The following is a 112,528-nucleotide window of genomic DNA, read 5'->3' as shown; positions in this document are numbered from 1 at the left end:
CGCAGCCGGGCAGGACCAGGGCCAGCTCCTCGCCGCCATAGCGCGCGGCCAGATCGCCCTGTCGCCGCGCGCTCTGCTTGAGCACCTGCGCCACCCGGGTGAGACAGACATCGCCGGCCTGGTGGCCATAGGTGTCGTTGAAATTCTTGAAGTGGTCCAGATCGGCCAGCAGCAGCCCCAGCGGCGTGCCCTCGCGGCGCGCGCGGGCCCATGCATCGGCCAGCGTCTCGTCCAAGGCGCGGCGGTTGGCCAGGCCGGTCAGTGCGTCGGTGCGCACCAGCGTCTCGAGCTGCTCCTGCGCCGCCTGGCGCGCCAGCAGCTGGCGGCGCAGCCATTCGCCCAGGCCGGCCAGCAGCACCACGGTGAACAGCGTCAGCAGCGCGTGGGTGCGCACCGAGCCGCGCCAGGCGGCCAGAGCCTCGTCCTCGGACAGCGCCGCCACGGCGATCAGCGGGAAGCCCTCGACGTGCTGGAAGCCGCTGATCCGCCGGGTATGGTCCAACGGCGACACGTAGACCAGCGAACCGGCCGGCGCGCCGCGCAGCCGCGCGAACAGGTCGCTGTGCGAGAAGTCCTGGCCGACGGCATTGAGTTCGGGCGAGCGCGCGCAGACCATCCCCGCATCGTCGAGCAGGGTGATGGCACCATGCCGGCCGACGTCGAAGCCGCGGTAGTGTTCGGCGAAATACGCCGAGCGGATGCTCGCCAGCACCACACCGGCGAACTGCCCGCGCGCATCGTTGTAGCGGCGGCTGACGGTAAGGATCCACTGGTTGTCCGAGCGGCTGCGCACCGGCGGGCCCACCCATGGCAAGCTGTCGTCCACCGCCTGGTGATGCTTGAAATAGGCCCGGTCGGAGTTGTTCATGTTGGGCGGCAGGTGGTCCAGCGACGAGGCGATCCAGCGGCCCTGCGCGTCGTAGACGAACAGGCCATGGATGCGGCCCGAACGGCTGGCCTCTTCGCGCAGATAATCGTCCAGCCGGGCCAGGTCGCGCGGCGTGGCCCCCTCGATGCGCAGGTTCTCGACGATGCCGGACAGCACGGCGTCGGCCACCAGCATCGAATCCCCTGCGTGCTGGCTGACCGAACGCGCCAGGTTGCCCGCGTCCGAATAGATCTGTTCGGTCGCCTCGCGCCGGGTCTCCAGCCCATGCCAGTACTCGGCCCCGGCGAACAACAGGCAGACGGCCAGCACGAATCCGCGCAGCAACTCGGGCAGCCATCGCCGGCGGGGCGGGTCGGACATGTTCATTCCGGTGGCCCCCCTCCCGGGCGCGCGCGGTGGTGTGATCGCGACTCACGCCGGCCTGCCGCCAACGTCTTCTGCGACGAATCTTGCCCCAGACCTCGCCGGGAGTGGATGAAGGATGCCCGGCCGGCTAGCGCGCCAGCTGCTGGCGCAGCATGCCCAGCAGGGCCTGCCGGTTGTATGGCTTGGGCAGGAACCGGGCGTTGGTCGGGAAGTCGCGGAACGAGCCCTCGGCATGGCCGGAGGTCAGCACCACCGGGATCTGCGCATCCAGATCGGCCACGCGCCGGGCCAGCTGGATGCCGTCCATGCCGCCGGGCATGTTGATGTCGCTGAAGACCAGATCGAAGGCGGCGCCGCTCTCCAGCAGCTGCAGCGCCTGGTTGCCGCCGTTGGCCTGCGTGACCTGATAGCCCTCGGCTTCGAGGATCAGGGCCGCGATCTCGCGCGCACCCGCGTCATCCTCGACGATGAGGATCATTGGGATAGGAGCCATGTGACGCGGAAAACCTGAAGACCCGAGTAGGCCGAATAATCGTCACAGCGCTGTGAAAGGGGGGTGACCTCGGCTAGGCTGGGGTGGTGCCCGCCGCAGCAGTTACGGCGGGGAGCGTTGCGGAGTTCCCATGCCAGCCTTTTCGCGAGACCACTACCGTCAGATCGTCGAGCTGTCCGGTGACAGCATTTTCGAACTCGATGGCGGCGGCCGCGTGGTCTCGGTCAACCAGCGTGGGCTGGAGCTGCTGGAGGCCTACGGCCGTCACGACGTGGTCGGCCGGCACTGGCACGACCTGTGGACGCCGGCGATGCGGGCGATCGCCCGCGAGGCCGTGCGCCTGGCCTGCGTGGGCCAGCGCAACGAGTTCCAGGGCGCCATCCAGACCCTGCGCGACCAGGAGCGGATCTGGTCGGTGATCGTCAGCCCGCTGGCCCTGGACCGCGGCCAGCCGGTGCTGCTGCTGGCCATGTGCCGCGACGTCACCGATCGCCTGCGCTCCGAACACGCGCTGCGCCTGATCAACGAGAGCCTGACCTCGCAGCTGCAGGGCGCCGAGCTGCGCGAGCTGGTGACCGCGCGCCACGCCGACTTCCTGGAATCCTCGCTCACCCAGACCCAGGAGCAGGCCGAGGCCGAGCGCCATGCGGCCGAGGCGCTGCGCGGGCAGGTGGACATCGCCGAGGCCGCGCGCAGCCTGGCCGAGCGCGCGCGCGATTCGGCCGAGCTGGCCTCGCTGCAGGCGCAGAAGGGCGAGGCGGTCGGCCAACTGGTGGCCGGCATCGCCCACGACTTCAACAACATGCTGCAGACCGCGGTGGCGGCCATCAGCGTGGTCACCGACACGCCCGAGCAGCTCACCCCGCTGCAGCGCAAGCTGCTGGGGCGCGGGCAGGAGGCGCTGCACCATGCCTCGATGCTGGCGCGCCGGCTGCTGGCGTTCTCGCGCAGGCATCCGCCGCGCTTCGAGGCGCTGGACCTGCGCGAGGTGGCCACGTCCATGGCCGAGCTGATGCGCCAGTCGCTGGGCCCGGACATGGTGCTGGTGGTCGAACCCGCGCCGCAGGCGCTGATCACCCAGGGCGATCCGCACGCCATCGGCCAGGCGGTGATGAACCTGTGCATCAACGCCCGCGATGCCTGCCAGAACCGCGGCCAGATCACCGTGTCGTTCTCGCACCAGTCCATCGCCAGCGATGGCGCCACGCCCTCGCGCGCCAGTGGCCAATACGTGGTGCTGTCGGTGGCCGACACCGGCACGGGCATGGACCAGGCAACGCTGTCGCGGCTGTTCGAGCCCTACTTCACCACCAAGCCCGAGGGGCAGGGCACCGGCCTGGGCCTGGCGCAGGTCTATGCGCTGATGCGCCACAGCGGCGGTTTCATCGATGTGGACACCGCGCTGGGCCGCGGCACGGTGATGAGCCTGTGGTTTCCGCAGGCCGAGAGCGCCAGCGCGCACGCGCCGGTCGCGATCCACGCGGCCTGAGCGGGTCCGTAAAGCACGACGGCCGCTTGCGCGGCCGTCGTTGCTTGCCGGATGCGGGACGCCTTACTGCGCCTTGGGCACGCCGATCGCCTTGACGTCGTCGTCGCTCAGGCGGGTATTGGCATCGGCGCTGAGCAGGGCGTTGACGTCCTGCAGGTCGGCCGCGTCCAGCGTGCCGGCGGCGGCCTCCAGCAGCAGGCGGTTCTGCAGGAAGTTGTACTTGGCCAGCGAGTACTGCTCCTGCGCGGCGACCAGGTTGTTCTGGTTGGTCAGCACGTCCAGCACGGTGCGGGTGCCCACTTCCAGGCCGACCTGCGAGGCGTCGTAGGCGCTGCGCGCGGAGACCACGGCCGAACGACGGGCCTCGATCTCGCTGATGCCGGCCTCCAGCACCTGGTAGGCGTTGCGCGTGTTGCGCACCACCGCGCGGCGCTGCTGTTCGAAGGCATCCTGGGCCGAATCGCGCTGGGCGACGGCCTGGCGCACCTGCGATTGCGTGGCGCCGCCGGAGAAGATCGGCACGTTCAGGGTCAGGCCGATCGAGCGCGAGTCGTACTCGCCACGGCGCGAACCGTCCGTGCCGGTGTCCGCGTCGCCGCCCCAGTTGGCGCTGCGGCCGTAGCTGCCACTCAGGCTCAGGGTCGGCAGATGGCCGGCGCGCGCGGCGCTGATGCCGGAGTCGGCCGACTGCACCTGCAGCTGTAGCGACTTCAGCTGCGGATTCTGCGCCAGCGCGGTGTCGACCCAGCCATCGGCGCTGTACTGCGAGGGCAGCTGCGGCTTGAAGTCGTCCGGCAGGCCGCGCAGGTTGGTCACCGGCTGGCCGGTGATCTCGGTCAGGGCCTCGTAGGCGTCCTTGAGCGCGTTGCGCTGGGTGATGACCGTGGCGCGCGCGCTGTCGTAGGAGGCGCGGGCTTCGTGCACGTCGGTGATCGGGGCCAGGCCCACGTCCAGACGCTTCTGCGCGTAGTCGAACTGCTTCTGGAACGCGGCCTGCGCGGCCTCGGCCGAGGCCAGCGTCTCGATCGCGATCAGCACATTGAAGTAGGCCGCCGAGGTGCGCGTGATCAGCGAGTCGTTGGCCGAATCCAGGTCGAAATCCGCCGCCTGGCTCAGCGCGCGCTGCGAGTTGACCCGGGCGTAGTCGCCGAAGTTGATCAGGCTCTGGTTCACCGTCACGGCGTAGTCGCGCGAGCGCGGGCTGTCGATCCACTCGCCGCCATGGGTGACCTTGGAACTGGAGCGCCCGAGCGAGGCGGTGCCGTTGACCTGCGGCAGCAGCGTGGCGCGGGCCTGGACCACCCCTTCCTTCTGCGACAGGCGCGCGGCTTCGGCCTGGGCCAGGGTCGGGTCGCCGTTGCGGGCCATTTCATAGGTCTGCATCAGGTCGGTGGCCGAGGCGGCCGAGGGCAGCGCCAGCGCGACGGCGAGAACGAGGGGGAGACGGCTCATCGTGGGAGTTCCTTGAAAGTTTGTGCCAAGCGCTTAGAAGACGAACGCAGGGACCGGCGCGGCGCCGACCAGATAACCCAGCGCATCGGTCTCGAACAACGATTCGATGCGCGCGCCGCTGGTGTCGTTGTGCACCAGCACCGCTTCCATGGCCGGCGAGCGGCCGCGCACCACGAACAGGCGTCCGCCCGGACGCACCAGTTCCATGAAGCCCAGCGGCAGGGTGTCCACCGCGGCGGTGATGCAGACCGCGTCGAACTTGCGGTCGGTGGTCCAGGCCAGCGCGTCGGCGGTTTCGATGCGCACGTTGCTGCCCAGCCCCGCGGCCTGCAGGTTGGCCTGGGCGAAGGCGGCCAGCTCGGGGTGCAGCTCCAGGCTGACCACTTCGCGGCCCAGCGCGGCCAGGCAGGCGGTGAGGAAGCCGCTGCCGGTGCCGATTTCCAGCACATCCTCGCCGGGCTGCACGTCCAGCGCCTGCAGGACGCGGCCTTCGACCACCGGCTTCATCATGCGCTGGCCGTGGCCCAGCGGCAGTTCCAGATCGGCATAGGCCACCGCGCGGTGCGCCGGCGGCACGAAGGCCTCGCGCGGCAGGGTGGCCAGCGTGTCCAGGACGCGGGGTTCCAGCACGTCCCAGGGACGGATCTGCTGTTCCACCATGTTTTCGCGGGCTTGGGCGTAGTTGATCGTCATGGGCGTGCTCGGGGGGCGTGTCGGTGTACCGGGGCGGGCATTCTAGCGGCGCGCGGCACGGCAGGCGTGCTGAGCATCGCCGCCGCACCCGGGGTGGACGCAGTGCCGGAAGTCACCGGACCGGAAGTCATGGCCGGGCCGTGGCGGCTCGGGTTCAGCGGCGGGCATAGGCGCGCAGGAACATGTCCACCGTGTTATCCAGGTGACGGTCGATCTCGCCCGCTTCCAGCCGACCCAGCAGGCCGCACATCATGCGGCCGTAGATCTCGCCCTTGAGCAGGGTGAAGAACTGGCGGGCGGCCACGTCGATGTCCTCGATGTCCAGGTGCCCTTGCGCGACCTGTTCGCGCAGCAGCCCGGCGAAGATGTCGTGGGTGCGCTTGGGGCCGGACTCCCAGAAGATCTGGCGCAGGTGCTCGTCGGCCTGGGTGCTGGCCAGCAGCATGCGGTGGGTGTTGATCGCCTGCTCGCTGGTGACCATGGCGAAGAAGCCCTCGGCGATTTGCCGCAGCTGCGCGCGCACACCGACATCGCCCTGCACCTTGAAGGTGGCATCGGGTAGCAGCTCTTCGCACAGGTTGCGGATCGCCTCGGAGAACAGCGACTCCTTGTCGCCGAAATGGCTGTAGACGGTCAGCTTGGACACGCCGGCCTCGGCCGCGATGCGGTCCATGCTGACGCCGGCGAAGCCCTCGCGCGCGAACAGCGCCTTGGCCGCCTCGAGGATCGCCGCGCGCTTGGCCAGGTCCTTGGGACGGCCCGGGCCTGACGGCGTCGTGCTGCGGGAGGAGTCGGAAGACACGGGGAGCGGAGCCTGCGGGACCATCGCGCAATACTAGACTAGACGGTTCGATATTTACAGTCCGGGCGCGCCGTCGCGGCCGCGCCCGTCATCGTTGCGTCAGCTTGCCCGACTGTCCCGGGGCCGGTGGGACCGGCCCCCGGACGGGGATCAGGCGCGCAGGCCGGCCGGCTGGCGTTCGAGCTGGGCCAGCACGGCCTCGGTCGCCTGCGCGGTGCTCAGCGCCTGGCCGGGGCCGGCCAGGTCGGCGGTGAAGGCGCGCGCGTCCAGGGCGGCGTCCACGGCCTGCTCGATGCGCTGGGCCTCGGCTTCCAGCCCGAGCGAATGGCGCAGCAGCAGTGCGGCCGAGAGGATGGTGGCGTAGGGGTTGGCGATGCCCTTGCCGGCGATGTCCGGGGCCGAGCCATGGATCGGCTCGTACAGGCCGACCCGGCTCTGGCCGAGCGAGGCAGACGGCAGCAGGCCCAGCGAGCCGGCCAGCATCGAGGCCTCGTCGGTGAGGATGTCGCCGAACATGTTCTCGGTGACGATCACGTCGTACTCGCGCGGCTTGGACAGCAGGTGCATGGCCATCGAATCGACCAGCTGGTGCTCCAGGGCGATGTCCGGGAATTCCTCGCGGCCGACCCGCGCGGCCACCTCGCGCCACAGGCGCGAGGTCTCCAGCACGTTGGCCTTGTCCACCGAGGTGACCTTGCCGCGGCGCGCGCGGGCCAGGCCGAAGGCGCTGCGCAGCACCCGCTCGACCTCGGCCACCGAATAGCTGCACAGATCGCTGGCCGCTTCGGCGGTGCGGGTCTTGTCGCCGAAATAGATGCCGCCGGTCAGCTCGCGCACCACCACGATATCCACGCCAGCCAGCAGGTGCGGCTTGATCGGCGAGGCGTCCAGCGCGGCAGGATGCGGCCGCACCGGGCGCAGGTTGGCGAACAGGCCCAGCGCCTTGCGGATCGCCAGCAGGCCCTGTTCGGGCCGGATCTTGGCGTTGGGGTCGGACCACTTGGGCCCGCCGACCGCGCCCAGCAGCACCGCGTCGGCCTGCTGGCAGGCGAAGGTGGTGGCCTCGGGCAGCGGCACCCCGTGGCGGTCGATGGCGATGCCGCCGATGTCGTGCTCGGCGAAGCGGAAATCGTGGCCGTGCTGTTGGGCCACGGCCTTGAGGACGGCGACGGCCGCGGCGGCCACTTCCGGGCCGATGCCGTCGCCGGGCAGGACGACGATGTCAGCTTGCATGGGCGGCCTCGTAGCGGGCGATGTCGGGGACGCGGGCAAGCAGATAGCCCAGCTGGTCGACGCCTTCGAGCAGGCAGGTTTGCGAGAAGCCGTCCAGCGGGAACGCATAGACGCGCCCGTCGGGCGTGCGCAGCTCGCGCGCGGCCACATCGATGGTCAGCTCGTCGTCGGGACGCTCCATCAGCGTCTGCACGTCGGCCTCGGCCAGCACCACCGGCAGCAGGCCGTTCTTGAGACTGTTGCCGCGGAAGATGTCGGCGATCTCGCTGGACACCACGGCCTGCAGGCCTAAGTCGGTCAGCGCCCAGGGCGCGTGCTCGCGCGAGGAGCCGCAGCCGAAGTTGCGCCCGGCCAGCAGGATCGAACGCCCGGCGTTGTGCGGCTGGTTGAAGGCGAAGTCCGGATTGGGCGTGCCGTCGGCCTTCCAGCGCCAGTCGTTGAAGGCGTTGCGGCCCAGGCCGGCGCGCTCGGTGGTGGACAAGAAGCGCGCCGGAATGATCTGGTCGGTGTCGATGTTGGTCGAACGCAGCACGACGGCCTTGGAGGTGATTTGAACAGTCCGGCCATGGATGGCCGGGCTCTTCGTCAGGGATGACGGTACTCCTGCCATCACGCGGCCTCCTCGCTGCCGCCCAGCGCGAAATCGGCCGGCACGTCGGTGACCTCGGCGGCGGGCAGCGCCTCGGGCGCGGGCGCGTCCTGGCGCGGGCGCAGCGGCGTGTCGCGCACGCTGCGGGCCAGCGCGCTGGCCACCGTGGCGGTAAAGGCCACGTGCGCGGCCTGGTTGGATTCGGGACTGGGCATCAGGCCACTTCCTTGGATTCGGTTGCTGCGAACAGATCACGCACATCGCTGACGCGGCCGTTGACCGCGGCCCAGGCCGCGCTCAGCGGCGAGGCGAGCAGGGTACGCGAGCCGGGGCCCTGGCGGCCCTCGAAATTGCGGTTGGAGGTGGACACGGCCAGCTCGCCCGGCGCCACCAGATCGCCGTTCATGGCGATGCACATCGAGCAGCCCGGCTCGCGCCACTGCGCGCCGGCGGCGCGCACGATGGCGTCGATGCCCTCGGCCTCGGCCTGGCGCTTGACGATCTCCGAGCCAGGCACCACCAGCATGCGCACGCCCTCGGCGACCTTGCGCCCGGCCAGCACGCGGGCGACCTCGCGCATGTCGCGCAGGCGGCCGTTGGTGCACGAGCCGACGAACACCACGTCGACCTTGGCGCCTTCCACGCGCTCGCCCGCATGGAAGCCCATGTAGTCCAGGCCCTTCTGCGCGGCCGCGTCGTTGGCGGCGGGGATGGCCGCATCGACCGCGATCGCCGTGCCCGGGTGCGTGCCCCAGGTCAGGGTCGGGCGTATGTCGGCCGCGTCGATCACCACTTCGGCATCGAAACGCGCGCCCGCATCGCTGCGCAGCGTCTTCCAGTAGGCGACCGCGGCGTCGAAGTCGGCGCCCTTGGGCCCGCGCGGGGTCGCCGCGACATAGTCGAAGGTGATCTGGTCGGGCGCGACCATGCCGGCGCGCGCGCCGGCCTCGATGGACATGTTGCACAGGGTCATGCGCTGCTCCATGTCCATCGCCTCGATGGTCGAGCCGCGGAACTCCAGCACATGGCCGGTGCCGCCGTTGACCCCGATCACGCCGATGATGTGCAGGACCACGTCCTTGGCGCCCACGCCCGGGGCCAGCGGCCCGTCGACGGTGATCGACATGGTCCGCGGCTTGCGCTGCAGCAGGCATTGGGTGGCCAGCACATGGCCGACCTCGCTGGTGCCGATGCCGAAGGCCAGCGCGCCGAACGCGCCGTGCGTGGAGGTGTGGCTGTCGCCGCAGACGATGGTCATGCCGGGCTGGGTGAAGCCCTGCTCGGGGGCGATGACGTGGACGATGCCGCGGTTGGCCGAGCCCATGTCGAACAGCTCGATGCCGTACTGCGCGCAGTTGGCTTCCAGCGTCTGCACCTGCTTCTCGGCCGCGGCGGTGTAGTAGGGCAGCCGACCATCGGCGCCGGCCGGCAGGGTCGGCGTGGAATGGTCCATCGTGGCCTTGGTCCGGTCCGGGCGACGCGGCGCCAGGCCGCGCGCGCGCAGTTCGGTGAAGGCCTGCGGCGAGGTGACCTCGTGGATCAGGTGCAGGTCGATGTACAGCACCGCCGGGGCGGTGTCGCTTTCGGGGACCACGACATGCGCGTCCCACAGCTTGTCGAACAACGTACGGGGGGCGGAACTCATTGCGGATGGCCTTGCGTTGAATGCGGGGTCGGGGAGCGGCGCGCGCTGAAGCGCAGGCGCACGTAATCGGCATGCCACTGGCCGGCGGCATCGCACAGCGCCGGGCGCAGCAGCGCCTCGGTGTCGGCCAGCACACGGCTGCGGGTGTCGGCGTTAAGGCCGCTCAGGAAGGGATCGGCGAAGGTCTGCAGCCAGCCGGCGATGCCGGTGGGCAGCGGCGTCGGGCGCGGGATCAGCGCGATCTGCGCGACTTCGAAGTCATGCTGCGCCAGCCGCGCGGCGTATTCCTCGGCCGTGGGGAAGAACCAGGCGAAGGCCGGCGCGCCGGCGCCGTTGGCCCGCAGCGCCGCGCGCAGCGCGGTGGTGATCGCCGCCACGTTGCCATGGCCGCCGAACTCGGCGACGAAGCGCCCGCCGGGCTTGAGCGCGCGCCGCACGCCGGCCAGCACCGCGTCGGGCTGGCGCATCCAGTGCAGCGCGGCGTTGCTGAAGACCGCATCGAAGTCGCCCTCGAAGGTCAGGGCGTGCCCGTCCATCACGCGCGCATCGATACCGCGTTCGACCGCAGCGGCGACCAGCTCGGGCGAGGCATCCACACCCACCACGTTCGCACCGGCCTGGACCAGCTGCGCGGTCAGCACGCCGTCGCCGCAGCCCAGGTCGAGGATGCGCTCGCCGGGCCGGGCATCGAGCAGCGCCGACACCGAGGCGCCCAGCGCCGGGACGAAGCCTGCGTTGCGCGCGTAGCGGGCCGCATCCCAGGCCTGGCCTGCCGCGGAGGCGGGGGGGTGCGTCGCCGGGTTCATGCCGCGGCGGCTTCGCTCGGCGCCGGGGCGTGCTGGCGCTGGCGCAGCAGGCGGTTGGCCACGTCCAGCCAGGCCAGCGCGCTGGCCTCGATGATGTCCTTGGACGTGCCGGTGCCCTCATATTCCAGGCCGTCGGCGCGGACCGACAGGCTGGCCTCGCCGCGCGCGTCGGCGCCAATGCCCACGCTGTGCACCTGGTAGCTGTCCAGCTCCAACTTGACGCCGGTGGCGGCCGAGAGCGCGCCGAACAGCGCGTCGACCGGGCCATTGCCCTGTGCTGTCTCGGCCACGCGGTTGCCTTCCGGATCGGACAGTTCGACCAGCGCGTTGGCGCGGCCGCCGACATCGGAGATGGTCATCGAGGCCAGGCGATAGCCATCGCTGACCGCCGCGTCCTGCATCAGCATCTGCAGGTCGGCATCGCCGACCACGCGCTGACGCTCGCACAGGCCCTTGAACTGCTCGAATACCAGCTTCAGCTCGTCCTCTTCCAGCAGATAGCCCAGCGCGCGCAGGCGCGCATCGACCGCGGCGCGGCCGCTGTGTCGGCCCAGCACCATCTGCGTGTCCGGCCAGCCCACGTCCTGCGGCCGCATGATCTCGTAGGTGCCGCGGTGGCGCAGCATGCCGTGCTGGTGGATGCCCGACTCGTGGGCGAAGGCATTGGTGCCGACCACCGCCTTGTTGCGCTGGACCGGCATGCCGATCAGACGCTGCAGCAGCTGCGAGGTCGGCACGATGCGCGGGGTCTGGATGCCGGTGTCCAAGCCGTAGAATGCGTTGCGGACCTTCAGCGCCATGGCGATCTCCTCGATCGCGCAGTTGCCCGCGCGCTCGCCGATGCCGTTGATGCTGCCCTCGATCTGGCGCGCGCCGGCCTCGGCGGCGGCCAGCGAGTTGGCCACGGCCAGGCCCAGGTCGTTGTGGCAGTGCGCGCTGAAGATCACCTTGTCGGCGCCGCCGATGTCGGCCACGCCGGCGATCACGCGGCGGAACATGTCGCCGATCTCCTCCGGGGTGGTGAAGCCGACGGTATCGGGCAGGTTGATGGTCCGCGCGCCGGCGGCGATGGCGGTACGCGCGATCTCGATCAGGTAGTCGATCTCGGTACGGGTGGCGTCCTCGGCGGAGAACTCCACGTCATCGACATAGCCGCGCGCCAGGGTCACGTGCCGGTGCACCGACTCGAGCACCTGCTCCTTGCTCATGCGCAGCTTGTGCTCGCGGTGCAGCGGGCTGGTGGACAAAAAGACGTGCAGGCGCGGGTTGGCGGCCGCTTCCAGCGCGCGGGCGGAGATCTCGATGTCGCCGGCCAGGCAGCGCGACAGCACCGCCAGGGTCGGCGTGCGCACCTCGCGGCCGATCAGGGCCATGGCCTGGCGGTCGGATTCGGAGCTGGCCGGGAAGCCGGTCTCGATGATGTCCACGCCCAGCTCGGCCAGGGCGCGGGCCATGACCACCTTCTGCTGCGGGGACATGCTGCAGCCCGGGGACTGCTCGCCATCGCGCAGGGTGGTGTCGAAAATTCGGACAGTGTCGGTGGATACGGCGGTGTTCATACGAAGGGATCCTCTACGGCGACGGCCGTGCGGATGGCCGTGGGACGGCGCGGGGTCTGGAAGGCGATGCGGCGGGCGGCGCGGCGAGCGGGGCGCGGTGCCAACGGGACGGAAAGGGCGAGGGCGAGGATCATGCCGCCACCCCGGTCACGGCCGCGGCCAGCGTGTCGATGCAGATGGCGACCGACTCGCAGTCGTACACCTTCTCCAACTGATGGCGCAGGGTCTCCATCGGACGGGTGCCCTCGATGTGCATGCCCAGCTCCCAGCGGCCATCGGCGCGCGGCACGGCATGCACCGCGCGCGGGGCGAAGCCGCGGCGCTCGACCATGCCGATCACGCGCACCAGGGCGCCTTCGGCCGGGCTCACGATCAGATCAAGCCGGTATTGCATGGGACTTGGGCTCCGGTGCGGCTTTGGCGGGGTTGGATTCCAGCATCGAGCTGTTGGCGTGGTTGGGCGGCACCAGCGGCCAGACGTTGGCCTTGATGTCGATGCTCACGTGCAGCAGCGCCGGGCCGGGCGTGGCCAGCAGCTCGGCCAGGGCGTCGTCGACCTGCTCGCGCGCGGCGATGTGCCGGGCCGGGATGCCGAACACGCGGGCCAGCGCGGCGAAGTCCGGATTGTCGGACAGGTCGATCTCGCTGTAGCGCTCGGCGAAGAACAGCTCCTGCCACTGGCGCACCATGCCCAGCGCGGAGTTGTCCAGCAGCACGATCTTCACCGGCAGCTTGCAGCGCGCGATGGTTACCAGCTCCTGCACGTTCATCATGAAACCGCCGTCGCCGTTGACCAGGACGACGGTCCGCTCCGGGCAGGCGAACTGCGCACCCATCGCCGCCGGCAGGCCGAAGCCCATCGTGCCCAGCGCGCCGCTGGTCAGATGGTGGCGCGGGTGGTTGAACTTGCAGTGCTGCGCCACCCACATCTGGTGCTGGCCGACATCGCTGGTGATGATCGCGTCGGCCGGGGCGACCTCGCTCAGCCGCTTCAGCAGCGCCGGGGCGTAGATGTCCGTGCCCGGGGCGTCGTAGCGGAAGCCGAAGCGCTCGCGGTTGGCGGCGCACTTGGCCTTCCACGCGTAGCAGGCGCTGCGCGCACCGCTCAGCGCGCGCAGGCCGCTGGCCAGATCGCCGGGAATGGCGATGTCGGCCGTGCGCAGCTTCGAGATCTCGTAGGCGTCGGCGTCCAGGTGGATGACGCGGGCGAACGGGGCGAACTCGGCCAGCTTGCCGGTGGCGCGGTCATCGAAGCGCGCGCCGACCACGATCAGCAGATCGCTTTCCTGCACGGCCATGTTGGCCGCGCGGGTGCCGTGCATGCCCAGCATGCCCAGGTAGTTGCCGTGGTTGGCCGGCAATGCGCCCAGGCCGCGCAGGGTCAGCACGGTCGGGATGCCGCTGGCCTCGACGAACTGGCGGAACGCCTCGACCGCATTGCCCAGCGCGATGCCGCCGCCGCCGTAGACCACCGGCTTCTCGGCGCAGGCGATGGCCGCCAGCGCCTCGGCGATGGCCGCTTCGGCCGGTGCCGGGGCCGGCGCGACCGCCGCCGGCACGTGATCGGGCAGGTGCGAGGCGTCGTTGATCTGCACATCCTTGGGCAGGTCGATCAGGACCGGACCAGGGCGGCCCTCACGGGCGATGCGGAAGGCCTCGGCGAACACCCGCGGCAGATCCTCTACCCGACGCACCAGGAAGCTGTGCTTGACGATCGGCATGGTCATGCCGAACACGTCCAGCTCCTGGAAGGCGTCGGTGCCGATCAGCGGCGTGGCGACCTGGCCGGTCAGGCACACCATCGGCACCGAATCGAGCATCGCGTCGGCGATGCCGGTGATCAGGTTCGACGCGCCCGGGCCGGAGGTGGCCACGCACACGCCGACCTTGCCGGAGGCGCGCGCATAGCCGTTGGCGGCCAGCGCCGCGCCCTGCTCGTGGCGCACCAGGATGTGCTTGAGCGCCGAGTCCACCAGCGCGTCGTAGAACGGCATGATGGTCCCGCCGGGATAGCCGAAGATCGTGTCCACGCCCTCGGTTTCCAGGGCGTGGGCGATCCAGCGGGCGCCATTGCGTGGGGCAGTGGCGGTCGGTGCGTTCATGCGGCGGCGGCCTGTGGTTGCGCTGCGGGCTTGGGGGCGTTGTCGGCCAGCCACACCATCTTGGCGCGCAGCTGCTTGCCGACCACTTCGATCGGGTGCTCCAGATCGGCCTGCTTGAACTTCTTGTAGTTCGGCAGGCCCGCTTCGTACTCGGCCACCCAGTTCTTGGTGAAAGTGCCGTCCTGGATGTCGGTCAGGACCTCCTTCATGCGCGCCTTGGTCGAGGCATCGATCACGCGCGGGCCGCTGACGTAGTCGCCGTACTGCGCGGTCTCGGAAATGAACTCCAGCATGCGGGTAATGCCGCCTTCGTAGAACAGGTCCACGATCAGCTTCAGCTCGTGCAGCACTTCGTAGTAGGCGATCTCGGGCTGGTAGCCGGCTTCCACCAGCGTCTCGAAGCCGGCCTGCACCAGCGAGGACGCGCCGCCGCACAGCACGGCCTGCTCGCCGAACAGATCGGTCTCGGTCTCTTCCTTGAAGGTGGTCTTGATGATGTTGGCGCGCGCGCCGCCCAGGCCGGCGGCGTAGGCCAGCGCGTACTGCTCGGCCTTGCCCGACTTATCCTGGTAGACCGCGTAGATGCACGGTACGCCGCGGCCGATCTCGTATTCGCGGCGCACCAGCGCGCCCGGACCCTTGGGCGCGACCAGGACCACGTCCAGGTCCTCGCGCGGGGCGATCATGCCGAAGTGCACGTTCAGGCCGTGGGCGAACAGCAGCACCGCACCCTGCTTCATGTTCGGCGCCAGCACCTCGTTGTAAAGCTGCTTCTGCACCATGTCCGGGGTCAGCACGGCGACCAGGTCGGCGTCCTTGACCGCCTCGGCGGGCGACTTGACCAGGAAGCCGTCGGCCTTGGCCTTGGCTTCGGTCGGGCCGCCCGGGCGCAGGCCGACCTTCACATCGAAGCCCGACTCGCGCAGGTTCATCGCATGGGCGCGGCCCTGGCTGCCGTAGCCGACGATGGCGATGGTGGGCTGGGGGAGGTTGGAGGTCGAAGCGGTCATGGGCGGCGTTCCTGTCTGGCTGAAAGTTGGGGTTGAAACTTTTGGAGGGGCTGAAAGCACGAAACCCCGCACTTCGCAGTGCGGGGTTTCGTCAGGGTTTCGTGTGCTTGCTGCTTACACGACCGTCCGTCCCGCACCGTGAGGCGAGTGAATAAGTACGAGCACGAGGAGCGAGGCCGCGGCGTGCGCGGTCTGCTGGGCGGTCGTGATCGGACGGAAGGCGTTCATCAGGCCGGCAGAAAACCATGCCCGGCGCGGGGCTGTCAAGCGCGAATTTCGTTGCGCCAGAAACCGTGCCGCAGCCCCGGCGTGCCTCACCGCTCCCGCTCGCGCTCCAGCCACTGCGCGATGGCCCGGCGGTCGCGCTGCAGGCGGCGCTGCTGGTCCTGGTACTCCTGGTCCAGCGCACGGTACAGCGCGACGATCACCAGCACCATCAGCAGGGCGAAGGGCAGGGCGGCCACGGTGATCATCGCCTGCAGCGCCTCCAGGCCGCCGACCAGCAGCAGCGTCGCGGCGATCAGGGCGATGGCCGAGCCCCAGACGATCTTGCGCGACAGCGGCGGGTCCTGCGCCTTGTCGTAGGACATGCTGGCCAGCACCAGTACGGCCGAGTCGGCCGAGGTGACGAAGAAGATCGACAGCAGCAGCAGCGCCAGGCCGGACAGCAGCCAGGACAGCGGCAGGCTGTCGAACATCGCGAACAGGACCGTCTCGTAGCCCTGCGCCAGCGCCGCGGCCAGATCGACATGGCCGAACAGCTGCGCCCACAGCGCCGCGCCGCCGAAGGTGGAGAACCACAGGAAGCCCAGCAGGCTCGGCGCCAGCACCACGCCGAACACGAACTCGCGGATGCGCCGGCCGTAGGACACCCGCGCGATGAACGCGCCCACGAACGGCGCCCAGGCGATCCACCAGGCCCAGTAGAAGATCGTCCAGGTCGCCACCCAGGTCGAACGTGAGAACGGCGACATGCGCAGGCTCATGTTGACCAGGCTGTTGAGATAGCTGCCCAGGGTGGTGGTGAAGGTGTCGAAGATGAAGCTGGTCGGCCCCAGCACCAGCACGAAGGCCAGCAGCAGCGCGGCCAGGCCGACGTTGAAGTTGGACAGCCATTTGATGCCGCGCTCCACGCCGGTGACGCTGGAGGCCATGTACAGCACGAAGGACACCGCGATGACGGTCAGCTGCACCGGCGCGGAGGCGTGGATGCCGAACACCCGCTCCAGGCCTGCGGCGATCTGGATGGTGCCGAAGCCCAGCGTGGTGGCCACGCCGATGGTGGTGGCCACCACCGCGGCGATATTGACCGCGTGGCCGATCCAGCCCTCATGCCGGCGGCCGAGCACCGGTTCGAGCAGGTCGCTGATCAGCCCACGTCCGCCGCGGTTGAACTGGAACCACGCCATCGCCAGGCCGATCAGCGCGTACACCGACCACGGATGCAGCCCCCAGTGGAAGAAGGCGTAGCGCATCGCCGCGCGCGCGGCGTCCATGCTGCGCGGCTGCAGCCCCTCGGGCGGGGTGATGAAATGCGACAGCGGCTCGGCCGCGCCCCAGAACACCAGGCCGATGCCCATGCCCGCGGCGAACAGCATCGACAGCCAGCTGGCGTTGGAGAACTGCGGCTGCGCATCCTCGCCGCCGATGCGCAGGTCGGCGAACCGGCCCACGCACAGGAACAGCAGGAACACCAGCGCGGCGAACACCACCAGCAGATACAGCGAGCCGGCCGCGCCGATGGTCTGCTTCAGCGCCGCCTGCATCACCGCGTTGAACGCATCGGGCGCGACGCCGGCGGCGAGCACCAGCGCGATGACGATGAACAGCGAAATCCTGTAGACCACGGCCAGCTCCGTTCATGCGGCGCGCCCAGCGGTCGCCGCGAAAAGCGGTGCACGTTACAGCCGCGGCGGTGATCGGCACGTAGCGATGCACTGCACGGCGCATCACGGGCGCCACATCGGCCCGATTGGCGCGTCTCACGCCCAGCACAGGCCTCAGCGCAGGCAACCCTCATTCCCGCGAAAGCGGGAATCCATGGACGTCGCGCCCTCGCATGGGCGCCACCCACCTCGCGCCCTCTAAACCACGGCGGAAGCCTTCTCCCAGCGTCGCTTAGTGCGCCCCATCCCCGATATGCGCATCCAGGAAGGCCTGCAGCTGATTGAAGAAGGCGATCGAATTGGCCTCGTTGTAGAAGCCATGGCCCTCGTTGGGCACCGCCATCCACTGCGGCGGATGGCCGGCGGCGGTGAGCGCGGCGCGCATCGCCTTGGCCTGGGCGAAGGGCGCGCGCTCGTCGTCCTCGCCATGCGCCAGCAGCACCGGCACGCTGATCCTGCCGGCCAGGGTGACCGGCGAGTTGGCGGCCAGCTCGGCCGCATCGCGCCCGATCACCCGCTGCAGGTAGTGACGGCCCGAATCGGTGCGCTTGATGTCGCCCTTGCTGTACATCATGTCCAGGTCGTAGATGCCGGCCAGGCCGACCGCGCACTGGAACATCCCGGGCGCGCGCGCCACCGTCATCATCGCCGAGTAGCCGCCGAAGCTGCCGCCGTAGACGCATACGCGCTTGGGATCGGCCATGCCCTGGGCGATGGCCCAGCGCACGCCGTCGAGCAGATCGTCCTGGATGCGCGTGCCCCACTTCAGATAACCGGCCTCCATGAAAGCCGCGCCGCGCCCGCCGCTGCCGCGATAGTTGACCTGCAGCACCAGGTAGCCGCGGCTGGCCAGGAACTGCGCGTCGGTATCGAACTCCCAGTCGTCGCGGATGCCGTGCGGGCCGCCGTGCGGCAGCAGCACCATCGGCAGCGCCTTGGGATCGCGCACGCCCGCGGGCACGGTGACGATCGCCTCCAGGGGCAGGCCGTCGCTGGCGGTGAAGCGCTGCACGCGCCGCTCGCCCATCCGCGCCGGGTCGATGCCCTCGCGCGGGGTCAGCAGGCGGCGCAGCTTGTTGTCGCTGCGGTTGAGCAGATACCACGCGCCCGGGTCGCGGTCGCTGTCGATGAACAGCAGCACGACCTGGCCGTCCTGGCTCTGGTTGACGAACTCCACATGCTTGCCCGGCAGCGCCGTGGTCAGCGCCTGATGCAGCTGCGCGTCGGGCGAGTCGGCGTCGAAATAGGTGAAGCGGCTCGGCCCGCGCCCGGCCTGCGCGGCGAACGGCACCGACGGCGCATGGGTCCACTGCAGATCGCTGACGCTGGCGAAGCTGTCGCGCGCCAGGACCTGCACGCTGCCGCCCTGGGCGTCGCTGCGCACCAGTTCGGCCGGCCCGCCCTTGCGGCTGCGCAAGGCATAGAGCTGACGATCGTCGGGACTGAAGGCGAACGGCTGCCACAGCTCGGCCTCGCTGGTGGGCATGGGCAGCCAGGCGCCGTCGTCGCCGGCGCGATACAGCAGCGGCTTGTCGTCATCGTCGGTGCCGATGGCGAAGCGCGGCTTGCCGGTGTGGTCGAGCACGAAGTCCAGGTCCGGCACGCCGATGTCGGCGATCAGGCGGAAGGTGACCTTCTCGCTGTCCACGTCGTAGAGCATCGAGCGCCGCGCTTCGAGCGAGAGCTGACGCAGGTAGAAATGGCCGTTGGGGATCTCCGGCACGCCCTCGATGTAGCCGAAGCCGCGGTCCAGCGTCGACCTGGCCGCGCGCTGCTCGTAGCCGTAGATGTACTTCTGCCCGCTGCCGTCGAAGTTGCTGGCGATGACCTCGCCGTTGGGCCGCGGCTTCTCCAGGGTGCCGACCTTGCGGCCCTTGGCGATCACCAGCCGCGTGTTGCTGACCCATTGCACCTGGGTGGCCAGCTCATAGCGCGGGAACTTCAGCAGCGCCGTCTGCACCATGTCCGACAGCCGGTACACCGCCAGCGCCGACATGCCATGGTCCAGATCGACCGAGGCCGCCAGATACTTGCCGTCCGGCGAGAGCATCGGGCCGGACAGCTTGCTCGCCTGCGCGAACGCCTCCACCGGCACCGGCGCCTCCGCCCCGGCCTGCGCACATGCACAGGCCACCACCGCGGCCACCATGGCCCGCTTCCATGCCTTCATCGTCGCCCCTTGTCGTGTTGTCGCCCATGCCGGGCGTCTATCCCCGCCAAAACGATAGCGCAAACCCGCAGGCGCGTGAATGCGGCGACGCCCGCTCAGGCAGGGTGTTGTCGCCGGCGTACCAGGCCGGGGAACTCGACTTCGCCAACCAGCCTCGACCCGGCCGGGCGCGGCTTCTCGGCCAGGTTCGCCATCCATGGCGGACTCGCCGCCGCGGGCCACCCCTGCTCCCTCTCCGCGCGCCCGGCCGGGTCGAGGCGCTGCGAGCGGATGGGTTGGGACTTGTTTTGACTCACGACCCGAAGCCTCATCGCGTGAGGTGTGAGGCAGCGGGCCGGCGGGTGGGGGCCGCGCCCAGCGAGGCAGGACGCTGAGCGCCCGAATCAGGGCGGGATGCCCTGATTGAGGGGAAAGCGGCCCCCGCCCGCCGGACCGATACCCCTCCGAAGCCGCAAGGCGTCCCACTCGGGCACTTGAACAAAGCACAAAACAAAAGACCCCGCCGGTCGCCCGGCGGGGTCTGTCTTGCAACTTCTAGACGGGCTCAGACCGACGCCCGATCAAACCACTTAGAAGTCGTACTGCACCTGGAAGCGCACATAGCGCGGAGTGGTGTAGTACTTGCCCAGCTTGTAGCTGTTGTAGGTCTCGCCGTACTGGGTGTCTTCCTTGGTCTCGTACACCTGCAGCGGCTTGACCGAGTTGAACAGATTCAGCACCGACATCTGCAGGCTCAGGCCATTGGCCCACTGCGGCTTGTAGACCACGTTCGGGTTGACGGCCCAGGTCCACGGCGTGCGGCCGGCGGTGCCCTGCTTGGCGATCTCGCCGTTGCAGTAGTGGAACACGCCGCCGTAGCCGTACTCGGTGCCGAAGGTGCCGGTACCGCCACCCAGGCAGCTGATCGGCGCGCCCGACTGGACCTGCAGATCAACACCCATCGACCACTCGTCGGTGAAGTTGTACGCACCGTACGCCTTCAGCGTGTGGCGATGGTCGTTGAACAGATAGCCATCGGCGCCGTACATGATCTCGGCGAAGTCGAAGTCCGAGGTCGTGCCGGTGTCGGACTGGCCATTGGTGCTCTTGACCAGACCCTCGTAGTTGCCGCTGAGCTTGGACCAGGTGTAGTTGATGCTGGCGTACCACTTGTCGGTGGCCTTCTCCGCGCTCAGGGTCAACGCCTTGTAGTAACGCTTGGCCTTGGGACCCAGGGCGCTGCCATCGACGTGGATGTTGTCGGCCTTGCCGTCGCCATCGACATCCAGCGTGATGTTCAGGTCTTCGCCCGGGTTGTACAGGTAGCAGCCCGGCAGACCGTCCGGAATCGTCCACTGGTCAGCCCAGTGACCGGCCACGTCGTAGCCCTGCGCCTGGGCGGCGTTGTAGATCGCCCGCACATCGCAGGTGTCGTCGATGGCCTGGTTGATGCGACGGTAGGTGGCCTTGGCCCCCAGCGTCCAGCCGTCGACGAAGCTGTTGTCCGAGTGCAGCAGCTGCTGGTAACCCAGGATGGCCTCGTCCTGCGTGTAGGGCTTCAGGCCCTTGCTGGCCACGGCCTTCGGATCCGGCGCAACACCGTTCTCGCCGTTGATGACGTAGTCGGCCGAGCCGCCGCGGAAGGGCGCGGTGTTCAGCGGCGCGCCGCTGACCGGATCGATGCCGTCATAGGTGTAGTAGTTGACGGTGTAGAACGAGGCGCTGGCGGCGCGCAGGGCGACGTTGGCCGCGATCGGCAGCGAGTAGCGGCCCAGCGAACCGAACAGCTTGCTGTCGCCGTTGCCGGCCACATCCCACGAGAAGCCCAGGCGCGGCTGCCAGATGTCGTCCTGCTTGACGAAGGTGGTGCCCGAGCTGTTCTTGTTGTCGAACGAGTCGTTGCGGATACCGCCGTACAGCATGAAGTTGTCGGTGATCTGCCAGTTGTCCTGCAGGTACCAGGACTTCTGGTCGATCTTGACGCCGCCGCCGGTGCGGAAGTTGATCAGGCGCGCATAGCCGTCGTACAGGCGCCAGTAGCCGCCCGAGGAATAGGCCGTGCCCGAGGTCGACTTCCACTGCTCATCGCTGTAGCCGAAGGCCACCTTGTGGTCGCCCAGCTGCCACTCGAAGTCGGCCTTGTAGCTGTCGCGCGAGTTCTTGCCGCCTTCCATGCCCACGCTCTGGGCCACGGCGCAGCCGATCTTCGTGCCGGTCTGGTCGATCACGTACGGGCAGTCGCCGATGGGGCCGAAGACGTTGCCGTCGTACGAGCTGTGCTTGCCGTCAGGGCTGATGGTGAACTGCGAATCCTTGTTGCGCATCTGACCGTACTGCAGCGCCATGGTCAGGTTGTCGGTCAGGTAGCTGGTCCACTTGAAGATGTCGGTCTGGCCGCCGCTCTTGCCGACCAGCTGGCCGTTGTAGTCGGTCTTGGCCGGATGATCGTCGGCGCCGTAGGCGGCGTTGTAGTAGTCGTAGGTGTAGCGGCTGCCGTTGTCGAAGCCGGTGTACTCGAGGTGGTTGGCGTCGTTGAGGTACCAGTCCAGCTTGACCAGCCAGTACGGCGTCTTGGACTCATAGTCCTGCGCGGTGGTGGAGCGCGAGGCCGTGGAGGGCGACAGGGTCGGATTGCCGTCGGCGTCCAGCTCGGTCTGCACGTCCGAGCGCGCACCGTAGGAGGTGGTGTTGCTCTTGTCGAACTCGGCCAGCGCGAACACGAACAGCTTGTCCTTGATCAGCGGACCGCCGATCCAGCCGGTGTAGGTGTTGGAGGCGTTGTAGTTGTTGTGATAGCTGCGGAAGATCTGGTCGTCGCTGTTGCGATAGACGTTGGGCACGCTGGCGCGCAGGCTGTCCGGCACGCTGGTCCAGCTCAGGCCGCCGTGCCATTCGTTGGTGCCGCGCTTGACGTTGACGCTGGTCACGCCGCCGGTGGAGAAGCCGTACTGCGCGCCGTAGCCGCCGGTCTGCACGTCCAGCTGGTCGATCGCCTGGAAGGGGACTTCCGAGAAGGACAGGCTGTCGTAGAGGTTGGTGATGTTGAAGCCGTTGACGTAGTAGCTGTTCTCGGCCGCCGAGGCGCCGCCGAAGGAGGCGTTGCCGAAGTAGCCCGAGCTCTTGACCGTGCCCGGGGTCAGCAGCGAGACGCTGGTGATGTCACGCGGCACCGGCAGCGCGTTGAGCTGCTCGGCGGTGAAGGTGGTGCGCGACTCGACGCTGGACAGGTCGATGCCGTTGACGTTCTTCATGCCGCGCACGACGACCGTGTCCAGGCTCTTGGCCGCGCCGCCGCCGCTCGCATCGGCGAACTCGGCGTTGACCGTCTGGCCGGCCACGACGGTGACGGTCTGGCTGGAGGCGGTGCCGTCGGCGCCGGTCAGGGTGACCGTATAGGTGCCGGTGGGCAGGGCGGGAATGCGGAAGCGGCCGTTGGCATCAACCGGCACCTGACGCGACACGCCGGAGGCGGAACTGGTGATCTGCACGGTCTGGCCGGCGACGGCCGGCGCGGTACCGGCAATGTTGCCGGCGGTGCTCTGCGCGTAGGCAGCGCCCTGCGCCAGCGCGGCGCCGAGCACGAGGGCCAGGGCGGTGCGGCGCAAGCCGTGGTGACGATTTCTGTGGCTCATGTGAATGTGGCTTCCCAATAAATGCATCAAGGCAAAAGCGCCCCTCCGGACCGGCCCGCGGGATGCGGAGACGGGGGTAGGGCGCGGGCAATGCGCGCGGCCGCGTAACGGACGTCCAACGGCGCGCGAACGGGAACTTAACGAGCTAGTTCGTCCCAAGCGTGGCGACGTGTGTCGCAATTCACGTAATTTGTCACGGATCGTCAGAAATTAATGGCATCAAAACTAAAAGTTGGCTAATCAGTGACGTGTTTGTTATTTTTTAGACCGGTTAAGGGGGATTTCATCTTTTTGACGGCCCCGACAGGGAGGTGATTACGATGCGATCCCGCACTGCAAGATCGCCCCATGCGCCTGGACCTCCATCTCCTGCGTCGACACCCCTCGGCCATGCTGCTGGTCGTCCAGCTGGCCGGAGTGCTGCTCTACCCGGCCATGAACGACACCCGCACCGGCCAGGCGCTGCTGGGGGCGTTCGGCATCCTGGTGCTGGCCTTGGCGCTGTGGGTGGTCAATCGCAGCCCGGCGGTCAACTGGATCGCCTGGCTGCTGGCGCTGCCCTCGGTGGCCTGCTCGCTGCTCGGGGTGACCCGGCAGCTGCCGGGGCTGGTGACCTTCGCCCAGGCCATGGAATGCCTGCTGTACTTCTATACGGCCGCCAGCCTGATCGGCTACATGCTGGACGACCACCGCGTCACCAGCGACGAGCTGTTCGCCGCCGGCGCCACCTTCACCCTGCTGGCGTGGGCGTTCGCCTTCGCCTTCTCGGTGTGCCAGCAGTGGTACCCGGGCAGCTTCAGCGCCAACGGCGTGACCAGCGGCGCGCGCAGCTGGATGGAGCTGCTGTATCTGAGCTTCAGCGTGCTCTCGGCGGTGGGCCTGAGCGACATCGTGCCGGTGCTGCCGCAGGCGCGTGCGCTGGTGATGCTCGAGCAGTTCGCCGGGGTGATGTACATCGCGCTGGTGGTCTCGCGCCTGATCGCGCTGACCACCTTACGCGTGCGCGCGCAGCGCGACGACCGGCCCGAGGGTTGACCCACGCGCTACGATGCGCGGCTTTGGCCAGGCCTCGTCCGCGCACCGCATGAAACTGCAGGTTCCCTTCATCCAGCTCCCGGTCCTGTTCGATCCCGGGCCGCTGCTGCACGAGGCGACGGCCGTGGCGGACAGGCACTGGCAGCGCTGCGCCGACGGCGGCGAGCGGCTGCGGCTGGTCAGCAGCGGCGGCGATGCGGCCAGCGGGGCGCTGTCCGGCCCGATGCGTGCCACGCCGTTCCTGCGGCAGATGCCGCTGCTGCAGCAGGCGCTGGCCGGGCTGGGCGCGACCTGGGGCCAGGTGTTCCTGCAGCGCATCGCGGTCGGGCGGCAGTACGCGGCCGAGGTGGCGGTGGACTACTACCACCGCGAGCGCCTGCGCCTCCACCTGCCGCTGGCGAGTCCGCCGGACGTGCTGCTCGAATGCGGCGACGAGGTCGCGCACCTGGCGCCGGGCACGGCCTGGGTGTTCGATACCTGGCGTCCGCATCGCTTCGCCGGCCCGGCGCAGGGGCCGTGCCTGCATCTGGTGGCCGACACCGTTGGCGGCGAGCGCTTCTGGGAGCTGCTGACCCGCGGCCGCACGCCGGGCCGCGCCAAGCGCGAGCCCTGGCAGCCGCTGCAGCTGACCCTGGCGTCCGACCAGCGCGCGGCGCTGGCGCTGGAGGCGCATGGCGCGCCGCAGGTGATGACGCCCTGGGAGCTGCGCGAGCATCTGATGTTCCTGTTGAACGAGGCCGTGCCGCATCCGCGTCTGGCCGGCCTGCAGGTCTTGCTGCTGCGCCTGTCGCGGCACTGGCACGCGCTGTGGGCGCGGCATGGGGCCGAGGCGGCCGGCAGGCCGGCGTATCGGGCACTGCTGGCTTCCACCGCGCAGGCTTGCCAGCAGCTGGGCGTAGAACAACTGGTGCTGCGCAACGGCATCGGCCTGTGGCCGGCGCTGCAGGCGCAGGTGCTGGACGTGGCCGTGGCCGAAGAGGACGGGCTGCGCCGGGGAGGCGCGCGGAAATCCGAGGCGCCGCCGACCGGGGCGCCCACGGTCGCCACGCCGAAGCCGCGCTCGCCGCCAACCCGCCTGCGGCAGCCGTTGTTCGTAGTGGCGGCGCCGTGTTCGGGCGCGGGTCTGGTGGCGCGCACGCTGGCGCAGGCGCCGGGCCTGTACGCCGCTGGCGAGGAGGCCCGGCGGGCGATCGACGGCATCCAGCGTCTGGCGGCGCCGCAGCGGGCCGACTTCAGTCATCGCCTGCTGGCAGGCGATGCGGTCGAGGACACGGTGCGCCGGGTGCGCGAGCGTCTGGCGCGCGGCTTGCGCGGTCACGATGGCAGGCCGGTGCCGGCCGCCGGCGGCACGGTGCGCCTGCTGCGTGCGGACGCGCGCGATGCGCTGCGGGTGCCGTTCCTGGCGCAGGCGTTCCCCGATGCGCGCTTCGTGTTCGTCCATCGCGAGCCGCATGACGCGCTGGGCAGTCTGTTGCGCGCCTGGGAGGAGGGCCGCATGCAGGACGCGGGTGTGCTGCCGGGCTGGGAGGGGCCGGCGTGGACGCTGGCGCGGCCGCCGGGCTGGCAGGCGCTGTCAGGTCTGCCGCTGGAGACTGTGGTCGCCGGTCAGTGGTCGGGGATCATGCGGGTGCTGCTCGACGATCTGGCGCAGCTGCCGCCCGAGCGTTGGCTGGGGCTGGACCTGGACCGGCTGCTGGCCGATCCGGACGGGGAGATGCAGCGCGTGGCGGGCTTCGCCGGGTTGGAATGGAGCCTCGAACTGGGCCAGACCCTGCCGCGCGCGCAGCCGCCGGCCAGCCCTTCCTCGGCGGAGCGCTGGCGTCCGCATGCCGTGCGCCTGCAGCCTGTCCTGGGCGACGTTCCGCAGCGCGCGCTGGAAGCTTCCTTCCACGGCTGAGCCGTTCTTCCGTTCTAGGTTGCGGCGGGTGCGCGTGTTGCCGCTTTGGGTGAGTAAACGCTCTGCTTCGGAGGGGCAGCGGTCCGGCGGGCGGTGGCCGCTTGTCCCTCAATCAGGGCATCCTGCCCTGATTCGGGCGCTCGGCTTCCTGCCTCGCTAGGCGCGGCCCCCGCCCGCCGGCCCGCTGCCGCGCGCGTCAGGTCGCGGGGGCTTCGGTTTGCGCGGTCGTTCGAGACCCTCGCTCATACGTACAGCGCGATCAGTGACGGGAGGGCATCGACTTGAGGCCCCCTCCCTTGCGCGCAGCGCAGGGGAGGGATGGGGAGGGGGCGGGGCTTTCCCGGTCAAGCCACCGAAGCAAGAGCAAAAGCGCCCTCCCCTCAGTCGCTAGTTTTCGACTTCGAGCTCCCCTTCGTCTGCGGCGAAAGGCAGGGGTCGAGGCGGGTTGGCGAAGTCCACTCGGCGGCCTTGCGCTAGGGCGAGGGCACACAAAAAAGGCGCCCTAGCGGGCGCCTTTCGTGACGACGGCTGGCCTGGATCAGGCCTTGTCGTGGCCTGCGTCGCGCGCGATGGCATCCAGCAGGATCTTCTTGGCCTCGTCGGCGCCGCCCCACCCGTCGATCTTGACCCACTTGCCCTTCTCCAGGTCCTTGTAGTGCTCGAAGAAGTGGCCGATGCGCTCCAGCCAGTGGCCGCTGACCTGGGCGATGTCGTTGATGTGCGAGTAGCCGCTGAAGACCTTCTCCACCGGCACGGCCAGCAGCTTCTCGTCGCTGCCGGCCTCGTCGCTCATGCGCAGCACGCCGACCGGGCGGCAGCGGATGACCGAGCCGGGCACCAGCGGCAGGGGCAGCACCACCAGCACGTCGGCCGGGTCGCCGTCGCCGCACAGGGTGTGCGGCACGTAGCCGTAGTTGCAGGGGTAGCGCATCGGGGTGGACAGGATGCGGTCGACGAAGATCGCGCCGGATTCCTTGTCCACTTCGTACTTCACCGGCTCGGAATCCTTGGGGATCTCGATGATGACGTTGATCTCGTCCGGCGGATTCTTGCCGGTGGGGACGCTGCCCAGGCCCATGCGTTGCTCCAATGCTTTGAGGTGATCGAAAGTGGGCCGCATTCTAGCGCAGCGGTGCTGCAACGCAGCGCCAACGCCCGGCCAGGGGCTGCCAAGGCGTCGGCGCCATCGGGGCGCGGGCTCAGCCCAGCAGCGGAATGATGAGCAGCGCGACGATGTTGATGATCTTGATCAGCGGGTTGATCGCCGGGCCCGCGGTGTCCTTGTAGGGGTCGCCGACGGTGTCGCCGGTGACCGCGGCCTTGTGCGCCTCGCTGCCCTTGCCGCCGAAGTGCCCGTCCTCGATGTACTTCTTGGCGTTGTCCCAGGCGCCGCCGCCGGTGGTCATCGAGATGGCCACGAACAGGCCGGTGACGATGGTGCCGATCAGCAGGCCGCCCAGCGCCTGCGCGCCCAGCACCAAGCCGACGATGATCGGCACCACCACCGGCAGCAGCGAGGGCACGATCATCTCGCGGATGGCCGCGCGGGTGAGCAGGTCGACCGCGGCGTGGTACTGCGGCTTGCCGCTGCCGTCCATGATCCCGGGGATCTCGCGGAACTGGCGCCGCACTTCCTCCACCACGCTGCCGGCGGCGCGGCCCACCGCTTCCATGGCCATGGCGCCGAACAGGTAGGGAATCAGGCCGCCGATCAGCAGGCCGATGATCACGCGGTGATCGGACAGGTCGAAGCTGTAGGCCGATCCGGGATGCGCGGCGGCCAGGTTATGGGTGTAGTCGGCGAACAGCACCAGCGCGGCCAGCGCCGCCGAGCCGATCGCATAGCCCTTGGTCACCGCCTTGGTGGTGTTGCCGACCGCGTCGAGCGGGTCGGTGACCGCACGGACCTCGGCCGGCAGCTCGGCCATCTCGGCGATGCCGCCGGCGTTGTCGGTGATCGGGCCGTAGGCGTCGAGGGCGACGATCATGCCGGCCATCGACAGCATCGCCGTGGCGGCGATGGCGATGCCGTACAGGCCGCCGAGCGCGTGTGCGCCCCAGATCGCCAGGCACACGGCGACCACGGGCAGGGCGGTGGATTTCATCGACACGCCCAGGCCGGCGATGATGTTGGTGCCATGGCCGGTGGTGGAGGCCTGCGCGACGTGCTGCACCGGCTTGTACTGGGTGCCGGTGTAGTACTCGGTGATCCACACGATCACGCCGGTCAGGACCAGACCGATCAGGGCGCAGCCGTACAGCGGCAGGGCGCCGATGGCCGAGTCGCGCATCAGGGCGGTGGTGATGGGGTAGAAGGCGATCGCGGCCAGCACTGCCGAGACGATCACGCCCTTGTACAGCGCGCCCATGATCGAGCCGCCAGCCTTCACCCGCACGAACAGCGCGCCGATGATCGAGGCGATGATCGACACCCCGCCCAGCACCAGCGGGTAGAGGATCGCGTTCGCGCCGGCCTGCGCGGCCATCAGCCCGCCCAGCAGCATGGTCGCGATCACCGTGACCGCGTAGGTCTCGAACAGGTCGGCGGCCATGCCGGCGCAGTCGCCCACGTTGTCGCCGACGTTGTCGGCGATCACCGCCGGATTGCGCGGATCGTCCTCGGGGATGCCGGCCTCGACCTTGCCCACCAGGTCGGCGCCCACGTCCGCGCCCTTGGTGAAGATGCCGCCGCCTAAGCGCGCGAAGATCGAGATCAGCGACGAGCCGAAGGCCAGCCCGACCAGCGCATGCAGCGCCTGCTCGGTCGGCACGTGCAGCACATGGGTCAGCAGCGCCCAGTAGCCGGCCACGCCCAGCAGGCCCAGCCCCACCACCAGCATCCCGGTGATCGCCCCGCCGCGGAAGGCCACGTCCATCGCCGGCCCCATGCCGTGGCGCGCGGCCTCGGCGGTGCGCACGTTGGCCCGCACCGAGACATTCATGCCGATGTAGCCGGCCGCGCCCGACAGCACCGCGCCCAGGGCGAAGCCGATCGCGGTCGGCCAGCTGAGGAAGACGCCGACCAGCACGAACAGGACCGCCCCGGCGATGGCGATGGTCAGGTACTGGCGGTTGAGATAGGCGCGCGCGCCCTCCTGCACGGCCGCAGCGATCTGCTGCATGCGCGCGTTGCCGGCCGGGCGCGAGAGCACCCAGCGCGACGAGACAATTCCGTACAGGATGGCGATTGCCGCGCATGCCAGCGCCAGCGCAAGACCGTAGTGTTCCAACATGACCCCTCCCAAGGCAGATGGACGGTTCGCCGCGCGCATCGACACGCCCGGCGCCGAGGACGGGCGTCGATCGACCGGTGCCCGTTGTGGGGCAGTGTAGGCCTGCGCGCGCTCGGCGCGATGATGCAGTGCCGCGCGATGCGTGATGGCGCGCTCAGGCGTCGGCGCGCCGCTGGGCAGTGGAGTGCGGTCGGGCCGGTGCCGGCGGCGTGGCGCCGGCACCGGCGGTCGATGCCAGGCCCAGGGCCAGCATGCGCCCGGTCACCCCGTCCCAGTCCAGCACGCCGCTGTTGTCGATGCCGGCGCGGTCGTAGGCCAGGGCGCGGCGCAGCGCCGCCACGATGCTGCCCTCCACGCCGGGCGTGTAGGCCGAGGTGTGCACGCCGCGCGCGGCGAAGTCCGGCGCCACGATCGGCACCCGGCAATAGGTGTACTGCAGCATCTTCATGCTCGACTGGCTCAGGTAGTCGGCATTGAGCGCCGGCCGGTACGGCGCCAGTCCCGCATCGGCATGCTGCAGGTAGGGCACGATCGCATCGAAGGGCTGCTCGCCGTGCTCGACCACGTTGGGCGGCGGCGCCTGCAGCCGCGCGCCCTTGCCGAACAGGTGGAAGCGCACCTGCGGCTCGGCGCGCGCCATGCAGTCCACGGCGTGGTCGTCGAACAGCATGTCGCCCACGCTGACCACGTTGCGCGTGCCGGCCGGGTAGGGCGAGGGCCGCGGGGTGTCGAACAGCGCCTTGTCGATGCCGTGCGGGATGTAGTGCACGTGGGGCACGTGCGGGTAGTCGGCCACCATCACCTCGGCCGGCACGCGCACCAGGCTGAAGTGCGGCAGCGCCTCGCGCTCGGCATCCAGGATCAGCGGGTGGTACTTGAGCGTGGCGATGCGGTCGCACACGCTGTAGATGAAGCGCGCCTGCGGGAAGCGCCGTGCCAGGGCCGGCACCAGGCACAGGCCGGCGCCGTTCTCCACGACGAACACATCGGCATCGGCGATGCCCTGCAACAGCGTGCGCGTGAGCATCGCCGGATACAGCGAGAACAGCGGCCGGGTGATCGCGTCCAGCGCCGGGCGCCCCAGCGACAGTGGATGCAGCGCCGGCCGCCACAGGTACTTGCGCACGCCGGGCCCGACCTGGCGCCAGGCGTTGAACGGCCCCTGGAACCGGCGTGCCTGCGGCTTGAGCCGGGTCAGCGGGCTCAGGCCCACGGTCACGAAATCCACCGCGTGCCCCTGCCGCGCCAGCGACTCGGTCCAGAAGTGAAAGTCCACCTTGCGCGCCGAAGTGGCCTCGTGGACGGTCAGCATCACAATCTTCAAAACGCGAATACCCTCAAACACGCACGGCGGGAACGTTGCGCGTCCTCCATCTCGCCGGGATGACATGGCGTGATGGAGTCCCCGCGCCTAGTTGAACGCGAGCCCGCCATGACACAGGTCACGCGCTTGCGCGCTCGGTTCAGCGCGGTGTGGATACGGTGAACGGGCGAAGCGATCCGGTGTTCAGCCAGCGCGTGCCAGCCTGCCGGCCGCTTCCCTTCCCTTAGAAAGGACCTGCCCATGTCCGCATCCGCTTCCCGCCTGGTCCTGGCCGGCCTGCTGTGCCTGCCGCTGACGGCGCTGGCCCAGCAGTCGCCCGAAATCCAGCGCCCGGTCGGCACCCCCCAGGCCAACGGCGTGCTGCATACGCTGCGCCAGATCCCCGAGGCCTGCACCCGCATCGAAGGCCGCTTCACCGGCGAGGCCGCCCAGCCCTATGCGATGAACCTGGTGCGCACCAGCAGCGTCTGCCAGGCGCGCGCGATGTTCATGGACTACGACAAGGTCCAGCCCAGCGAGGCCAAGGGCTGGAAGCTCAACGACATCATCAAGGTGCCCTCGGCCAGCTGCGCCGGCCAGCAGGCGGTGGTGCAGGTGTGGCGCAAGCCGGCCGGGCAGGCACTCAAGCTCGACGGCCAGGAACGCGCCCGCCTGTACCTGCAGGACGCCAAGGCCCAGGCCCAGGCCGGCAAGCTGGCCGCGCTGCCGGCCTACGCGGCCAAGCTCGAAGTCGAGGGCAAGCCCTGCCGGTGAGCACGGTGCTCAGGCCTCCGCCCGGGAATGCGCGGCCTCAGCCTTCCCAGGCGGGCAGTTTCTGCTTCACCGCCACGTTCTTGAGTTCCACGTACTTGGGCAGGCCGTCGCGGCCGTAGGGCAGCGGTGCCTCGCCCTGGATCAGCGGCGAGAGGTAGCGGCGCGCGCGCTCGGTGATGCCGAAGCCGTCCTTGCGGATGAAGCCGGCCGGCATGGTCTTCTCGTGGTTGGCGACCTTGGACAGCGGCGCCGGGGCGATCTTCCAGCGGTAGGGCGCGTCGGCGCCGCGCACGATCACCGGCATGACCGCGTTGTGCCCGGCCAGGGCGTACTGCACGGCCGCCTTGCCCACGGCCTGGGCCTGATCCCAGTCGGTCTTGGAGGCGATGTGGCGGGCCGAGCGCTGCAGATAGTCCGGCAGCGCCCAGTGCACCTTGTAGCCCAGCGCGGCCTTGACCTTGCCGGCCAGATACGAAGCCACGCCGCCCAGCTGGGCATGGCCGAAGGCATCGGTGCCGCCGCCGGCGTCGGCGACGAAACGGCCGTCGGCGCTGCGGATGCCTTCGCTGGCCACGACCACGCAATAGCCGACGCGCTTGACCACCTTGTCCACCTGGGCCAGGAAGGCGGCCTCGTCGTAGGCGCGCTCGGGGAACAGGATCAGATGCGGCGCCTGGTCCGGGCCGGTGCCGGCCAGGCCCGCGGCCGCGGCCAGCCAGCCGGCGTGGCGGCCCATGGCCTCGTAGACGAAGACCTTGGTCGAGGTCTCGGCCATCGCCGCCACGTCCAGCGCGCATTCGCGCACCGACACGGCGGTGTACTTGGCCGCCGAGCCGAAGCCGGGGCAGGTGTCGGTGACCGCCAGGTCGTTGTCGATGGTCTTGGGCACGCCCACGCAGGTCAGCGGATAGCCGAAGGCCTGGGCCAGCTGGGAGACCTTCCACGCGGTATCGGCCGAGTCGTTGCCGCCGTTGTAGAGGAACCAGCGCACGCCATGGGCCTTGAGCACCTCCAGCAGACGCTCGTATCGGGCGCGGTCGGCCTCCAGCGACTTGAGCTTGACCCGGCACGAGCCGAACGCGCCGCCCGGCGTATGCGCCAGCGCGGCGATCGCCGCGGCCGATTCCTTCGAGGTGTCGATCAGCTCCTCGCGCAGGGCGCCGAGGATGCCGTTGCGCGCCGCCAGGACCTTGACCTTGTGCCGCCTGGCCTCGCCGATGACGCCGGCGGCGGTGGCATTGATGACGGCGGTCACGCCGCCGGACTGCGCGTACAACAGGGTGGAAGCCGCCATCGTCTTTCCTGGGGTCTGGACCGGATGGGGTAAGCTTCCCATATCGATGCGCCGGTCGCGTCGGCGCCGCCGCCGTGCTGGCTGCCCGCTCCGGCCTCACAGGTTTCCTCATTGAATGCTGGAGTGACACGATGCGACTGGTTCTTCTGGGACCGCCCGGTTCGGGCAAGGGCACGCAGGCCACGCGCCTGAAGGACCACTTCAAGGTCCCGCACATCTCCACCGGCGACCTGCTGCGTGCCGAGGTGGCGGCCGGCACCGAGCTCGGCAAGCAGGCCAAGGCGGTGATGGATGCCGGCAACCTGGTCTCTGACGAGATCCTGCTGGGCATGCTCGAATCGCGCCTGTCCCAGCCCGACGTCGCCAACGGTTTCATCCTGGACGGCTATCCGCGCAACCTGGCCCAGGCCGACGCGCTGAACCAGCTGCTGGCCCGCATCGGCCAGCCGATGGACGCGGCCGTGCAGCTGGACGTGCCGACCGAGCTGCTGGTCGAGCGCATCGCCGGCCGCGCCCAGGCCGAGGGCCGCGCCGACGACAACCCCGAGTCGGTGCGCAAGCGCCTGCAGGTCTACGCGGACAGCACCGCGCCGGTGATCGACTTCTACAAGCAGCAGGGCCGCCTGACCGTGGTCGACGGCGTGGGCGAGCTGGACGAAGTCACCCAGCGGCTGACCGAGGCGCTGGCCAAGCGCTAGTCGAAAGCCAGGAGTGAGCGCGCAGGAGTGAGGACCGAGCAGAGGCAACCGCTGCCGGATTGGCTCGCTCCTCGCTTCTCGCTCCTCCCGCTCACTCCTCGCTCTTTCCCCTCACTCCTGCTGCAACGATGAGCAAACTGCACATCCTCGGCATCGCCGGCACCTTCATGGGCGGCGTGGCGGCGCTGGCGCGCGAGCTGGGCCACACCGTCGAAGGCAGCGACCAGGCGATCTATCCGCCCATGTCCACGCAGCTGGAGCGGCTGGGCATCGCGCTGGCGCAGGGCTATGCGCCTGCCAACATCTCGCCGGACTGCGATGCGGTGATCATCGGCAACGCGCTGTCGCGCGGCAACGCCGCGGTGGAGGCGGTGCTCGACGCCGGCCGCGCCTACACCTCCGGCGCGCAGTGGCTGAGCGAGGCGGTGCTGCCCGGGCGCACCACGCTGGCCGTGGCCGGCACGCACGGCAAGACCACCACCACCACCATCCTGGCCTATCTGCTGGAGGCCGCCGGGCGCGCGCCGGGCTTCCTGATCGGCGGGGTGGCCGAGGACTTCGGCGTGTCGGCGCGGCTCGGAGGCTCGCCCGCCGCGGCCGCATTCGGCGCTGCGCCGGACCAGGGCGATCCGGCGCCGGACGCCGACGCGCCGCTCTTCGTGGTCGAAGCCGACGAGTACGACACCGCCTTCTTCGACAAGCGCAGCAAGTTCGTGCACTACCGGCCGCGCGTGGCGATCCTCAACAACCTCGAGTACGACCACGCCGACATCTTCCCCGACCTGGCCGCGATCCAGCGCCAGTTCCATCATCTGGTGCGCACCGTGCCGGGCAACGGCCGGCTGATCGTCAACGGCGCCGATGCGCGCCTGGACGAGGTGCTGGCGATGGGCTGCTGGACGCCGGTGGAGCGCTTCGGCTTCGATGCTTCGCTGGACTGGAGCGCGCGCCTGATCGAGGCCGACGGCAGTGCCTTCGCCGTGCTGCGGCATGGGGTGGAAGTGGGCCAGGTGCATTGGCCGCTGGTGGGCCGGCACAACGTGCTCAACGGCCTGGCGGCGCTGGCGACCGCCAACGCCGTGGGTGTGGACATCGCCGGCGTGATGCCGGCGCTGGCCGCGTTCCGCAGCGTCAAGCGCCGGCTGGAGGTGATCGGCCAGGCGCGCGGCGTCACTGTGTACGACGATTTCGCCCATCACCCCACGGCCATCGCCACCACGCTCGAGGGCCTGCGTGCGAAGGTCGGCGCGGCGCGCATCGTGGTGGCGATGGAGCCGCGCAGCAATTCGATGCGGCTGGGCGCGCACGCGCTGGCGCTGGCGCCGTCGCTGGATGGCGCCGATGCGGTGGTGTTCCTGCACCGGCCCGAGCTGGCCTGGGACGCCGGCAAGGTGATCGCCGCGGTCCGCGGCCAGGCGCATGCGGTGCCCGACAGCGATGCGCTGATCGCCGCGCTGGGCACGCTGGTGCGCGAGGGCGACCATGTGGTGTTCATGTCCAACGGCGGCTTCGACGGGGCGCCGCGGCGCTTCCTGGCGTCCTTGCAGCAGGAGTGAGCGAAAGCCGCGCCTGTGCGCCCTGGCCGTTGCGCACTTCGCTTCGCTCACCCCTCTTCACCTCCGCTCTGCCTACACTCCCGGCCATGCCCGCGACCGAGACGCTTCCCCTGTTCCCGCTCAACACCGTGCTGCTGCCCGGGGCGGGGCTGGGGCTGCGGGTGTTCGAGCGTCGCTATCTGGACCTGATCCGGGAATGCGGGCGCAGCGGGCGCGGCTTCGGCGTGTGCCTGATCCTGCAGGGCGGCGAGGCCGGCGCCCCCGCGACGCCGGCGGCCTATGGCACCGAGGCGACCATCGAGGACTTCGGCACCGGCAGCGACGGCCTGCTGACCCTGCGCCTGCGCGGCGGCCGGCGCTTCCACGTACAGCGCACGCGGGTGCGGGACAACGGGCTGGTGGTGGGCGAGGTGGACTGGTGTCCGCCCGAGGACGACGACGAACTGCGCCCCGAGCACGGCCTGCTGGCCACGGTGCTGGAGAAGATCTTCGAGAAAGCCGGCGCGACCCCGCCCGGCATGACCGCCGCCGACCTGGACAGCGCCGCCTGGGTGGGCTGGCGCCTGGCCGAACTGCTGCCGCTCAGCGACGCCCAGCGCCTGGCCGTGCTGCAGGAAGACGATCCGCATGCGCGCCTGGATCATCTGCTGGCGCTGATGGCCTAGCGCCTTCGTCGGCTAACGCCGCGACACACGCTCCGCCGTCGTTAGCCGCGACAAACTCGCTACCGTCGTTCCCGCGCAGGCGGGAACCCAGTGGCTTTCCCGACGACAACCAAGGCACTGGAATCCCGCTTTCGCGGGAGCGACGGGCGCTTGATCGGCGTTGATGGACGGCGACCGTCCGAACGGCCGGTCACCCGCAGCGGGCATCGCACCCGCGCCGCAGGCCTCAGCGCGCCCGCACCGGCGGCAGCTGCGCGGGCGGGGCGTGTTCCAGCGGCAGCTGATCGGTGCGCAGGCGCAGCACCGGCAGGCCGGAGGACGGATGCGGCGCCAGCGCCTGCGGCAGGCCGCGCACCGAATCGCGCACCTGATCCAGCGAGGCGTCGGCGTCGGGCAGCGGCCGCCACATGCCGACCAGCCCGAACAGGGTCTGGTGGCGCAGCGTCTGCGCGCCGCCGATCCACAGCGGCACCTGGCCCGGCTGCAGCGCGATCGGGCTGGCCCACAGGCGCAGCGCGTACTGCTGGTCGGCGCGCGGGCCGGGCTTGAGCATCAGCAGGCTCTCGGCGCGCGTGTCCAGCGTCGCCGGCAGCACCGGATGGCGTTCCGGCGGCAGGTCGCTGTCCAGCAGCTGCAGCGCGCGCTCCCAGCCGGCCTGCGGCTGCAGGCGCCAGCCCTGGTCTTCCAGATGGCGCACCAGCGGCTGCAGCGGGCCGGCGACCTGCACGTCCAGCGGCCAGCGCTGGGCGTCGTCGAACTCGTTGCGCGTGGCCGGCAGCTTGCGCCAGTCGTCCTTCCACCAGTCCGGCAAGGGCCGGGCGATCGAGGCGATCGGCGCATCGAACAGCGCCAGCATGCGATCCACCGCGCGCGGCCCGTGCCACAGCGCGGCCAGCACGAACACGCCGTAGAACAGCCAGGCCAGCGGCTTGACCCACAGCGAGCGCCGCACCCGGCTGCGGTAGGCCACGCCCAGGATCAGCACCCACACCACGCCCAGCAGGGTGCCGCCGACCACATCGCTGAGCCAGTGCGCGCCCAGGTAGATGCGGGCGAAGCCGATCGTGCTGACCACCACGCCGGCGACCACGTACGGCCAGGCGCGGTCGCGGCCCGGCAGCTCGCGCGAGATCAGCACGGCGAAGAAGCCGAAGATGATCGTGCTCATGGTCACCGCCTTGGACGGGAAGCCGAAGCCCCCCGCCACCACCGGCGGCTTGGGAATGTCCACCACCACGCCCAGCCAGCCGGTCAGGGCCACGCCGAAGACGATCGCCGCCACCCAGTGGCCCACCGCCAGCCAGCGCTTGCGCCAGGCCAGGTAGCCCAGCACCGCCAGCCAGGCCGGCGCCAGCACGTCGGCATCCCCGATCGCTGCGATCGCCGCCAGCGGGCGGTCGGCCAGCGGGTTGCGCAGGCTGTGCATGAGTTCATACAGCGCCAGGTCCACGCCCAGCGGTTCGCCATGGCCCAGCACCACCACCAGGAAGGCGAACAGCACCCAGGCCAGGGCCAGCAGCGCCACCGCCAGCACCGCCAGCGACACCGTCTCGCGGCGCCGGGGGTCGAACAGCGCCACCGAATGGCGCCCCAACACCGGATGCGCGCGCGACCAGGCCAGGCCGCGCGCGAGCAGCGCATCGGCATGCGCGGCGAACCAGCGGTAGCTGTACAGCACCGCCGCCCAGATCACGCCCAGCACCACCAGCAGCAGGCCCACCACCACCGCCAGGCGCCCGGCGACCGCGGCGACCGCGTCGTAGGCCTGGCCCAGCATCCAGCCCGGCAGCAGGAACAGCACCGCCCAGGACAGGCCGGCCGCCGCGCTGGCCGGCAGATAGCGCTTGAGCGGCATGTGCAGCATGCCGGCCACCGCCGGCACGAACGGCCGGATCGGCCCGACATAGCGCGCGATGAAGATCGCCTTGAGGCTGTTGCGGTGGAACAGGCGCTCGCCGCGCTCGAGCAGCTGCGGATACTTGCTGAAGGGCCAGTGCGCGCGCAGCTGAGTGCCCCAGCGCCGGCCCACCCAGAAGCTCACCCCGTCGCCGACGAAGGCGCCCAGCGCCGCGCACACCACCGCGTAGGGGCCGGACAGTTCTCCCAGCCCGATCACCACGCCCACGCCGATCAGCAGCGGCAGCGCGGGCACGATCGCGCCCAGCACGATCAGCGAATCGCACAGGGCAATGAGGAAGACCACCGCGCCGGCGGCGACCGGATGCGCGGCGATCCAGTCGAGCAGGCCGTCGAACCAGGAGTCCATCGGCGAAATTATAGGTGCCCGGCGCGGGCGCGCAGGAGCGCGAAGTGAACGGCGCCCGCGTGCGGCGCCCGGTCCTCGCCTGCCGCGCATGCCGCCCTGTGCGGGCCTGGCACTTAAACTTGCGCGGCGACCGGCCCGGTCGCGCCATTGGCGCTCGCGCATGACGACTCTGTCAGGCAAGACTCTTTTTATCACCGGCGGCTCGCGCGGCATCGGCCTGGCCATCGCGCTGCGCGCCGCGCGCGACGGCGCCAACGTGGCCATCGCCGCCAAGTCCTCGGTGCCCAATCCCAAGCTGCCCGGCACCATCCACAGCGCGGCCCAGGCGGTGAACGAGGCCGGCGGAAGCGGCCTGGCCCTGCAGTGCGACATCCGCGAGGAGGATCAGGTGCGCGCGGCGGTGGCGGCCACGGTCGACACCTTCGGCGGCATCGACATCCTCATCAACAACGCCAGCGCGATCTGGCTGCGCGGCACGCTGGACACGCCGATGAAGCGCTTCGACCTGATGCAGCAGGTCAACGCGCGCGGCAGCTTCCTGTGCGCGCAGGCCTGCCTGCCGCACCTGCTGCAGGCGCCCAATCCGCACATCCTGACCCTGTGCCCGCCGCCGTCGCTGGATCCCAAGTGGTGGGGCCCGCACACCGGCTACACGCTGGCCAAGATGGGCATGAGCCTGGTCACGCTGGGCCTGGCGGCCGAGTTCGGCCCGCAGGGCGTGGCGGTCAACGGCCTGTGGCCGCGCACGCTGATCGCCACCGACGCGCTGAACATGATCCCCGGCGTGTCGCTGGCCAACGGGCGCTCGCCTGCGATCATGGGCGACGCCGCCCACGCCGTGCTGACCCGCCGTGCGACGGACTGCACCGGCCAGTTCCTGATCGACGATCAGGTGCTGGCCCAGGCCGGCGTCCACGACTTGTCCGGCTACGCCATCGACCCCACCCAGCCGTTGCTGCCGGACCTGTTCCTGGACTGACCGGCCCTCAGGCCCGCTGGTGCCTCTTTCCCCCTCTCGAGTTGTTCAACACCATGAAATATCTGCACGCCATGCTCCGCGTCCGCGACCTGGACGCCACCGCCAAGTTCTTCACCGAAGGGCTGGGCCTGCGCGAGACCCGCCGCAAGGACAGCCCCGAAGGCCGCTACACGCTGGTCTACTTCGGCGCCCCGGAGAACCCCGAGGCCGAGGTCGAGCTGACCTACAACTGGCCGGCCGAGGATGGCAGCGTCGAGGACTACGGCAGCGCCCGCAACTTCGGCCACCTGGCCTTCGAGGTGGACGACATCTACGCCGCCTGCGCCCACCTGCAGTCGCTGGGTGTCACCATCAACCGCCCGCCGCGCGATGGCTACATGGCCTTCGTGCGCAGCCCGGACCTGATCTCCATCGAGCTGCTGCAGAAGGGCAAGCCCCTGGCCCCGGCCGAGCCCTGGGCCTCGATGGCCAATACCGGCACCTGGTAAGCCGCCTTCCCCGCGGCGCCGGACGGCGCCGCGGGCTTCGGCCCGCAGTGCCTGCGCCGTGTGCGCTGGCAGGACGCGCGCCGTCCAGTTGGAGGCACTAATCCGCCGTTCCCGCAAAAGCGGGAACCCCGGGCTCTGGGGTGCCCCCGTGGAGGTCACCGGGCTCTTCCGCGCGCCGTGCGCGCGGGGCTCGGCGCCGCGCCGGGCTGGCCGTATCATCGCCGCCGGCCGACGCGCGCTGGCCCGGGTCGAGGGCGCGGGCGGGCCGTGTCTTTCGTCCTTTGCCGGTATCGCCGAATGATGTCTTCTTCCGTGGCGCAGCGCCGCCTGCGCTGGCCGGCACCGGCCTATGCCGCCATCGCGCTGGTGGCCTGCGCGTTCGCCTTCGTCGGGCTGGCCCGCAGCAACTACTGGGCCGATGAGCTGTTCACCGTCTACGTGATCGGCGGAGGCGACGGCCTGGCCGGCGTCTGGCGGCGCGCGCTGACCGACGTGCATCCGCCGCTGTACTACATGCTGCTGTATGGCTGGAGCCGGCTGGGCGGGCTGTCCGAGGTCTGGCTGCGCCTGTCCAGCGCGCTGTGCGCGGTGCTGGCGCTGGCGCTGACCGCGCGCGTGCTGTGGCGGCGCTTCAGCCCGGCGGCGCTGGGCTTCGCCCTGGCGCTGGTGGCGGTGTCCACGTTCTGGTTCGAACAGTCGCAGAACGCGCGCAGCTATGGCGCGGCGATCCTGATCGCCGCGGCGCTGATGGGCCTGACGCTGCGCCTGCGCGAACGCACGCCGGCGACCGGGGCCTTCCCGTGGGGCGCGTTCGCCGCGCTGTTCGCGCTGGGCCTGGCCGGCAGCCTGATGCATTTCTACCTGCTGCTGCTCACCGGCATGGTGCTGGCCTGGCTGCTGCCGGTGCCGCGCCTGCGCGTGCCGGTGATCCTGGCCGGTCTGCTGATCCTGGCCGTGGTCGGCGGCTACACCTGGCTGCTGCTGCACGCCACGCAGCAGGACGTGGACAAGACCTGGTACCGCGCCGACGTGCACTTCTTCTGGTCGCAGACGCGCATCGCGCGCAAGCACCTGGCCGCGGCCGGCGCGAGCTGGGCGCTGACCGCGCTGATCGTGGCCGCGCTGTGGCAGCGCTGGCGCGGCGGCCGCGGCAGCCTGGGCGCGCGCGTGCCGGACGGAGGTCGCCACGCGGCACGGCTGGCGCTGTTCGTGCTGCTCGGGGTGATCGCCAGCGGCGTGCTGGTCAGCTGCCTGGTCGCCCCGTCGTATTCGGCGCGCAATGTGCTGATCACCCTGCCGTTCCTGTGCGCGCTGCTGGCCTGGCTGTACGAGGCGGCCGGCCCGCGCCTGTTCGGGCGCGGCGGCCAGCTCGCCGCCGCGCTGCTGGTGGTGGCCCTGGCCAGCGGGCTGTGGATGTGCAGCGGGCGCTTCGTCGAGCGCAACGAGCCCTGGCGCAGCGGCGCGCAGTTCGTCGCGCGCATGCCTGGCTGCGCGGGGCAGCAGATCCCGGTGATGCATCCCTACAAGTTCGGTCCGCCCACGCCGCAGTACCGGGCCTTCGCCGAGCGCCAGTTCTTCGGCCACTACACACCGGCCGGGATGCAGCTGCGCGCGTGGATGCCCAACGAACTGGTCGGCCGCCACCGCGTGCCGGAGCTGACGGCGTTGCTGGCGGCGCGCGCGCAGCAGGCCGGCAGCGGCGCCTGCCCGCTGCTGGCCTGGGCGGTGCACGATTTGGACAAGAAGTCCGCACCGCTGCTGGCGCAGGACCTGGCGCGTGCGCCAGGCATCGCGCCGGCGCGGGTGGTGATGCAGACCTTCGAGCGCGCGCGGCGTCGCTCGACCGGCTGGGCGCCGGTGGAGGATGGCTTCGTCTTCTACGTAGTGCCGGCGGCCGCGCCCGGCGCCGCGCCTGCCGACCCCGGGCCGCTGGTGGCGATGCCCGCGGGCACGCTGGGCAAGCGCGAGGTGGTGACGCTGCTGCCGCCCGCGCCGGGGCAGGGCACGGTGGACCGCTTCGGCGTCCAGGACTGGCGCGACGGGACGCTGCAGCGCCAGGACACGGTCAGCACGCCGCAGCTGTTCTGCGATCCGCCGATGCGCGCCGACAGCGAGATCCGGCCCAATGCCAAGCGGCCTGGCTGTGCGGCGCCGGTGGGCGCTTCCCGGTAAAGCCCATCGCCGCCATTGGCCGAAAAGGCCCCAAGGGCGGCTCCCCAACTGTAGAGCGGAGCTTGCTCCGCTGGGGCCGTCCCGACGAACCGAACGAAAGGAGCGGAGTCCCCAAAAGGGGATTGCCACAAGCTCCGCTCTACAGTGCGCCCCTGGGGCCTTTTCGGCCAATGGCGGCGATGGGCTTTACCGAGGCAACGCCAGGCATCGCAGTGACCCCACACGCACCACCAGGCGATCGGCGACAATGCCCCGCTCATCCCCTCCGCACGCAGGACCGATCGCCATGACCGCCGCTTCCGACCTCATCGCCTCCGCCAAGCAGTACACGCTCAGCGTGTACCGCCAGCGCGAACTGGTGCTGGAGCGAGGCCAGGGCGCCCACGTGTGGGATACCGAAGGCCGCGAGTACATCGACCTGGCGGCCGGCATCGCCGTGTGCGGCCTGGGCCACCACGATCCGGACCTCACCGCCGCGCTGATCGAACAGGCCGGCAAGCTCTGGCACACCAGCAACATCTTCTACAGCGAGCCGCCGCTGCGCCTGGCGCAGGAGCTGGTGGAGGCCTCGCGCTTCGCCACCCGCGCCTTTTTGTGCAACTCCGGCGCCGAGGCCAACGAGGCGGCGATCAAGCTGGTGCGCAAGTGGGCGGCCGGGCAGGGGCGCGCGCCCGAGCGGCGCGTGATCGTCACCTTCCGCGGCAGCTTCCACGGCCGCACGCTGGCCACGGTCACCGCCACCGCCCAGCCCAAGTACCAGGAAGGCTACGAGCCGCTGCCCGGCGGCTTCCGCTATGTGGACTTCAACGACCTGGCCCAGCTGGAAGCGGCGATGGCCGGCGGCGACGTGGCCGCGGTGATGCTCGAGCCGGTGCAGGGCGAGGGCGGCGTGCTGCCGGCCGCGCCGGGCTATCTGAAGGGGGTCGAGGCGCTGTGCCGCCAGCACGATGCGCTGCTGGTGCTGGACGAGATCCAGTGCGGCATGGGCCGCACCGGTGAGCTGTTCGCGCACTGGCAGGACGGGGTGACGCCGGACATCGTGACCCTGGCCAAGGCCCTGGGCGGCGGCTTCCCGATCGGCGCGATGCTGGTGGGGCCGAAGGTGGCCGAGGTGATGCAGTTCGGCGCGCACGGCACCACCTTCGGCGGCAATCCGCTGGGCGCGGCGGTGGCGCGCGTGGCGTTGGCCAAGCTGGGCTCGCCGCAGATCGCGGCCAATGTCGTGCGCCAGTCGCAGGCGCTGCGGGCGGCGCTGGCCCGCCTGGATGGCGAGCTGCAGCTGTTCTCCGAGGTGCGCGGCCGCGGGCTGATGCTCGGCGCGGTGCTGCGCCCGGCGTACGCCGGCCAGGCCGCGGCCATCCTCGACGCCTGCGCCGCGCACGGCCTGCTGCTGCTGCAGGCCGGGCCGGACGTGCTGCGCTTCGTGCCGGCGCTCAACCTCACCGACGAGGAACTGGCCGAAGGCCTCACCCGCCTGGAAGCCGCCCTGCGCGACTGGCTGGCCGCGCGCTGAGAGGCCGGCCAAGCCTGTGGGAACAACGCGCTTTTCCGATCAAGTCGCCACCGCCCTGTAGAGCGGAGCTTGCTCCGCTGGGGCTTTCCCGATGATCCGGCCGAAATGCAGCGGAGCAAGCTCCGCTCTACAGGGGGAGCGGGCCCTGTGGCCTTCTTGGCCTACGGCGGCGAAGGTGTGCAAGCGAGACCCATCGCCGCCTGGGCGGCTCCCACAAAGACGGGGCAAGCCCCCTGCTAGAATCCTCGCCCTTCACGGTCTGCGTTCGAGTACCCCGCCATGAGCCAACCCGCCACCGCGCCGGCCAATGCCGAAAAGCGCTACACCGTCACCCGCGCCGACCTGCCGCTGAGCTGCCCGCTGCCGTCGATGGCGCTGTGGAACTCGCATCCGCGCGTCTACCTGCCCATCGAGGACGCGCCCAACCGCGAGGCCGACTGCCCGTACTGCGGTTCGCACTTCGTCCTTGCCGACTGAGCCGGGCACGCGCCGGCTGACGGTGGTGCAGCTGCTGCCGGCACTGCACGCCGGCGGCGTCGAGCGCTCCACCCTGGAAATCGCCGCCGCGCTGGTCGCGGCCGGCCATCGCGCCATCGTGGTGTCCGCCGGCGGGCGCCTGGTGCCAGCGCTGGAAGCCAGCGGCGCCACCCACCTGACGCTGGACATCGGCCGCAAGGCGCTGGGCACGCTGCGCCATGTGCGCACGCTGCGCGCGCTGTTCGAGCGCGAGCGTCCCGACATCGTCCACGCGCGCTCGCGCCTGCCGGCCTGGATCGGCTGGGGCGCGCTGCGCGGCATGCCGCGCGCCGCGCGCCCGCACCTGGTCACCACGGTGCACGGGCTCAATTCGCCCGGCGCCTACAGCGCCATCATGACCCGCGGCGAGCGCGTGATCTGCGTGTCCGACACCGTGCGCCGCTACGTCCTGCAGCACTATCCCAGGACCGATCCGGCGCGCCTGCGGGTGATCCCGCGCGGCCTGGATCCGACGCAATTCCCACGCGCGCCGTGGCCTGATGCGCCGATGCGCGCCTGGGCCGCCGAGCAGTTCCCGCAGCTGGCCGGCGACGGCCCGCTGCTGCTGCTGCCCGGGCGCGGCACGCGGCTCAAGGGCCATGGCGACGGCCTGCAGCTGCTGGCCGCGCTGCGCGCCGACGGGCTGGACGCGCGCCTGTGGCTGCCCGGCGCGCGCGAGCCCGGCCGCGAGGACTATGTGGCCGAGCTGGAAGCCCTGGCGGCGCAGCTGGGCATCGCCCAGGCGGTCGCCCTCACCGAGGTCACCGCGCGCATCGCCGACGCCTATGCCGCCAGCGACCTGGTGCTGCAGCTCTCGCGCAAGCCCGAGTCGTTCGGCCGCACCGTGATCGAGGCCCTCTCGGTCGGGCGCCCGGTGCTGGGCTGGGCGCACGGCGGGGTGGGCGAACTGCTGGGCGAACTGCAGCCCTCCGGCGCGGTCGCGCCGTTCGATGCGCAGGCGCTGGCCGCCGCCGCGCGCGCGCTGCTGGCCGCACCGCCGGCGCCGCCGGCTACCATGCCCTACACGCTGGCCGCGATGCAGCGCGCCACGCTGGCGCTCTACCAGGAACTCACCGCCCCATGACCACGCCCGCCCCGACGCCCCGACTTGCCCCGCGCGCGGACGGCTGGCGCTGGGCACCGGCCTGGATCCTGCTGTTCGTCGCGCTGTGGCCGGCGCCGGGCTATGCCGAGGCGGTGCTGGCGCTGGGTGCGCTGGCGGCGCTGGTGCAGCTGGCGCTGCACCGCTTCCGCGGCGGCGATCGCCTGCTCAGCAACGAGGCCTGGGCGCTGACCAGCGTGATGTTCTGCGCCTACTGGGTGCCGGAATTCATCTCCGCCTTCGACGCGGTCGACCATGGCCGCGCCTGGGGCGAGGCCGCCACCGACCTGCGCTATCTGCCCTTCCTGTGGCTGGTGGCCTCGGCGGTGGCCAACGAGCGCGGCCGGCGGATCACCTTCGGTGGGCTGGCCATCATCGTGGCGATCTGGACGCTGGATGCGCTGGTCCAGGTGGCGGTGGGCACCAGCCCGCTGTTCTTCGGCATCGATGCGCTCAAGCAGGCCTTCAGCGGTCACCCGATGTGTTCGGCGGCCGAGGTCGAGGCGGTGGACCGGCTCAGCGGGTTCCTGGGGCCGTGCAACCTCAAGCTGGGCCTGGTGCTGGCCAGCCTGTCGCCGTTCGGCCTGTTCGCGGCCGGGCGTCGCTTCGGCATGGGCGGCTGGCTGCTGGCCGCGGCGGCGATCGGCGTGGTGGTCCTGCTGGCCGGGGCGCGCGCGGCCTGGATCACCTATGCGCTGGTGCTGGTGTTCTCCGGCTGGCGGCTGCTGGGCTGGAAGCCGCTGCTGGGCGTGTTCGCCACCGCCGCGGTGCTGCTGGCGGTGATGGCGGTGGCCTCGCCCAAGCTGGCCAAGCGCGTGCAGCTGACCACCGCGGCCTTCGCCGGCGACGAGGCCGGCGTGGACACCGCGCTGTCCGGGCGCGGGCGCATCTGGCAGGCCGCCGGCTGCATGATCGGCGAGCACCCGATCAACGGCGTGGGCGTGCGCAACTTCCGCGATGTCTTCCCGGCCTGCGATCCCACGCCGAGCGTGGCGCCGGCCTGGGGCCACGGCCCGGCGCTGCACGCGCACCAGATCGTGCTGGAGATCCTGGCCGAGACCGGCGTGATCGGCCTGCTGCTGTGGCTGTCCGGCGCGGCGCTGGCCTGGCGCGCGTGGCGCTTCGCCACGCCAGAGGCGCGCGATCGCGCGCGGCCGGCGATGCTGGCGCTGGCGGTGACGGTGTTCCCGTTGAACACGCACCTGGCCTTCTACTCGACCTTCTGGGGCGGGCTGACGCTGCTGCTGGCCGCGCTGTACGCCGGCAGCCTGCTGGCGCGCCACGATGCCGCCGCGGCCTGAGCCGCGCTGCCCCGGCCTGGGTCCGCTGCGCTGGCTGTGCCGGCGCGTGGCGGCCTGGCCGCAGCGGCGCGTGCTGGCGCTGGGCCGCGCGATGGCCTGGCTGCTGACGCCGCTGCTGGCCTCGCGCCGGCGCATCGCGCGGATCAATCTGGCGCTGTGTTTCCCGCAGCTGGACGCGGCCGCGCGCGAGGCGCTGGTGCGCGCCAACACGCGCGACAGCGTGATCGGCCTGCTGGAGATGATCCGCGCCTGGTACGCGCCCTCCAGCGCCTTGGCCGGGCTGTTCGAGGTCGAGGGCCTGGAGCATCTGCGCGCCGCGCAGGCGCAAGGCCGCGGCGTGCTGCTGCTGACCGCGCACTTCCCCAATGTCGACCTGGGCGCGCGTCTGCTGGGCGAGGCGCTGGGCGCGCCGATGTCGTGCATGGTCCGGCGCACCGGCGGCTCCTGCGGCGAGCGGCTGATGCAGGACGGGCGCCGGCGGGTGTTCGCCCATGTGGTCGGCAAGAAGGACGTGCGCGGTCTGCTGCGCGCGCTGTCCGGCGGCGCGCGTATGGTCTACCTGGCCGACCAGAACTTCACCTACAACAGCGCCTTCGTGCCGTTCTTCGGCGTGCAGGCCGCCACGCTGACCACCACGCCCGAGCTGGCGCGCCGCGCCGGCGTGGCGATCGTGCCGTACTGGTGCCAGCGCCTGGCCGATGGCCGCTACCGCGTGCGCGTGGACGCGCCCTGGCCGCAGGCCGACGCATCCGACCCGAGCGCCTTCGCCGCGCGCTACATGCGCGAGCTGGAAGCGGTGATCCGCGCGCATCCCGCGCAGTACCTGTGGTGGCACCGGCGCTTCAAGACGCGGCCGGCGGGAGAGGCTTCGCCCTACTGACGAGGAGTGAGCGCAGAGGAGTGAGAAGTGAGCGAGCTCCTCTTTTTCTCATTCCTCGCCCTCTTCGCTCGCTCCTGGCCAATGATGCGGCGCGGCGGGCGCCCACCTGGCGGGCGGGCCACAATCGCGCGTCGCTCCCGGGGGTCGAGCATGGCGCTGCGCAGCGTGTCCGCGGTTGTGTTGAGCATGGCCGCGACGGTCTGCCTGCTGGCAGAGGGGAGCAGGGCGGCGACGCGCATAGATGTCGCAGCGCCGCGCGATGACGCAGGCGTGCCGTCCTGGACCGTCACGGCGCCCTTGCAGGAGCGCTACCTGGCCGCGCACGGCCTGCGCGGCTTCGCCGGCGGCTACGGCAGCGATGGGCTGGAGGTGTGGAGCTTCCCGGTGCAGATCGCATCGGGCTATCGGCTGGAATTCCTGCGCGGCGACGGCACGCGCTGGGAGGCCGCCGACGCGCCGGCCGCGGCCACGGTGGATCCCTTCGGCCTGACCCGCGTCTACGCGGCGCCGGGGCTGCGCGTGTCCGAGCGGATCGAGGCGCGCGACACGCTGCCCGGCGTGCGCGTGCGGCTGCGGGTGGAGCAGGCGCCGACCGGGCTACGCATCCGCGTGCACCTGGTGCCCTCGCTCAACCTGATGTGGCCGGCCGGCATCGGCGGCCAGGAATTCGGCTGGGACGATGCCGCCAAGGGGCTGCTCCTGCGGGAGCCCAGCGGCGCCTTCCGCGCCCTGGTGGCCTCGCCGCAGGCCGGCGCGCACAGCGTGCCCAACAACGACCGCCGCGGCAGCGCCTTCGGTCAGCCGCTGTTCCTGGACCTGCTGCCGACCGCCTGCGGTCGCGCCCGCTGCGCCACGCTGGCCCTCGCCGCGCAGAGCGAGCGCGGCGAAGACGTGCACGACACGGTGGCCGCGCTGCTCGAGGCGCCCGAGGCGCCGGCCGCGGCGGATGCCGCGCGCTACGCGCAGGCCACGCGCCTGCGCATCGCCACGCCCGATGCCCAGGCCGACCGCGCGCTGCGCTGGGCGCAGGTGGCGCTGGAACAGGCCTGGTCGTGCAACCCGCGGCTGGGCTGCGGCCTGGTCGCCGGCTACGGGCCCTCGCACGGCGCGCGGCGGCCGCAGTACGCCTGGTACTTCGGCGGCGACGGGCTGGTGACCACGCGCGCCCTGATCGCCAGCGGGCAGTTCGAGCGCGCGGCGGCGCAGCTGGCGTTCGAGCTGCGCTACCAGCATCCGGACAACGGCATGCTGTGGCACGAGCTGTCGCAGAGCGCCGGCTTCCTGCAATGGGTGCGCGACTACCCGCACATGTACGCGCACGTGGACATCGCCTTCGACTTCCTGAGCGTCACCGCCGAGTACGCGCGGGCCAGCGGCGATGACGCCTTCCTGCGCGCGCACTGGCCGCAGCTGCTGGCGGCCTGGCGCTACTGCCGGGGGCTGATCGATGCCGGCGACGGCCTGCCGCGCGTGCCGGCCGGCAAGATGAGCGGCAACGAGCAGGACGCGCTGACCGACGAGCTGACCCTGTCGGCGGCCTGGGTGGACGCGGCGCAGGCGATGGCGGCGATGGCCGACACGCAGGGCGACGCTGCGCTGGCCGTGCAGGCGCGTGCCGACGCCGTGCGCGCCCGCGCTGCCATCCGCGCGCGCTACCGCGACCCGGCGGGGCAGTGGATCAGCGGCTTCCACCGCGACGGGCGCCCGGGCGAGCGCTTCAGCGGCGCGGACCTGGCCGCCATCGGCAGCGGCGCGGCCACCCCGCAGGAGGCCGCGGCCATCTTCGCGCAGCTGGCCACGCCGGACGTGCTCACCGACTGGGGCCTGCGCAGCAAGCCGGCGAGTGCGCCGGATTACGAGCCGCAAGCCTATTCGCGCGGCAGCGTCTGGGGCCTGGGCAGCGCGGGCGCGGCCGAGGCAATGTGGCGCGCCGGCCGCGGCGCGCAGGCGGCGGACCTGTGGCAGCGGCTGGTGCCCTGGGCCGCGCAGGACGCACCGGGGCACATGCACGAGGTGCAGTCGGGCGCGGCCTTCGTGCCGCAGCGCGAGTCCGTACCCGAGCAGACCTGGTCCTCGGCTTCCTTCCTGTCGGCCGCCATCGGCGGGCTACTCGGACTGGAAGTGGACGGCGCGCGGCGGCGGCTCGCCTTCGCGCCGCAGCCGCCGGCCGAATGGAACTGGCTGCGCGTGCAAGGCGTGCGCGTCGGCGCCGACGGCGGCACGGTCGACCTGTCCTGGCGGCGCGAAGCGCACCGCGCCGTGCTGGAGCTGGACAACCATGGCCAGGCCTTCGACCTGACCTGGCGCCAGTTGGGCGGCAATGCCGCGCCGCCCACGCTCGAACGCCGCATCGGCCCCGGGCGCACGCGCCTGGTCCTGCCTTGGAGCGAGGAGTGAGCGCAGAGGCGTGAGGCATGAGGCGTGAGGCGTGAGCAGGAGCGGCTTTCGCTCACGTCTCACGCCTCTCCACTCACTCCCGCCTCACCGATACAGCGCGCCGCGCCCCTCAGGCTGGCGCTTGAAGCGCCGATGGATCCACAGGTACTGCGCCGGCACCACGCGGATCATCGCCTCGATCGCCGCCATCACCCGCGCCGTGTCGGCGGTGGCGTCCTTGGACGGGAAGTCCTCGAACGCCGGCGACAGCCGCAGCGTATAGCCGCCATCGGGCCGGCGCTCGTGGGCGAAGGCGATCACCGCCGCGCCCGACAGCCGCGCCAGCTGATGGGTCGAGGTCAGGCTGTAGGCCGGCCGGCCGAAGAACGGCACGAACACGCTCTCGCCCCGGCGCGTGTCCTGGTCCGGCGCGAACCACAGCAGCCCGCCCTGCTTGAGGTGCTTGAGCGCCGGGCGCAGCTCCTCGCGGCCGAACATGGCCGTGGCATAGCGCAGCCGGCCGCGCTTGACCGCCCATTCCATCGCCCCGGTGGCGTGCGGGCGGTACATGCCGGCCAGCGGCGCGCAGTCGCACATCAGCCGCGCGGAGAGCTCCAGCGTGGTGAAGTGGCCGGAGATCACGATCACCCCGCGCCCGCCGGCCTGCGCGGCCTGCAGATGCTCCAGGCCTTCCACGCGCAGGTCGCGGCGCATCGGCGCCACATCGCCCCACCAGGCGCGCGCGAACTCGAACAGGCCCACCCCCAGCGCGGTGAACACCTCGTCCAGCAGCCGCGCGCGCGCGGCCGCGTCCAGCTCGGGGAAGCACAGCTCCAGGTTGCGCGCGGCGACCTTGCGGCGCGCGCCCAGGACGACTTTGAGCAGCCGTCCCAGCGGCTTGCCGAGCCTGCGCTGCAGGCCCCAGGGCAGGCGCGCGGCCAGCGCGGCCAGGCCGATCCCCAGCCAGGTCGGCCAGGTGGACGGCGCCAGCGGCGCCGGGCCGGGATCGAAGGGCGTGGCCTGGCGCGGTGCGGCCTGCGCGGAACGGTCGGTCATGGCCGCCATTGTAGGCCGGGCGGCGCTGGATCCCCGTGCCGCGTCCTTTCTCGTATCCTTGCGCCCGATGCGTCGTGACCTGACCGAAACATGGTTGCGTGCCCTGTATTCGGCCGTGCTCTACGTGCTGACGCCGGCCACGGTCTACCACCTGATCTGGCGCGGGTTCCGCGTTCCGGGCTATTTCCAGCGCTGGGGCGAACGCTATGCCGCCTGGAGCGGGGCGCCGCACGAGGTGGACGTGTGGGTGCACGCGGTCTCGGTGGGCGAGGTCAACGCCGCCGCGCCGGTGGTCGACGCCCTGCGCCGCGACCATCCGCACCTGAAGCTGCTGATCACCACCATCACCCCGACCGGCTCGGACCGCGTGCGCGCGCTGTGGGGCGATGCGGTGCTTCACGTCTACGCGCCCTACGACCTGCCCGGCGCGGTCGGCCGCTTCCTGGCGCACTTCCAGCCCGGCGTGGCCCTGGTGATGGAAACCGAACTGTGGCCCAACCTGCTGCTGGGCTGCCGCGACCGAGGCATCCGCAGCTACATCCTCAACGCGCGGCTGTCGGCGCGCTCGCTGCGCGGCTACCGCGTGCTGGCGCCGCTGATCCGCCGCGTGGTGGCCAGCGTGCACCGCATCGGCGCCCAGTCCGTCGCCGACGGCAAGCGCTTCGTGCGCCTGGGCGCCTCGCCCGAGGCCATCGTGGATACCGGCAATCTCAAGTTCGACATCGCCGTGCCGCAGGGCCTGGACGCGCTGGTGGCGCAGTTCGGCCGCCAGGTCGGCGCGCGGCCGGTGTGGATCGCCGCCAGCACCCATCCGGACGAGGAGGCCCAGGTGGTGGCCATCCACCGCCGGCTGCTGGCGCGCTTCCCCGACCTGCTGCTGCTGTGGGCGCCGCGCCATCCCGAGCGCTTCGGGCGCGTGGCCGAGCTGGCCCAGGCCGCCGGCTGGCGGGTCGGCCGGCGCAGCCTCGCCGGCTGGCCGCGTGCGGGCGATGCGGTGTTCGTGCTCGACACGCTGGGCGAGCTGATGGGCTTCTACGCCTGCGCGCAGGTGGCCTTCGTCGGCGGCAGCCTGCAGGCCATCGGCGGCCACAACCTGCTCGAACCGGCCGCGGTCGGCACCGCGATGGTCACCGGCCCGCATCTGCACAACTTCGTGGAGATCTCGCGCCGCCTGCAGGAGGCCGGCGCGCTGGAGATCGGCCGCAACGCCGAGGAGGTCGGCACGCTGCTGGAGGCCCTGCTGGCCGACGCACCACGGCGCGCGCAGATGGCCCAGGCCGGCCGCCTGCTGGTCGAACGCGGCCGCGGCGCCCTGGCCCGCACCATGCAGATGGTCGCCCCGGACCTGCGCCCGCGCTAGGCCGCGCCAGAAGACATCAGCCGCCTTCGGCGGCCTGTAGAGCGGAGCTTGCTCCGCTGGGGCTTTACCCACGAACCAACCGAAGCGCAGCGGAGCAAGCTCCGCTCTACGGCGTGGCTTGCCAATGATCCGATCAAGCGCAGCGGAGCAAGCTCCGCTCTACGGGTGGCTTTGCCAATGATCCGACCAAGCGCAGCGGAGCAAGCTCCGCTCTACAAGGAGGGCGCGGCGTGAGCGGAGGAGACCGCGACTCCGGCAGCGCCATCCCATGGCTGCCGGTGCTCGGGGGCGAGGCCAGATCCGGCTTGCCTCGAACCGGCAGCCTCAACCCTCAATGCGTCCGCGAACGCCCAGCATTGAGCTCGATCAGCCGCTCGCGGATCGCATCGGCATCCTGCGCCTTCGGCGCCACCTGCAGATAGCGCGACAGGTCGGCCTGCGCGCCGCGGGCGTAGTCGAGCCTGAGATAAGCCAGGCCGCGATCGCGCAGGGCGTCGGGCTGGTCGGGCACCAGCTTGAGCACGCGGTCGGCGCTGCGCGCGGCGCGGTCCCATTCGTCGCGCTCGGCGTAGACCCCGTGCAGGTTGCGCAGCACGCGCACCAGGATCGCCCGGTGCGAGGCCGGGTCCAGGATCTGCAGCAGCGCATTGTCGTCGGGCACATCGCCGCCCAGATGCGGCTTGGCGCGCTCGCGCAGCTCGTCGGCGCCCAGCGGCCGGCCGCCGTTGAACGGGTCCATCACCAGGATGCCGTCATCCACCGGCAGGCGCACCAGGAAATGCCCGGGGAAGGACACCCCGTCCAGCGGCACGCCCAGCCGGCGCGCCACCTCGATCTGCACCACCGCCAGCGAGATCGGATTGCCCAGGCGCCGCTCGAACACCTCGTTGAGGTAGCTGTTGCGCGGGTCGTAGTACTCGTCGTGGTCGCCGGCGTAGCCCAGCTCCTCGAACAGGTGCCGGTTGATCGCCGCCATCTTCAGCGGCCAGGACGCGATCAGGTCGATCTCCCGGCGCAGATGCTCGGCGTGGCTCTGCACCAGGGTGTCGTAGAGGTCGGCGTCCAGCTGCGGGTATTCATCGCGCGCGATCAGCAGCGCGGTGCCCAGCAGCGGCAGCGCATCGTCGGCCTGGCTGGCCAACGAACCCCATTCCGGCAGTGTCAGTCGATCCCCCATGCCCACAGACTGCAGGCATTCGCGCGGCTTATCAAGCCCGCCCGCGTGGCGCGTTGGCGCTCAGTTGGGCTGGGCTTTCAGCTCGACCTTGGGGTCCACTTTCAGCGTATCGCCGTCCTTGACGCCGAGCTTGGCGGCCTGGCCCGCGTTGAGCTCCAGCACGTACAGCGCCGGGGCCTTGCTGGGGTAGGACGGGCAGGCGTTGCCGGCGCTGCACGGCGGCACGTCGCGCTGCTGGCCGACCAGCTTGAGGTCGTGGTCGAAGTAGAGGATGTCCAGCGGGATGTGGGTGTTCTTCATCCAGTACGACAGCGGCTGCTCGTCTTCGTGGATGAACAGCATGCCGTGATCGGCGGCCAGCTCGTCGCGGAACATCAGCCCGCGCTGGCGCTCGCCTTCCTGATCGGCGATCTCGACCTGGTAGCGCTGTCCGGCCAGCTCCACCCAGGGCGTGCGCGCGCAGCCGGTGGTGCAGATCAGCAGGAGCGCGGTGAGCAGGACGAGGCGAAGAGACATGCGGACAGCCGTGGCGCGTTCGGGAGCGCGCACCTTCGTGCAAGGCCCGGGGCAGGTCAAGTGCGCCGCGGCCGGCGGCCGTCACCGCGCGTCCGGTCGCTCCGCGTCGTAGGCCTGGGCGATGCCGGCGTACTGGCCGCGCGCACGGCGCGCCAGCGCATCGACCACGGACGGGTCGGGCTGGCCGAACAGCCGGCCGGCCAGCGCGGCGGCCGCGGCCTCCAGGCCGAGCGGATCGTCCGGCGTCCCGGCCCGCGCAGCGGCGTCGTACTGGCCGAAGCGCTGCTCCAGCAGCGCGGCCAGCCCCGCGTGCGCCGCGTCCCGGGTGACCCCGGTGGCCTCGGCCTGCTTGGACAGCAGCCACCACGGCGGCCGCGGCGTGGCCTGGCGCGCGGGCGGCGCGCCGTCCAGCACCCGCAGCAGCGCGAACTGCGCCAGCCAGACGCGAAACACGAACAGCTCCAGCAGGCAGGCCGGCGGATCGCCGTGCCGTTCCAGCACCTGCGCATAGGCCAGGCGATAGTCGATCCAGCGATAGGAGGCTTCGACGGCGGCGTAGGGCGAGCTGTGGTGCATGCGACATCCTGTCGGTGCGGTTCCGCGCGCATCGGGGCCTGGGTGCAGCGCAGGCCCGGGCCGGGCGGGGAGTCTGGCTTGTCTAAAGCCTAACTTTACTTTATTTGAAAGTCAGATGCGCAAGTTGCAGACTCCGGCCTCGCTACCGTCGTGGCATGGATATCGCGCGCAGACGGCAAGGCTTCGCCAGCCGTTTCAACAAGGCCCTGGAGACCTCGGGTCGTTCGGGGCTCAGCGACGGCGAGCTGCTCAAGCTGTTCGGCCGTCACGGCATCGCGGTGACCACCAAGACCGTCTCCAACTGGCGCAACGGCAAGCACATGCCCCGGCTGGAGCAGATCGAGGGCCTGGCCGAGGCGCTGAACATGGAGGCCGCCGAGCTGGCCTTCGGCGGCAAGGGCGGCAAGCTGCGCGTGCAGGAGCCGCGTGCGGCCTGGCATGCCAACAGCCCGGAGGAGCGCACCCTGGTCGAGGGCCTGGCGCTGCTGGAGCCGGAGGAGAAGGCGCTGGTGCAGGAACTGGTGCGCGTGCTGGGCCAGCGCCACGCCGCCAAACGCCGCGGCCGCCGCAAGCGCGCCTGACGCAGCCTGGGGAGCCACTGGCTCATCCGATTTGTAGAGCGGAGCTTGCTCCGCTGCTCTTACGTCCGGTTCGCGGCGAAGGCCTGCAGCGTAGAGCGGAGCTCGCTCCGCTGCGCTTCGTTTGGTTCGTCGGGAAAGCCCCAGCGGAGCAAGCTCCGCTCTACACGGGGGATCGGCCTGCTTTACAGCACCTGCGGCGGTTCGCCGCCGACGATGACCACATCGGCGCGGCGGCGCGCGAACAGGCCGACGCTGACCACGCCCGGGATCTGGTTGAGCGCGGTCTCCATCGCCACCGGGTCGGTGATCGACAGGTTGTGCACGTCCAGCACCACGTTGCCGTTGTCGGTGACCACGCCGTCGCGCCAGACCGGCTGGCCGCCGGTCAGCGCCAGGATCTCGCGCGCCACCAGGCTGCGCGCCATCGGGATCACTTCCACCGGCAGCGGGAAGCGGCCCAGCACCGGCACCTGCTTGGACGGGTCGACGATGCACACGAAGCGCGCGCTGGCCTGGGCGATGATCTTCTCGCGCGTCAGCGCCGCGCCGCCGCCCTTGATCAGGCACTTGTGCGGGTCGCACTCGTCGGCGCCGTCCACATACAGCGACAGCGTGCCGGTGTGGTTGAGGTCCAGCACCTCGATGCCGTGCGCCTTCAGCCGCGCGGTGCTCTGCTCGGAACTGGACACCGCGCCCTTGATGCGCGAGGGGTCGCGGCCGAGCGCGTCGATGAAGTAGGCCACGGTCGAGCCGGTGCCGACACCGACGATCATGCCGTCTTCGAGGTAATCCATGGCTTTTTCGGCGGCCAGGCGCTTGGCTTCGGTCATGAGGGCAGATGTGAGTGGAGAGGAGTGAGGAGTGAGCAAAGGCAGGAGCCGAGGCGATGGGGGAGGCGAGCTTTCGCTCATGCCTCACTTCTCTTCGCTCACTCCTGCTCTAACGACAGCAGCAGTTTCCACTGCGCCGCCGTCACCGGCAGCACCGACAGGCGCGTGCCCTTGCGGATCAGGGCGAAGTCCTCGCCCAGCGCATCGGCGTGTTCGCGGATCTGCGCCAGGCTGACGCCGTGCTTGAGATGGCGCACGTACTTGACGTCCACCAGCTCCCAGCGCGGCTGCGCCGGATCGGACTTGGGGTCGTAGTACTTGGACTTCCTGTCGAACTGGGTCGGGTCGGGATAGGCCGGGGTCGCCACCTCGGCCACGCCGTAGATGCCCGGCACCTCGGCGTTGGAGTGGTAGAACAGCACGCCGTCGCCGACCTGCATGGCCTTCATGAAGTTGCGCGCCTGGTAGTTGCGCACGCCGGTCCACGGCTCGGTGCCCACGCGCTTAAGGTCATCGATGGAGAAGTCGTCCGGTTCGGACTTCATCAGCCAGTAGCGGCGGCGGGCGGTCATCGCGGTTCCAGGAGGAGCGTGGAGGATTCGGTGCAGATCGCGTCGGGACGCACGTCCCAGGCGCGCGGCGGCGGCAGGTCGGTGCGCTGGGTCTCGAAGCCCACGCCCACCAGCCACGGCGGCGGCGCGCTCGCGGTGCGCATGGCGAAGCTGCGGTCGTACCAGCCGCCGCCCATGCCCAGCCGGTGGCCGCTGGCATCGAAGCCCACCAGCGGCATCACCACCAGCGCCATCTGTTCGGGTTCCAGCGCCGAGGACGGCGCCACGTCGGGTTCGGGAATGCCGAAGCGGTTGGTCACCAGCCCGTCGCCGGCGCGCCACGGCGCGAAGCGCAGCTCTTCGCCATGCAGCACCGGCAGGCAGTAGACCAGGCCGGCGCGCAGCTTGAGCTGGAAGGCGTGCAGGCCGATCTCGCCATCGGTGGCCCAGTAGCCGGCGACGTAGCCGCGCTCGGGCAGGAACGGCAGCGCCAGCAGCCGCGCGGCCAGGGCCTCGGCGCCGGCGATGCGCGTGGCGGCGGGCAAGGCGCGGCGGCGTTCGCGCAGGCGCGCGCGCAGGGCGGGCAGGGCGTCGCTATCGCTCATGAAAAAAGAATGCCGCGTCCTGGTGCAGGGCGCGGCATTCTAGAAGATTGAAGACATCCTCCGCCAATGGCGATGCGGCGAAACGACCTTGAACCCGGGGTTCAAGTGGGACAGCTTGGGGGCCATCGGGCTTCCCGCTACAAGGCGGACTTGCGCTCCCGGCTTCCGTTGCTGCCCCGCGGTCGTCATTAAGGGACAAGGCGAATGTTTTGCACGCTGTCGATCACAGCAGAGGATGCGCGGCCAGTATAGCGATGCGTCGAGGTTTGCCTAGGCCGTTCGTCGGCGCGGTTCAGTGCGCGGTGGTGGACGTGCAGCGGATGTGTGGGTGGCGCGCGCTATCGCGAGCGCTGCGATGCGCCGGTGAAGTCTTATTGCAAAGGCTTCATCGCCGCGATCCCGGCTCCCACGCCTGCGTGGGATGACGAGGATGACAGACAGGCTGCGTCTGGCGAGGGCTGGTGCGAGCAACTGCATCCTCAAATCTCGCGGCGTCCTGCCTGTAGAGCGGAGCTTGCTCCGCTGCTCTTCGTTCGGTTCGTGGGGGGAGGCCACAGCGGAGCAAGCTCCGCTCTACAGGTAGGAGACGGCCACAAGGGCGGCTCCCACCTGGCACCCGCGTCAGCGCGGTTCGAGCCAGCCGTCCAGGCGGCGGTGCAGGTCGGCCAGGGTGCGCGTGAGTTCGCTGTCCTGCGCGGCCTGCTGGTCTCGCAGCTGCTGCAGTTCGTGCGCCAGGTTGAGCGCGGCCAGCACCGCGATGCGGTCGGCCGAGGCCATGCGGTGCGCGCCGCGCACCTCGCGCATGCGCGTGTCCAGCAGCTTGGCCGCGGCCATCAGGCTGCCGCGCTCGCCCGGCTCGACGCCGATGGTGTATTCGCGATCCAGGATATGGACGTTGACCGGCTCGCTGCTGCTCACGTGTGCTGCTCCAGCGAGCGCAGGCGGGTGATCATCGCCTCCACGCGCGAACGCGCCAGTTCGTTCTTGGCCAGCAGCTGCGAGCGCTCGCTGCTCAGCTGCTCCTGCTGCACGCGCAGGCTGCGGTTCTCCTCCGTCAGCCGCTGGCAGCGCTCGCCCAGCTCCTGCAGGCGCGAGGCCAGGGCGCGCAGCTGTTCGATGGCATCGGGCGGATTCATGCCGGCACCTTAGGCACGGGGCCGGCGGCCGGTCAAGCTGGAGGCGGGCGCGCGGCGCAGGCCTGGGTTCAGGCGCTGGCGCGCAGGTCCGGTTCGGGGGCGTAGTCGCGCAGGAATTCCAGGCACTGCAGGCGTTCCATCGCCCGGGCGACATAGTGGCCCTGGACCTCGTCGCAGCCGCGCTGGCGCAGGAAGGCCAGCTGCGCTGCGGTCTCCACGCCCTCGGCCACCACCTTGAGCGAGAGCGACTGGGCCAGGGCGATGATGGCGCTGGTGATGGCCTCGTCCTCGAGGTTCTGGTCCAGGTCGCGCACGAAGGTCTGGTCGATCTTCAGCGTGGTCAGCGGCAGGCGCTTGAGATAGGCCAGCGAGGAATAGCCGGTGCCGAAGTCGTCGATCGCGATCGACACGCCCAGTGCGCGGCAGGCCTCCAGCACGCTGCTGCTCTGCTCGGGGTTGGCCATCAGCACGCTTTCGGTCAGTTCCAACTCCAGTCGCGAGGGGTTGACGCCTGCCTCGGCCAGCACGCGGGCGACCACGTCGGCCAGGTCGCCGCGCTGCAGCTGCAGGGCCGAGACGTTGACCGCCACGCTCAGATGGGTCAGGCCGGCCTCGTGCCAGGCGCGCAGGGTCTGGCAGGCCTGGCGCAGCGCCCAGATGCCGATCTCCACGATCAGGCCGCTCTCCTCGGCCAGCGGGATGAACAGGCTGGGCGAGATCTCGCCCAGTTCGCGGCTTTCCCAGCGCAGCAGCGCCTCGGTGCCGGTGATGCGCTCGCGATGCAGCGACAGGCGCGGCTGGTAGACCACGCGCAGCTCGTCGCGCTCCAGCGCCCGGCGCAGCGCGCTGGACAGGATGGCGCGGTGGCGGGTCTTCTCGTCCATCACCTCCGAATACACCGCCCAGGTGTGGCGGCCGGCGGCCTTGGCCTGGTACATGGCCGTGTCGGCGTGCTTGAGCAGCTCGGTCGGCACCTGGGCGTGCTCGGGGTAGAGGCTGATGCCGATCGAGGGCGAGACCGCCAGCTCCAGCCGGTCGCCGAAGGACAGCGGCTGGGTGAAGGCCTGGATGATGCGCTCGGCCACGCGCTCGGCATCGACCGGCGCGGCGATGCCTTCCAGTACCACGGTGAACTCATCGCCGCTGAGCCGGGCCACGGTGTGCTGGGCGCCGACGGTCTGCTGCACGCGCGCGGCGGCCGCGCGCAGGATGCGATCGCCGGTGGCGTGGCCCAGCGAGTCGTTGATGTCCTTGAAGCGGTCCAGGTCGATGAACAGCACCGCCACGCGGCCCTTCTCGCGGCGCGCGCGCACCACCGCGCGCGAGAGCCGCTCGGACAGCAGCGAGCGATTGGGCAGGCTGGTCAGGGTGTCGTAGTTGGCCAGGTAGCGCAGCTCCTGCTCGGCGCGCTTCTGCTCGGTGATGTCGCCCAGCACCAGCACCACCATCGGCCGCTGCCCGCTGCCGTCGGGCACCACATTGGTCTCGATGCGGCACAGGATCTCCTCGCCGTCCTTGCGCACCTTCCAGGCCTCGCCGGACCAGCGGCCCTCGCGCGCCAGCTGCTGGCTCATGCGCGAGGCGCTGTCGCCCAGCTTCTGCCGGCTGTCCAGCAGCGACAGCGGCTGTCCGGCCACTTCGGCGCCGTCGTAGCCGGTCATTCGGCTGAAGGACGGGTTGACGGTGATGAAGCGGTAGTCGGCATCGAGCACGGCCACCGCCTCGCTCATGCTGCGCATGACCTCGCTGGCCACGCGGTGCTCGTATTCGGCGCGGCGGCTGGCGGTGATGTCGCGCGCGGTGCCGGCCAGGCGCAGGGCGCGGCCATGGGCATCGCGCTCCACCACCCGGCCGCGCGCGCGGACCCAGATCCAGTCGCCGTCCCCGCGCAGGTCCATGCGGTGTTCGGACATGAACAACGGTTCCTGCCCGCGCAGGTGGCTGCGCAGGCGCTGGGTCACCAGCGGCAGGTCGTGCGGATGCACCGCGGGCATTTCGCCGATGCGGGTGAGCATGACGATGGTGTGGCTGGCGGGAGACTGCTCGTCGGCGCGCATGCGATGCAGGCGGCGGCCGATCAGGTCGTAGTCCCAGAACACCTCGCCCGAGGCCCACAGCGCCAGCTTGAGCGGATCCTCGCTCTCCGGCGCGGTCGATACGTGCGCACGGCGGCCGGGCAGGTACGGCCGCCACATGGCGCGCGTGCCGACCGCGATCACGCCCAGCAGCACCAGCGCGGCCAGCGCCATCCACATCGATGACAACGATGTCGAAGCGGCGCCAGCGCCAAGCAGGAAGGGCAGGGAGGACGGTGGCATCACGTGGGAACGGCTCCGCCGCGGCGGCCAGGACAGGCGCTGCCCGGCAGTGTAGGCGTGAGCGCCGTCACACAACAAGCGGCGCTGCGGGCTTTCGATTTACACTTGTTCGATGCATCCGTTTTTCAACTCAGACCGTGCGCAGGTGACCCCATGAGCCTGCCCACTCCCGAGGACGTCGACCAGGCCGCGCGCGCGCTGGCCCTCGGCGCCAGCCCTTACGAACTCCACGGCGCGCTGTGCGGCTGGCTGGCCGGCGGCGGCGCCAATGCGCAGGACTGGCCGGCCCGCGTACTGGCCGACCCGGCGCTGCCGACGCCGCCGGCCGACAGCGCGCTGGACACGCTGCGCACCACCACCGCCACCCAGCTGGAGGACCGCGGCTTCGGCTTCGACCTGCTGCTGCCCGATCCCGCCGCCGGCCTGGAGGAACGCGCCCATGCGCTGTTCGACTGGTGCCGGGCGTTCCTGGGCGGCTTCGGCCTGGCCGCGGTCGGCGATGCGCCGCTGTCCGACGACGGCGCCGAGGCGCTGGCCGACCTGGGCAAGTTGGCCCAGGCCAGCCCCGAGCTGGGCGAGGGCGAAGAGGACGAGGACGCGCTGGCCGAGATCGAGGAATTCGTGCGCGTGGCCGTGCTGCTGCTGCACGGCGACTGCGTGCTGGCGCCGCGCCATCGCAAAAGCCTGAACTGATGCGCGCGGCCACCGGCATCGGCGCGGCCGAATTCGCGCGCCGGCGCAAGGCCCTCATGCGCATGGCCGGGGAGGACGCCATCCTGGTGCTGCCGGCCGCGCCCGAGCGCGTGCGCAGCCACGACACGCACTATCCGTACCGGCAGGATTCGGACTTCTGGTATCTCACCGGCTATCCCGAGCCCGGGGCGGTGCTGGTGCTGATCCCCGGCCGCCGCCACGGCGAGGTGATCCTGTTCAACCGCGACCGCGACCCGGCGCGCGAGGTCTACGACGGCCCGCGCATCGGCCAGCAGGGCGCGGTGGACGGTTACGGCATGGACGATGCCTATCCGATCGAGGACATGGACGAGATCCTGCCGGGCATGTTGGAAGGCCGCTCGCGGGTGTACTACCACTTCGGCCGCGACACCGAGTTCGACCTCAAGCTGATCGGCTGGGTCAACCAGGTGCGCGCCCAGGCGCGCGGCGGCGCGCAGCCGCCGCACGAGTTCCTCGAACTGGGCCATCTGCTGCACGAGCAGCGGCTGTTCAAGTCCGCCGACGAACTCAAGCTGATGCAGCGCGCCGCCGAGATCAGCATCGACGCGCACCTGGCCGCGATGCGCGGCGCCCATGCCGGCGTGCGCGAGTACCAGCTGCAGGCGGTGATCGAATGCGTGTTCCGCGCCAGCGACGCCTGGCCGGCCTACGGCAGCATCGTCGGCGCCGGCGCCAATGCCTGCATCCTGCATTACGTGGCCAACAACGCGCAGGCCAGGGCGGGCGAGCTGGTGCTGATCGACGCCGGTGCCGAATACCGCAACTACGCCGCCGACATCACCCGCACCTTTCCGGTGGACGGGCGCTTCAGCAAACCGCAGCGCCAGCTGCACGACCTGGTCGGCGCCGCGCAGGCCGCCGCGCTGGCGCAGGCGCGCCCGGGCGTGCCCTACGAGGCCGGCCACGAGGCGGCGGTGGAAGTGCTGACCGAGGGGCTGCTGCAGCTGGGCCTGCTCAAGGGCAAGCTGGAGACGTGCATCGCCGAGGGCAGCTACAAGCGCTTCTACCGGCACAAGACCGGCCACTGGCTGGGCCTGGACGTGCACGACGTGGGCGACTACCGCCTGCAGGGCGAGTCGCGCCTGCTCGAGCCGGGCATGGTGTTCACCATCGAGCCGGGCCTGTACATCTCGCCCGACGATACCAGCGTGGAGGCCAAGTGGCGCGGCATCGGCATCCGCACCGAGGACAACGTGGCCATCACCGCCGACGGCCACCGCGTGCTCACCGCCGCGCTGGCGCGCAGCGCCGACGAGATCGAAGCGGTGATGGCCAGCGGCGGTTGAGATTCGGGGATGCCACTGTCTCCTCAAATCTCGCAGCGGCCCATCTGTAGAGCGGAGCTTGCTCCGCTGGGGCCTTTCTCATGAACTGACCTAAGAGTAGCGGAGTCCCCAAGAGGGGATTGCGACAAGCTCCGCTCTACAGGTGGAATCCGCCACGGCGGCGAAGGGCGCTCCAGGTAAAGCCTCATTGCCACGCTGGCGCGCAGCGCCGATGAGGTTGAAGCGGCTCAAATCTCACAGCGGCCTATCTGTAGAGCGGAGCTTGCTCCGCTAGGGCCTTTCTCATGAACTGGCCGAAGAGCAGCGGAGTCCCCAAGAGGGGATTGCCACAAGCTCCGCTCTACACATGGGAGCCGCCATGGCGGCGCGGGGCTTTCTCGGTAGAGCCCCATCGCCGCCATGGCGGCTCCCACCCACATCAGCCCTCCGCAAATGCCGGGCGGGTGAGGTTGTCGGCGCCGGTCTCGGTGCACAGCACCTCGTCCTCGATGCGGATGCCGCCATAGGGCTTGAACTGCGCCACGCGGTCCCAGTTGATCGCCTCGCCGTGGCCGGCGGCCCTGGCGTGGTCCAGCAGCATGTCGATGAAGTACAGGCCCGGCTCGATGGTCACCACCATGCCCGGCTCCAGCACGCGGGTCAGGCGCAGGTAAGGGTGACCTTCCGGACGCTCGATGCGCCCGCCGCGGTCGGAGGCCGCGAAGCCGGCCACGTCGTGCACCTGCAGCCCGATCGCGTGGCCCAGGCCATGCGGGAAGAAGGTCGCCGACAGCCCGCTGGCAACCGCCGCCTCGGGCGAGACGGTGATGACGCCGAAGTCCTTGAGGATGCCCATCAGCGCCAGGTGCGCGTCCAGGTGCAGCTGCTTGTAGTCCACACCCGGCGCCACGGCCTGGCCCATGCGGATCTGGGCCGCGTCCAGCGCCTGGATCATGGCCTGGAACTCGCTGCCCGGGTCGGCCGCGTAGGTGCGAGTGATGTCGCTGGCGTAGCCGGCGGCGCTGGCGCCGGCGTCGATCAGGAAGCTGCGCGACTGCGCGGGCGCCACGCGCTCCAGTTCGGTGTAGTGCAGCACGGCGGCGTGTTCGTTGAGGCCGATGATGTTGCCGTAGGGCAGCTCGGTCGCGTCCTGGCCGACCGCGGCGCAATAGGCCATGTGGATGTCGAATTCGCTGGCGCCGGCGCGGAAGGCCGCCTCGGCCGCGCGATGCCCGCGCACGGCAAGCGCCTGCGCCTGGCGCATCAGCGCGATCTCGTACGGCGTCTTGTAGGCGCGGTGGTAGGCCAGGTAGTCGATCACCGCCTCGGGGTTGTTGGGCACATAGGCGCCCAGCGCGCTGTGCGCCTCGCCCAGGATCGCGCAGCGCGCGATGTCCTTGGGCAGCAGCGCGGCGGCCTGTTCGGCGGTGCGGATGATGTCGATGTCGAAGTGCGCGACCCACCAGCCGCTCGGCGCGGCCGGCACCACGTGCCAGTAGTCGCGCGGCTGCAGGAAGATCAGGCGCGGGCGCTGGCCGGGCGTGTACACGATCCAGCTGTCGGGCACGCGCGTCAGCGGCAGCCAGGCCTTGAACTGCGGATTGACGTAGAAGGGGTAGTTCAGATCGTCGGCGTGCTGGTAGTGCAGGCGGCCGCTGGGGATGACCAGATGGTCCAGGCCGCCGCGCGCCAGCGCTTCGTCCGCGCGCGCCTTGAGCGTGTCCAGGTGGGCGGCGTAGCGCGGGGCGGGATCGGGCAGGGACATGGCGGCGGCTCGTTGCGGTGAAGAGTCGCGAAGTTTACTCGCCGCCTGGTGCGGGGCTCTTGTCGCGGTGTGTTGCACGCAGGGCTGTGCGTCCGCAGCGCCTGATGGCGCTTGGCGTCGAAACGCCTAGCCCAAAACCGTCGCTCCCGCGAAAGCGGGAACCCAAGGACGTTGCTCGAACTGGACGGACGTCCCTGGATCCCCGCGTTCGCGGGGATGACGGGCTTTGAGTGCATCGAGCGGAGCGGGATCGGCCTTTGGCAAGTCGGTGGGCTCCAGGCTCGTGCCGCACTAGCAACAAGACCTCTCTACCGTCATTCCCGCGAAAGCGGGAATCCAGGGACGTTGCTCGACCCTGCACGGAAGTCCATGGATCCCCGCGTTCGCGGGGATGACGAACTTTGAGTGCATCGCCTGGAGCGGGGATTGGCGTTCGGCGAGTCGGTGGGCGCAAGACGCGCGCCGCACCAGCAACAAGATCTTTCTTTCGTCATTCCCGCGAAAGCGGGAATCCATGGACGTTGCTCGACCTGTACGGAAGTCCATGGGTTCCCGCTTTCGCGGGAACGACGATGAAGCGGCGTAGTACCGCCAATCCAACGGCCGCGCGTCGGCGTGCGGTCGCGCTAGCGTTCGATCCAGTCGCGCAGCGCGGACAGGTGCTCGGCCGAGACGGTGAGGAAGCGCAGGCCGGCCAGCGACTGGCCGGGCGTGTGCGCCGCGCCGGTCCACAGCAGGTGCGCGCCGACGTCGATATCGGTCTCCCGGCCGGTGGAGCCGACCGGCAGCGAGAACTGCAGCTGATACAGCGCGTCCTCGCGCACCGGCGTGTCGGCCACGAGCAGCATGCCGGCTTCTGACAGGTTGCCGACGCGGCCGACCAGCTGGCCGGTCATGGTGTCGGTGACGGCGATGGCGCCGTCGGGGCTGCGGCGCTGGGCGCGGCGCGCTTCGGTGATGCTCATGCGGCCTCCATGCCGGCCAGGTCGCGCAGCTTGGCCAGGGCGGCCTGCCAGGCCCGGTCGAGCAGGCTGCCGTGCTCTTCGCTGACCGGGCGCGCCTGGTCGATGGCCATCAGCCGCGCCACGCTGTCCAGCGTGTGCTCGCCGACCTTCTGCCCGCGCGCGCTGACGAACAGCGCGTGGCCGCTGGTCGGGTTGTACCAGGACAGGCGCAGCCGGCGCAGGTCGCCCTGCTGGTTCTGCACGAATTCGAACCAGGTGCCGAACGGCAGCCGCCGCAGCGATTCGTAGCTGGCCTGTTCGGTCGGCGAGCGCGGCAGCGGCGCGGGCCGGCGCGGGGCGACCTGGGCGGCGGCGGCGACCTTGGCCTGCAGCTTCAGCGCCGGCTCGCCGGGCAGCTCGGGCTCGGGCGCGTTGGCCAGGCGCCGGGCGATCACCGCGGCCTCGTCGCTGTGGTAGCCGACCTTGACCAGGGCCTGCTCGATCTGCGTCGGCAGCGCGGGCTCGGGCGTGTCCTGCCCGGTCACCGCATCGGCGATGCGCGTGGTCAGCGCGCAGACTTCCTGCCATTCGTCAGAGTCATCGCCGTGGCGCAGGCGGATCAGGGTCAGCACGTCGGCCCAGGCCTGCGACAGCAGGGCCTGCACGAAGGGCGGGATCGGCCGCGCGCCCAGGGCCTGGTCGATGCTGTCGGCGGCGGCGGTCTTGGCGTTCTCCAGGCGATCGCGCCCGCGCGCGGCCTCCACCAGCCGGCGTTCGGCCACCTCGGCCTTGCGCGCGGCCGTCTGGAAGTGGTCCTGCACGTCGCGGTGGGCCTGGGCGAACACGGCCTCATCGCCGGTGTATTCGGTCAGCACCTTGGACACGGCCGCCTTGAGCTTGGCCAGCAGGACCGGGTCGGTGTCGTCCTCGCCCAGCCAGTTGGCGCCGGACTCGGCCACGGCATTGAGCAGTTCGCGCGCCGGATGCTGCGGGCTCAGGAAGAAGGCGCGGTCGTTCAGCGCGGCCTGCACCACCGGCACCTGCAGCTGGCCGAGCAGGTCCGAGGCCGGGCCGCGGCGGACCTCGCGGCCGATCTGCCGATACAGCAGGTCCAGCAGTTCGAAGGTGTCGGCATCCTCGCGCGCCAGCTCGGCCTGCGGGCCGTGCAGGCGGCGCAGGCCGGCCAGAACGCGCTCGCGGATGTCCTCCAGCGCCAGCGGCGTGCTCGGCACCTGGCCCTGCGCGACCTGCAGCTGCAGGGTCTGCAGCGTGCTGAGCACGTGCGCGGTGGGCAGCGACGCCTCGCTGGCCGCGCCGAAGCCGCCCGTATGCGGTGCGCCGACCGGGGGCGGGGTGGCGTTGGCGCCGCCCGCAGCCGGGCCCGGCGAGGCGGCGGGCGACGGGGGCGCGGGGTGCGATGCGCCGGGCTTCATCCAGGCCGGCAGCAGGCCGGCGTCCTTGGCCGCCGGCGGGGGCGCGCTGGCGCGGGCGTGGCTGGCCGACAGCAGCCGCTGCAGCGAGGCGAAGCTCACCACCGGCGCGGTCGAACGCCGGGCCTGACCGGGGCGCACCCAGCCGGGCAGCTCCACCGGCGGCAGGCCAGTCTTGGACGCCGGCGTGGCCGGTGCGGGGTCTGACGCGCTGCGTGCGGCCGGCGTGCGGGCGCGCTGCGGGGCGAACACCAGCCCCGGCAGCACGCCCTGGCGGCCCAGGGTCTGGGCGATCTGTTCGAGCAGCTCGCCATAGCCGGACATCACGTGCTGCTCGAACAGGCGGTACAGCTGCAGCTGGGAAGTCAGGTCCACCTCCAGCGTGGCCGCGCCCACGCGCAGGGCCTGGCACAGCGAGTGCGGCGACAGCGGCTGGCGCGCCTCGTCCAGCGCCGGGCTGCCGGCCAGCACCCCGAAGCGCTGGGACAGCAGGTGCAGCGCCTGCTGGTGGCGATGGCTGTAGCGGCGCGCGATCTCCTCCAGGACGATGTTCTGGTCGATGACCGCGTCCTCCACCAGGGTCAACAGCGCGGGCGGTTGTTCGACGGCCTGAGGGAGCTGGGGCGGACTGCGCAGCGCGGCCAGCTCGGCCTCCAGCCGCGCCAGCAGCGCCGGCAGGACCTTGGCCCGGTCGCGGCGCAGGTGCTGCAGGTGTGACAGGTAGCTGGTCTGCGTCTCGTTGCTGCGGGCGCGGTTGGCGCTGAGGAACAGCTCCTGTTCCAGCGCGTCCAGGCTGGATTCCACGCCCAGGAACAGCGCCTGCTGCAGCTGGGCCAGCAAGGCCTCCAGGATCCGGCGCACGCGCACGGGCAACGCGGCCGAAGCCAGCGTGTCGGTGGCGGTCAAGATCGGTGAAGCAGCCCCTGGAGCGACCATCGGGTTCCCGTGCGGTCATGCGCTTTGCGGCGGTTTTGTAACACAACGCCATCGAAGGCCGACAATGGCCGCACTGCGAGGGGTCTTGGCCTGGCCGGTGGGATGCGCCGCAGCCGGTCATCGCGGCGCGCCGCCCTCTGCGCTTGGTGGGAGCCGCCATGGCGGCGATAGGGCTTTCCCCGGAGAGCCGCAACCCCGCCCAGGCGGCTCCCACCTGTAGAGCGGAGCGTGCTCCGCTAGGGCCTTCCCCACGAACCGACTGAAAAGCAGCGGAGCAAGCTCCGCTCTACAAGAGGCTGCGGCTTGATCCGAGAGACAGGTGCTCCCACCAAGCGACAGCGCGCGCGATGGGGGCGCGCGAAGGCGGTGCGCCTAGCCTTCCAGGAACAGCGCCATCACATCGTTGGCGAAGCGCAGCCCCAGCGGCGTGGGCACCACGCGCCCGCCCTCGACCTGCAGCCAGCCGTTGGCCTGCGCCTGGGCCAGCGGCGTGGCCAGATGCGCGGCCGGCAGCCCGGTGCGCACCTGGAAGTCGCGCAGGGCGAAGCCTTCCTTGAGCCGCAGCAGGTTAAGCATGTACTCGAACGGCCGCCGCGCCGGGGCGATCTCGTCGTCGCCGCCGATGCCGGCCGGCGTGCCGGCGCTGGCCAGATACGTGGTCGGATGCTTGACCCTCCAGCGGCGCAGGATGCGCTGCCCCGCGCCGGAACTGATCTTGCCGTGCGCGCCGGCGCCGATGCCCAGATAGTCGCCGTAGCGCCAGTAGTTGAGGTTGTGCGCGCACTGCCGTCCCGGGCGGGCGTAGGCGCTGACCTCGTAGTGCGCATAGCCGGCGTCGGCCAGCGCCGCCTGGCAGGCCTCCTGCATGTCGTAGGCGTCGTCCTCCTCCGGGATGCCCTGCGGTGGCCGGGCGAAGAACACCGTGTTGGGCTCCAGCGTGAGCTGGTAGTGCGACACGTGCGCCGGCTGCAGGGCGAAGGCGCGCTCCAGATCGTGCAGCGCCATCGCCAGCGACTGGCCGGGCAGGGCGTACATCAGGTCCAGGTTGAGATTGTCCAGACCGGCGTCCTGGGCCAGCTTGACCGCGTGCTCGGCCTGGGCGCTGTCGTGGATGCGGCCCAACCGCTGCAGGCAGCCATCGTCGAAGCTCTGGATGCCGAAGCTCAGCCGGTTCACGCCGGCGGCGCGATAGGCGCCGAAGCGGTCGTGCTCGGCCGTGCCCGGGTTGGTCTCCAGGGTCACCTCGCACTCGGGCGCGAAGCGCAGCCGGGCGCTGGCCGCCTGCAGGAAGCGGTCGATGTGCTCGGCCGGGAACAGGCTGGGCGTGCCGCCGCCGAAGAACACGCTGTGGATCGTGCGGCCCCAGACCAGCGGCAGGTCCTGGTCCAGGTCGCGGATCAGCGCGTCGATGTAGGCATCGAAGGGCAGCGCGCCGCTGCCCTGGTGGGAGTTGAAGTCGCAGTACGGGCACTTGCGCACGCACCAGGGCAGATGCACATAGAGCGACAGCGGCGGCGGGATCAGCTTCACGTCCGCGGGCTGGGCCGCGTGCAGCGGATCGAACAGCCGCGCGTCATCGGGCCGGGCGTCGGCAGCATCGACAGGGGGTGCCACGGGAAGCATCGGGTCGGGCCAGGCTTGGCGGTATCAGAACAGCGTGGTCAAACGCTGGCCGAGCGCTTCCAGCGCGCGGGCGCGATGGCTCAGCCGGTTCTTCAGCGCGGTGTCCATCTCGGCCGCGGTCAGGCCGTGGTCCGGATCCAGGAACAGCGGGTTGTAGCCGAAGCCGCCGTTGCCGCGCAGCTCACGGGTGATCTGGCCTTCCCATGCGCCCTCGGCGATCAGCGGCTGCGGATCCTCTGGATGGCGCAGCAGCACGATCACCGCGTAGAAGCGCGCGCGACGCTGATCGTCGGGCACGTCGCGCATCGCCTCCAGCAGCTTGGCGTTGTTGGCTGCGTCGCTGGTGGGCTGGCCGGCGTAGCGCGCGCTGTACAGGCCGGGCGCGCCGCCCAGCGCATCGACGATCAGGCCGGAGTCGTCGGCCAGCGCCGGCAGCCCCGTGACCGCGGCGGCGTGGCGCGCCTTGATCAGGGCGTTCTCGACGAAGGTCAGGCCGGTCTCGGGCACGTCCTCCACGCCGAGCTGCTTCTGCGGCACCACCTCGTAGGGCAGGTGCGCCAGCATCGCGGCGAATTCGTCCAGCTTGCCGGCATTGCCGCTGGCCAGGACAAGGCGCTTGATCATTTCGGCTCCAGCAGATCCCAGGTGTTGCCATACAGGTCGCGGAACACCGCGACGGTGGCGTAGGCCTCCTCGCGCGGGCGTTCCAGGAATTCCACGCCGGCCGCGGTCATGGCGGCGTGGTCGCGCCAGAAGTCGTCGGTGTGCAGGAAGAAGCCCACGCGCCCGCCGGTCTGGTCGCCGATGCGCTGGCGCTGTTGCTCATCGCTCGCGCGGGCCAGCAGCAGGGCCGCGGCGTGCTGGTCGCTCGGGCCGACGACCACCCAGCGCTTGTGGCCTTGGTCGAGGTCTTCGAGCAGGGCGAAGCCCAGCTTGCCGGTGTACCAGGCGATCGCCTCGTCGTAGTCGGCCACCACCAGCGTGGTCAGGGCGATGCGTCGGGTCACGGCTGGGCGAGCGCGTCGCGCTGGGCCTGCACCAGCTGGGCGATGCCGGCCTGGGCCAGGCCGAGCAGCGCGTCCATCTCCTCGCGGCGGAAGGCATGGCCCTCGGCCGTGCCCTGCACCTCGATGAAGCCGCCGCCGTCGTTCATCACCACGTTCATGTCGGTGTCGCAGTCGCTGTCCTCGGCATAGTCCAGGTCCAGCACCGGCACGCCCTTGTAGATGCCCACCGACACCGCGGCGATCGCGCCGAAGATCGGGTCGCGCTTGATCTCGCGCCGCGCCTTCAACCCGTTGATCGCATCGACCAGGGCCACGTAGGCGCCGGTGATGGCCGCCGTGCGCGTGCCGCCATCGGCCTGCAGCACGTCGCAGTCCAGGGTGATGGTGCGTTCGCCCAGCGCGCCGCGGTCCACGCAGGCGCGCAGCGCACGGCCGATCAGGCGCTGGATCTCCAGCGTGCGCCCGCCCTGCTTGCCGCGCGCGGCCTCGCGGTCCGAGCGGGTGTGTGTGGAGCGCGGCAGCATGCCGTATTCGGCCGTCACCCAGCCCTCGCCCTTGCCGCGCAGGAAGGCCGGCACCTTGTTGTCCACCGAGGCGGTGCACAGCACGCGCGTGTCGCCGAAGGACACCAGCACCGAGCCCTCGGCATGGCGGGTGAAACCGCGCTGGATGGACACGGGGCGGAGCTGGTCGGCGGTGCGACCACTGGGGCGGGAAAACGTCATGCGTGGGATGCCTGCTTGAGGAGGGGCGGCGATCTGGAGACCGGCCGGCCAGGCACCCTAGGGTACCATCCACGCCCTCTTCGCCCTTCGGAAATGCCCCGCCGTGATCCGTTCCATGACCGCCTACGCCACCGTCGAACAGCCCGTGGACGGCGGCGCGCTCAGCGCCGAACTGCGTGCGGTCAACCACCGGTTCCTGGAGCTGAGCCTGCGCCTGCCCGATGAGCTGCGCGCGCTCGAACCGGCGCTGCGCGAGCGCGTGGCCGCGCGCGTGGGCCGCGGCAAGCTGGATCTGGTGCTGCGCCTGCGCACCGCCGAAGGCGAGGGCGGCCTGCACCTGGATCAGGGCATGGTCGATGACCTGGCGGCGGTGAATGCGCAGCTGGCCGCGCGCTTTCCCGCGTTGCGCACCAGCCTGACCGAGCTGCTGCAGTTCCCCGGCGTGCTGCGCAGCCGGGCGCTCGATGCCGAGGCGCTGCAGGCGGCCGCGTTGGCGCTGCTGGAGCGGCTGCTGGATCAGTTCGTCGATGCCCGCGAGCGCGAAGGCGGCAAGCTCGCCCAGGCCATCGCCGAACGCGTGGACGCCATCGCCGCGCGCGCGGCCGAAGCCCGCACGCTGATCCCGCAGATCCGCGCCGGCCAGCGCCAGAAGCTGGAGGCGCGCCTGGCCGAGCTGGCCCAGCCGGCCGACCCGGGCCGCCTGGAACAGGAGCTGGTGCTGTCCCTGCAGAAGCTGGACGTGGACGAGGAACTGGACCGCCTGGACAGCCACATCAAGGAGATCCGCCGCGTGCTCAAGGGGGAGGCGGCCGTGGGCCGGCGCCTGGACTTCCTGCTGCAGGAGTTCAACCGCGAGGCCAACACCCTGGGCTCCAAGTCGGTGGACGTGCGCACCACCAACATCGCCGTCGAGCTCAAGGTGCTGATCGACCAGATCCGCGAGCAGGTGCAGAACCTGGAGTAATCGCCCGGCCCTTTCCGCGCGCGGCGTCTTTGCTAGACTTGCGCGCCTTTTCCGACCGTCGCGCTCCGGCGCGGCAGCTAAGGCCATCGCCATGCGCGGCACCCTGTATATCGTCGCGGCCCCGTCGGGCGCCGGAAAGAGCAGCATCGTCAACGCCACGCTGGCGCGCGACCCGCGCATCAGCCTGTCGATCTCGTTCACCTCGCGCGCGCCGCGCCCGGGCGAGCGCCATGCCCAGCACTACCACTTCGTCAGCGAAGCGCAGTTCCAGGCGATGATCGACGCCGGCGAGTTCTTCGAATACGCCCGTGTCCACGGCGACTGGAAGGGCAGTGCGCGCCAGTCGGTCGAGCCGCAGCTGGCCGCCGGCCAGGACGTACTGCTGGAGATCGACTGGCAGGGCGCGCGCCAGGTGCGTGAGAAGGTGCCCGAGGCGGTGAGCGTGTTCATCCTGCCGCCCTCGCGCGACGCGCTGGAGGAGCGCATGCGCAAGCGCGGGCAAGACAGCGAGGACGTCATCGCCGAGCGCCTGGCCGCCGCGCGCGAGGAGATGTCGCACTACGGCGAGTTCGACTACGTGATCGTCAACGAAGTCTTCGACACCGCGGTGGAAGAGATGTGCGCCATCTTCACCGCCAGCCGCCTGCGCCGCGAGCGCCAGGCCGCCGAACACCGCGCCCTGATCGAGGCGCTGCTGGCGCAGTAATCGCGCACGCTTGAACGTCCTGTTCGTCTGCAGCCAGAACCGCCTGCGCAGCCCGACGGCCGAGCAGGTGTTCGCCGGCTGGCCGGGCATCGAGGTCGCCTCGGCCGGCCTGAACCACGACGCTGAGAACCCGCTGACGCCGGAGCTGCTGGCCTGGGCCGATCTGGTGCTGGTGATGGAGAAGGCGCAGCGCGCACGGCTGTCGCAGAAGTTCCGCCCGCATCTGGGTGGCGTCCGCGTGGCCTGCCTGGACATCCCGGACGACTACGATTTCATGGATCCGGTGTTGATCGCGCTGCTGCAGGCACGGGTTCCGCGGCACCTGCCGAGGCGCTGAACGCCCGGTTCAGTGGCCTAACCGGTTGATTTGAAAGGCGTGGATTGCAATCGAGGCCGGCGATCCCTAGAATTCCCGGTCCCTTTCCGCTAGTCGCGCGGCCCACCTGTCCGGTGGATGGCCGCCAGGAGCCCACATGGCCCGCATCACCGTAGAAGATTGCCTGGAAGTCGTCGACAACCGTTTCGAGCTGGTCATGATGGCCGCCAAGCGCGCCCGCCAGCTGGCCAACGGCGTCGAGGCCACCATCGACAACGAGACCGACGACAAGCCGACCGTGCTGGCGCTGCGCGAGATCGCCGCGCGCAAGGTCGACAACGACCTGATCGACCGCGTCGAGAAGGCCGAGCGCGAGCGCGCAGAGCGCGAGGCGCTGGAGTGGGCCGCCGCCGAAGTGGTCGCCGACGACGACATGTCCAAGGGCGACGACTAAAAGCCCATCGGCGTTCTCGCCTGATGCAGCGGCCCGCCCATGGCGGGCCGTTGTCGTTTCCGGTGCCGGCTCGCGCGCAGGCGCGAGCGCGTGCCGTCGGGTGGAACGCGCGCTGCATGAACCAGTGTGATGCAGCGCATGCGCGCCCATGGTGCATTGCTGCGACCGGGCCGCTGGCATAGGCTTCGCGCATGACTCCCGGGCGTTCCAGCAAAGCCATCCAACCCGCACCGCCGCACGAGGACGACGTACCCGAGTACGTGCGTCGCTTCGAGGCGGCCGCCAGCTATCTGCCTGCCGATCAGTTGCCGCTGCTGCGCCGGGCCTGGCAGGTCGGCGCGGCCGCGCACGAGGGCCAGACGCGCAAGTCCGGCGAGCCCTACATCACCCATCCGGTGGCCGTGGCCCAGGTGCTGGCCGAGCTGGGCATGGACGTGGAGACGCTGATCGCCGCGGTCCTGCACGACACCATCGAGGACACGCCGCTGACCCGCGAGGAGATCGCCGGCGAGTTCGGCGAGGCGGTGGCCGAACTGGTCGACGGCGTGACCAAGCTGGACAAGCTCAAGTTCCGCGACCGCAAGGAGGCGGCAGCCGAGTCGTTCCGCAAGATGCTGCTGGCCATGTCGCGCGACCTGCGCGTGATCATGATCAAGCTCGCCGACCGCCTGCACAACATGCGCACGCTCGGCGCGCAGAGCGCCGAGGCGCGCAGCCGCATCGCGCGCGAGACGCTGGACATCTACGCGCCCATCGCCCAGCGCCTGGGCATGAGCCTGGTCAAGTCCGAGCTGCAGGACCTGAGCTTCGCCGCCATGTATCCCTGGCGCCACGCGATCATCCGCAAGCACATCCAGAGCCAGCCGGTGATGCGCCGCGAGGCGCTGGCGCAGATCGAGACTCAGCTGACCCAGAGCCTGACCCGCGAGGGCATCGCCCATCGCCTGGTGAGCCGGGTCAAGACCGCCTGGAGCATCTACACCAAGATGCGCAGCGAGGGTAAAAGCTTCGACCAGGTGATGGACGTGTTCGGCTTCCGCGTGGTGGTGACCAGCGTGCCGGACGTGTACCACGCCCTCGGCGCGGCGCATGGACAGTTCAAGCCGCTGGACGGACGCTTCCGCGACTTCATCGCGATCCCCAAGGCCAACGGCTACCAGTCGCTGCACACGGTGCTGTTCGGCCCGTACGGCTCGCCGATCGAGGTGCAGATCCGCACCGAGGAGATGGACCTGGTGGCCGAGCGCGGCATCGCCGCGCACTGGACCTACAAGTTCGGCACGCAGATGCCCAACAGCGCGCAGAGCCGCGCCCATGCCTGGATTTCCGAGCTGATCGAGAACCAGCGCTCGGCCGGCTCGTCGCTGGAGTTCCTGGACAACGTCAAGGTCGACCTGTTTCCCGACGAGGTCTATCTGTTCACGCCCAAGGGCAAGATCCTGTCGCTGCCGCGCAATTCTACCGCGCTGGATTTCGCCTATGCGGTGCACACCGACGTGGGCAACCAGGCGGTGGCCTCGCGCGTGGACAAGAAGCTGGTGCCGCTGCGCACCAAGCTCACCAGCGGCCAGAGCGTGGAGATCATCACCGCCAAGTCGGCCGCGCCCAAGCCGCAGTGGCTGGAGTTCGTGGTGACCTCCAAGGCGCGCACCGCCATCCGCCACCAGCTCAAGCAGCTCGGCCACGAGGATGCGGTGCAGCTGGGCCACCGCATGCTCGACCGCGCGCTGGAGGACCTGGACAGCTCGCTGGACCGCCTGCCGGCGCAGCGGCTGGAGAGCTTCCTGATCGAGCACAAGTACCCGCGCCTGGAGGCGCTGCTGGAGGACGTGGCGCTGGGCAACTGGATGCCGGCCCAGGCCGCGCAGGCGATGATGGCCTTCGCCGATCTGCGCAGCGGCGGCCATTCCAAGCATTCGCAGGAGAAGATCCTGATCACCGGCGGCGAGCGCGGCGTGATCAGCTTCGCCAACTGCTGCCAGCCGATCCCGGGCGACGAGATCATGGGCTTCCACACCGCCGGCAAGGGCATCGTGGTGCACCGCCTGGACTGTCCCAACGTGGCCGAGTTCCGCAAGTCGCCGGATCGCTGGGTGGCGATCGACTGGGACCCGGGCGTGAGCGGCGACTACGACGCCAGCCTGCTGATCGAAGTGGAGAACCGCACCGGCGTGCTGGCCCAGGTGGCCGCCGCGGTGGCGCAGAGCCAGTCCAACATCGAGCGCGTGGAGTACCTGGAGCGCGACATCAACGCCGCGGTGCTGCGCTTCAACATCCAGGTGCGCGATCGCAACCACCTGGCCGAGGTGATGCGTCGCCTGCGGCGCTTGCAGACGGTGCTGGGGGTTCGGCGGGCGTAGTGGGGCCGGGATTCGGGATTCGGGATTCGGGAAGAGCGTCCCCTGTCGATGTGAAGGTCCTGCGCTTGTGATTGCGAAGCTGTGGAAGGGGCTGGCGACTCAAGTTCTCTGAGCCGAAGGCTTTTCGCCCCCTCCCTTTCGCGCAGCGAAGGGGAGGGTTGGGGGAGGGGTTCGCTGTTGCTGTTGCTGTTTCGCTTCTAGAAGTCACACCGCGCGAAGAGCACCCCTTCCCCTCAATCGCTAGCCGCGATTTCGAGCTCCCCTGCGCTGCGCGCAAGGGAGGGGGCCGATCAAGCGGTCTGACGCGACGCTGCCAATCCCCAATCCCCAATCCCCAATCCCGAATCCCGAATCCCACCCAGCTAAAATACCCAGCCCCTGTCCCCAGAACCACGAACGCCATGACCAAGCAGATCATCCACACCGACCACGCGCCGGCCGCGATCGGCCCGTATTCGCAGGCCGTGCGTGCCGGCGACACGGTGTACTTCTCCGGCCAGATTCCGCTGGATCCGGCCACCGGCAACCTGGTCGAGGGCGACATCACCGCGCAGGCGCGGCGTTCGTTCGACAACCTCAAGGCCGTGGCCGAGGCCGCGGGCGGGTCGCTGGGCGACATGGTGCGCCTGGGCCTGTACCTGACCGACCTGAGCCAGTTCGCCGCGGTCAATGCGGTGATGCAGGAGTACTTCAGCGCGCCGTTCCCGGCCCGTTCGACCATCGAGGTCTCCGGCCTGCCCAAGGGCGCGCTGTTCGAGGTCGACGCGGTGATGGTGCTGGGCGCGTGATCGGGCCTGCATGCGGCGTTGTCCGACGCGCGCATGCGTCGATCTGAAGTAGCAATCGCGCAGGACGGCCGGCATCCTAGCGGCCTATGACCGGCCCCACGATGCCCGCCGTCCGCAGCCTGGAGCCCGCCTTCCACCAGCCCATCGTCGGGCTCAGCGGCGCCGGCCCCAAGCTGGCCGAAAAACTCGCCGCGCGCGGCTTGCTGACCCTGCAGGACCTGTGGCTGCTGCTGCCGCTGCGTTACGAGGATCGCACCTCGCTGACGCCGATCGCGCGGCTGCAGCCCGGCGTGGCGGCGCAGGTGGAGGGCACCATCGAGGCGGTCGAGCGCGGCTTCCGCTACCGCCCGGTGCTGCGGGTGGCGATCGGCGATGCGTCGCGCGCCACGCTGGTGCTGCGCTTCTTCCATTTTCGCGCGGCGCAGGTGGCGCAGTTCGCCGTCGGTGCGAGGCTGCGCGTGTATGGCGTGCCGCGCCAGGGCCAGCAGGGGCTGGAGATCATCCATCCCAGCTACCGCCTGCTGGACGCGCAGGGCGATACGCCGCTGGGCGAGACGCTGGAGCCGGTGTACCCGGCCATCGAAGGCGTCGGTCCGGCGGTGCTGCGCAAGCTGATCTCGCAGGCGCTGGATCGCCTGCCGGACCAGGCCGCGCTGGAGCTGCTGCCCGAGCCGCTGCTGCGCCAGCAGCGCCTGCCCGACGGCCAGGCCTTGCCCTCCCTGCGCGAGGCGCTGCTGACCATGCACCGCCCGGCGCGCGATGCCGACGTGGCGGCGCTGTCGGCCGGCACGCATCCGGCGCAGCGGCGTCTGGCGCTGGAGGAACTGCTGGCCCATCACCTCAGCCTGCGGCGCCAGCGCATCGCCCTGCAGCAGCATGGCGCGCATGCGCTGGCGGGCAAGGGCGCGCTGGTGGCCAAGCTGCTCAAGACCCTGCCGTTCAAGCTGACGGGCGCGCAGCAGCGGGTGTTCGCGCAGATCCGCGCCGATCTGGCCCAGCCGCGGCCGATGCTGCGCCTGGTGCAGGGCGATGTCGGCAGCGGCAAGACCGTGGTCGCGGCGCTGGCGGCGATGCTGGCGGTCGAATCCGGCAAGCAGGTCGCGCTGGCCGCGCCGACCGAGCTGCTGGCCGAACAGCACCTGGCCAACCTGCGCGGCTGGCTCGAGCCGCTGGGCGTGCGCGTGGCCTGGCTGGCCGGCAAGGTCACCGGCAAGGCGCGCGCCAAGGTGCTCGAAGATGTCGCCAGCGGCGCGGCCCAGGTCGTGGTCGGCACGCATGCGCTGATGCAGGAAGCGGTGGCCTTCCACGACCTGGCCCTGGCCATCGTCGACGAGCAGCACCGCTTCGGCGTGCACCAGCGCCTGGCGCTGCGCGACAAGGGGCGGGCGGCGCCGCAGGTACCGTCCGGGCGAGCCAGGGATGGCGAGCGGCAAGGCACCAGGGAGGGTGATCAGGCGATCGATCGGCGTCTGTCTCCCCACCAGCTGGTCATGACCGCCACGCCGATCCCGCGCACGCTGGCCATGGCCGCCTATGCCGATCTGGACGTCTCGGCCATCGACGAACTGCCGCCGGGCCGCACGCCGGTGCAGACCATCGTGCTCAGCGCCGAGCGTCGCCCCGAGCTGATCGAGCGCATCCGCGTGGCCTGCGCCGAAGGCCGGCAGGTCTACTGGGTGTGCACGCTGATCGAAGAGGCCGACGACGACGCCAAGGCGCAGGCCGGCAGCGCCGGCCCGGGGCTGCGCTTCGAGGCGCAGGCCGCGCAGACCACCTTCGAGCAGCTGACCGCGGCGCTGCCGCAGGCGCGCGTGGCGCTGGTGCACGGCCGCATGAAGCCGGCCGAGAAGCAGGCGGTCATGCGCGCCTTCAAGCAGGGCGAGTGCGACCTGCTGGTGGCCACCACGGTGATCGAAGTGGGCGTGGACGTGCCCAACGCCTCGCTGATGGTGATCGAGAACGCCGAGCGCCTGGGCCTGGCGCAGCTGCACCAGCTGCGCGGGCGCGTCGGCCGTGGGGCGATGGCCTCCTCGTGCGTGCTGCTCTACCAGGCGCCGCTGTCGCAGATGGCGCGCGAGCGCCTGGACACGATGCGCCAGACCAACGATGGCTTCCTCATCGCCGAGAAGGACCTGGAGCTGCGCGGCCCGGGCGAACTGCTCGGCACGCGCCAGACCGGCCTGGCCGCCTTCCGCGTGGCCGACCTGGCGCGCGATGCCGGCCTGCTGCCGCAGGTGCACGCCCTAGCCGACCGCCTGCTCGACACCGATCCGGCGCTGGCCGATCGCCTGATCGCACGCTGGATCGGTGGCGCCGCGCGTTACGCCAGCGCCTGAGCCGCTGGCAGACGTGAGCGCGGGGGAGTGAGGCGTGAGCGGGCGCCGCCTTTTCTCGCGCCTCACTCCTCTCCACTCACTGCTGGCTTCTCTCCTACTGCTCCCGGCTATGTCAGACTCGGCGACCGTTCCATGAGAGCTCCCGGAGCATGACCGCGAAGATTCCGCTTCTCATCGATACCGACCCGGGCGTGGATGACGCGCTCGCGCTGTTGATGGCCTTCAACGACACTGCCCACGACGTGGTCGGCCTGACCATCGCCGCCGGCAACGTCGGCCTGCAGCACACCGTGCGCAATGCGCTCAAGCTGTGCGAGGTCGCCGGCCGCAGCGAGGTGCCGGTGTTCGCCGGCTGCGCCGCGCCGCTGCTGCATCCCTCGCCCGACGCGGCCGATGTGCATGGCCTGGATGGCTTCGGCGACACCGGCTACGCGCCCGCGGCGCATGGCGCCCAGGCCGAGCACGCCGCGCTGGCGATCCTGCGCCTGTCGCACGAGTACGCCGGCCGCCTGCTGCTGGTCACCCTGGGCCCGCTGACCAACGTGGCGGTGGCGCTGAAACTCGATCCGACCCTGCCGCAGCGTGTGGCGCGGCTGGTGGTGATGGGCGGAGCGGCATCGGCGCACGGCAACCTGACCCCGGCGGCCGAGTTCAACGTGGCCTTCGACCCGGAGGCGGCGCACCTGGTGTTCCAGGCCTTCCCGCAGTTCGACGTGGCCGACTGGGAGGCCACGCTCGCCCACGGGCTGCACCACCGCCGGGTGGAGCAGTGGCTGGCCGCGCCGTCGCCGCGCGCGGCCTTCTACGAGACCATCTCGCGCCAGACGCGGCTGTGGTCGGCCGATCGCCGCGGCGATCACTGGCATAGCGCCGATGCGCTGGCCATGGCCCTGGCCCTGCATCCGGACGGCGCCACCGAGCTGGTCGAGCGCCCGCTGGCGGTCGAACTGGCCGGCACGGTGACCCGCGGCGCCACCGTCACCGACTGGAACCGCCAGACCGGCCGGCCGGACAACGCCCGGCTGCTGCTGCGCTACGACCAGGCGCGGTTCGAGGCGCTGGTCGAGGCGGCCCTGGCCGCCGCGTAAGCCAGGTCTTGCACGGGGTGGGGTGGGCCGCTACAATGCGCGGCTCACCTTTTCGACATCTGGTGCCCGCCATGAAGGCCGACATCCATCCGCAGTACCGCGACGTCGTCTTCCACGATGTCACCTCCGACTTCAAGATCCTGACCCGCTCGACCCTTGCCAGCAAGGAAACGATCAAGTGGGAAGACGGCAACGAATACCCGCTGGTCAAGGTCGAAGTGTCCTCCGCCTCGCACCCGTTCTACACGGGCAAGCACAAGGTCATGGACACCGGCGGCCGCATCGACAAGTTCCAGAAGCGCTACGCGCGCTGATCGAACGCAGTTTCTGAGTGGTTCGAATGACGGCTGTGTCCCTCGCGGGACACGGCCGTTTTCGCGTGTGCGCCCCGGCGCCGGGCGGCATCATCCTTTGGTCTGACGGGAACGATCCGTCACGGCCCTCGATACCAGGCCGTATGCGATAATCCTCGGACTGCGCGGCTAAGGTTTCCAGTCGTCGCGGATCCTGTCTACGCGCCACGGCCGACAGGCTTTGGCGCTTCCCCACGAAGGAGTGCACTGTGTCCGAACTTGACCAGGCCACGCTGAGCGCCGGCGACAAATCGGCGACTCTGCCTGTACTGAAACCCACGCTTGGCAACGATTGCGTCGACATCTCCAAGCTGACCAAGGAAACGGGTCTCTTCACCTACGATCCCGGCTTCGGCGCCACCGCCGCCTGCAAGTCCGCCATCACCTACATCGATGGCGACAAGGGCGTGCTGCTGTATCGCGGCTATCCGATCGAGCAGCTGGCCGCCCATTCCAGCTTCACCGAGGTCTCCTACCTGCTCATGAACGGTGAGCTGCCGTCCAAGGACGAGCTGGCCAAGTTCGAGCACGAAGTGACGCATCACACGATGATGCACGAGTCGCTCAAGAGCTTCCTCAAGGGCTTCCACTACGACGCCCATCCGATGGCCATGCTGGCCGCCTCGGTGGCTTCGCTGTCGGCGTTCTATCACGACACCCTGGATCTCAACGATCCCGAGCAGCGCCGTCTGGCGGCGATCCGCCTGATCGCCAAGATGCCGACCCTGGCCGCCGCGGCGCACCGCTACGCGCTGGGTCAGCCGATCCGCTATCCGCGCAACAATCTGGGCTACGTCGAGCGCTTCCTGCACATGATGTTCGAGGTGCCGAGCGAGGACCTGGAGCTCAGCCCGGTCGTGGCCAAGGCGATGGATCTGCTGTTCATCCTGCACGCCGACCACGAGCAGAACGCTTCGACCTCGACCGTGCGTCTGGTCGGCTCCACCGGCGCCAATCCCTACGCCTCGGTCGCCGCGGGCATCACCGCGCTGTGGGGCCCGGCGCACGGCGGCGCCAACGAGGCGGTGCTCAAGCAGCTGGCCGAGATCGGCGATGCCAAGAATGTCGCCAAGGCGGTCGAGCGCGCCAAGGACAAGAACGACCCGTTCCGCCTGATGGGCTTCGGCCATCGCGTGTACAAGAACTTCGACCCGCGCGCCAAGATCATCCGCGAGATGACCCACAAGGTGCTGGGCGAGCTGGGCGTCAACGATCCGCTGCTGGAAGTGGCGATGAAGCTGGAAGAGGCCGCGCTGAAGGACGATTACTTCGTCGAGCGCAAGCTGTATCCCAACGTGGACTTCTACAGCGGCATCATCTACAAGGCGCTGAACATCCCCACCGAGATGTTCACCGTGCTGTTCGCCATCGGCCGCACGCCGGGCTGGGTGTCGCACTGGCTGGAACAGCAGGTCGACCCGGACGCGCGCATCGGCCGTCCGCGCCAGATCTACGTCGGTTCGCCGAGCCGCGACTACCCGAAGGCCTGATCGGTCTTTGGGATTGTGTGAGAAGAAGCCCCGCGGTTGCGGGGCTTTTTTTTGCCTCGGGGTGCGGCGACGAATAGCGCAGGACTCCTTCCAGCTCGGAGGCACTGAGCAAGCGCTCTGCCCCCTCTCCTTCGCCTGCGGCGAAAGGGAACGGGCTCAGACCGAAGCCTTCTGACCTGACGCGCGAGGCAGCGGGCCAGCGGGCGGTGCCCGCGCCTAGCGAGCAGGAGCCTGTAGAGCGGAGCTTGCTCCGCTGGGGCCTTCCCCAGAAACCGAACGAAGAGCAGCGGAGCAAGCTCCGCTCTACAAGCAGGTTGCTGCGAGATTTGAGGAGACGGTTGCTCCTGCCGAGCCCGGATTGCGATGTGCTGCGAACGCATTGACGCGTGAGGTGGGCCTTGCAGGAGCCGCCATGGCGTCGTCGGCGCTTCAGACGTGCGTCGCGGGCTCGGTGACGGCGCGGCTCAGTCCCGCGCGTGCGTGCCCGGATGCACGGTGACCGAGGCGGTCATGCCGGCGGCCAGGAGGGTGTCCTTCGGCACGCTGGCCGGGTCGATGCGCACGCGCACCGGCACGCGCTGGGCCAGGCGGATCCAGTTGAAGGTCGGGCTGACGGTGGCCAGCAGGTCGCTGCTGCTGGTGGGGTTGTCGGCGTCGGTGATGCCGCGGGCGATGCCTTCGACGGTGCCGCGCAGGGCGTGGCCGCCGCTCATCAGGCGGATGTCGGCGCGGTCGCCCGGGCGGATGTGCGGCAGCTTGGTTTCCTCGAAGTAGCCGTAGACCCACATCGTGTCGCTGCGCACCAGCGCCATGCGCGCCGCGCCGGCGCTGGCGTAGTCGCCCACGCGCACGTTGAGGTTGGTGATGTAGCCGTTGGCGGCGGCGCGCACGGTGGCGCGCTCCAGGTTGAGCTGGGCCAGGTCCAGCGCGGCCTGGGCCTGTTCGACCGCGGCCAGCGCCTTGGACTGCGAGGCGGTAGCGGCGTTGCGGTTGGCGCGGGCCTGCTCGACCGCGGCCTGCGCGGCGCGCGCGGTGGCGCTGGCGTCGGCGCGGGCCTCGGCCGAGATCACCGCGGCGGCGGCCTCGCGGCGCTGGGCCTGGGCCGCGTACTTCTGGTAGTCGGCCTGGCTGGCGGCGGTGCTGGCCGCGGCGGCGGAGATGTTGGCGCCGGCGGCGCGCGCGGCGGCCTGCGCGGCGGCCAGGTCGGCCTGGGCCTGGGCGACGGCCAGTTCGAAGCGGCGCGGGTCGATGCGGAACAGGACATCGCCGGCCTTCACGGCCTGGTTGTCCTGCACGTCGACCTCGGCCACCAGGCCGGACACATCCGGGGCGATGCGCACGATCTCGGCGCGGATGCGGCCGTCGCGCGTCCACGGCGAATACATGTAGTGCTTCCACAGCGCGTAGCCGATCAGGGCGGCGGCCAGCACGACGAGGGTGGTCAGCGCGGTGCGGATCAGGGATTGGGTGTTCATGGCGGTTGGGGTTAGAAGGGGTTGGATAGGGGGCGTGGCGCTTGCCGCGAGTGGCCGGGCGTTGGCGGGTTCAGTTCAGCAACAGCAGGCCGAGCAGCCCGAACACGCACACGTAGACGGCCAGGCGGAACAGCGGCGGATGCCAGGCGTAGCGATACAGTCCGGCGCGCGCGGCCAGGCCGTCGAGCAGCCAGAACACCACGAACAGGGCGGCGGCCAGCACCAGCAGGCCGGGGACGTAGACGCCGCCGATGGAGATTTCAGGAGGTAGCACGGGCAGGCTCCGGGGCAGGGGCGCGGCCGGCGGCACCGGCCAGCACCGAGTCGGCATCGCGCAGCGCGCTGCGCAGCAGGTGCAGGTGCTCGCGCACCGGCTGCAGCGACGGCGGCACGGCGCCTTCGATGAGGGTCTGGTTCAGCGCGGCGTCCAGGTGCGCCAGCGCGGCTTCGTGGTCGGCCGGGGAGAGGTGGTCGTAGAGGCGGCCGATGGCGGCCACGGCGGCGTCGATATGCGCCTCGATGGACGGCGGCACGGCGGCGTCGATGCTGTCGTGGCGCAGCTCGATCAGGGTGCGGCCGGTCTCGTGCACCGACAGGGCCCAGGCCAGCAGGGTGCGCGATTCGTCGCTGCCCTGCTGGGTGTGGTTGACCACCTGCAGGAACAGGTCGCGGCTGACGCTCTCGAAACGCGGCGCCAGTCCGCTCAGCGGTGCGCGCGCGGCCAGCGCGACCTGGCGGCGCAGTTCGACCAGCAGGCGGCGACGCTGCCCAGGCGTGCCGATCACCGAGGGGATCAGCTGGAAGGCCAGCATCGCCAGCAGCGCGCCGATGCCTAGGGCGACTGCACCGTTGATGAAACTGGAGGTATCCAGGTTGGGCGCAAGGCCCAGGCCCAGGCCGACGACGCTGCCCAGGCACATGCCCAGACTGAGGCCGAACAGCGTCGGCCGGGTCGACAGGTAGACGGCCACCATGAAGAACGGCGCGCTGCCCAGCACCAGCATGCCGAAGCTGTCGATGCGCGGCAGCACCAGGGTGAAGCAGAGGAAGGCCGACAGCAGGCCCAGGAAGATGCCCTTGGTGGTCTGCGCCGCCGCGATATGCGCATTGGCGCCGGAGGCCAGGATCGCGGTGAAGGCGATCACGTTGGCCATGGCGCCGGCGCCGCTGGTCCAACCGCTCTGCATCCAGGCCAGGCCCAGCACGAAGGTGACCAGGAAGCTGCGCGCCACGGTCACCGCCACCGCGACCCGGTCGGTGGCGTAGTGGAAGCGTATCTGCTCGTTGGCGCGGCGCAGCGGCGCGCTCACGCCCGGCTGCTGCAGGGCGGCGGCGGTGTGGGTGAGGTCGCGCAGTTCGCCGGTCAGGCGCCGCAGCAGCGAGGCGCCGGTATCGAAGTCGTCCAGCAGCGGCGCGGCCAGGCTGGCGCGCAGCGCGGTCGCGCGCGCCGGCTGCGCCTCGTACACCGCCTCCAGGCGATCGCTGAGCCGCGCGTAGTCGGCGCCGGCGGCGCGCTCGGCCAGCGCATCGCCGAGCGGGCGGTACAGCTGCAGCAGCGCGGCGAAGACCGGGTCGTCGCGATCGCGCTGCTGCAGCCGGTTCATCAGATGGTGCAGCGACTGGAAGCGCGTGGAGGCGGCCATGAAGCGCTGGTTGAGCAGGCGCATGCGCCGGCTGCGCACGCGCGCCTCCGGGTCCTCGAACACCACCGAGGCGCGCAGGTCCTCCAGCGCCATGCTCTGGCGCACGAAGCGCAGATGCGCCTGCTCGATCTGCGCGCGCGGGATCGTCCCGCGCGTGCCGTCGCGGACGAAGTCCAGGAAGCTGTCCATCAGCGTGGTCGCCGTGGTGCGCAGGCTGTTGCGCAGACGCACCGGGAACACCACGTCGAACACCACCGCGCTGACCAGGATGCCGAGCAGCACCTCGGTCAGGCGCGCGATGGCCAGGTCGAACACGTGCATCGGCGTATTGACCGCCGGCAGGGCGATGATCGCCACGGTGTAGCCGGACAGCACGAAGCCGTACGAGCGGAAGTTGCGGAACGCCAGCGCGCCGCCGGCGCACATCCCCACCCACAGCGACAGCGCCAGCAGGAACAGCACCGGCTGCTGCGGGAACAGCGCGGTGATGGTCACCGCCGCGATGCTGCCCACGATCGTGCCCAGCGCGCGGTAGAACGACTTGGCCAGGACCATGCCGCTCTGCCGGTTCATCAGCACGATCACGGTGACCATCGAGGTCGAGGGCGAGGCGAAGCCCATGCGCATGGCGATCCACGCCGCCAGGTACATCGACAGCAGCACCTTGAACACGAACAGCCAGGCCGGGCCCTCGCCGCGCAGCACCTCGCGCACCTGCGTGGACAGCGGCACCTTTGCGGGGCTCGCGGCGGCGGGCGCGGCGCTCACTGCGCCTCCTCCACGCCGCGCAGCAGCTTGGCCAGCAGCAGCTTGAGCTGCTCCAGCTCATCGGGCTGGAGATGGCGCGTATAGGCCAGCAGCACGGCGCTGATGTCGGGGATGAGCGCGGTGACGCGCGCGCGCCCGGCCTCGGTCAGTCGCAGCAGCCACATGCGCCGGTCGTGCGGGCTGGGCTCGCGTTCGACCAGGCCCTTGTCGACCAGCTGCTGGGTCAGGCGGGTGATGTTGGCCGACTTCTCGCTGGTCGCATCGGCGATCTGCGAGGGGTTGATCGCACCGTCCGGGCTGGCCTCGATCATCATCAGCACGTTGTACTCGGCGTAGGTGAGGCCGTGCTCACGCATGGACTCGTTGCCGTGATCGGTGGTGAGCTTGTAGAGCAGCTTGACCAGGCGCACCACCGTGGCGGCGGGGCGCGGGAAGCCAGGGTGGCGGCGGCTGGTGGCGGCCAGCCCCTGTTCGGTCGCATCGAAGCGGCTGGTGGCGGGAGGGATTCTGTTCACAAGCTAATATTACACTTATGTAGTAAATCCTGCAGTCAACGCCACCTGAACGGGTCAATGGGCCAGGTGCAGCTCTCCCAACGGGCCGACCAGGCGCGCCGGCACCGAGACCAGGCGCATGCCGGCGTTGATCTGGACCACAAAGTGCAGGTGTGGGGCGGAGGAAAAGCCGGTGTTGCCGGACAGCCCGATGCGCTGACCGGCGGCGACCGACTCGCCTGGACGCACCAAGCTGCCTTCGGGCCTGAGGTGGGCGTAGAGGGCCATGCTGCCGTCGGCGTGCAGGATGCGGATGAAGTTGCTGCGCCCGCGCAAGGCCTCGCGCTGCGGCCCGCCGTGTTCGAACCCGTCCTGCACCTGCAGCACCACGCCCGCGCGCGCGGCCAGGATCGGCGTGCCCTCGGGCAGGGCGAAGTCCAGCGCGTCGGCGTTCTCCGCATCGTCGTGGCTGAAGTGCCCGCCGGGCCTCTGGTCCACGCGCACCGGCGCGTCGAACGGCAGCCGATACACCGCCAGCAGCGGCCGCGCCTGCGGATCGCCGGGGACCGCCTCGAGCTTGAGTTGGAAATCGCTGCCGGCCTGGGGATCGGCCACGATCAGCGTGGCGACCAGGGCGCGTCCGTGCGCAGGCAGCAGCTTGCGTACCGGCAGCGCGGGCGAGGCGACCACGCCGCGCAGGCGCAGCGCGTCCAGCTGCACCTGGACCGGCCCGGGCAGCGGGTTCTCGACCCAGGCCAGGGTGCGGGTGGGCGTGCGTTCGAGGCGCAGGCGGGCGAGGGTGCCATCCGCGGGGTCACGGCTCGCGGCGGGCGCTTGCGGGTTCCCGCCTGCAGCAGACGTCGTACGCGCCTGCGCGGCGGCCTGAGGCGCAGGGCGGACCGTGTTCCACCACGGTAGCGCGGCGCGCGTCGGGCCCGGCAGGAGCAGGGCCAGCGCGACGCCGCACGCCGCGCGCCGGATCACGGCAGGCAGCTGCCGCGCAGGCGCAGGGCGCGGCCGATATCGCGCAGGTCGAAGGCGGCGATGGCCTGGTTGTCGTGCTGTACGAACAGCGCGCCGTCCGGGAAGCGCGTCGTGCCCGCCGCGTAGAGCGCCTCGCCATCGGTCTGCGCCACGACCTTGCCGGTGAAGGTGCCCACCGGCGCCAGCGTGTCGCGGCGATAGACCCGGAACAGCGTCGGGGTCAGCTGGTCGGCCGCGATCCACCAGCCGTCGTCCAGGTCGCAGTCCCACAGCGCGATGCCCTCGGCATCGGCCAGGAACACCGGCAGGCTGGCGCCGCGGAACCGGCCTTCGAGCGTGTAATCGCGGAAGGTCGAGCCCACGCGCCGGTCCTCGTCGGCGATCAGCAGGCGGTCGTGCGCCGGATCGCCGGCGATCGATTCGACCATGCGCAGCATGCCGGCCTGGCCGGTATCGCCGAAGCTTCCGGCCGCGCGCACCTGCAGGCCGCCGTCGGGCTGCAGGTCCACCTCGAAGCGGCGCACGCGCTGGTCCATCTGCTCGCGCGGCGGCAGCTGCCCGGTGCGGAAATCGGCCATGAAGCTGTCGGTGACCAGCAGCTCGAGCAGGTCCGGCGCGGTCTCGCGCAGCCACAGCCCGTAGGGCACCTTGAGCGTGTCGGCGCCGATGAAGCCGCGCGGCTTGAAGTCCGGCAGCGACAGCGCCTGCACGCGGTGGTTGTCGCGCTCGGCCACGAACACCGTATCGCCCCACACCGCGACGCCGTTGGGCCGCCCGAACTGGCCCGGTCCCGCGCCCGGCCCGCCGACCGTGCGCAGGCGCTTGCCGCTGTCGGCATCGAACACGATCAGCTGGTTGCTGGCCTTGGCGGTGACGATCACCCAGGCGCCGCCGTCCTCGGTCGGCCAGACCGCCAGCGAGTCCAGCTCGGCCTGGGGCAGTGGTTCGGAGATCCAGGCCTCGCTCACCACCGCGTCGGGCGCGGGTGCCTTCAGCACGGTCTCCGGGGTCGGGCCAGGGGCGGGGCGGGGCAGGCTGGTGCAGCCGGCCAGCAGCAGGCCGGCGAGCAGGAGCAGGGGGGCGCGGTTCATGGGCGGCGATTATGCGCGAGCGCTCCGCGCAGACCGCGTCCATGCGGCAGGCGGGAGGCGGTTTCAGGTGGAATCATCGCTCCATCGCGATGGAGCGATTGACAACCGCTTCCGGCGCTGGCAACCTGCGCCCACCATCGAGACCGGCAGAGGGACAGGCCCTTTGAAGCCGGGGCAGCCAGCGGGACGCGCAAGCGCCTCGTGGTCGGTGCCAAATCCTGCGGCGACGCCTACGCGTTTAGACCGAAAGATGGTTCGTACGATGCATCGACGGCATGGCCGTTCGACGCGCACGACGAACGCGAGCTTCCCCGCGAAAGCTCGATGGCCGCTCCTTCCCGGATCCGCCATGAGCCTCGTGAACGCCGCCGCCCTCCCCGAATCCCCCGACGTCGATGCCTGTTGTGCCGGTGCGCAGGCCAGCGCCGTGGCCGCGATCCGCGGCGAACTGCCGGTGGCCCTGGCCCTGCGCCACGCCGGCGCGCGCACGCTGAGCCTGCGCTACGAACTGCACGGACCGGCCGGTGCGCCGGTGGTGTTCGTTGCCGGCGGCATCTCCGCGCACCGCCACGTCGCCGCCAGCGCGCAGTTCCCCGAGAACGGCTGGGCCAACGATCTGGTCCGCGCCGGCCGCACGCTGGATCCGGCGCGCGTGCGCATCCTGTCCTTCGACTTCATTGGCGCCGACGGCCAGCTCGACGCGCCGATCGATCCGGCCGACCAGGCCGATGCCATCGTCGCGCTGCTCGATGCGCTGGACATCGCCGCGCTGCGCGCCTTCGTCGGCTACTCCTACGGTGCGCTGGTCGGCCAGCACCTGGCCGCGCGCCATCCGCAGCGCGTCGAGCGCCTGGTCGCGGTCAGCGGCGCGCATCGCCCGCATCCGTTCGCCTCGGCCTGGCGCGCGCTGCAGCGCCACGCGGTGGCGCTGGGCCAGCTGCAGTGCGCCGACCAGCAGGGCCTGTCGCTGGCGCGCCAGTTCGCGATGCTGAGCTACCGCACGCCCGAGGAGTTCGGCGAGCGCTTCGACGCCGCGCCCGAGCTGGTCAACGGCCGCGTGCGCGTGGCCGCCGAGGACTACCTGGACGCCGCCGGCGCGACCTACGTCGCGCGCACCCCGGTCACCGCCTTCCTGCGCTTGTCCGAATCCATCGACCTGCACCGCATCGACCCCTCGACCATCGCCGTGCCCACCACCGTGGTGGCCGTCGAGGGCGACCGGCTGGTGCCGCTGGCCGACCTGGTCACCCTGGTCGAAGGGCTGGGCAAGCGCGGCAGCCTGCGCGTGCTGCGCTCGCCCTACGGCCACGACGCCTTCCTGAAAGAAACCGACCGCATCGACGCGATCCTCGCCACCGCCCTTCGCCCCACCGGAGACACCCCGTGAGCCATTCCTCCCACGACGCCATTCCCTGCAGCGCCGCCACCGCCGCCGTGCGCGCCGGCATCGATCGCGACACCGCCTACGGCGCGGTGACCCCGCCGATCGTGCTGTCGTCCAACTTCTCCTTCGACGGCTTCGGCAACAAGCGCCAGTACGACTACACGCGCAGCGGCAATCCCACGCGCGACCTGCTGGGCGAGGCGCTGGCCGAGCTGGAAGGCGGCGCGGGCGGGGTGATCACTTCCACCGGCATGGGCGCGATCAACCTGGTGCTCAACGCGCTGCTGCAGCCGGGCGACAAGCTGGTGGTGCCGCACGATGCCTACGGCGGCAGCTGGCGCCTGTTCAACGCGCTGGCGGCCAAGGGCCACTTCGAGCTGATCACCGCCGACCTGACCAATCCGGTGTCGCTGGGCGAGGCGCTGGCGGCCTCGCCCAAGCTGGTGCTGATCGAGACCCCGTCCAACCCGCTGCTGCGCATCACCGACCTGCGCCTGGTCATCGAGGCCGCGCACAAGGCCGGGGCCAAGGTGGTGGTGGACAACACCTTCCTGTCGCCGGCGCTGCAGCGGCCGATCGAGTTCGGCGCCGACCTGGTGCTTCATTCGACCACCAAGTACGTCAACGGCCACAGCGATGTGGTCGGCGGCGCGGTGATCGCGCGCGAGGCCGAGCTGCACCAGCAGCTGGTGTGGTGGGCCAATGCGCTGGGCCTGACCGGCTCGCCGTTCGACGCCTTCCTGACCCTGCGCGGCCTGCGCACGCTGGACGCGCGCCTGCGCGTGCACCAGGAGAACGCGTCGGCCATCGTCGCCGCGCTCGACGGCCACGCGGCCGTGGCCAAGGTCTACTACCCGGGCCTGGCCTCGCATCCGGGCCATGCGCTGGCCGCGCGCCAGCAGAAGGGCTTCGGCGCGATGATCTCCTTCGAGCTGGACGGCGGCGAGGCGGCGGTGCGCGCCTTCGTCGACGGCCTGCGCTACTTCACCCTGGCCGAGTCGCTGGGTGGCGTGGAGAGCCTGGTCGCGCACCCGGCCACCATGACCCACGCGGCGATGACCCCGGAAGCGCGCGCCAAGGCCGGCATCTCCGACGGCCTGCTGCGCCTGTCGGTGGGCATCGAGCTGGCCGAGGACCTGGTCGCCGACCTGCGCGCCGGTCTGGCCCGCGCCCAGGCGGTGATCGCCCAGGCAAGCCGGAAAACGGTCGACGCATGAGCGCGGTGATCCGCCTGGGCACGCGCCGCGCGCCACGTCTGGCGCTGCTGGGCACCGGGGTGGTCGGCAGTGCCCTGGTGGGCCGCTATCAGCGCCTGCAGGCGCGCGGCGTGGCGCTGCCGGCGTTTGCCTGGATCGCCAATTCGCGCGGCGTGGTCGAAGGCGAGGGCGATCTGCACGAAGGCCTGGCGCAGCTGCGCGCCGCGCCGGCCAATGCGCGCATCGTGCCGCCCTGGGCCGAGGCCGATGCGCTGGACGCCGGCGACATAGTCATCGACGCCACCGCCAGCGATGCTATCGCGCTGCGCCACGCCGAATGGCTGGCCCGCGGCGTACACGTGGTGACCGCCAACAAGCTCGGCCGCGGCGCCGATCTGCTGCGCGCCCAGGCGATCGCCGAGGCCGCGCGCGAGGGCGCGGCGTGCTACGGCGACAGCGCCACGGTCGGCGCCGGGCTGCCGCTGCTGCGCAGCCTGCGCGCGCTGGTCGCCGGGGGCGATGCGATCGCCTCGGTCGAGGGCGTGCTGTCGGGCTCGCTGGCCTTCCTGTTCCATAGCTTCGATGGCCGCACGCCGTTCTCGGCCTGCGTGCGCCAGGCGCGCGAGGCCGGTTTCACCGAACCGGATCCGCGCATCGACCTGTCCGGCGAGGACGTGCGCCGCAAGCTGCTGATCCTGGCGCGCGCGGCCGGCGTGCCGCTGCAGGTCGGCGATGTGCGGGTCGAGTCATTGGTGCCGCAGGTGCTGGCCAGCGCGTCCGACGCGCAGGTCGATGCGCTGCTGGACACGCTGGATGCGCCGCTGGAAGAGCGCCTACACGCGGCACGTGCAGAAGGCGCGCAGCTGCGGTTCGTCGGACGTTTCGATGCGCGCGGCGCCAGCGTGTCGCTGCAGGCCCTGCCCGCGGGACATGCGCTGTGCGGTGGTGCCGGGACCGATAATCGCGTGGCGATCCACAGCGATCGCTATGCGCAGCAGCCGCTGCTGATCCAGGGGCCGGGCGCCGGCGCCGAGGTCACCGCTGCGGCGCTGCTGGACGATGTGTTGGCCGTGTTGCCGGGTCGGGCCTCACTGGCCGCGTGACGTTGGGGCCGGCGGCCTCAGGCGGTCAGCGACTGCGCGCTGTCCGGCGCGCGTTGGCGCGTCGGGCGGACAGGGACGGCAGGCGCGCGATACCGCGCTTCGGCGCGAACGTTCCGCGCATCGCCGCCTTCCTTGCGCCTTCGCGATGCGTCATGGCTGCGCGCGTCAGTCGCGCGGCAGCAGCCCGTGGGCGTTGCGCGCCGGGGGCGCCAGGCGGCTGAGCTGCAGCTGCTGCAGCACGCGGGGCTCGTGCTCGGCGCTCCAGCCGCTGGCGCTGCTTTCGAAGCACGTGGCGCACACCACGATGCCGTAGCGTTCGATCACGCGGCCCGCGTCAGAATCTGGCGCGAAATACAGTTTTTGGTCGCAGCAGAAGCATCTTGCGGTCATGGAATCGGGTAGCACGGCCTGTCCCCTGGCATTGGTTGGAATGCATGGGGAGGGATCGCGCATGGGGCGTGCCAACTTCGCGGGCGAAACTGTGACTTCGCTTCGGATTCGCGCCCAGACATCGAGAAACGCGACGCGGCGCACACTCGTCATGGCGCCAGCGCCTTCAGCAGCGCCGCATTGAAACGCGCCGGATCCTGCACCTGCGGCGAGTGCCCCAGGTCGTCGAACTCGACCAGCTTCGCGCCTGGGATCGCCGCGGCCGCGCGCTTGCCCAGCACCGGGTAGTTGCCCAGCGCAGCGCGGATCTGCGGCGGCGCCTTGCCCTTGCCGATCGCGGTGCGGTCCTTGAGGCCGATGAACAAGGTGGTCGGCACGGCGATCCGGGGCAGCTCGTAGACCACCGGCTGGTTGTAGACCATGTCGTAGGTCAGCGCCTGGTCCCAGGCGTTGATCTCCTTGCCGGCGCCGGCGTACAGGCCGGCCTGCATGCGCGCCCAGCGCTCGAAGGCCGGCTTCCAGGTGCCGGCGTAGTACACGTCCATCTGGTACTGCTTGATGCTCTCGAAGCTGGTCTTCAGCTCGCCGGCATACCACTGGTCCACGCTCTGGTAGGGCACGCCGACGGCCTTCCAGTCCTCAAGCCCGATCGGGTCGACCAGCGCCAGGTGGCTGACCTCGCCCGGGAACATCAGCGCGTAGCGGATCGCCAGCATGCCGCCCATCGAGTGACCGACGATCACCGCCTTGTCGATGCCCAGACTGGTCAGCAGCGCATGGGTGTTGTCCGCCAGCCCGGCCAGCGAGAACTGGTAATGGCGCGGCTTGGACGACTTGCAGAAGCCCACCTGGTCCGGCGCGATCACCCGATAGCCGGACCTAGTCAGGGCTACGATCGTGTCCTCCCAGGTGGCGGCGCAGAAGTTCTTGCCATGCAGCAGCACGGCGGTCTGGCCGTTGGCCTGGCCGGTCGGCGCCACGTCCATGTAGACCATTTCCAGGTCCTGCCGCTGCGCGCTGAAGGCGTAGCGCTGGACCGGATGCGGATAGTCGAAGCCTTCCAGGCGCGGGCCGTAGGCGGGCTGCTGCTGGGCGAGGGCGGGCGCGGCCAGGGCGGCCAGGCACAGGGCCAGGAACGAACGCGGCATGCGCGACTCCAGTGGAGGGACGAGAGGCGCAGCGTAGGCAGGCCCGGGCGAGGCCGCAGTGAGGACCTCGCGCAGGCGTGCCGGCGTGTCCCAGTCCGCGGGACGCACTGGATGACAGGCGCGAGCGCCAGCCGGGAACGCATCAGCGACGGCGCGTCCCCGCGCCGGTCAGCACTCGATGACGTTCACCGCCAGGCCGCCGCGGCTGGTTTCCTTGTACTTGTCGCGCATGTCGCGGCCGGTGTCGCGCATGGTGCGGATCACCTTGTCCAGGCTGACCTTGTGCTTGCCGTCGCCGCGCATGGCCATGCGGCTGGCGTTGATCGCCTTGACCGCGCCCATCGCGTTGCGCTCGATGCAGGGGATCTGCACCAGGCCGCCGATCGGGTCGCAGGTCAGGCCCAGGTTGTGTTCCATGCCGATCTCGGCGGCGTTCTCGATCTGGCTGGTATTGCCGCCCAGCGCCGCGGTCAGGCCGGCGGCGGCCATCGAGCAGGCCACGCCGACCTCGCCCTGGCAGCCGACCTCGGCGCCGGAGATCGAGGCGTTCTCCTTGTAGAGGATGCCCACCGCCGCGGCGGTCAGCAGGAAGTCGAACACGCGCGCCTCGTCGGCCCCGGCGCAGAAGCGGTCGAAGTAATGCAGCACCGCCGGGATGATGCCGGCCGCGCCGTTGGTGGGCGCGGTGACCACGCGCCCGCCGGCGGCGTTCTCCTCGTTGACCGCCAGGGCGTACAGGTTGACCCAGTCCAGCGTGGTCAGCGGATCGCGCATGGCCGCCTCGGGCTTGGAGGACAGTTCGCGGTACAGCGCCGGCGCGCGCCGGCTCACGTGCAGGCCGCCGGGGAGGGTGCCTTCCTGGCGGATGCCGCGCGCCACGCAGGACTGCATGGCGCTCCAGAGCTCGCGCAGGCCCTCGCGGATCTCCTCCGGGCTGCGCCAGACCTGCTCGTTCTCGAACATCAGCTGGGCGATGGACAGGCCGGTCTCGTTGCTGCGCGCGATCAGCGCATCGCCGCTGGCGAAGGGATGCGGCAGGGCGGTCTCGTCGGCGACGATACGGTCCTCGGCGGCCTCGTCGGCATTGACCACGAAGCCGCCGCCGACCGAGTAATAGTCGCGCGTGGCGATCACGTTGTCGGCGGCGTCGAAGGCGGAGAAGCGCATGCCGTTGGTGTGGAACGGCAGCTTCTGGCGCTTGTTCATCACCAGGTCGCGCTTCTCGTCGAAATCGATGGCGTGCTGGCCCATCAGCCGGATGCGCTTCTCGCCGCGGATGCGCGCCAGGGTGGCGGGGATGATGTCCGGGTCGATCAGGTTCGGGCGGTGGCCTTCCAGGCCCAGCAGCACGGCCTTGTCGGTGCCGTGGCCGCGGCCGGTCAGCGCCAGCGAGCCGAACACCTCGGCGCGCAGCCGCGCGGTACGCGCCAGCTGGCCCGGATCGAGCAGCCAGCGGTGCACGAAGCGCTCGGCCGCGCGCATCGGCCCGACGGTGTGGGAGGAGCTCGGCCCGATGCCGATCTTGAACAGGTCGAAGGTACTGACGGCCACGGTGGATTCCAGGCAGGGGTTGCGTTGATGAGGTCAGCGCAAGGCGCGCGCCTGCGGCGCTGGCGCATCGGGCTGCAGGTGGCGGGCCAGCGCCGCGCGCACGCTGGCGTGGGTGCGGGCCATGTGTTCGTCGTGCAGGCGGCAGGCCTTGATCACGTTGCGCGCCAGGGCCGCATCGGCGATGGCCATGTGCTCGTCCAGCGAGAAGCGCTTGTCGCGGGCGCGCGGCAGGGCGGCGTACCGGTAGCGCTCGGCCTGGTGATAGAACATGTCCTGCAGGCGCAGCAGCCAGGGCGAGCGGCAGGCGCCGAGCAGGGCGCGGTGGAAGGCGAAGTTGCGCGCCTCCAGTTCGTCCAGCACATCGCCCGGCGGCTGGGTGGTGCTGCCGGAGAGGTCGCGTTCGATCGCCGCCAGCGCGTCCAGCGCCTGGACCACCTGCGCCTCCCAGGCCGCATCGCCGTGCAGGATGGAGTCGTTCATCGCCTCGTCCACCACCAGCACGCGCACCTTGGCGATGTCGTCCAGCTCCTGCAGCGACAGCGGCGCCACCCAGAAGCCGCGCTGGTCCGCGCTGACCACCAGCTGCTCGCCGCACAGGCGCGCCAGCGCCTCGCGCAGCGGCGCCAGGCCGATGCCGTAGCGCTGCTGCAGCTCGGCCAGCTTCAGCTTGGCGGCGGCCTTGAGCCGGCCGCGCACGATGTCGTGCCGCAGCTGCTGGTGGATGCGGCTGGCCAGGGTGCCGGAAACGGCGGCGTCCATAAAATCGAAATTATCGACGGGATGAGGGCTTGCTGGGCATTGTAGGCCAGCCGCCGCGCACTTAATTTCGATATTCAAACCCCGTTGCCGGTCCGCTCCAGAGCAACGCCGCTGCCAGCACTCGACGCGGCATCTCCGCGCGGGTTAACTCAGCCGCTCGCCTGCCTGCCACGCCCGCATGACCGACCTGCTGCTCTACCAGCGCGACGACTGCCACCTGTGCGATGCGGCCCTGGCCGTGCTGGCCGCGGCGCGCGTGCCGGAGCCGGCCAGCGTGTTCATCGACGACGATGCCGCGCTGGAGGCGCGCTACGGCCTGCGCGTGCCGGTGCTGCGCGACGCGCGCTCGCAGGCCGAACTGGACTGGCCCTTCACCATCGAAGCGGTGCGCGCCTTCCTGGCGCGCTGAGGGCCCGGCAGGCTCAGCGCGCCGGCGGCGGCGTGCTCGCCTTGATCGGCGTGTACTGCGCGGACACCAGCACCCAGCCCTGCGGCGTGCGTTTGGCGGTGGCGCCCAGGCGCATCGCCATCGCGCGCTCGCCGACCACGTAGTGCAGCTGCGCCGAGAGCACTGCGGCGTCGCCATGCGCGCGCACGACCACCTCGTCCATCGTCACCGGCGGCGCAGCGACCTTCTTGTCCGGTGCGTAGAACGAGAGCACCGCGTCGTGCTCGTCCACCTGGCCCAGCGGGCTGATCTCGACGAACGAGGCATCCAGCACCTGGCGCAGGCGCTCCAGGTCGAAGTCGAGTTCGGCCTGCTGGTACTGGCGCAGGGCGTCTTCCGGCGTGGCCGGCAGGGCGGACGGCGCGGCGGCCGCGGGCAGGGACAGCGCGGCGGACAACAACATCGCGATCAGGGACGCACGCATGCTCGAAGGCCTGGCAAGGAAAGTGTCGGCACGATGCGCCGCGCGTGCCGACCCCGCATGGCCGGGAAGTCATGCGCACCTCTGGCCTAGTGCTTCCCCGCATTGTGGGAGCCACTGTCTCTTCAAATCTCGCAGCGGCCTGCCTGTAGAGCGGAGCTTGTGGCAATCCCCTCTTGGGAACTCCGCTGCGCTTCGTTCGGTTCGTGGGGACGGTCCCAGCGGAGCGAGCTCCGCTCTACAGGTGGGAGCCGCCACGGCGGCGATAGGGCTTTAACGGGAAAGCTCCATCGCCGCCGTGGCGGCCCCCACCAATCCTTTCCCGCTCAGCTGCCGGGCTTGAGCACGACCTTGGTGCTGATGGCCACCGCGTCGGGGATGGTCTTGGTGTCCTTCCAGTCGCCGCCGCCGACGCCGAAGTCCAGGCGCTTGACCGTGGCCTTGCCGGCCAGCGTGGGCTGTGCGCCCGGTGTCCAAACGAAGGTCAGCGTCACCGGCTTGGAGACCCCGCGCAGGGTCAGCACGCCGTCGGTGCTGTAGCGATCGCCGCCCAGCGACTTGAAGCCCTTGGCCTTGTAGGTGGCCTGGGCGAACTTGCCCACGTCGAAGAAGTCCGCGCTGGCCAGGGTCGAGTCGCGGTCGCCGTTGCCGCTGCTGGTGCCGGCCAGGCCGATGGTGACGTCGATCGTGCCCAGCTCCGGGTGGGCCGGGTCGAAGCTGACCTTGGTGTCGAACTTGCCGAACTTGCCGGTGAAGGTCTCCCCGTCGTAGCTGCTGGCGAACACCAGCGTCGAGCCGGGCGCCTGCACGTAGGTGGCGGCGCGGGCCGGGGCGGCGACGAAGGCGGCCACCAGGGCGGCGGCGGTCAGGGCGGGGCTGAGGAAATGGCGGGACATGTCATGCATCCTTCGGTTGGGCCGACACGCGCAACCAGCCGCGCGGCAGCATGCGGGCGAGCGTGGCGTCGCCCTGGAACAGGTGGTGGTAGAACGCCGCGCCGGCGTGCAGCGCCACCAGCACGATCAGCACGTACAGGCCCCATTCGTGCGCCGAATGGGCCAGGTGGCGCAGGTGTTCGTCGGGCGCGACCAGCTTGGGCATCTCGAACAGGCCGAAGAACTTGAACGGCCGCAGCCCGCTGGCCGAGTCGTACAGCCAGCCCGACAGCGGCATGGCGAACATCACGCCATACAGCAGCACATGGGTCAGCGTGGCGATGGCGTGCTGCCAGCGCGGCGTGCCCGGCACCGCCGGCGGCGCGCCGGCGTACAGGCGCCAGGCCAGGCGCAGCGCCACCAGCACCAGCACGGTGATGCCCAGCGACTTGTGCGCGGTATAGACCCAGAAGTACTTGGGCGTGCGCGGCAGGTCGCCCATGGTCAGGCCGACCACGCACAGCACCAGCAGCAACAGCAGGATCAGCCAGTGCAGGGTCTGGCTGACGGCGCCCCAGCGTTGGGCGTTGGCTCGGGTCATGGCGTGGCGGGTTCCTGGGCGGGCGTGGACGGGGAGGCGGCGTCGGCGGGCGTGGCGGCGGCGGGTTCGAGCGCCTCGCGCGTGCGCGTGGCCTCCACCTGCAGGTTCAGCTGCACCGCATCGCCGATCACCGAGGGCCAGGCATCGATGCCGAAGGCCGCGCGGCTGAGCGTGGAGGTGGCCGAGAAGCCCACCGTGCGCCGGAACGGCGGCAGCGGATGGCGCTTGAGCTGGTTGAAGGTCACCGCCAGGGTGACCTCGCGGGTGACGCCGTGCAGGGTCAGCTGGCCGACCACGTCGAAGTGGTCGCCGCCGCGCGGCATGACCCGGGTGGAGACGAATTCGGCGCGCGGATGGTCCTTGACGTCGAGCAGGTTGGAGGCGGCCACGGCCTTGTTCCAGGCCGCATCGCCCAGATCGGCGCGGTCCAGCGGCACGCTGACCTGCACGCGCGCGCGGCTCCAGTCGTCGGGGTCGAATTCGATCAGCCCGGTGCTGCCCGAGACCGTGCCCATCGCCTGCGAGAAGCCGGCGTGCGAGACGGAGAACAGCACCCGGGTGTGGACCGGATCGAGCTGGTAGGTCTCGCTGGCGGCCCAGGCGGCGCCCGGCATGGCCAGGGCGACGAGCAGGCAGAGGTGCGAACGCAGCGTGCGGAGGCGGGATGGGGTGGGCATGGGGGGATTCTAGGCATGCCGCCGGTCGCGCGCTTCGGGCCCTGCGGCAACATTCCACTGCGCGGCGCGCAATGGCGTTCTAGCCGTACCCGCGGTGTGCGCAGTTGCCAGCGCCGGCCACGGGCCTGCACGATGGCCCGCAGGCGGGTCGTGATGGCGCGCGCAGGCGGGTGAAGGAAGAGATCCGGATGTGGGGACGCGCGATCGTGTTGTGGAGCCTGCTGGCCTGGAGCGGGCTGGCGGGCGCGCTTGTCCCGCTCACCCCGCAGCCGCGGCAGATGGGCGTGGCCGACGGCCTGCCCAGCGCCACCATCACCGCCTTCGCCGAGGACCACCTGGGTTATCTGTGGATGGCCAGCAGCGACGGCCTGGCGCGCTATGACGGGCGCGGCTTCCGCATCTGGCGGATGGAGCACGGGCTCAGGGACAACCAGCTGTGGGCGCTTTACGTCGATGCGCAGAACCAGCTGTGGATCGGCACCGAGAACGAGGGCGTAGCGGTCTTCGACGCCGATCGCCGCAACTTCCGCTTCTACAACCGCGCCAACACCCCGCAGCTGCGCAGCAATTCCATCTGGTGCATCTCGGCCACGCCGGATGGCAGCCTGTGGTTCGGCACCTCGGCCGGCGGGCTGACCCGGCGCCTGCCCGACGGGCGCTTCGAGCTCTACCGGGCCCGGCCCGACGACCCGCGCGCGCTGCCCGGGCGCGATGTGGTGCACATGGCGGTGACGCCTGACGGCAGTCTGTGGGTGGGTACGCGCAGCGGCCTGGCGCGCTGGACCGGGCATGACTTCGAACGCGTGCCATCGACGGCGCTGCCTTCGCCCACGATCAACCGCCTCACGGTCGAGGCCGACGGCAGCCTGTGGGTGGCGACCAGCCGCGGCGTGTCGCTGCGCAAGCCCGACGGCAGCTGGGTGCGCGACCCGTGGCGGTCGGTCACCCACATCCCGATCCTGCAGACCATGCTGCGCGACATCGCCGGCACCTACTGGCTCGATACCGCCGCCGGCATGGGCTACAAGGCCGCCGACGGTACGGTGCGCAACGTGCCGCTGTACAGCGTCTCGGCGCGCGGCGTGGTCAAGCCCAACTGGATGGGCGGCTACGAGGACCGCGACGGCGGCCTGTGGTTCGCCAGCCTCAACGCGGGGCTGTGGCATCTGCCGGCCAACTGGCGCCAGTTCGCCGTGCTCACCAACGACGCCAGCGACCCGAGCACCATGACCAACCCGTTCGTGCTGGCGCAGGCGCCGTCCAGACGCGGCGGGCTGTGGCTGGTCGGCACCCGCGGCGCGCTGGACTGGCTGGATCCGGCGACCGGCCGGGTGGAGCAGCACATCCAGCCGCTGGATCCGGTCAACTGGCCGCAGTCGGTGGAGGAGGACAGCCAGGGCCGGGTCTGGGTCGGGCTGATCGACAAGCTGCTGCGCTACGACCCGGCCACCCGCCAGCGGCGCGAGTGGACCGTGGACGATGCCCGCGACAAGCCGCTGCCCGGCGGCATCGTCGAACTGCGCCGCTGCGGCGCGCAGCTGTGGATCAGCACCAACTCGGCCGGCCTGCAGCTGCGCGACGAGCAGGGCCATGTGCTGCGCAATCTGGAACGCGGCACCGCCGACTATCCCTCCGGCCTGGTCGTGCAGCAGATGCGTTGCGACGCCGACCAGCGCCTGTGGCTGGCCACCAACCAGGGCGTGCTGACCTGGGATGCCGCGCGTGGGCGCCTGGCCGCCGTGCCCGGCGCGCCGGATCAGCCCGTGTTCTCGCTGGACCTGGCCGCCGACGGCAGCCTGTGGACCGGGCGCATGGGCCAGCTGGACCATTACGCCTGGGATGGCCATCGCCTGCGCTGGCGGCAGTCGATCGGCATCGCCCAGGATTTCCCGTCCATCGCCCCGACCGGGATGCGCGTGGACGCGCGCGGCGTGGTGTGGACCATCTCCAGCCGCGGCCTGGCGCGGGTCGATCCGATCCAGGGCACGGTGCGCACCTACAGCGTGCGCGACGGCCTGCCGAACCCCGAGATCCGCCACGGCACCCTGGTCCAGGCCGTCAGTGGCCAGTTGTCGATGGCCACGCCCGACGGCCTGGTGCTGTTCGACCCGGCGCGGCTGGTGCCCTCGGCGCGACGGCCGGACCTGCAGTTCGAATTCGTCGGCGTGCGCCGCGGCGATCGCGGCCTGGACCTGACCCATGTCGGCCATCCGCTGCTGGACAGCGAGGACCGCGACCTGCACGTGATCGCGCGCCTGCTGTCCTTCACCGGCGCCGAGGGCACCACCTACCGCTTCCGCCTCAGCGGCTACGACCCGGGCTGGGTCGAGGTGGGAAACACCGGCGAGCGCATCTTCTCGCGCCTGCCGCCGGGCCGCTACGCGCTGGAAGTGCAGGGCCGCAGCAGCGACAGCGTGTGGTCGCAGGTCAAGACGCTGCGTTTCCGCGTGGCCCCGCCGTGGTGGCAGAGCCCGTGGGGCGTGGCCTGCATGGTCGGCCTGCTGATCGTGCTGATCGCCTGGTGGATGCACGCCTACCGCCGACGCCTGCGCCGCCGCACCGAATGGCAGATGGCCCAGCACAGGCGCAGCGTGGCCGAGCAGGCCTCGCAGGCCAAGACCCAGTTTCTGGCCACGCTCGGCCACGAGGTGCGCACGCCGATGACCGGCGTGCTGGGCATGAGCGAACTGCTGCTGGCGACAAAGCTGGACGAGCGCCAGCACCGCTACATCCGCTCGATCCAGAACGCCGGTCGCCACCTGCTGCGGCTGGTCAACGACGCGCTGGACCTGGCGCGCATCGAGGCCGGCCGCCTGGAGCTGGATCAGCAGGACTTCGACCTGCGCGAACTGCTGGACGAAGTGGTCGCGCTGACCGCGCCGATGGCCGAACGGCGCGGCCTGACCTTCACCAGCGAGATCGATCCGCGCCTGCCGGCCGCGCTGCGCGGCGATGCGGTGCGCGTGCGCCAGATCCTGCTCAACCTGCTGAGCAACGCGGTCAAGTTCACCGAGCGCGGGCAGGTCCGCCTGCAGGCGCTGCCCCTGGACGGGCAGGGCCTGCGCCTGGTGGTCAGCGACACCGGCCCGGGCATCAACGCCGAGCAGCAGGCGCGGCTGTTCCGTCGCTTCGAGCAGGGCGACGGTGCGCACACCCGCTACGGCGGCAGCGGCCTGGGGCTGGCGATCAGCCAGGAGCTGGCCGCGGCGATGGGCGGCGGCATCGCGGTGGAGAGCACCCCGGGCGAGGGCACGCGCTTCGTGGTCGATCTGCCGCTGCCGGTGGCGCAGGGCGATGCGGTCGGCGCGGTCCAGGCCGACGCCGTCGAGGTGCCGCTGTCGGTGCTGCTGGTCGAGGACGACGCCACCATCGCCGAGGTGATTGTCGGCCTGCTGCAGGCCCGCGGCCACCGCGTGCGCGCCGTGCCGCACGGGCTGGCCGCGCTGACCGAACTGGCGCTGGCGCCGGTCGATATCGCCCTGCTCGATCTGGACCTGCCCGGCATGGACGGGCTGGCGCTGGCGCGCGAACTGCGCCGCCAGGGCTTCGCCCAGCCGCTGCTGGCGGTGACCGCGCGCGCCGACGCGCAGGCCGAAGTGCAGGCGCGCGAGGCCGGCTTCGACGCCTTCCTGCGCAAGCCGGTGACCGGCGAACTGCTGGCCGCCGCGATGACCGCCGCGCGCGCGGCAGCCAATCTGCGCAAGGAGTAGCGCTGCTGCTCTTGTCGTCGTTCCCGCGAACGCGGGAACCCGGCGACTTTCGCGCGAAGCCGCGAAGCTCGATTCGCGTCCCTGCAAAGGGGACCGTCCCGTCAAATCCGCAGCGGTCTGCCTGTAGAGCGGAGCTTGTGGCAATCCCCTCTTGGGGACTCCGCTGCTCTACGCTCGGTTCGTGGGAAAGGCCCGCAGCGGACGGTTCGTCGGAAAGGCCTCAGCGGAGCAAGCTCCGCTCTACAGGGGGCGGCCTCCACCGGGATTGAGGCGAGGTCCACGCCCGATGGATCCGGATTCCTTTCGACTTTCGATCCGGAGCCTTCTGGCATCACGTTCGAGGCTCCCGCCCGCCGGACCGATGCCCCTCCGAAGGAAGCAGGAACGCACGCGCCCAAATCCATCCGGAAGAGACCCCATTTTTTGCCGTTCCGAACAGCACAAGCGCTTGCACACGCCGATGCGCGTTGCGAGGATGAACCGGGGACATCGATGGAGTGAGCCGAAGCATGGAATGCCGGTGCGAGGGGCTGCGCCGTGTGCTCTGGACGCTGGCGCTGTGCTGCGCCGTGGCGAAGGCCCACGCGCAGGTGCCGCAGCGGCCCGCGTTCCGCCTGACCGCCACCGCCGAAGGCCTGCCCTCGACCTCGATCACCGCCCTGGCCACCGATCGCACCGGCTACCTGTGGCTGACCACCTACGACGGACTGGCGCGCTTCGACGGCACCGAGTTCACCGTCTGGCAGCACGACCCGCGCGACCCCGCCTCGGTGGCCGGCAACCTGCAGCAGGCGCTGTATGTCGATCCGCACGACCAGGTCTGGGTGGCCAGCGCCGGCCTGAGCGTGCTCGACGCCGGACGCCGCGGCTTCCGCCACTACCGCCGCGCGCAGTACCCGCAGATGCGCAGCGACGACGTGTACGCCATCGCCGGCCTGGACGATCAAGTCTGGTTCGGCACCAACGGCGGCGGCCTGTACCGCATCGACGCCGACGGCGCGCTGACCCGCTTCGACCACGCCAACACCGACGGCGTGCTGCCCTCGGATGTGGTCACCAGCCTGGCCGTCGATGCGCGCGGCCGGCTCTGGGTCGGCACCGAAGCCGGGCTGGCCTATGTGCAGGGCGGCCGACTCCACGCGCTGCCCGCAGGCGGCCCCGGCGCGCTGGCCGTGCTCTCGCTGACCCGCGTCGGCGACACGCTGTGGGCCGGCACCCGCGCCGGGCCGCGCGTCCTGGGCCGCGACGAGGTCTGGCGCACGCCGCCGTGGTCGGCGATGTTCGAGGGCGCCAATCAGATCCTGGCCGCCGCCGATGCGGGCGACGGCGAATCCTGGCTCGGCACCGCCAACGGCCTGTGGCTGACGCATGGCGCGCGGGCGCCGCAGTGGGTGCGCGATCGCGACGGGCTGTTCGACCGCCACTTCGTCACCAGCTTCCAGGCCGTGGCCGGCGGTGGGCTGTGGATGGGCGTGGTCGGCAAGGGCCTGGCCTATCTGCGCCCGGACTGGCGGCGCATGGCCGTGCTGCCGGCGGCCAAGGGCACCTCGATCAGCCCGTACTGCAGTGTGGCTCCCGGCCGCCAAGGCGTGCTGTGGCAGACCGACGCGGCCGGCACGCTGGAGCAGGTCGACAGCCGCAGCGGCGCGGTGACGGTGACCGCCTTCCGCGGCATCGACCCGCTGCATCTGGGCCTGACCAGCGCGGTGCAGGACCGGCGCGGCGCGCTGTGGCTGGGCGTGCGCCCGGCCGTCCTGGTGCGGCTGGATCTGGCCACCGGCGCGCGCCGCGACTGGCCGCTGCACAGCGCCGGGCAGGTGGCGTTCGCGCCCGAGACCCTGCTGGAGGATGGGCGCGGCGATCTGTGGCTGGGCACGCCGGGCGCGGTGCAGCGTCGCGATGGCCGCAGCGGCGAGGTCCTGGACGCATTCGCCCGGCATCCCGTCACCGGCCACGAACTGGCCTTCCAGCAGCTGCGCCTGGGGCCCGATGGCGAACCCTGGATCGCCAGCGGCACCGGCCTGCTGCGCTGGGAGCCGGCCACGCGGCGCCTGCTGCCGGTGGACGGGCCGGACGGCGCGCTGGAGGTGTCCGGCTTCGTGCCCGAATCGGCGCAGGCGCTGTGGGTGTTCCGCATCGGGGAACTGGAACGCTGGCAATGGCGCGAGGGCCGCTGGCAGCTGTCGCGCCGCATCGAGGCCGGTCTGCCCAACGTGAGCGCCAACGGCATGCAGCGCGACGGCCAGGGCCGGCTGTGGCTGGCCACCCAGCGCGGCCTGCTGCGCGTGGACGTGTCCGATCCGCAGCGCGCGGTGGTACGCACCTTCGGCGTGCGCGACGGACTGAGCAGCCAGGAGTTCCTCGAAAAATGCCTGTACCGGCTCGAAAGCGGCGTGCTCGCCTCGACCACCAGCGATGGCGCGCTGGTGCTGATCGACCCGGCCACGCCCGACCGCGCCGCGCTCTCGCCGCCGCTGCTGCTGCGTCCGCCCACGGTCGTGCGCGAGGGCCGCATCGAGGCGCTGCCCGCGCCGACGCCGCGCCTGCGGCCGGACGATCGCGAGCTGCGCGTGGGCATGCGGCTGCTGGCCTTCGACGATGTGGCCGGCAGCCGCTACCGCTCGCGCCTGCTCGGCCTGGATCCGGACTGGGTCGATCAGGGCGCCAGCGGCGATCGCGTGCTCTCCGCGCTGGCGCCGGGCGACTACACGCTGGCGCTGCAGGGCTTCGACGCCAGCGGCAATGCCTCCGCCGTGCATCGATTGCATTTCAGCGTGGCCCCACCGTGGTGGCGCAGCGTGCCCGGCCTGCTCGTGCTCTCGCTGCTGGGGCTGTGCCTGCTGCTGGCCGGCGCCTGGGCGTATCGACGCCGCGTGCAGCGGCGCAGCGAATGGCAGATGGCCCAGCACAGGCGCGTGCTGGCCGAACAGGCCTCGCAGGCCAAGACCCACTTCCTGGCCACACTGGGGCATGAGGTGCGCACGCCGATGACCGGCGTGCTGGGCATGAGCGAACTGCTTGCCGCCACGTCGCTGGACACGCATCAGCAGGCCTACGTGGCGGCGATCCAGAAGGCCGGCACGCATCTGCTGCGACTGGTCAACGACGCACTGGACCTGGCCCGCATCGAGGCCGGACGGCTGGCGCTGGACGTGCAGGATTTCGACCTGCGCGATCTGCTGGGCGAGGTCGCCGCGCTCATCGCACCCAACGCCGAGCGCAAGGGCCTGGCCTTCGATTGGCAGGTGGACGCGGACGTGCCGCGCGCGCTGCGCGGCGACCCGCTGCGCGTGCGCCAGATCGCGATGAACCTGCTGGGCAATGCGGTCAAGTTCACCGCGCGCGGCCGTGTCGAGCTGCACGTGCAGGCGGCAGAGGCGGGCGTTGTGCTGATCGTCAGCGATACCGGGCCGGGCATGAGCGCCGAACAGCAGGCGCGGCTGTTCCAGCGCTTCGAGCAGGCCGAGGGCGCACGCACCACCGCGCGCTACGGCGGCAGCGGCCTGGGCCTGGCGATCTGCCAGGAGCTGGCACAGGCCATGGGCGGGCGGATCACGGTGGACAGCGCGCCGGGGCAGGGCACGCGCTTCCTGGCGCACCTGCCGCTGCCTGCCTCGGAAGATGCACCGGAGCCGGCGGTACGCGATCGCCCCGCACAGCAGGTGCAACCGCTGTCCGTGCTGCTGGTCGAGGACGACCCCACCGTCGCCGCGGTCATCAGCGGCCTGCTGCAGACGCGCGGCCACCGCGTGCGTGCGGTGGCGCACGGGCTGGCGGCCCTGGCCGAGGCGCGCGTGGAGCGCTTCGACATCGCCCTGCTCGATCTCGACCTGCCCGGCCTGGATGGCCTGGCCCTGGCCACCCAGCTGCGCGCCCAGGGCCTGGACCTGCCGCTGCTGGCGGTCACCGCCCGCGCCGATGCCGAGGCAGAACCGCTGGCGCGCGCCGCCGGCTTCGACGGCTTTCTGCGTAAGCCGGTCACCGGCGACCTGCTCGAGGAGGCGATCGCGGCGCTGTGTCGGTGAGGTGGGCTGGTGAGCATTCCGTCTAGGTTTGCGCGCGCTTCGGTAAGGATGCCGTACAGCGCTTGGTAGCATCGCGCCTCCGATCCGCTGTCGAGCCCTCGTCATGGATGAGTCCTCCACGCCGCCCTTGTCCGCTGTCCGTGCCGATCCGCCGCCCGCGGCGATCACCGGCAAACTCGATGGCCGGCTGACCGAGCACGGTGCGCAGGCCGAAGGCCAGCTGCGCGCGGGCGGCGAACACCTCAAGGCCGGGCTCGATGCCAGGGTCGAAGGCGCGATCACCCACGCCGAGGGCCAGGTGCGCTACACGCTCGAAGGCCGTCTGAGCGGCTTCGTTCAAGGCAACGCGGCGGCGCGCGGCTTCGGCGTCGACGCCCGCGTGCAGGAGGGCGGCACGGTCAGGTTCGAGGCCGCGGTGCCCGAGCGTGCCGCGCGCGAGATCGACCCGCGTTCGATCAATCCCTTCGACCCGGCGTCGATGCCGGTGGGTACACGCATCAGCATGGACGCGGCGCACACCGGCAGTGTCGAGGTCGGCACCCGGCTGCGGCAGCTGGCCACCCGGGATCGTGTCGGGCAGGAGCAGGGCGTCCAGGTCTCGATCGAAGCACTGGAAGGCCAGTGCGTGCGCGTCGTGGCCGGCCCGCGCGAAGCGGTGGAGGCCTACCACGGCGTCGGCCTGAAACTCGGCCCGGCCAGCGCCATGCTCGGACGTGAGGATCACGTCTCCGGCGGGACGCTGCACACCGCGCAGTTCGATCTGTCCAATCCGCAGGGCCGCCAGGCCTACGACGCCTTCATGCGCTCCGGCGTCATGCCCGAACGCGATGCGCCCGGGCTGTCCGAGGTCAGCACGGTCTCGCGCCTGGACCTGCGTTCGGAAGGCAAGGTCGATCTTGGCCTGGGCGCACGCTCGACCTCGCTATCGAGCGGCGTCAACAGCGGCCAGGCCGTGCGCACCGTGCACGGCGACGGCAGCGCCGAGGTCTCGCGCACGCTGCGCTACCGCGAGCACGATGTCAGCCTGCGGATCGACCAGTCCTTCGCCGCCGATGGCACGCCGGGCGAGCGCAGCTATCGCTATCGCTTCACTCCGGACGCCACCCAGGCCGGTCAACTCAACGCGGTCTACGGACGCGAGGGCGCGACGCCGTTCAAGGCCGGCCAGGAGGCCACCTTGCGCTTCACCGAGCAGGAGATGGCGGGGCTGCAGGCGCAGACCCTGCGTGCCAACCAGAACATCGCGCGCACCGGCGGCAACGATGCGATCCGCCTGCTGGCCGAGCCGACGCCCCAGGGCGGTCAGCGCACGCCGGAACGCTTCGCCGTCGACCTGATCCACAACCCCAGCACGCTGGCCGGCCTGCCTTCGACCCTGTACACCGTCGCGCTGCGCTCGGGCGAAGAGGCGCGCGGACGTGCGCTGTCGTTCTCGCCGCTGCCCGGGCAGCTGGAAGGCGCCGCGGTGCAGACACCGCGGGCGCCTGCCCTGGGCGCGCCATCGCCGGCCGCACCGAAGGTCGACTTCAACACCGCCGCGACCTCGCCGCCGCAGCTGGGCCATGCCGGCCATCCCGATACGCCGCTCTTCGCCGCGATCCGGGACCGCGCCCCGGCCGGCGTGAGCGAAGACCATCTCGCCCGGGCCACGCTGCTGGCGCGTCAGGAAGGCATCACGGTCGAGCGTTTGCGGCAGGTCGGCGTCCACGACCAGACCCTGTGGCTGGCGGGCGATCAGCCGGGCCAGCGCGCCGGCGTGGATCTGCGTCAGCCCGCGCCGCACGCGCAGCAGACCGGCGCCCAGTTGCTGACGATGCAGCAGCCGCAGGATCAGGCGCAGCAGCAGGAGCGCCAGGCGATGGCCCGCGGCTGAAGCCCGGCGCGCGAAGTCGCGCGCCAGGCTGTCGCGCGTCAGCGCGCGCTGTGCCGATGCACGGCCTGGACCAGTGCGGTGACGTGATCGGGGTTCATGTCCGGCGACATGCCGTGGCCGAGGTTGAAGACGTGACCATCGCGCGAGCCGCCGTTGCCGGCGGCGTAGCTGTCCAGCACGCGCTTGACCTGCACGTCGATCGCCGCGGGCGAGCCGTACAGCACCGCCGGGTCGAGATTGCCCTGCAGCGCCACCGTGCCGGCGGTGCGGCGCGCGGCTTCCTCCAGTTCCACCAGCCAGTCCACGCCGACCGCCTCGGTGCCGCTGGCGGCCAGCGCCTCCAGGTGCGCGGCGTTGCCCTTGCCGAACAGGATCAGCGGCGCGCGCTCGACGCCGTGTCCGCGCTCCAGCTCGGCGGCGATGCGCTGCAGGTAGGGCAGGGAGAACTCGCGGTACATGGCCGGGCTCAGCACGCCGCCCCAGGTGTCGAACACCTGCAGCGCCTGCGCGCCGGCCGCGTGCTGGGCGGCCAGGTAGGCGATCACCGCATCGGTGTTGACCTTGAGCAGGGCATGCAGCGTGTCCGGGTCGTTGAGCGCCATCGCCTTGATCCGGGCGAAGTCCTTGCTGCCGCCACCTTCGACCATGTAGCAGGCCAGCGTCCACGGGCTGCCGGAGAAGCCGATCAGCGGCACGCGGCCGTCCAGCTCGCGGCGGATCAGGCGCACCGCGTCCATGACGTAGCGCAGCTCGGTCTCCATGTCCGGCACACCCAGGCGCGCGACCTCGTCGGCGCTGCGTGCGGTGTGGCGGAACTTGGGACCTTCGCCTTCGACGAAATACAGCTCCAGCCCCATCGCATCGGGGATGGTGAGGATGTCGGAGAACAGGATCGCCGCGTCCAGCTCGAAGCGCGCCAGCGGCTGCAGCGTGACCTCGCAGGCGATCTCCGGGTGCTTGGCCATCCCCAAGAAACTGCCGGCGCGCGCGCGGGTGGCGCGGTACTCGGGCAGGTAGCGCCCGGCCTGGCGCATCAGCCATACGGGCGTGCGATCGGTGGGCTGGCGGCGCAGGGCGCGCAGCAGGCGGTCGTTCTTGAGCGGCGGCAGGGACAAGGCAGGTCTTCCGTAAAGAGAGGGAATCAGGCGGGGGAGGGCGCGGGGACGCGGCCCGGCAGGATCAGGCCGTACAGCAGCAGGTCCTCGAAGACCCCGTGCTTGCATTCGTGTGCCACCAGGCGGCCTTCCAGGCGCAGGCCGGCCTTCTCCATGACCCGCGCCGAGGCCGGATTGCGCGCCAGGCAGGCGCCGCCGATGCGGCTCAGGCCGAGCGCAGTGTGGCCATGATCGATCAGGCGGCGCGTCGCTTCGGTGGCATAGCCCTGGCCCCAGTACGGCACGCCGATCCAGTAGCCCAGCATCGCCCGCGCGTGGATGCGGGACATCTCGTGCAGATCGACCGTGCCGATCAGGGCACCGTCCTGGCGCAGCGTGATCGCGTAGGCGATGCGCGTGCCGGCGGCCAGCGCCGGTGCAAGTCCGGCGATCCAGGCCTGCGCCGCGCCGTCGGGGTAGGGGTGAGGAATATTGGCCGTGGTGTCGGCCACGCGCGCATCGCCGGCCAGGCGCTGCACGTCGGCCGCGTCCGAAGGCAGGTACGGACGCAGCCGCAGGCGCGCCGTGTCGAGGACCGGCTGCATGGCTAGGCGCGCGGCGCCTCGAAGCCGTGCACGAACATCACCTGATAGCCGCGCTTGATGTGCGTGTCGCGCAGTTTCTCGAACGCGGCGGTGGCCTCGGCCTGGGCCATGAACTGCTCGCGTCGCAGCTGTCCGCGCCCCCCGACCTGGCCGGCCTCGCGCAGCAGCTCCCAGCCGCCGAACAGGTCCGGCTGCAGGGTCAGCTGCAGGTAGCGGGGCGTCTGGCCCACGCTGGGGTGTTGCTGGAGAAGGACGCGCATGGCGGCGATTGTAGCCAAGCCGCTCTGGTTCAACCGCGAAAGCTGCGCCGATAGGCCGAGGGCGAAGTGCCAAGCGTCGCGGCGAAGCGCTGGCGCAGCGAGATGGCGCTGCCGAATCCCGCCTCGGCCGCGACGCGATCCAGCGCCAGGTCGCTGGTTTCCAGCAGCCGCTGCGCGCGCGCCAGGCGCTGGTGCGCCAGCCAGTCGCCGAGGCTGGCGCCGGTCGCCTGGCGGAACCGCCGGGTGAAGGTGCGCCGGCTCATCAGCGCGCGCGCGGCCAGCGCGTCCACGTCCAGGCGCTGGTCCAGGTGCGTCATGGCCCACTCGAGCACCTGCGCCAGCCGTGCATCGCCCGGGTCGGTGGGCAACGGCTGCTCGATGTACTGGGTCTGCCCGCCCTGGCGATGCGGCGCGACCACCAGCCGCCGCGCGATGCGGTTGGCGACCTCGGCGCCGTGCAGGCGGCGCACCAGATGCAGGCAGCAGTCGATGCCGGCCACGGTGCCGGCCGAGGTCAGCACATCGCCGTCATCCACGTACAGCACATCCGGCTGCAGCCGCACCTGCGGATGGCGCCGGGCGAAGGTCTCCAGCGCGGCCCAGTGCGTGGTCGCCGGGCGGCCGTCGAGCAGCCCGGCATCGGCCAGCACGAAGGTGCCCAGGCATAGCCCCACCAGTTGCGCACCGGCGGCGTGAGCGCGGCGCAGCGCGTCGATCAGCACCGCCGGCGCCGGTTCGTCCCGATCGCGCCAGGAGGGGACGATCACCGTGTCCGCGCCGTCCAGCCCCTCCAGTCCGTGGGCCGGCTGCACGCTGAAGCCGGCATCGGTGCGCAGCGGACCGGGCTCTGCCGCACAGACGCGCAGCTCGAAGGCGGGCAGGTCCGGCTCCGGGCGCGACTCGAACACCTGGCATGGCACGGCCAGGTGGAAGGGACTGATGCGGTCAAAGGCGACCACGGCGATGCGATGCGGCGACATGGCCCGATTCTATCGAAAGTCGCACATCGGGCCACTCGTCGCCCCCGCGGCCGATGCCCAGACTGGCCGCCTTCTCCACCGAAAGGCTGCCGCCATGCCCGCTCCCCGTCGCGCCCTGCTGGTCATCGACGTCCAGAACGAATACTTCACCGGCCAGCTGCGCATCGCCCACCCGCCGGTGTCCGCATCGCTGCCCAACATCGTCCGCGCCATCGACGTCGCCCGCGCACAGGGCGTGCCGGTGGTCGTGTTCCAGCACACCATGGCGGCCGACGCGCCGGTGTTCGCCGATGGCAGCGACACCTGGGCGCTGCATCCGGACGTGGCGGGCCGCCCGCGCGATCACCACCTCCTCAAGGCGCATCCCAGCGTGTTTACCGCCACCGACCTGGCCGCGTGGCTGGCCGCGCGCGACATCGATACCGTGACGGTGGTCGGCTACATGACCCACAACTGCAACGCGTCCAGCGTCTTCGAGGCGTTCCATCGCGGCCTGCGTGTGGAAGTGCTGGGCGATGCCAGCGGCGCGCTGCCTTATGCCAACGCCGCCGGCCAGGCCAGCGCGGAGGAGATCCACCGCATCTTCAGCGTGGTCTTCCACAGCAACTTCGCCGCCGTGGTGAGCACCGAGGCGTGGATCGCGGCGCTGCAGGCCGGCCAGGCGCTGCAGCCGGACAATGTGCTGAGCTCCCACCAGCGCGCACGGGCCGGTGCGACCCAGCCGACGCCGACGGTGATCCGCAGCCGCGACTTCACCGGAACGCGCGTCTGGGAGGCCTTGCCGATCGCGCGGCTCGACGGCGTCGGCGTGCGCCTGCACTGGACCGATCAGCCCTACGTCTGGCACGTCAACGACGGGCAGGAGGTCTTCGCCGTGCTCGACGGACGCGTGCGGATGCACTGGCGCCAGGACGGCGCCGAGCGGACCGCGCTGCTGGAAGCCGGCGATGTCTTCCACGCGCCGGAAGGCACCGAGCACGTCGCCCATCCGCAGGGCGCGGCGCGGATCCTGGTGATCGAGCGCGAGGGCAGCCTCTGAAGATGCTGCCCCGGGCTCAGCCCATCCCGGCCAGCACCGGCAGCACCTGGGCCTCGTCCACGTCGGGCACCACCTCGGCCTTGCCGATGCCGCGCCACAGCACCAGGCGCAGGCGGCCGGCGATGTTCTTCTTGTCCAGGCGCATGCGCGCCAGCAGGGCCTGCGGCGACAGGCCGGGCGGGATCTCGGTGGGCAGGCCGCAGGCGGTGAGCAGCGCGATCAGGCGCTCGGTGTCGGCGGCCTCGCTCATGCCCAGCCTGGCCGAGAGCCGCGCGGCCAGCACCATGCCCACGGCCACCGCCTCGCCGTGGTTGAGGTTGTCGTTGGCCACGCCGCCGTAGCCCTGTTCGGTCTCGATGGCGTGGCCGAAGGTGTGGCCCAGGTTGAGCAGGGCGCGCTCGCCCTTTTCCAGCGGATCGCGCGCCACGATCGCGGCCTTGGCCTCGCAGCTGCGCGCGATGGCGGTGGCCAGCGCACCGGCATCGCCGTCCAGCAGCGCGGCGTGTTCGGCCTCCAGCCACTCGAAGAACAGCGGATCGCCCAGCGCGCCGTACTTGACCACCTCCGCCAGGCCGGCGCGCAGTTCGCGCGGCGGCAGCGTGGTCAGCGCGGTGGTGTCGGCGAACACCGCGCGCGGCGGATGGAAGGCGCCGACCAGGTTCTTGCCCTGCGGGATGTCCACCGCGGTCTTGCCGCCCACCGACGAGTCGACCATCGACAGCAGCGTGGTCGGCAGCTGGATCACGTCCACCCCACGCATCCAGCACGCCGCGGCGAAGCCGGCCAGGTCGCCGACCACGCCGCCGCCCAGGGCGAACACGCAGGCATCGCGGGTGGCGCCCAGTTCGGCCAGCGCCTCGATGGCCGCGCCGAAGTGGGCCAGCGTCTTGGACTCCTCGCCGGCCGGCAGCACGAAGCGCGCCAGCTGCAGTTCCGGGCGCGCCTCGCTCAGCGCCTGCGCCACCGCGTCGGCGTACAGCGGCGCCACGTGGGTATCGCTGACCAGCAGCGCGTGGCGGCCGCGCACGTGCTGGGCCAGTTCCGCGCCGGCGCGCAGCAGGCTGGGGCCGATGTGGATGGCGTAGGGCGCGTCGCCGCCG

Annotated in this window: 96 protein-coding genes, 1 other RNA gene and 1 riboswitch (2 of these 98 cut by a window edge); of the genes, 38 read left to right on the top strand and 59 right to left on the bottom strand. The window is 70.9% G+C overall.

Annotation, left to right across the window (positions count from 1 at the left end; genetic code table 11):
* Both WFQ05_RS11560 and WFQ05_RS11555 read right to left on the bottom strand, forming a co-directional pair.
* Nucleotides 1–1,249 carry the 5' portion of a sensor domain-containing diguanylate cyclase gene (locus WFQ05_RS11560; protein ID WP_337053917.1) on the bottom strand. The gene continues 236 nt to the left of window position 1, outside the view, so only the first 1,249 of its 1,485 coding nucleotides appear in the window; the start codon lies at nucleotides 1,247–1,249; its stop codon lies off the left edge, out of view.
* Between the two features lie 133 nt (nucleotides 1,250–1,382).
* Nucleotides 1,383–1,748: a response regulator gene (locus WFQ05_RS11555; protein WP_130516977.1), complete on the bottom strand. Its 366-nt coding sequence runs from the start codon at nucleotides 1,746–1,748 to the stop codon at nucleotides 1,383–1,385.
* 130 nt (nucleotides 1,749–1,878) lie between these two features.
* Between WFQ05_RS11555 and WFQ05_RS11550 the strand changes: the two genes are divergently transcribed.
* Nucleotides 1,879–3,237 carry an ATP-binding protein gene (locus WFQ05_RS11550; RefSeq protein WP_130524311.1) on the top strand — a complete coding sequence of 453 codons (1,359 nt, stop codon included), beginning with the start codon at nucleotides 1,879–1,881 and terminating at the stop codon, nucleotides 3,235–3,237.
* A 63-nt stretch (nucleotides 3,238–3,300) separates the two neighbouring features.
* On the opposite strand, the gene WFQ05_RS11545 is transcribed toward WFQ05_RS11550, so the two are convergent.
* The 15 genes from WFQ05_RS11545 to WFQ05_RS11475 form a co-directional block, all read right to left on the bottom strand.
* On the bottom strand, nucleotides 3,301–4,689 hold the full coding sequence (locus WFQ05_RS11545) for a TolC family outer membrane protein (RefSeq protein WP_130535655.1): 1,389 nt from the start codon (nucleotides 4,687–4,689) through the stop codon (nucleotides 3,301–3,303).
* Between the two features lie 33 nt (nucleotides 4,690–4,722).
* Nucleotides 4,723–5,382, bottom strand: a complete 660-nt coding sequence (locus WFQ05_RS11540; RefSeq protein ID WP_130516983.1) for a protein-L-isoaspartate O-methyltransferase — start codon at nucleotides 5,380–5,382, stop codon at nucleotides 4,723–4,725.
* A 154-nt stretch (nucleotides 5,383–5,536) separates the two neighbouring features.
* Nucleotides 5,537–6,208, bottom strand: a complete 672-nt coding sequence (locus WFQ05_RS11535; protein WP_306995911.1) for a TetR/AcrR family transcriptional regulator — start codon at nucleotides 6,206–6,208, stop codon at nucleotides 5,537–5,539.
* Between the two features lie 126 nt (nucleotides 6,209–6,334).
* Nucleotides 6,335–7,417 carry a 3-isopropylmalate dehydrogenase gene (gene leuB, locus WFQ05_RS11530; RefSeq protein WP_337053914.1) on the bottom strand — a complete coding sequence of 361 codons (1,083 nt, stop codon included), beginning with the start codon at nucleotides 7,415–7,417 and terminating at the stop codon, nucleotides 6,335–6,337.
* Nucleotides 7,407–7,988, bottom strand: a complete 582-nt coding sequence (gene leuD / locus WFQ05_RS11525; RefSeq protein WP_337053958.1) for a 3-isopropylmalate dehydratase small subunit — start codon at nucleotides 7,986–7,988, stop codon at nucleotides 7,407–7,409. The genes leuB and leuD overlap by 11 nt, the downstream gene beginning before the upstream one ends.
* A gap of 38 nt (nucleotides 7,989–8,026) precedes the next feature.
* On the bottom strand, nucleotides 8,027–8,221 hold the full coding sequence (locus WFQ05_RS11520) for a hypothetical protein (RefSeq protein WP_130528374.1): 195 nt from the start codon (nucleotides 8,219–8,221) through the stop codon (nucleotides 8,027–8,029).
* Nucleotides 8,221–9,651, bottom strand: coding sequence for a 3-isopropylmalate dehydratase large subunit (leuC, locus tag WFQ05_RS11515; protein WP_130528375.1), 1,431 nt, complete (start codon nucleotides 9,649–9,651; stop codon nucleotides 8,221–8,223). Before leuC ends, WFQ05_RS11520 begins: the two co-directional genes overlap by 1 nt.
* Complete coding sequence (locus WFQ05_RS11510; RefSeq protein WP_337053913.1) at nucleotides 9,648–10,457, bottom strand: methyltransferase domain-containing protein; 810 nt, start codon at nucleotides 10,455–10,457, stop codon at nucleotides 9,648–9,650. The genes leuC and WFQ05_RS11510 overlap by 4 nt, the downstream gene beginning before the upstream one ends.
* Nucleotides 10,454–12,016 (bottom strand): 2-isopropylmalate synthase, encoded by a 1,563-nt coding sequence (locus tag WFQ05_RS11505; RefSeq protein WP_337053912.1) that lies wholly within the window; start codon nucleotides 12,014–12,016, stop codon nucleotides 10,454–10,456. The genes WFQ05_RS11510 and WFQ05_RS11505 overlap by 4 nt, the downstream gene beginning before the upstream one ends.
* Before the next feature lie 130 nt (nucleotides 12,017–12,146).
* Complete coding sequence (locus tag WFQ05_RS11500; RefSeq protein ID WP_337053911.1) at nucleotides 12,147–12,410, bottom strand: ACT domain-containing protein; 264 nt, start codon at nucleotides 12,408–12,410, stop codon at nucleotides 12,147–12,149.
* Nucleotides 12,394–14,118 carry an acetolactate synthase 2 catalytic subunit gene (ilvG, locus tag WFQ05_RS11495; RefSeq protein WP_337053910.1) on the bottom strand — a complete coding sequence of 575 codons (1,725 nt, stop codon included), beginning with the start codon at nucleotides 14,116–14,118 and terminating at the stop codon, nucleotides 12,394–12,396. The genes WFQ05_RS11500 and ilvG overlap by 17 nt, the downstream gene beginning before the upstream one ends.
* Complete coding sequence (gene ilvC / locus WFQ05_RS11490) at nucleotides 14,115–15,128, bottom strand: ketol-acid reductoisomerase (protein WP_337053909.1); 1,014 nt, start codon at nucleotides 15,126–15,128, stop codon at nucleotides 14,115–14,117. Before ilvC ends, ilvG begins: the two co-directional genes overlap by 4 nt.
* A gap of 314 nt (nucleotides 15,129–15,442) precedes the next feature.
* Nucleotides 15,443–16,975 carry a BCCT family transporter gene (locus WFQ05_RS11485; RefSeq protein ID WP_130517004.1) on the bottom strand — a complete coding sequence of 511 codons (1,533 nt, stop codon included), beginning with the start codon at nucleotides 16,973–16,975 and terminating at the stop codon, nucleotides 15,443–15,445.
* Between the two features lie 271 nt (nucleotides 16,976–17,246).
* Complete coding sequence (locus tag WFQ05_RS11480) at nucleotides 17,247–19,184, bottom strand: S9 family peptidase (protein WP_337053908.1); 1,938 nt, start codon at nucleotides 19,182–19,184, stop codon at nucleotides 17,247–17,249.
* Between the two features lie 569 nt (nucleotides 19,185–19,753).
* Complete coding sequence (locus WFQ05_RS11475) at nucleotides 19,754–22,795, bottom strand: TonB-dependent receptor (RefSeq protein ID WP_130535666.1); 3,042 nt, start codon at nucleotides 22,793–22,795, stop codon at nucleotides 19,754–19,756.
* A gap of 348 nt (nucleotides 22,796–23,143) precedes the next feature.
* Between WFQ05_RS11475 and WFQ05_RS11470 the strand changes: the two genes are divergently transcribed.
* Nucleotides 23,144–23,830, top strand: a complete 687-nt coding sequence (locus WFQ05_RS11470) for an ion channel (protein ID WP_286575227.1) — start codon at nucleotides 23,144–23,146, stop codon at nucleotides 23,828–23,830.
* A gap of 49 nt (nucleotides 23,831–23,879) precedes the next feature.
* Complete coding sequence (locus WFQ05_RS11465) at nucleotides 23,880–25,727, top strand: sulfotransferase (RefSeq protein WP_337053907.1); 1,848 nt, start codon at nucleotides 23,880–23,882, stop codon at nucleotides 25,725–25,727.
* Between the two features lie 538 nt (nucleotides 25,728–26,265).
* Here WFQ05_RS11465 and ppa read toward each other — a convergent pair.
* From ppa to WFQ05_RS11450, 3 genes are all read right to left on the bottom strand, one after another.
* Nucleotides 26,266–26,805: an inorganic diphosphatase gene (gene ppa / locus WFQ05_RS11460; protein ID WP_130517015.1), complete on the bottom strand. Its 540-nt coding sequence runs from the start codon at nucleotides 26,803–26,805 to the stop codon at nucleotides 26,266–26,268.
* Nucleotides 26,806–26,926: 121 nt separating this feature from the next.
* Nucleotides 26,927–28,960 carry a sodium-translocating pyrophosphatase gene (locus WFQ05_RS11455; RefSeq protein WP_337053906.1) on the bottom strand — a complete coding sequence of 678 codons (2,034 nt, stop codon included), beginning with the start codon at nucleotides 28,958–28,960 and terminating at the stop codon, nucleotides 26,927–26,929.
* Between the two features lie 154 nt (nucleotides 28,961–29,114).
* On the bottom strand, nucleotides 29,115–30,272 hold the full coding sequence (locus WFQ05_RS11450; RefSeq protein ID WP_337053905.1) for a hypothetical protein: 1,158 nt from the start codon (nucleotides 30,270–30,272) through the stop codon (nucleotides 29,115–29,117).
* A 252-nt stretch (nucleotides 30,273–30,524) separates the two neighbouring features.
* On the opposite strand from WFQ05_RS11450, the gene WFQ05_RS11445 reads away from it, so the two are divergent.
* Nucleotides 30,525–31,037, top strand: a complete 513-nt coding sequence (locus tag WFQ05_RS11445) for a hypothetical protein (protein ID WP_130528386.1) — start codon at nucleotides 30,525–30,527, stop codon at nucleotides 31,035–31,037.
* 37 nt (nucleotides 31,038–31,074) lie between these two features.
* On the opposite strand, the gene WFQ05_RS11440 is transcribed toward WFQ05_RS11445, so the two are convergent.
* Nucleotides 31,075–32,331 carry a 6-phosphofructokinase gene (locus WFQ05_RS11440; protein WP_130561522.1) on the bottom strand — a complete coding sequence of 419 codons (1,257 nt, stop codon included), beginning with the start codon at nucleotides 32,329–32,331 and terminating at the stop codon, nucleotides 31,075–31,077.
* Nucleotides 32,332–32,462: 131 nt separating this feature from the next.
* Between WFQ05_RS11440 and WFQ05_RS11435 the strand changes: the two genes are divergently transcribed.
* The 3 genes from WFQ05_RS11435 (at nucleotide 32,463) to WFQ05_RS11425 (ending at nucleotide 35,250) form a co-directional block, all read left to right on the top strand.
* A complete protein-coding gene (locus WFQ05_RS11435; RefSeq protein ID WP_130517025.1) occupies nucleotides 32,463–33,029 on the top strand; it encodes an adenylate kinase in 567 nt (188 codons plus the stop codon).
* 128 nt (nucleotides 33,030–33,157) lie between these two features.
* On the top strand, nucleotides 33,158–34,585 hold the full coding sequence (gene mpl, locus WFQ05_RS11430; protein WP_337053904.1) for a UDP-N-acetylmuramate:L-alanyl-gamma-D-glutamyl-meso-diaminopimelate ligase: 1,428 nt from the start codon (nucleotides 33,158–33,160) through the stop codon (nucleotides 34,583–34,585).
* Nucleotides 34,586–34,671: 86 nt separating this feature from the next.
* Nucleotides 34,672–35,250, top strand: a complete 579-nt coding sequence (locus WFQ05_RS11425) for an LON peptidase substrate-binding domain-containing protein (RefSeq protein WP_130517029.1) — start codon at nucleotides 34,672–34,674, stop codon at nucleotides 35,248–35,250.
* A gap of 226 nt (nucleotides 35,251–35,476) precedes the next feature.
* Here the strand turns inward: WFQ05_RS11425 and WFQ05_RS11420 are convergent, their stop codons facing one another.
* Nucleotides 35,477–37,516, bottom strand: a complete 2,040-nt coding sequence (locus WFQ05_RS11420) for a bifunctional DedA family/phosphatase PAP2 family protein (protein WP_130528390.1) — start codon at nucleotides 37,514–37,516, stop codon at nucleotides 35,477–35,479.
* 160 nt (nucleotides 37,517–37,676) lie between these two features.
* Here WFQ05_RS11420 and WFQ05_RS11415 point away from each other — a divergent pair, with 160 nt between their 5' ends.
* The 9 genes from WFQ05_RS11415 (at nucleotide 37,677) to WFQ05_RS11375 (ending at nucleotide 48,864) form a co-directional block, all read left to right on the top strand.
* Nucleotides 37,677–38,495, top strand: coding sequence for an NAD(P)-dependent oxidoreductase (locus WFQ05_RS11415; protein WP_306995936.1), 819 nt, complete (start codon nucleotides 37,677–37,679; stop codon nucleotides 38,493–38,495).
* A 53-nt stretch (nucleotides 38,496–38,548) separates the two neighbouring features.
* A complete protein-coding gene (locus WFQ05_RS11410; RefSeq protein WP_130517035.1) occupies nucleotides 38,549–38,983 on the top strand; it encodes a VOC family protein in 435 nt (144 codons plus the stop codon).
* A gap of 297 nt (nucleotides 38,984–39,280) precedes the next feature.
* Entirely contained in the window at nucleotides 39,281–41,155 is a 1,875-nt protein-coding gene (locus WFQ05_RS11405) for a hypothetical protein (protein ID WP_337053903.1), read from the top strand.
* 286 nt (nucleotides 41,156–41,441) lie between these two features.
* Entirely contained in the window at nucleotides 41,442–42,668 is a 1,227-nt protein-coding gene (locus WFQ05_RS11400; protein ID WP_337053902.1) for an acetylornithine transaminase, read from the top strand.
* A gap of 279 nt (nucleotides 42,669–42,947) precedes the next feature.
* Nucleotides 42,948–43,145: a zinc-finger domain-containing protein gene (locus tag WFQ05_RS11395; RefSeq protein ID WP_130517041.1), complete on the top strand. Its 198-nt coding sequence runs from the start codon at nucleotides 42,948–42,950 to the stop codon at nucleotides 43,143–43,145.
* Nucleotides 43,135–44,268, top strand: a complete 1,134-nt coding sequence (locus WFQ05_RS11390; protein ID WP_337053901.1) for a glycosyltransferase family 4 protein — start codon at nucleotides 43,135–43,137, stop codon at nucleotides 44,266–44,268. The genes WFQ05_RS11395 and WFQ05_RS11390 overlap by 11 nt, the downstream gene beginning before the upstream one ends.
* Complete coding sequence (locus WFQ05_RS11385; protein WP_131658993.1) at nucleotides 44,265–45,587, top strand: O-antigen ligase; 1,323 nt, start codon at nucleotides 44,265–44,267, stop codon at nucleotides 45,585–45,587. Before WFQ05_RS11390 ends, WFQ05_RS11385 begins: the two co-directional genes overlap by 4 nt.
* Nucleotides 45,571–46,467 (top strand): lysophospholipid acyltransferase family protein, encoded by an 897-nt coding sequence (locus WFQ05_RS11380; RefSeq protein ID WP_337053899.1) that lies wholly within the window; start codon nucleotides 45,571–45,573, stop codon nucleotides 46,465–46,467. Before WFQ05_RS11385 ends, WFQ05_RS11380 begins: the two co-directional genes overlap by 17 nt.
* Before the next feature lie 270 nt (nucleotides 46,468–46,737).
* Nucleotides 46,738–48,864, top strand: coding sequence for a hypothetical protein (locus WFQ05_RS11375; RefSeq protein ID WP_337053898.1), 2,127 nt, complete (start codon nucleotides 46,738–46,740; stop codon nucleotides 48,862–48,864).
* A gap of 84 nt (nucleotides 48,865–48,948) precedes the next feature.
* On the opposite strand, the gene lpxL is transcribed toward WFQ05_RS11375, so the two are convergent.
* A complete protein-coding gene (lpxL, locus tag WFQ05_RS11370) occupies nucleotides 48,949–49,899 on the bottom strand; it encodes an LpxL/LpxP family Kdo(2)-lipid IV(A) lauroyl/palmitoleoyl acyltransferase (protein WP_337053896.1) in 951 nt (316 codons plus the stop codon).
* Nucleotides 49,900–49,966: 67 nt separating this feature from the next.
* Here lpxL and waaA point away from each other — a divergent pair, with 67 nt between their 5' ends.
* Nucleotides 49,967–51,259, top strand: a complete 1,293-nt coding sequence (waaA, locus tag WFQ05_RS11365; RefSeq protein WP_337053895.1) for a lipid IV(A) 3-deoxy-D-manno-octulosonic acid transferase — start codon at nucleotides 49,967–49,969, stop codon at nucleotides 51,257–51,259.
* A gap of 331 nt (nucleotides 51,260–51,590) precedes the next feature.
* Here the strand turns inward: waaA and WFQ05_RS11360 are convergent, their stop codons facing one another.
* The 3 genes from WFQ05_RS11360 to WFQ05_RS11350 form a co-directional block, all read right to left on the bottom strand.
* Nucleotides 51,591–52,436 (bottom strand): SirB1 family protein, encoded by an 846-nt coding sequence (locus tag WFQ05_RS11360; protein ID WP_130535687.1) that lies wholly within the window; start codon nucleotides 52,434–52,436, stop codon nucleotides 51,591–51,593.
* Between the two features lie 60 nt (nucleotides 52,437–52,496).
* Entirely contained in the window at nucleotides 52,497–52,952 is a 456-nt protein-coding gene (locus tag WFQ05_RS11355) for a DUF192 domain-containing protein (protein ID WP_130535688.1), read from the bottom strand.
* An 81-nt stretch (nucleotides 52,953–53,033) separates the two neighbouring features.
* A complete protein-coding gene (locus tag WFQ05_RS11350; protein WP_337053893.1) occupies nucleotides 53,034–53,528 on the bottom strand; it encodes a hypothetical protein in 495 nt (164 codons plus the stop codon).
* Between the two features lie 155 nt (nucleotides 53,529–53,683).
* Here WFQ05_RS11350 and WFQ05_RS11345 point away from each other — a divergent pair, with 155 nt between their 5' ends.
* Nucleotides 53,684–54,109, top strand: coding sequence for a hypothetical protein (locus WFQ05_RS11345; RefSeq protein ID WP_337053892.1), 426 nt, complete (start codon nucleotides 53,684–53,686; stop codon nucleotides 54,107–54,109).
* 182 nt (nucleotides 54,110–54,291) lie between these two features.
* Here WFQ05_RS11345 and rpiA read toward each other — a convergent pair whose 3' ends face one another.
* The 7 genes from rpiA to WFQ05_RS11310 form a co-directional block, all read right to left on the bottom strand.
* Nucleotides 54,292–54,939 carry a ribose-5-phosphate isomerase RpiA gene (gene rpiA / locus WFQ05_RS11340; RefSeq protein ID WP_130517063.1) on the bottom strand — a complete coding sequence of 216 codons (648 nt, stop codon included), beginning with the start codon at nucleotides 54,937–54,939 and terminating at the stop codon, nucleotides 54,292–54,294.
* A gap of 98 nt (nucleotides 54,940–55,037) precedes the next feature.
* On the bottom strand, nucleotides 55,038–55,511 hold the full coding sequence (locus WFQ05_RS11335; RefSeq protein WP_337053891.1) for an EVE domain-containing protein: 474 nt from the start codon (nucleotides 55,509–55,511) through the stop codon (nucleotides 55,038–55,040).
* Nucleotides 55,508–56,095, bottom strand: a complete 588-nt coding sequence (locus tag WFQ05_RS11330) for a 5-formyltetrahydrofolate cyclo-ligase (RefSeq protein ID WP_337053890.1) — start codon at nucleotides 56,093–56,095, stop codon at nucleotides 55,508–55,510. Before WFQ05_RS11330 ends, WFQ05_RS11335 begins: the two co-directional genes overlap by 4 nt.
* 53 nt (nucleotides 56,096–56,148) lie before the next feature.
* Nucleotides 56,149–56,333: non-coding RNA, 6S RNA (gene ssrS / locus WFQ05_RS11325), on the bottom strand.
* Nucleotides 56,334–56,716: 383 nt separating this feature from the next.
* A complete protein-coding gene (locus WFQ05_RS11320; RefSeq protein WP_130517069.1) occupies nucleotides 56,717–57,013 on the bottom strand; it encodes a cell division protein ZapA in 297 nt (98 codons plus the stop codon).
* Nucleotides 57,010–57,231 carry a TIGR02449 family protein gene (locus WFQ05_RS11315; protein WP_130517071.1) on the bottom strand — a complete coding sequence of 74 codons (222 nt, stop codon included), beginning with the start codon at nucleotides 57,229–57,231 and terminating at the stop codon, nucleotides 57,010–57,012. The genes WFQ05_RS11320 and WFQ05_RS11315 overlap by 4 nt, the downstream gene beginning before the upstream one ends.
* A gap of 68 nt (nucleotides 57,232–57,299) precedes the next feature.
* Nucleotides 57,300–59,486, bottom strand: a complete 2,187-nt coding sequence (locus WFQ05_RS11310) for an EAL domain-containing protein (protein WP_337053889.1) — start codon at nucleotides 59,484–59,486, stop codon at nucleotides 57,300–57,302.
* A 216-nt stretch (nucleotides 59,487–59,702) separates the two neighbouring features.
* Here WFQ05_RS11310 and WFQ05_RS11305 point away from each other — a divergent pair, with 216 nt between their 5' ends.
* Nucleotides 59,703–60,242 (top strand): UPF0149 family protein, encoded by a 540-nt coding sequence (locus WFQ05_RS11305; RefSeq protein ID WP_337053888.1) that lies wholly within the window; start codon nucleotides 59,703–59,705, stop codon nucleotides 60,240–60,242.
* Complete coding sequence (locus WFQ05_RS11300) at nucleotides 60,242–61,570, top strand: aminopeptidase P N-terminal domain-containing protein (protein WP_286575204.1); 1,329 nt, start codon at nucleotides 60,242–60,244, stop codon at nucleotides 61,568–61,570. Before WFQ05_RS11305 ends, WFQ05_RS11300 begins: the two co-directional genes overlap by 1 nt.
* A 418-nt stretch (nucleotides 61,571–61,988) precedes the next feature.
* Here WFQ05_RS11300 and pepQ read toward each other — a convergent pair whose 3' ends face one another.
* The 7 genes from pepQ to rph form a co-directional block, all read right to left on the bottom strand.
* Nucleotides 61,989–63,314, bottom strand: a complete 1,326-nt coding sequence (gene pepQ, locus WFQ05_RS11295; RefSeq protein ID WP_337053887.1) for a Xaa-Pro dipeptidase — start codon at nucleotides 63,312–63,314, stop codon at nucleotides 61,989–61,991.
* 626 nt (nucleotides 63,315–63,940) lie between these two features.
* On the bottom strand, nucleotides 63,941–64,279 hold the full coding sequence (locus tag WFQ05_RS11290) for a PilZ domain-containing protein (protein WP_130517082.1): 339 nt from the start codon (nucleotides 64,277–64,279) through the stop codon (nucleotides 63,941–63,943).
* Nucleotides 64,276–66,594, bottom strand: coding sequence for a DUF1631 domain-containing protein (locus tag WFQ05_RS11285; protein WP_337053886.1), 2,319 nt, complete (start codon nucleotides 66,592–66,594; stop codon nucleotides 64,276–64,278). Before WFQ05_RS11285 ends, WFQ05_RS11290 begins: the two co-directional genes overlap by 4 nt.
* Nucleotides 66,595–66,996: 402 nt before the next feature.
* Nucleotides 66,997–68,154: a radical SAM family heme chaperone HemW gene (gene hemW, locus WFQ05_RS11280; RefSeq protein ID WP_337053957.1), complete on the bottom strand. Its 1,158-nt coding sequence runs from the start codon at nucleotides 68,152–68,154 to the stop codon at nucleotides 66,997–66,999.
* 117 nt (nucleotides 68,155–68,271) lie between these two features.
* Nucleotides 68,272–68,868 carry an RdgB/HAM1 family non-canonical purine NTP pyrophosphatase gene (gene rdgB / locus WFQ05_RS11275; RefSeq protein ID WP_337053956.1) on the bottom strand — a complete coding sequence of 199 codons (597 nt, stop codon included), beginning with the start codon at nucleotides 68,866–68,868 and terminating at the stop codon, nucleotides 68,272–68,274.
* Nucleotides 68,868–69,254: a VOC family protein gene (locus WFQ05_RS11270; RefSeq protein ID WP_337053885.1), complete on the bottom strand. Its 387-nt coding sequence runs from the start codon at nucleotides 69,252–69,254 to the stop codon at nucleotides 68,868–68,870. The genes rdgB and WFQ05_RS11270 overlap by 1 nt, the downstream gene beginning before the upstream one ends.
* On the bottom strand, nucleotides 69,251–69,979 hold the full coding sequence (rph, locus tag WFQ05_RS11265) for a ribonuclease PH (RefSeq protein WP_130517090.1): 729 nt from the start codon (nucleotides 69,977–69,979) through the stop codon (nucleotides 69,251–69,253). The genes WFQ05_RS11270 and rph overlap by 4 nt, the downstream gene beginning before the upstream one ends.
* A gap of 103 nt (nucleotides 69,980–70,082) precedes the next feature.
* Between rph and WFQ05_RS11260 the strand changes: the two genes are divergently transcribed.
* The 10 genes from WFQ05_RS11260 to WFQ05_RS11215 all read left to right on the top strand — a co-directional run bounded on the left by WFQ05_RS11260 (nucleotide 70,083) and on the right by WFQ05_RS11215 (nucleotide 80,834).
* On the top strand, nucleotides 70,083–70,943 hold the full coding sequence (locus tag WFQ05_RS11260; RefSeq protein ID WP_130524276.1) for a YicC/YloC family endoribonuclease: 861 nt from the start codon (nucleotides 70,083–70,085) through the stop codon (nucleotides 70,941–70,943).
* A gap of 91 nt (nucleotides 70,944–71,034) precedes the next feature.
* Nucleotides 71,035–71,649: a guanylate kinase gene (gmk, locus tag WFQ05_RS11255; RefSeq protein WP_337053882.1), complete on the top strand. Its 615-nt coding sequence runs from the start codon at nucleotides 71,035–71,037 to the stop codon at nucleotides 71,647–71,649.
* Nucleotides 71,650–71,659: 10 nt separating this feature from the next.
* Nucleotides 71,660–71,986 carry a low molecular weight protein tyrosine phosphatase family protein gene (locus WFQ05_RS11250; protein ID WP_337053881.1) on the top strand — a complete coding sequence of 109 codons (327 nt, stop codon included), beginning with the start codon at nucleotides 71,660–71,662 and terminating at the stop codon, nucleotides 71,984–71,986.
* Between the two features lie 136 nt (nucleotides 71,987–72,122).
* Complete coding sequence (gene rpoZ, locus WFQ05_RS11245) at nucleotides 72,123–72,419, top strand: DNA-directed RNA polymerase subunit omega (RefSeq protein WP_130517111.1); 297 nt, start codon at nucleotides 72,123–72,125, stop codon at nucleotides 72,417–72,419.
* A 191-nt stretch (nucleotides 72,420–72,610) separates the two neighbouring features.
* Nucleotides 72,611–74,779 carry a bifunctional (p)ppGpp synthetase/guanosine-3',5'-bis(diphosphate) 3'-pyrophosphohydrolase gene (locus tag WFQ05_RS11240; protein ID WP_130517113.1) on the top strand — a complete coding sequence of 723 codons (2,169 nt, stop codon included), beginning with the start codon at nucleotides 72,611–72,613 and terminating at the stop codon, nucleotides 74,777–74,779.
* A 401-nt stretch (nucleotides 74,780–75,180) separates the two neighbouring features.
* Entirely contained in the window at nucleotides 75,181–75,567 is a 387-nt protein-coding gene (locus WFQ05_RS11235; RefSeq protein ID WP_130517115.1) for a RidA family protein, read from the top strand.
* A 101-nt stretch (nucleotides 75,568–75,668) separates the two neighbouring features.
* On the top strand, nucleotides 75,669–77,903 hold the full coding sequence (gene recG, locus WFQ05_RS11230) for an ATP-dependent DNA helicase RecG (protein ID WP_337053879.1): 2,235 nt from the start codon (nucleotides 75,669–75,671) through the stop codon (nucleotides 77,901–77,903).
* Between the two features lie 149 nt (nucleotides 77,904–78,052).
* Complete coding sequence (locus WFQ05_RS11225; protein ID WP_337053878.1) at nucleotides 78,053–78,991, top strand: nucleoside hydrolase; 939 nt, start codon at nucleotides 78,053–78,055, stop codon at nucleotides 78,989–78,991.
* Between the two features lie 71 nt (nucleotides 78,992–79,062).
* Nucleotides 79,063–79,305 (top strand): type B 50S ribosomal protein L31, encoded by a 243-nt coding sequence (locus WFQ05_RS11220; protein WP_130517121.1) that lies wholly within the window; start codon nucleotides 79,063–79,065, stop codon nucleotides 79,303–79,305.
* Nucleotides 79,306–79,553: 248 nt separating this feature from the next.
* Nucleotides 79,554–80,834, top strand: a complete 1,281-nt coding sequence (locus WFQ05_RS11215; RefSeq protein WP_130524271.1) for a citrate synthase — start codon at nucleotides 79,554–79,556, stop codon at nucleotides 80,832–80,834.
* A 464-nt stretch (nucleotides 80,835–81,298) separates the two neighbouring features.
* Here the strand turns inward: WFQ05_RS11215 and WFQ05_RS11210 are convergent, their stop codons facing one another.
* From WFQ05_RS11210 to WFQ05_RS11185, 6 genes are all read right to left on the bottom strand, one after another.
* Nucleotides 81,299–82,309: an HlyD family secretion protein gene (locus WFQ05_RS11210; RefSeq protein WP_130517123.1), complete on the bottom strand. Its 1,011-nt coding sequence runs from the start codon at nucleotides 82,307–82,309 to the stop codon at nucleotides 81,299–81,301.
* A gap of 70 nt (nucleotides 82,310–82,379) precedes the next feature.
* Entirely contained in the window at nucleotides 82,380–82,583 is a 204-nt protein-coding gene (locus WFQ05_RS11205) for a DUF1656 domain-containing protein (protein WP_337053877.1), read from the bottom strand.
* Complete coding sequence (locus tag WFQ05_RS11200; RefSeq protein WP_337053875.1) at nucleotides 82,570–84,720, bottom strand: FUSC family protein; 2,151 nt, start codon at nucleotides 84,718–84,720, stop codon at nucleotides 82,570–82,572. The genes WFQ05_RS11205 and WFQ05_RS11200 overlap by 14 nt, the downstream gene beginning before the upstream one ends.
* Entirely contained in the window at nucleotides 84,717–85,235 is a 519-nt protein-coding gene (locus WFQ05_RS11195; RefSeq protein WP_235871653.1) for a MarR family transcriptional regulator, read from the bottom strand. Before WFQ05_RS11195 ends, WFQ05_RS11200 begins: the two co-directional genes overlap by 4 nt.
* A 54-nt stretch (nucleotides 85,236–85,289) precedes the next feature.
* Entirely contained in the window at nucleotides 85,290–86,198 is a 909-nt protein-coding gene (locus tag WFQ05_RS11190) for a M23 family metallopeptidase (RefSeq protein WP_337053874.1), read from the bottom strand.
* Nucleotides 86,195–87,289: a phytase gene (locus WFQ05_RS11185; RefSeq protein WP_337053873.1), complete on the bottom strand. Its 1,095-nt coding sequence runs from the start codon at nucleotides 87,287–87,289 to the stop codon at nucleotides 86,195–86,197. Before WFQ05_RS11185 ends, WFQ05_RS11190 begins: the two co-directional genes overlap by 4 nt.
* 131 nt (nucleotides 87,290–87,420) lie before the next feature.
* Nucleotides 87,421–87,546: riboswitch (SAM riboswitch) on the top strand.
* Between the two features lie 92 nt (nucleotides 87,547–87,638).
* Here WFQ05_RS11185 and WFQ05_RS11180 point away from each other — a divergent pair.
* From WFQ05_RS11180 to WFQ05_RS11170, 3 genes are read left to right on the top strand one after another with little or no spacing between them, the layout of a single operon-like run.
* Nucleotides 87,639–88,676: a homoserine O-succinyltransferase gene (locus WFQ05_RS11180; RefSeq protein ID WP_337053872.1), complete on the top strand. Its 1,038-nt coding sequence runs from the start codon at nucleotides 87,639–87,641 to the stop codon at nucleotides 88,674–88,676.
* Nucleotides 88,673–89,890: an O-succinylhomoserine (thiol)-lyase gene (locus WFQ05_RS11175; protein WP_130528431.1), complete on the top strand. Its 1,218-nt coding sequence runs from the start codon at nucleotides 88,673–88,675 to the stop codon at nucleotides 89,888–89,890. Before WFQ05_RS11180 ends, WFQ05_RS11175 begins: the two co-directional genes overlap by 4 nt.
* A complete protein-coding gene (locus WFQ05_RS11170) occupies nucleotides 89,887–90,972 on the top strand; it encodes a homoserine dehydrogenase (RefSeq protein WP_337053871.1) in 1,086 nt (361 codons plus the stop codon). The genes WFQ05_RS11175 and WFQ05_RS11170 overlap by 4 nt, the downstream gene beginning before the upstream one ends.
* Nucleotides 90,973–91,137: 165 nt before the next feature.
* Here the strand turns inward: WFQ05_RS11170 and WFQ05_RS11165 are convergent, their stop codons facing one another.
* The 4 genes from WFQ05_RS11165 to WFQ05_RS11150 form a co-directional block, all read right to left on the bottom strand.
* Nucleotides 91,138–91,296 carry a hypothetical protein gene (locus WFQ05_RS11165; RefSeq protein ID WP_165394628.1) on the bottom strand — a complete coding sequence of 53 codons (159 nt, stop codon included), beginning with the start codon at nucleotides 91,294–91,296 and terminating at the stop codon, nucleotides 91,138–91,140.
* Nucleotides 91,297–91,511: 215 nt separating this feature from the next.
* Nucleotides 91,512–92,510, bottom strand: coding sequence for an alpha/beta hydrolase (locus WFQ05_RS11160; RefSeq protein WP_337053870.1), 999 nt, complete (start codon nucleotides 92,508–92,510; stop codon nucleotides 91,512–91,514).
* 168 nt (nucleotides 92,511–92,678) lie between these two features.
* A complete protein-coding gene (locus WFQ05_RS11155; protein WP_337053869.1) occupies nucleotides 92,679–94,061 on the bottom strand; it encodes an L-serine ammonia-lyase in 1,383 nt (460 codons plus the stop codon).
* A gap of 33 nt (nucleotides 94,062–94,094) precedes the next feature.
* Nucleotides 94,095–94,820 (bottom strand): GntR family transcriptional regulator, encoded by a 726-nt coding sequence (locus WFQ05_RS11150; protein WP_337053868.1) that lies wholly within the window; start codon nucleotides 94,818–94,820, stop codon nucleotides 94,095–94,097.
* Between the two features lie 178 nt (nucleotides 94,821–94,998).
* Between WFQ05_RS11150 and WFQ05_RS11145 the strand changes: the two genes are divergently transcribed.
* The gene (locus tag WFQ05_RS11145) at nucleotides 94,999–95,229 is read left to right on the top strand and encodes a glutaredoxin family protein (RefSeq protein ID WP_130524261.1); all 231 of its coding nucleotides are present in this window, start codon (nucleotides 94,999–95,001) and stop codon (nucleotides 95,227–95,229) included.
* Between the two features lie 13 nt (nucleotides 95,230–95,242).
* On the opposite strand, the gene WFQ05_RS11140 is transcribed toward WFQ05_RS11145, so the two are convergent.
* From WFQ05_RS11140 to WFQ05_RS11125, 4 genes are all read right to left on the bottom strand, one after another.
* Complete coding sequence (locus WFQ05_RS11140) at nucleotides 95,243–95,692, bottom strand: nuclear transport factor 2 family protein (protein ID WP_337053867.1); 450 nt, start codon at nucleotides 95,690–95,692, stop codon at nucleotides 95,243–95,245.
* 323 nt (nucleotides 95,693–96,015) lie between these two features.
* On the bottom strand, nucleotides 96,016–96,585 hold the full coding sequence (locus WFQ05_RS11135) for a YceI family protein (protein WP_130524259.1): 570 nt from the start codon (nucleotides 96,583–96,585) through the stop codon (nucleotides 96,016–96,018).
* 1 nt (nucleotide 96,586) lies between these two features.
* On the bottom strand, nucleotides 96,587–97,165 hold the full coding sequence (locus WFQ05_RS11130; RefSeq protein ID WP_337053866.1) for a cytochrome b: 579 nt from the start codon (nucleotides 97,163–97,165) through the stop codon (nucleotides 96,587–96,589).
* Nucleotides 97,162–97,842, bottom strand: coding sequence for a YceI family protein (locus tag WFQ05_RS11125; protein ID WP_337053865.1), 681 nt, complete (start codon nucleotides 97,840–97,842; stop codon nucleotides 97,162–97,164). Before WFQ05_RS11125 ends, WFQ05_RS11130 begins: the two co-directional genes overlap by 4 nt.
* A 188-nt stretch (nucleotides 97,843–98,030) precedes the next feature.
* On the opposite strand from WFQ05_RS11125, the gene WFQ05_RS11120 reads away from it, so the two are divergent.
* The 3 genes from WFQ05_RS11120 (at nucleotide 98,031) to WFQ05_RS11110 (ending at nucleotide 107,450) form a co-directional block, all read left to right on the top strand.
* On the top strand, nucleotides 98,031–101,552 hold the full coding sequence (locus tag WFQ05_RS11120) for a two-component regulator propeller domain-containing protein (protein ID WP_337053864.1): 3,522 nt from the start codon (nucleotides 98,031–98,033) through the stop codon (nucleotides 101,550–101,552).
* A 530-nt stretch (nucleotides 101,553–102,082) separates the two neighbouring features.
* Nucleotides 102,083–105,577: an ATP-binding protein gene (locus tag WFQ05_RS11115; protein ID WP_337053955.1), complete on the top strand. Its 3,495-nt coding sequence runs from the start codon at nucleotides 102,083–102,085 to the stop codon at nucleotides 105,575–105,577.
* Between the two features lie 103 nt (nucleotides 105,578–105,680).
* On the top strand, nucleotides 105,681–107,450 hold the full coding sequence (locus tag WFQ05_RS11110; RefSeq protein WP_337053863.1) for a hypothetical protein: 1,770 nt from the start codon (nucleotides 105,681–105,683) through the stop codon (nucleotides 107,448–107,450).
* Between the two features lie 38 nt (nucleotides 107,451–107,488).
* Here the strand turns inward: WFQ05_RS11110 and hemE are convergent, their stop codons facing one another.
* The 4 genes from hemE to WFQ05_RS11090 are packed head-to-tail and all read right to left on the bottom strand — an operon-like array spanning nucleotide 107,489 to nucleotide 110,389.
* A complete protein-coding gene (hemE, locus tag WFQ05_RS11105) occupies nucleotides 107,489–108,559 on the bottom strand; it encodes a uroporphyrinogen decarboxylase (RefSeq protein ID WP_337053954.1) in 1,071 nt (356 codons plus the stop codon).
* Nucleotides 108,560–108,591: 32 nt separating this feature from the next.
* Nucleotides 108,592–109,149: a GNAT family N-acetyltransferase gene (locus WFQ05_RS11100; RefSeq protein ID WP_337053862.1), complete on the bottom strand. Its 558-nt coding sequence runs from the start codon at nucleotides 109,147–109,149 to the stop codon at nucleotides 108,592–108,594.
* A 2-nt stretch (nucleotides 109,150–109,151) separates the two neighbouring features.
* Complete coding sequence (locus tag WFQ05_RS11095) at nucleotides 109,152–109,409, bottom strand: WGR domain-containing protein (RefSeq protein ID WP_130517162.1); 258 nt, start codon at nucleotides 109,407–109,409, stop codon at nucleotides 109,152–109,154.
* Between the two features lie 29 nt (nucleotides 109,410–109,438).
* Nucleotides 109,439–110,389 (bottom strand): helix-turn-helix domain-containing protein, encoded by a 951-nt coding sequence (locus WFQ05_RS11090; protein ID WP_130535184.1) that lies wholly within the window; start codon nucleotides 110,387–110,389, stop codon nucleotides 109,439–109,441.
* A gap of 94 nt (nucleotides 110,390–110,483) precedes the next feature.
* Here WFQ05_RS11090 and WFQ05_RS11085 point away from each other — a divergent pair, with 94 nt between their 5' ends.
* Entirely contained in the window at nucleotides 110,484–111,428 is a 945-nt protein-coding gene (locus WFQ05_RS11085; RefSeq protein WP_337053861.1) for an isochorismatase family protein, read from the top strand.
* Between the two features lie 16 nt (nucleotides 111,429–111,444).
* On the opposite strand, the gene aroB is transcribed toward WFQ05_RS11085, so the two are convergent.
* Nucleotides 111,445–112,528 carry the 3' portion of a 3-dehydroquinate synthase gene (gene aroB, locus WFQ05_RS11080; protein ID WP_337053860.1) on the bottom strand. Its footprint extends 29 nt past the window's final position, so the window shows 1,084 of its 1,113 coding nt (coding positions 30–1,113); its start codon lies beyond the right edge, outside the window — the gene reads right to left on this strand; its stop codon occupies nucleotides 111,445–111,447.

The sequence above is a fragment of the Pseudoxanthomonas sp. USHLN014 genome, assembly GCF_037153335.1.
Lineage (GTDB): Bacteria > Pseudomonadota > Gammaproteobacteria > Xanthomonadales > Xanthomonadaceae > Pseudoxanthomonas_A > Pseudoxanthomonas_A winnipegensis.
The sequence above is the reverse complement of the archived record's forward strand: the minus strand, read 5'-3'. Positions and strand labels throughout refer to the sequence as shown.

What these genes read in the sequence shown, in the direction of transcription:
- WFQ05_RS11555 (WP_130516977.1), bottom strand. Translation starts at nt 1,748, where the DNA reads ATGGCTCCTATCCCAATGATCCTCATCGTCGAGGATGACGCGGGTGCG.
- WFQ05_RS11550 (WP_130524311.1), top strand. Translation starts at nt 1,879, where the DNA reads ATGCCAGCCTTTTCGCGAGACCACTACCGTCAGATCGTCGAGCTGTCC.
- WFQ05_RS11545 (WP_130535655.1), bottom strand. Translation starts at nt 4,689, where the DNA reads ATGAGCCGTCTCCCCCTCGTTCTCGCCGTCGCGCTGGCGCTGCCCTCG.
- WFQ05_RS11540 (WP_130516983.1), bottom strand. Translation starts at nt 5,382, where the DNA reads ATGACGATCAACTACGCCCAAGCCCGCGAAAACATGGTGGAACAGCAG.
- WFQ05_RS11535 (WP_306995911.1), bottom strand. Translation starts at nt 6,208, where the DNA reads ATGGTCCCGCAGGCTCCGCTCCCCGTGTCTTCCGACTCCTCCCGCAGC.
- leuB (WP_337053914.1), bottom strand. Translation starts at nt 7,417, where the DNA reads ATGCAAGCTGACATCGTCGTCCTGCCCGGCGACGGCATCGGCCCGGAA.
- WFQ05_RS11520 (WP_130528374.1), bottom strand. Translation starts at nt 8,221, where the DNA reads ATGCCCAGTCCCGAATCCAACCAGGCCGCGCACGTGGCCTTTACCGCC.
- leuC (WP_130528375.1), bottom strand. Translation starts at nt 9,651, where the DNA reads ATGAGTTCCGCCCCCCGTACGTTGTTCGACAAGCTGTGGGACGCGCAT.
- WFQ05_RS11510 (WP_337053913.1), bottom strand. Translation starts at nt 10,457, where the DNA reads ATGAACCCGGCGACGCACCCCCCCGCCTCCGCGGCAGGCCAGGCCTGG.
- WFQ05_RS11505 (WP_337053912.1), bottom strand. Translation starts at nt 12,016, where the DNA reads ATGAACACCGCCGTATCCACCGACACTGTCCGAATTTTCGACACCACC.
- WFQ05_RS11500 (WP_337053911.1), bottom strand. Translation starts at nt 12,410, where the DNA reads ATGCAATACCGGCTTGATCTGATCGTGAGCCCGGCCGAAGGCGCCCTG.
- ilvG (WP_337053910.1), bottom strand. Translation starts at nt 14,118, where the DNA reads ATGAACGCACCGACCGCCACTGCCCCACGCAATGGCGCCCGCTGGATC.
- ilvC (WP_337053909.1), bottom strand. Translation starts at nt 15,128, where the DNA reads ATGACCGCTTCGACCTCCAACCTCCCCCAGCCCACCATCGCCATCGTC.
- WFQ05_RS11480 (WP_337053908.1), bottom strand. Translation starts at nt 19,184, where the DNA reads ATGAAGGCATGGAAGCGGGCCATGGTGGCCGCGGTGGTGGCCTGTGCA.
- WFQ05_RS11475 (WP_130535666.1), bottom strand. Translation starts at nt 22,795, where the DNA reads ATGAGCCACAGAAATCGTCACCACGGCTTGCGCCGCACCGCCCTGGCC.
- WFQ05_RS11470 (WP_286575227.1), top strand. Translation starts at nt 23,144, where the DNA reads ATGCGCCTGGACCTCCATCTCCTGCGTCGACACCCCTCGGCCATGCTG.
- WFQ05_RS11465 (WP_337053907.1), top strand. Translation starts at nt 23,880, where the DNA reads ATGAAACTGCAGGTTCCCTTCATCCAGCTCCCGGTCCTGTTCGATCCC.
- ppa (WP_130517015.1), bottom strand. Translation starts at nt 26,805, where the DNA reads ATGGGCCTGGGCAGCGTCCCCACCGGCAAGAATCCGCCGGACGAGATC.
- WFQ05_RS11455 (WP_337053906.1), bottom strand. Translation starts at nt 28,960, where the DNA reads ATGTTGGAACACTACGGTCTTGCGCTGGCGCTGGCATGCGCGGCAATC.
- WFQ05_RS11450 (WP_337053905.1), bottom strand. Translation starts at nt 30,272, where the DNA reads ATGCTGACCGTCCACGAGGCCACTTCGGCGCGCAAGGTGGACTTTCAC.
- WFQ05_RS11445 (WP_130528386.1), top strand. Translation starts at nt 30,525, where the DNA reads ATGTCCGCATCCGCTTCCCGCCTGGTCCTGGCCGGCCTGCTGTGCCTG.
- WFQ05_RS11440 (WP_130561522.1), bottom strand. Translation starts at nt 32,331, where the DNA reads ATGGCGGCTTCCACCCTGTTGTACGCGCAGTCCGGCGGCGTGACCGCC.
- WFQ05_RS11435 (WP_130517025.1), top strand. Translation starts at nt 32,463, where the DNA reads ATGCGACTGGTTCTTCTGGGACCGCCCGGTTCGGGCAAGGGCACGCAG.
- mpl (WP_337053904.1), top strand. Translation starts at nt 33,158, where the DNA reads ATGAGCAAACTGCACATCCTCGGCATCGCCGGCACCTTCATGGGCGGC.
- WFQ05_RS11425 (WP_130517029.1), top strand. Translation starts at nt 34,672, where the DNA reads ATGCCCGCGACCGAGACGCTTCCCCTGTTCCCGCTCAACACCGTGCTG.
- WFQ05_RS11420 (WP_130528390.1), bottom strand. Translation starts at nt 37,516, where the DNA reads ATGGACTCCTGGTTCGACGGCCTGCTCGACTGGATCGCCGCGCATCCG.
- WFQ05_RS11415 (WP_306995936.1), top strand. Translation starts at nt 37,677, where the DNA reads ATGACGACTCTGTCAGGCAAGACTCTTTTTATCACCGGCGGCTCGCGC.
- WFQ05_RS11410 (WP_130517035.1), top strand. Translation starts at nt 38,549, where the DNA reads ATGAAATATCTGCACGCCATGCTCCGCGTCCGCGACCTGGACGCCACC.
- WFQ05_RS11405 (WP_337053903.1), top strand. Translation starts at nt 39,281, where the DNA reads ATGATGTCTTCTTCCGTGGCGCAGCGCCGCCTGCGCTGGCCGGCACCG.
- WFQ05_RS11400 (WP_337053902.1), top strand. Translation starts at nt 41,442, where the DNA reads ATGACCGCCGCTTCCGACCTCATCGCCTCCGCCAAGCAGTACACGCTC.
- WFQ05_RS11395 (WP_130517041.1), top strand. Translation starts at nt 42,948, where the DNA reads ATGAGCCAACCCGCCACCGCGCCGGCCAATGCCGAAAAGCGCTACACC.
- WFQ05_RS11385 (WP_131658993.1), top strand. Translation starts at nt 44,265, where the DNA reads ATGACCACGCCCGCCCCGACGCCCCGACTTGCCCCGCGCGCGGACGGC.
- WFQ05_RS11380 (WP_337053899.1), top strand. Translation starts at nt 45,571, where the DNA reads ATGCCGCCGCGGCCTGAGCCGCGCTGCCCCGGCCTGGGTCCGCTGCGC.
- lpxL (WP_337053896.1), bottom strand. Translation starts at nt 49,899, where the DNA reads ATGACCGACCGTTCCGCGCAGGCCGCACCGCGCCAGGCCACGCCCTTC.
- waaA (WP_337053895.1), top strand. Translation starts at nt 49,967, where the DNA reads ATGCGTCGTGACCTGACCGAAACATGGTTGCGTGCCCTGTATTCGGCC.
- WFQ05_RS11360 (WP_130535687.1), bottom strand. Translation starts at nt 52,436, where the DNA reads ATGGGGGATCGACTGACACTGCCGGAATGGGGTTCGTTGGCCAGCCAG.
- WFQ05_RS11355 (WP_130535688.1), bottom strand. Translation starts at nt 52,952, where the DNA reads ATGTCTCTTCGCCTCGTCCTGCTCACCGCGCTCCTGCTGATCTGCACC.
- WFQ05_RS11350 (WP_337053893.1), bottom strand. Translation starts at nt 53,528, where the DNA reads ATGCACCACAGCTCGCCCTACGCCGCCGTCGAAGCCTCCTATCGCTGG.
- WFQ05_RS11345 (WP_337053892.1), top strand. Translation starts at nt 53,684, where the DNA reads ATGGATATCGCGCGCAGACGGCAAGGCTTCGCCAGCCGTTTCAACAAG.
- rpiA (WP_130517063.1), bottom strand. Translation starts at nt 54,939, where the DNA reads ATGACCGAAGCCAAGCGCCTGGCCGCCGAAAAAGCCATGGATTACCTC.
- WFQ05_RS11335 (WP_337053891.1), bottom strand. Translation starts at nt 55,511, where the DNA reads ATGACCGCCCGCCGCCGCTACTGGCTGATGAAGTCCGAACCGGACGAC.
- WFQ05_RS11330 (WP_337053890.1), bottom strand. Translation starts at nt 56,095, where the DNA reads ATGAGCGATAGCGACGCCCTGCCCGCCCTGCGCGCGCGCCTGCGCGAA.
- WFQ05_RS11315 (WP_130517071.1), bottom strand. Translation starts at nt 57,231, where the DNA reads ATGAATCCGCCCGATGCCATCGAACAGCTGCGCGCCCTGGCCTCGCGC.
- WFQ05_RS11310 (WP_337053889.1), bottom strand. Translation starts at nt 59,486, where the DNA reads ATGTGGATGGCGCTGGCCGCGCTGGTGCTGCTGGGCGTGATCGCGGTC.
- WFQ05_RS11305 (WP_337053888.1), top strand. Translation starts at nt 59,703, where the DNA reads ATGAGCCTGCCCACTCCCGAGGACGTCGACCAGGCCGCGCGCGCGCTG.
- WFQ05_RS11300 (WP_286575204.1), top strand. Translation starts at nt 60,242, where the DNA reads ATGCGCGCGGCCACCGGCATCGGCGCGGCCGAATTCGCGCGCCGGCGC.
- pepQ (WP_337053887.1), bottom strand. Translation starts at nt 63,314, where the DNA reads ATGTCCCTGCCCGATCCCGCCCCGCGCTACGCCGCCCACCTGGACACG.
- WFQ05_RS11290 (WP_130517082.1), bottom strand. Translation starts at nt 64,279, where the DNA reads ATGAGCATCACCGAAGCGCGCCGCGCCCAGCGCCGCAGCCCCGACGGC.
- rph (WP_130517090.1), bottom strand. Translation starts at nt 69,979, where the DNA reads ATGACGTTTTCCCGCCCCAGTGGTCGCACCGCCGACCAGCTCCGCCCC.
- gmk (WP_337053882.1), top strand. Translation starts at nt 71,035, where the DNA reads ATGCGCGGCACCCTGTATATCGTCGCGGCCCCGTCGGGCGCCGGAAAG.
- rpoZ (WP_130517111.1), top strand. Translation starts at nt 72,123, where the DNA reads ATGGCCCGCATCACCGTAGAAGATTGCCTGGAAGTCGTCGACAACCGT.
- WFQ05_RS11240 (WP_130517113.1), top strand. Translation starts at nt 72,611, where the DNA reads ATGACTCCCGGGCGTTCCAGCAAAGCCATCCAACCCGCACCGCCGCAC.
- WFQ05_RS11235 (WP_130517115.1), top strand. Translation starts at nt 75,181, where the DNA reads ATGACCAAGCAGATCATCCACACCGACCACGCGCCGGCCGCGATCGGC.
- recG (WP_337053879.1), top strand. Translation starts at nt 75,669, where the DNA reads ATGCCCGCCGTCCGCAGCCTGGAGCCCGCCTTCCACCAGCCCATCGTC.
- WFQ05_RS11225 (WP_337053878.1), top strand. Translation starts at nt 78,053, where the DNA reads ATGACCGCGAAGATTCCGCTTCTCATCGATACCGACCCGGGCGTGGAT.
- WFQ05_RS11220 (WP_130517121.1), top strand. Translation starts at nt 79,063, where the DNA reads ATGAAGGCCGACATCCATCCGCAGTACCGCGACGTCGTCTTCCACGAT.
- WFQ05_RS11210 (WP_130517123.1), bottom strand. Translation starts at nt 82,309, where the DNA reads ATGAACACCCAATCCCTGATCCGCACCGCGCTGACCACCCTCGTCGTG.
- WFQ05_RS11185 (WP_337053873.1), bottom strand. Translation starts at nt 87,289, where the DNA reads ATGAACCGCGCCCCCCTGCTCCTGCTCGCCGGCCTGCTGCTGGCCGGC.
- WFQ05_RS11180 (WP_337053872.1), top strand. Translation starts at nt 87,639, where the DNA reads ATGAGCCTCGTGAACGCCGCCGCCCTCCCCGAATCCCCCGACGTCGAT.
- WFQ05_RS11170 (WP_337053871.1), top strand. Translation starts at nt 89,887, where the DNA reads ATGAGCGCGGTGATCCGCCTGGGCACGCGCCGCGCGCCACGTCTGGCG.
- WFQ05_RS11160 (WP_337053870.1), bottom strand. Translation starts at nt 92,510, where the DNA reads ATGCCGCGTTCGTTCCTGGCCCTGTGCCTGGCCGCCCTGGCCGCGCCC.
- WFQ05_RS11150 (WP_337053868.1), bottom strand. Translation starts at nt 94,820, where the DNA reads ATGGACGCCGCCGTTTCCGGCACCCTGGCCAGCCGCATCCACCAGCAG.
- WFQ05_RS11145 (WP_130524261.1), top strand. Translation starts at nt 94,999, where the DNA reads ATGACCGACCTGCTGCTCTACCAGCGCGACGACTGCCACCTGTGCGAT.
- WFQ05_RS11140 (WP_337053867.1), bottom strand. Translation starts at nt 95,692, where the DNA reads ATGCGTGCGTCCCTGATCGCGATGTTGTTGTCCGCCGCGCTGTCCCTG.
- WFQ05_RS11135 (WP_130524259.1), bottom strand. Translation starts at nt 96,585, where the DNA reads ATGTCCCGCCATTTCCTCAGCCCCGCCCTGACCGCCGCCGCCCTGGTG.
- WFQ05_RS11130 (WP_337053866.1), bottom strand. Translation starts at nt 97,165, where the DNA reads ATGACCCGAGCCAACGCCCAACGCTGGGGCGCCGTCAGCCAGACCCTG.
- WFQ05_RS11125 (WP_337053865.1), bottom strand. Translation starts at nt 97,842, where the DNA reads ATGCCCACCCCATCCCGCCTCCGCACGCTGCGTTCGCACCTCTGCCTG.
- WFQ05_RS11120 (WP_337053864.1), top strand. Translation starts at nt 98,031, where the DNA reads ATGTGGGGACGCGCGATCGTGTTGTGGAGCCTGCTGGCCTGGAGCGGG.
- WFQ05_RS11110 (WP_337053863.1), top strand. Translation starts at nt 105,681, where the DNA reads ATGGATGAGTCCTCCACGCCGCCCTTGTCCGCTGTCCGTGCCGATCCG.
- WFQ05_RS11100 (WP_337053862.1), bottom strand. Translation starts at nt 109,149, where the DNA reads ATGCAGCCGGTCCTCGACACGGCGCGCCTGCGGCTGCGTCCGTACCTG.
- WFQ05_RS11095 (WP_130517162.1), bottom strand. Translation starts at nt 109,409, where the DNA reads ATGCGCGTCCTTCTCCAGCAACACCCCAGCGTGGGCCAGACGCCCCGC.
- WFQ05_RS11090 (WP_130535184.1), bottom strand. Translation starts at nt 110,389, where the DNA reads ATGTCGCCGCATCGCATCGCCGTGGTCGCCTTTGACCGCATCAGTCCC.
- WFQ05_RS11085 (WP_337053861.1), top strand. Translation starts at nt 110,484, where the DNA reads ATGCCCGCTCCCCGTCGCGCCCTGCTGGTCATCGACGTCCAGAACGAA.